Source organism: Streptomyces sp. NBC_00057, from assembly GCF_045041165.1.
GTDB lineage: Bacteria > Actinomycetota > Actinomycetes > Streptomycetales > Streptomycetaceae > Streptomyces.
This window is the reverse complement of sequence record NZ_CP108256.1, coordinates 8133024-8248366: the sequence shown is the minus strand read 5'-3', so window position 1 is coordinate 8248366 and position 115343 is coordinate 8133024. Positions and strand designations below refer to the sequence as shown.

Genomic DNA, 115343 nt, shown 5'->3' with positions numbered 1-115343 from the left:
CAGCGGATTCCTGCGCAACTCCCCCGCCTACCGGCAGACTCCGGCCGCTGTGGCGGGTGCCTCGACCGCGATCGGCTTCAACGGATCGAACCAGTACGCGTACAGCAACAAGCGTCATGCGCAGCCCACAAGGTTCTCGGTGGAGACATGGATCAAGACGACGACCACCAGGGGAGGGAAGATCATCGGCTTCGGCAATGTGACCATGCAGAACAGCAACCAGTACGACAAGCATGTGTACATGAGCAATGACGGGCGGCTGATCTTCGGGGTCTACAGCGGCGGCACCAGGACCATCACGACGCCTGCCGCCTACAACGACGGCGCCTGGCACCATGTCGTCGCCACGCAGGGCACCGGCGGCATGGCGCTGTACGTGGACGGGCAACTCCGCGCCGCCAACGCCCTCTACACCGGCAACCAGAGCTACAGCGGCTTCTGGCGGGTGGGCGGGGACAACCTGAACAGCTGGCCGAACCAGCCGACGAGCAGCTTCTTCGCCGGGCAGATCGACGAGACCGCCGTCTACCCGACCGCGCTGAGCAGCTCGCAGGTCAGCGCCCACTACGCCCTGAGGACGGGTGGATGAGGTATCCGTTCCCGGCCGGCGCCGCCGTCGTCGTACTGACGGCGGCGTTGGCCGCCTGCGGCTCGTCCTCCGACGGGCACAAGGCGGCGAGCGATGCAAGGCCATCGGCCACCCGGGCCCCTGTCACAGCCCCTTCGGCAGGTCCCGGCGCCACCTCGCCCAGTGGCCCTTCGGCTCCGCGGACGAGCGAACCACCGAAACTGCCCACCGATGAACTCACCCCGGCCACCGGCTCCTTCAACAAGAAGCAGAAGGAGTATCTGGTCGACCGTGTGCCCAAGGGCATGGACCCGGCGGCCGTGCTCCAGACCGGTCAGGAGACCTGCGACAAGCTGACGTACCTCGTGAAAGTCGACCGGGACACTGCGGTCGGCGCGATCGTGACGGGCGAGATCGCCGATGCGAAACCCGCCGTCGAGCACCTCTGCACCCAGCACGAGGAGCTGGTGCGGGAGGCCTCGCAGGGGTACGCGGACGGCACGTACAAGGACGAGCAGATCCGGCCTGGCCGCTACCACGACGTCACTCCCACCAAGAACTGCACCTGGCAGATCACCGGGGCGAACGGCAAGAACCTGGTGTCGGGCTCATCCGCTTCCGGGAAGCAGGCCGAGATCACCGTCCCGAAGGCGGCCCGAGCGTTCACCTCCACAGGCTGCTACGCCTGGCTGCCCGAAGGAGACCATGGATGAGCAAGCTGCCGATAGCCGTGGCGATCCCCACGAAGAACGAGGGGCTGAACATCGCCGAGGCGGTGAAGTCGGTGCTCGGCCACTTCGAGGCGGTCGTCGTCGTCGACTCGCACAGTACGGACGACACGGCGAAGATCGCCGAGGAGTGCGGGGCCGAGGTGATGACGTACACCTGGGACGGCGGTCATCCGCGCAAGAAGCAGTGGTGCCTGGACCATGTCCGCACGGACCTGGACTGGATTCTGCTGCTCGACGGGGACGAGCGGATCAGCCCCGGTCTGCTGGTCGAGCTGCGGCAGATCTTCGCCGATCCCGGCGCGCCGAAGCCCGCGGCGTATGACATACCGCTGGGTTACTGGTTCTCCGGGAAGCGGCTGCGGCACGGCTACACCATCCGCAAGCGTTCACTGACCGACCGCACCCGTTGCAGATACCCGGAGGTCGGGGATCTCGAAGCTCCGGGCATCGGCGAGGTCGAGGGCCACTACCAGCCGGTCGCCGAGTCGGCCGGCTCGCTCCGCAATCCGATCGAGCACCAGGACCTCGACCCGGTCACCGCCTGGTTCGAGCGGCACAACCGGTACTCGGACTGGGAGGCGTGGCTGGAGCACCACCCGGAGGTCAAGGAGCAGGTGCGGAGGGTGAAGTCGCGCCAGGGGCAGCTGTTCCACAAGGCGCCCTTCAAGCCCCTGGTGTCGTTCGCGTACATGTATGTGTACCGGCGGGGATTCCTCGATGGGCGGGCGGGCTTCGACTTCGCGCTGGCAATGAGTTTCTACCGCTGGCAGATCGCGCTCAAGTCCCGTGAGGGGAAGACCGTTTGACTCAGCGGCCCTTCCGGCGGACCACGTCCTCGTAGGTCCGCCGGAGGGTCCGGGTCACGACGTCGATGGTGAACTGCTCATTGACCAGGTCCCAAGCAGCCTTGCCCGCCCGGGCGTTGGCCTCGGGTTCGAGGAGTTCCAGTATCGCCCCGGCGACCTTGAGCGCGTTCTTCCCGTCCTCGCCGACCCGGCTGTCGATCACCCGGCCCGCCCCGGCCCGCGCGACATCGGGGCCGAGGCCACAGGTGCGGGTGATGACCACGGGGGTGCCGACCGACATCGCTTCGAGGACGGACACGCCCAGGGGTTCCTCGATCGACGGCAGTACGTACACATCGGCCTGCCGCCCCGCCGCCAGGACCTCTTCGTGGTCGAGCGCTCCCACATGGTCGAGGGAGTCCATCACCTCCAGCCTGCGGGCGAGTTCGAGAGTCGCGGGCAGCGCTCCGGTGTCGGGGCCGGCCAGCACGAACCGGGCGTCCGGATGCTCGGCCAGGACCGTCGGCATCGCGGCGACGAAGTCCTCCGGGCGCTTGCGCTCCTGGATCCGTGCCAGGAAGAGGACCGTCGGCGGCCGCCCCGGCTCCCTGGCCGGCCCCAGTTCCTGCGGCCGTACGCCGTTGACCAGCCGTACGGTGCGGGTCAACGGCACCGGTGCGGCGACAGCGTTCACATCGAGGCGTTCCCTCTCGGTCAGGTGCAGCACGGCGTCGGCATCCCGCAGCACCTTGCGTACCCCCAGCAGGTCGGTCAGCTGGGCAACCCGCTTCTCGGTCGGGTCCACCATGCCATGGGTCTGGACGACCAGGGGTGTGCGGGAGGCCAGCGCGAGCAGCGCGGCGGGCAGCGTCACCAGGTCGCGCATCAGATGGACATGGACGAGATCGGCGCCGCGCATCATGCGACGGGCGGCGAGCAGGAGCGCACCGGAGGTGATTCCGCTGACCTCGAACATGGGGAGCAGATGGCGGGCCTGAAAGAGATGGACCGGCACTCCCTCGACCTCGCGCGGCAGTCGGCCTTCGAAGCCGTCGCCCAAGGCCACGATGCGGGCGTCGTCGCCCCCGGCCCGCTGAACCTTCGACAGGTTGAGCGCCACCCTTGTCGGGCCGCCGAACGCATGGTCCGGGGTGTGCAGTGTGACAACGTGCAGGATCTTCACCAGGGTTCCCCTCAACCTCGGCCGACCTTTTACAGACTAGTCATCCAAACCCCCCAAGTGGGTTGATTCGTTAGAGTGTTCACAGGTCCACGGAACGGGGGGCAGATGACGTCCGTGCACGAGGTGGCGCCGCCCGCACCCGTACCGGAACACGGCCCGCGAGACCCGGTCCAGCCGCCGGCGAAGCCCATGTCGTGGGCGATGCTGTCGCGGGCCCTGGCCGTGCCTCTCATCCTCGGCCTGGTCTGCTTCCTGCCCGCGGTGATCGCCGCGCAGCCGGGGACGGGCGTCCGGGACACCGCGTACTGGCTGCAGCTGGTGCTGACGTGTTACGCGGGAGCCCGGCTCGCCACGATGATTCTGTCCACGCGGCGGCGTCTGCTGCAGGGCGTGTTCTGGATGTTCGTGTACATCGCGATGGGGGTGGCGCCGTTCGCGCAGGCGGTCATCGGGCAGACTCCCACCCCGCTGGTCGGGCCGCGGTCGGATCTGATGACGGCCATCGCGCTGATCCTGGTGGGGTGTGCCGCGTTCGATCTCGGGGCGCTGCTGGCATCCCGGCGTCCGCTGCGCCGCCGGGCCGGCGCACGCTCCGGAAGCGGTCCGGCCACCGCGCACCGGGTGCGGCTCAGGCTGCTGGTGGTGCTGGCCTTCGCGGCGAGCGGCTACTACATCCTGAAGCTCGGCGGGCCCGCGGTTTTCTTCACCAGCCGCCAGGAGATCAGCGCCTCGGTCGCGGTCAGCGGGGTTGCGTCGAGCCAGTCCAACGTGGGATCGGCCTTCCTCAAGGGCTTCGGTACGGTACCCGCGCTGCTGGGGCTGCTTTTCTACACCCGCCGCCTGGTGACCTCGCGCAGGGCCCGGCGTTCCCCCTCGACGGTTCTGCTCTGGGGCGGGCTGCTGATCCTCGACATCGTCGTCAACAACCCGATATCCAATGCCCGTTACTGGTTCCTGACCGTACTGGTCTCACTCCTGTTCACCGCGTTCCCGAGCAGCGCGGCGATGTACCGGTCGGTGCTGGCCATGGGGGTGGTCGGGGCGCTGGTGCTGTTCCCGTACGCGGACCGGTTCCGCTACGACAGCGCCGGGTACCGGCCGGTGGATTCGTCGTCGGTCTTCGAGCCGCTGGCCACCAAGGACTACGACCAGACGGTGATGTTCGCCAACACCATTACCTGGGTCGACACCCGCGGCCACACCTATGGGCGTCAGCTGGCGGGCTCCGCCCTCTTCTTCGTGCCCCGGTCGGTGTGGAGCGGCAAGCCTGAGGACACGGGGGTCCGCGTCGGCCAGTGGATGGGGATGAACATGACCAACCTGTCGGCGCCGCTGTGGACCGAGCTCTGGGTCGACTTCGGTGCTCCGGGCATGGTCGGCGGTCTCGCACTGATCGGGTACGTCGCCGCACGCACCGACCGGCGTTACGCGCGGGCGGTGTCCCGGGACGGCCCGGGCCCCGGCAGTGTTCTGGCCATCGCCGCGCCGCTGATCGCCGGGTACACCTTCATTCTGTTGCGCGGACCGCTGTTGCAGTCCGTCGGGAAACTGGCGATCGCGGTGCTCTGTCTGCTGCTGATCACCAGCTTCAGGAGCCGGAACGGACAGCGCGCGCACTGACGGGCGCCTGTTCCCCCGCGGTGCGGCGTCTGAGCCGGGCCACCCGGGTCCAGGTGGCCACCGCCTTGCAGACGGATCCCAGGCACAGGCCCCAGGCCGCGCCCGGCACCCCGCCGAGCACATAGCCGCCGGTGAGGAAGGCGACGGCGGCGAGCGAGAAGACCACCTGGATGGAGAGGGTGGTACGGGGGTCGAGCATCCGGAGCGCCAGCAGCCCGCAGGTGCCGACGGCCATCGCCGCGTACTGGCTGCCCGTCGCCGGGAGCAGGGCGGCGGCCGTGGGCCAGGTGTCGCCGAGCAGATGGCGGCCGATTCCGTCGGGCAGCAGGGCGAGTGCGCTGGCCCAGGCGGCGGCTGTGGTGGCCAGGACCACGGCGAGCATCGCTGTGGCGCGTATCCTGCGCCGTTCGGAGGCGAGCCGTCCGAGCAGTGGAGGGCCGAAGCCGGTGGCCGAGGTGAACAGCACGTTCAGCGGCCCGAAGAGAGTCGTGGCACCGCGCAGGGCTCCCACCACGAGCGGGTTGCCGACCATGCCGAGTCCGAGGACGGAGAGCTGGCTGGTGGCGTTTCCCACCCCGAACTCCACCACGAAGCGCCGTCCCAGATGCCCTCTCCGCAGCAGGACCTTGAGCCGCAGGGCCGTACCGGCCACTGTGCGGTGCAGCAGGGTGCCCGACAGCAGGAGGGCGGGCAGCGCGGACAGCCCCCAGACGCTGACGAGCCGGGCCGCCGGGACACCGTACGGCTGCACGGCCAGCGCGCCCAGCACACAGACCAGTCTGAGCACATCGCTCGCCAGCGCCAGGTGCGGCAGGTGCAGGGTGGAGAAGGCGTAACGCATGGTGTCCTGCCCCAGGACCACCGGCAGGACGAGCCCCAGCATCATCAGGGCACGTGCGGTGGCCCCCGGCAGCGTCAGGCAGACGGTGGCGAGCAGGGCGCCGAGCGCGGTCGCGGTGAGCAGGGTGAAGGCGACCGCCGACCGGCACGCCCCTCGCACCTCGTCGCTCTCGCCGCGCCGCAGCACGAGCGGCTGCCCGTTGTAGGCGCCGGATACCCCCAGCAGCACGGTGAAGACGAGGTAGACCGCGGAGAAGCGGGCGAAGTCGGACACCGTGGAGAGCCGGGCGGCGGCCACCAGCACCAGGATGTTGGTGAGCGCCGCCACGCCCTGGTCCGCGACCGAGCAGACGATCGCGGTCCGTGCCTTCATCTGTGTCCCGCGGTGGAGTCGTAGGTGCGCAGGCCGAGCGTCTCGGCCGGGTCACCGGTGTGCCCCCGGCCGCCGCGGCCGCCGCCGTCCCGGCCCGTCGCGGAGCCGGACCGGCCGCCGCCCGTACGGCGCCTGCCGGCCTTCTTGCGGGCCCGGCGCTCGTAGCGGCTCCGGCCGGGGTGCAGCAGGGCGCCGAGCACGGAGCCTCCGGCCGCCCCGATGATCTCGCGGATCCGCTCCAGGTCGCTGCGGTGCACCTCGCGCGGGTCGCAGACCACCACGACCCCCTCCACCCGGTCGATCAGTGCGACGGCGTCGGCGTACGAGAGCACGGGCGGGGCCAGCACGATGACGACGGCGCCCGGCCGGTCGCCCTCGGCGACGATCCGTCCGACGGGCGCGGAGGTCAGGGCACGCGGGACGTTGTCCGTGCGCCGGCCCGCTATCAGGGTGAAGGCACCCGACCCGGGTACGTCCACATTCATCCGGCTGTCCGACGGCCAGGCCCGTTCGCCCTCCGACGCCCAGCGCGGCCCGGCGCCCTGCACGGCCGGGCCGAGGTCCCTGGCCAGCGACGGGGTGCGTAGATCGGCCTCGAGCAGGAGTACGTCACGTCCCATCTCGGCGAAGGCCGCGGCCAGGTTGACCGCGGCGGCGGCCGCCGCGTCGTTGTCCCCGCGGGGGGCCGTGACCAGGAGTCTGCGGCGCTGGGCGAACGACGGGTCATAGGCGAGCCGGAAGGCGACCGCCCGGTACTCCTCGGCGAGCCGGCTCCCGCTCCGCCCGATGGCGAGCAGCGCGCCCGCGGATGCTCGTTCCCTGGGCAGGGTGCCCAGCAGCGGGGCACCGAGCGAACGGACCAGCTCCCGGGTGGAGCGCACGGCAGGGTCGAAGACCAGGCGTACCCACGAAAGGAGCAGTCCGAGCGCGAGCCCGACGACACCCCCGAGTCCGAGCAGCAGGGGCAGCCCCGCACCGGTGGGGTCCGTGGGCGCGACGGGCTTCTTCGTCAGATAGCCGGGAGTGGTGTCCAGGGCACGCAACTCCGATATTTTCCTGCTCAGTTCGGAGATCGAGACCACGAGGTTGGCCCGTGCGCTGGTCACGTCGTTGCTCGGTCCGGCCTGCTCCGCCAGCTGATCGCGCTGTTCGGTGAGGGGCTTCAGCTGGGCGCGGTAGCCGTCGGCCATGTTGGCGATGCTGTCCTCGGTGCGCTGTCTGCGGATCTCCAGATAGGCGTCGGCGAGCGCCTCGGCCCGCGCCTTCGCCAGCGCGGGGGTGCGGCCGGTGTAGGAGAAGCGGAGCACGAGGGTGTTCGGCGGGTTGGTGACCTGGAGACCGGACAGCAGGGTCCCGGCCTCCACCCGGTCGCCGTGCCTGGCCAGGGAGCCGACGGCCAAGGTGCCCACGGTGTCGCTGACGGCGGTCTGCCGCTCGGAGCCGATGTTGATGCCCTTGTCGGCAGAGGCGCCCGCGGCGAAGGGGTCCGAGGCGGCGGAGCGTACGACCACCTCGCCCGTCGATGTGTAGCTCTCCTCGCCGCTCAGGGCGAGCCAGCCGCCGCCGAGCAGTCCGAGCACGACGCCGGAGGCGAGCAGCGCGCGGTAGCGCAGGAGCTGGCGGAACTGGTCCCTCAGCAGTGCGGGTTCGTCCTGGTCCTCCAGGGCGCGGATCGGCTGGGTCATCGGCGTGGTCTCCCTTGTGCGTCCGCGAGGACCTCGGTGAGCAGTGCGTCGAAGCGGGCCAGGGCCGCCTCTCGGCTCAGGTGACGTGCGACGTAATGCGGTCCGTTGGCGCCGAGCCGGTCCGCTTCGGCCGGCGCTTCGCAGAGCTTGCGTACGGCTGACAGCAGCGCGGCGGGATCCTCCGGTGCGACGAGAATCCCGGCGCCGGACCGGTGGACCTCCTGGGCGGTGCCTCCCCCGTCGGCGACCGAGGCGACGACGGGGCGGCCCGAGACGAAGTACGAGGTGAGTTTGGACGGGACGCTCATGTCGAGCACGGATGCCCGCTGGGTCACCGCCAGCACATCGGCGGCAGCGAGAATGTCCGTGAACTCGTCCGCGCCGGCCGGCGGCAGGAAGTCGAGATTGCGCAGGCCCGTCGCACGCCCCAGCAGCGCCTCGCGCTGATTCCCGTCTCCCATCAGCACGACACGTATCTCCGGTGCCAGCCGGGCCGCGTCGACCAGGACCTCCAGACCCTGTTTGAGTCCCATGTTCCCGGAGTGCAGGACCACGGGAGTGCCCTCGCTCCAGCCGAGTCTTGCCCGGGTCCCCGCACGGTCTGCCGAAGACGCCTGCACATGCGACCAGTTGGGAACGATACGGATACGCCCCGGGTCCACGCCGTATTCGGTGACACGCGGGACGAAACTCTCGTGGATGACTCCGACGAGGGCGGCGCCGCGCAGCGCGTAACGTTCGGCCGCCGAGGCTACGGCTGCCGCCCGGCCCCCGCCCCGGATGCCGCTCTGCGCGGCGGCGGCACCCATCAGGTCCTGCACGACCGGTATGTGCGGGACTCGGTGGCGGCCCGCCAGCCGGGCCCCGATGACACCGCCCGCAAGGCTCGGCATCTGGGAGATCACCGCGTCCGGCGGACGCGAAACGGGCGGCGACAGCAAGCCGTGCCCGAGCACCGTGGCCTCGAACGCCGCTCTGCGCAGGGCAGTCTGGCGCGGCGGCACATAGTGTCTGCGCCGGTGGACGGTGACCCCGGCCCGCTTCTCGGCGACCCGCCACACGCCCCGGTACTCCGCTTCGGTACGCCAGGACGGGTAGTGCGGCATGCCGGTCAGTACATGGGTCTCGGCCCCGGACGCGGCCCAGTGCTCGGCGAGCTGGGCGGCGTACGGGCCGATGCCCGTCAGCTCCGGTGCGTAGTTGGTCGAGACGACCAGCAGAGTGCGGTCTTCGAACGGCTTGTGACGATCGGCATCGGACATGGACGTTCGCCTTCCCCCGGACATTCTGTGTTCCCCCCAAGGAACAGCCCCAAAAGTGAGCTTATCCGTTCACGAGATGCGCAAGTGGTCTTCACAGTAAGGTCGTTGCACCATCACCACCGATACCGATATCCCGCAGCACCGGATGCCATGTCCGGACAACTACTGCTGGACACGGACATCACGTTCACCGTGGGGGGAGAGAACGGATGGTGCACAGGGTCGGCTACGCGCCGGGGGTCTACGACCTGTTCCACATAGGGCACCTCAACATCCTGCGGCATGCCCGCAGCCAGTGCGACTACCTCGTCGCGGGCGTCGTCTCGGACGAGATGGCCGCGCTCGCCAAGGGCCACAAACCGGTGATTCCGCTGCCGGAACGGCTGGAGATCGTACGCAGCGTCCGCTACGTGGACGCCGCGTTCGTCGAGACCGTGCCCGACAAGGTCGAGACCTGGCAGCAGGTCAGGTTCGACGTCATCTTCAAGGGGGACGACTGGCGGGACACGGAGAAGGGCAAGCGGCTGGAGCGCGACTTCGCCGAGGTCGGCGTCGAGGTGGTCTACTTCCCGTACACCGTGCACACGTCCAGCACCCAGCTGCGCCGGGCGCTGGACACGCTCGTCAGTCCGCAGCCCGGAGCGCTGTCAGCTCCCTGAACCACTTGGCGAGGAACGCCACCAGGAACAGTGCGTGCACGACGGCGAGCACCGCATAGCCGATGCGGAACGCGGTCCGGTCGCCGAGCAGCAGGAACACCAGGCAGAACACCCCGTAGTCGGCGGGCAGCAGTGCCACGGCCCGCACCCGGGACACCGGGACCGCGGCACGGCTGCCCGCCGGGGGCCGGACGGCCGCCTTGCCCAGCTGTTCGCGCAGCAGCCCGGCGCAGAAGGTCAGCACGGCGGTGAACAGGAAGCCCAGCGGCAGGAGCAGCCAGCCCTCGGCCGACAGATCGAAGAACCGCTGGAACGAGATCAGCACGGCGGTGTGTACGAGGATCATCTTGGCGCAGTCCACGACATGGTCCAGCCACTCGCCGTCCGGACTTCCCCTGCCGGTCAGCCTGGCCAGCTGCCCGTCGGCCGAATCGAAGGCGAAGCCGATGACGAGCCCCGCGTACACCGCGACCGCGAGCCCCCAGGACGGCCGGACGAGAGCCACCGAAGCGATGGCGCTGAAGGTGAATGCCGCACTGATCAGCGTGACTTGATTCGGTGTCAGCCCGATACGGTATGCACCTGCCGCGAACACCCGTCCGGCCGGGCGGTTCACGTACCGCGAGTACAGCGACACCCCCTTGGCCGTCTTCTGCGCACCGCGCAACTCGCGCAGAACCGTGCCTGTGCTTCCCATACGCCCCCCAGCGTGTCGCCGTTGCCGGCGGCATCGGCAGAGCACTGCGGACGCTGCCGTCGGAGCCGCATCATGGCACGCGGGCCCCATTTCGCGTGGCCACTCGCCCGCTCCGGCCGGCGATCCGCCTCCGTCGGGCCCGCACCAGGTGCGCAGGCCCGACGGACCGCGCCTCAGGCGGGCGCGGTGCGGCACTCCGGGTGGCCCCAGCCGTTCGGGTTCTTGGCGATCATCTCCTGTGCCGCGTAAGGCTTTCCGCAGTGGCAGCGGCCCGCGAACTTGGCCCGGATGGTTCCACCGGAGCGTGCGGAGCCTGCCGCACCCCCTGCCTTCTTCACCGGAGCGCCCTTGCCCCGCCCCTCGGTCGCCCGGGCCGGAGCGGGCGTCGGCAGCTGCGAGCCGTGCGCGGTACCGGCCGGCCGCTGCGCCACAGCGGCCTCGCTGGCGGCCTGGTCGGCGAGGGCGTTGAGCGGATCTCCGTCCACCTGGTGGGCGGGCACATAGACGAAGTCCACGGTCCGGCCGGTCAGCAGGGCGTCGATGCGGGACACCAGGTCACGGTTGGCCACCGGCTTTCCGGCCGAGGTCTTCCAGCCGTTGCGCTTCCATCCCGGCAACCACTTCGTCACCGCGTTCATCGCGTACTGCGAATCCATCCGTACTTCGATCGCCACGGACGGATCCGTGGACTCCAACAGCTCCTGCAGCGCCGTGAGTTCGGCGACATTGTTGGTGGCGGTCCCCAGTGGACCCGCTTCCCAGCGCGCCGGTCGCCCCTGCGCATCGGCCATGACCCACGCCCAGGCTGCAGGCCCCGGATTGCCCTTCGATGCCCCGTCACACGCGGCGATGATGCTCTCGTTCATGCCCTTGATCATGCCAGCGCCGCACCACCCCCACGGCACACCGTAACGCTGAGTGACGATTCGAAATGCGGTGAACCGGCGACGCTGGTTCTCTGATGGAGCAAGCTCTTCCCAACCGCACAAGGAGCGATGATGAGCGTTGCACGTGAATCCGGTGACCGTGCGCAGCAGCTGCGCGAGAAGGCCCGGCACATGACCGAGGCCGCTGAGCGCACCACCGACCCTGAGCAGCGCCGGCGGCTCCAGGAGAAGGCCCAGAAGCTGCAGGAGCAGAGTGACCAGCAGGGCGACATCGGCAGCGAGAACATCCGCCGGCCGAAGTAGTACCTGCGTCACGCAGCACCTGTGTCACGCAGTACCTGTCTCAGGAAAACGGCCGACGTCTTGCTGCCCTTCCATGAGTGAGTGGCAAGCCGTCGGCCGCTCGGTCCCCGATACCCCGACACACCGGCACACCGGCACACCGGCAACGCAGCGATCGGCATCTCGTTCCGAGCCGGTTCAGTACGGGTGTTTGTTCGCATTGTTCGCCCACACCTCGTAGGACGTGCCCCCCCCCAGCTCGGATGGCGGTGTGCTGCCTGGTGGACTTGGGACATGAGCAGTCATCCCTGCGGTCCGAGCTCCTGGTCGAACCGTTCCGCATCGAGTCGGGATACCTGCTCGCCCCACAGGCGCCGGGACTCGGCGTCCGGCTCACCCCGGAGACCGAGCGGCGGTACGCCTTCGGCGGTGATGCCGTCTACCGCTGTCCGGCCACGATGGCGCCGACCGCGCCGGGCCGATGGAGCACGGGCAGGAGGGTCCCGGTGCCGGTTTTCCTATTGCGTACGCAATGGGAAAACGCTTTCAGTGCAGCTATCGTAGCCCTATGCAGAGCCAGGCCAATCGACGTTCCGCCCGTCCCCGCCCGCCGTCCGCCGTGACGCTCCAGCAGGTCGCGCAGGACGCCGGGGTCTCTCTCGCCACGGCTTCACGCGTCCTCAGCGACAGCGACCGCAACGTCACCCAGGAGCTGCAGGAGCGCGTCCTGGAGGCGGCCGCCCGGCTCCGCTATGTGTCCAATGCGCCGGCCCGCGCGCTGGTGCAGTCCACGACGTCCATCGTCGGTCTGATCGTGCACGATGTGAACGACGCCTACTACTCCGCCATCGCGGCCGGTGTCATGGAGGTCGCCCGCGACCACAAGCTCCTCGTGATGCTGGCCGGCACCTTCCATGAGCCCGGACTCCAGGCGGAGTATGTGGCACGGCTGCGGGCGCAGCGGGCCCGCGCCGTCGTCCTCGCCGGCTCGGGCTTCACCGGCGGGAGCCCCGCGCTCGCCCAGGAGCTGGAGGCGTTCGCGGCGCAGGGCGGCCGGGTGACCGCGGTCGCGCACCAGGATCTTCCGGTGGACACGATCGTGCCGGGAAACCGAGAGGGTGGCCGGGCGGTCGCCGAGCATCTCGCCCGGCTGGGGCACACGGAGATCGGCATCATCTGCGGACCGCTGGCGCTGGTCTCCGTACAGGACCGGCTGCACGGCTTCCTGGAGCGGGCGGCCGAACTGGGCATCTCCGTTCAGGAGCGCCATCGCATCGAGGCCGACTTCACCCGGGACGGCGGGCGGGCCGCGGCGGTGCAGCTGTTCCGCAGGTCGCCGGGGATCACCGCACTCTTCGCGCTCAATGACGCCATGGCGCTCGGGGCGCTCGCGGCGCTCCGAGACGACCTCGGGCGGAGCGTGCCCGCCGATGTCTCCGTCGTCGGCTTCGACGATCTGCCGGTGGCCTGCGACGTCACGCCCGCGTTGACCACGGTGCGACTGCCGCTAGAAGAGATCGGCCGCCGGGCGCTGCTGCTGGCCCTCGGCGACGCGACGGCTTCGCCGCGCACGCTCGCCGTGCCGTCGCGACTGGTGGTGCGTGCCAGCACGGCACCGCCGCCCCGCACGACCGGCTGAGGCATGACCGGCTGAGGACCCCGTCCGGGCCACCGGATTGACACATTGAATCGACAACTCCCCTACTTGACGCACTGAGTTGCCGATTATTTCGCTGCAACCCCCTTGAAATGATGCGCTAACCGCGAACCACACGCGGCAGCCGTCGCCGATCCGCTCGACCAGCAGCCGGTCTCCCGGGTCTTCGCCCTGGACCACCGCCCCGGCGAGGACCACACCGTCGACCGGCCGGCCGGCTACGCCCGGTGCTCCGACGCCTTCTCCTGGGACACCGCGGAACCCGGCGGCGCCGCGGCCCGCTCCGTGCCGCTCTTCCTGCACGAGCCGGACGAGGTCCCGCCGTGGGCCGCACCTCCCAACGACCACTGACACCGGCTGCGGGCACTCGCCCGCAGCCGGTATCTGCCCGGCACCTTCGACGGCGACATCACCCTGGTCGACTGGGAGCAGACGGCCTACACACGCCTGCCGCTCGCCGGGCTCGGGGACGAGGTACGGGCCCGCGCCGAACGGGAGGCACACGAGCAGGCACTGTCGTTCCTCCACTGGATGCAGACGCGGGCGCCCCGGCACGACGGCGGCCACGGCTACCCCGAGCTGCGCCTGCGGCCCGATGCCACCGGCACGGCGGACGGGTTCGCCAAGACCCTCCACGTACGCGAATCCCGGCGCATCCGGGCCGAGTTCACCCTGCTGGAACAGCACCTGACCGCTGCGGCACGGGCCGGGGCACCGGGCGCCGAGACCTTCACGGACAGCGTGGGCACCCTGCGATCCCGGATCACGCTGCACCCCGGAACCGGTGGCGGCGCGGGCCTCGATCTGGAGTGCCTGCCGTTCCAACTGCCGCTGGGCGCACTGCTTCCCGTACGGGTGGAGAATCTGCTCCCCGCCGGGCGGAACATCGGCGCCACGCATCTCAGCGCGCCCGCGCTCGGCGGGCACACGGGCCGGTGGAGCATCGGCGAGGCCGTCGGCGCGCTCGTGTCGTACTGCCTCGAACACCGGCTGCCGCCACGCGCGGTCCGCGGCACCGAGCACCGACTCGCCTCCTTCCAGAGCCGGTTGAGCAAGTCGCTCGGCCTCGCCCTCGACTGGCCGGACCGGCTCCGCACCGGACCCGTGACCAGTGCCGGGGCGCTCTGCGCCACTCTCTGAAACCCACTGCCCTTCCCTCGGAAAGGGCACTTTACCGGCCTGCTGGAAAACGCTTACCAAACCCGGCGGCTCACGCCCTCGGCCTGGACGGCCCACTGTGACTGTGTCTCCCTACCGTGTACTGCTCGTCAACGTGGGCAATATCACCCGCGCCGTCCATATGCCGGCGTTCCTCGAACTTCCCTCGGAACTTCGCAGTGGTCGGCGCCGGGTCCCGGCCCGTCTGACAGCGGGGTTCGCGCTGACCGGGGCGAGTGTCACGGACCTGCTGGAGCGTCCGCTCGCCGAGGAGTCCGCCGAGGTGGCGGGCGATTCGGTGCGCTTGCGACTGCGGCCGTTCCAGATCGTGACGCTGCGGCTCACGCCGCTCGAAGACGCGTAAGGCGTACGGGGTGGGTGCGCACCACTGCGGGCCCGCCCCGTACCCTCTTTCCATGGACGCTGGGGGGCCTGTGCGCCGAGTGATCGACGACCGTTTCGAGCTGGTGAACCGGCTCGGCAGTGGCGGTATGGGCATGGTGTGGCGAGCCCATGACCTGGCTCTGCATCGCGATGTGGCGCTCAAGGAAGTACGGCCCCCGGACCCCGCGCTCACCGAGAACGATCCGGAGGCGGCCCGGCTGCTGCGGGCGCGGGTGCTGCGTGAGGCCCGTGCGCTGGCCCGGCTCGACCACCCGGGCGTCGTCACGGTCCACCACATCGTGGACGGCGGCGAGCACGCGTACCCGTGGATCGTGATGGAGCTGGTGCCCGGCGCCTCGCTCGCGGAACGTCTCGCCGAGGGCACCCTCACCCCCGCCGAGGCCGCCGAGCTCGGCCGCGGGGTGCTGTCCGCGCTGCGCGCCGCCCACGCCGCCGGTATCCACCACCGCGACGTGAAACCTGCCAACGTACTGCTGCGGGCCGACGGCAGTCCGGTGCTCACGGACTTCGGCATCGCCGCGATCCGTGAGTCCACGAGCCTGACGGCGACCGGCTCCATCATCGGCTCCCCCGACTACATGGCGCCCGAGCGGATTCGCGGCGAGGAGGGCGATCCGTCGTCGGACCTGTGGTCGCTCGGCATGATGCTGTACGTCGCTGTGGAGGGCCGGCATCCGCTGCGCAAGGCCACCACGCTGGCGACGCTGGCGGCCGTGCTGGACGAGGAGATACCTCCGCCCCGGCAGGCCGGTCCGCTGACTCCCGTACTGAACGCGCTGCTGACCCGGGACACCGCCGCGCGGCCCGGGGCCGAGGAACTGGACCGGATGCTGGCGTCGGTGGGCGCCCCGTCGAGTGAGCCGGTCGGGGCGCCTCGGCAGAGCCCCGCGGCTCCGCGGGATGCGGTGCAGCGGCGTCCCGAGCCGGACACGCGGCAGGATGCGGTGCCGCCCGGCCACGAGCCCGCCGGCCGGACCGCGGTCCTGCCCACGGCCCCCGTCCGTCGACCGGCCGGGGCGCCCGGGGCCGGTGGCCACGCCCTCGCCACGCCCGCGCGTCCGGAGCCCGCGACGCTGGGGACGCAGGAGATCCGCCGCCGGGTCCGGCGGGGCCGCGCCATAGCGACAGCCACCGCCCTCGCGGGGACCGCCCTGACCGGTGTCCTCGTGTGGTCGCTGCTGCCCGCCCCGGACACGAACGCCTCCGGCAGCACGCCGCCCGTTTCGGACCGCACCTCCAGCAGCCCGTCGGCCACCGGGACGGAGAAGGTGAAGGAGGCGGAGACGGCGAAGGAGGCGAAGACCAAGAATCTGCTGACACCGGCCGGGGCACGGTCCGTCATCGCCGCACTCAAGCCGGTGATGGGCGGCACCCGGGTCACGTCGTTCTCACTGTACGAGGAACACGCAGGCATCGAGGCCCCGGTCAAGAACAACAAGGGTCTGTACGACGTCTACGCGTACCGGGACGGCGAGGCCACCCGCGAACGGGCGGGTGGCACGCTCATGCCGGGTGCCAAGTCCGTGGATCTGGAAAAGGTCGACTGGGACGCCCTCCCGGGGCTGATGCGCCGGGCGGACAAGGAGCTCGGAGTCACCGAGCCCACCAGCCACTACGTGGACATCGATCCGGCATCCCCGTTCGACAACTACCAGCCGACTCTCAGCGTCTATGTCTCGGACGAGTACGGCGGCGCCTATCTGCGGGCCGACATCAACGGCAAGGTACTCAAGAAGTATCCGCGCAACGGCTGAACCGGGCGCGGGTCAGCCGAGCAGCCGCACCAGCACCAGCAGCACGGCCGCGAGGGCCACGCCCATCATCAGCGTCCGGAAACCGGCCGGGAACCCGCCGACACGCTCCTTGACCTCGGCCGGCGGGGAGACGCTGTTCGCGCGGGCCAGCCATTCGTGCGGCGGGTTGTTGGGGATGGCGACCCGCCAGGGCTGCTCGGGGTCGTACTCGACGACGGCCCTGGACCTGTGCAGCAGGCCCTGCAGGTCGAGGGGGTGAATGACCTGGACCCGGTACGCGGGGAGCTCGTCGGGCATCACGGTCAGGTCGAAGGCGAACACGGACTCCACCGACCGCCCGTCGAGGACCGGCCGGCCGGTCTTCTTGTCGACGGTCTTCACCCCGTTGACCACGGCGGGCGCAAAGGCCCGCGGCCCGCCGGAGCGCAGCCCCGACATCGCGATGTTCGTCCGCAACGGCTCGGCCACATCACCGAGAATCGTCAGGACCAGGGCCGTCGCGGGGATGCCGGTCAGCAGCAGCCAGCGGGGGCCGTCGATGGCGCCCTGGGCCAGCGCGGCGAAGGAGAGTCCGATACAGAGGGCGGCGACCAGCCTGAGCGAGGAGAAGAGCCTGCGCAGGGACGATATCGATCGGTTCATGAGAGGCGCAGCAGCTTTCGGTGGGGAACCGCGACCCGGGTGAGAGCGGGGTCGTCGGGGCGGTCGGCGTCGTACACAGCGAGGACGTCACGCCGAAGGGCGACGCGTTCCACGACGGCCGGGACCTCGTGGCGCACCCCGGCCGTGTCGTCGAAGACCACGGTGACCTCGCCGTACTTGCGGCCCACCGACCGCCAGCCCTCCAGCACAGCGTCGGCCGTGGTGTAGCGGCGGGAGAGCCTGCGCAGCCCCGCGGTGCGACGCAGGCTCACCGCCGCGCCCCACCATGCGGCGAGGCAGCCCACGCCCGCGGCGGACCACAGGAAGGTGAGCCAGTCGGAGACGGAGAACCGGCCGACCGGGAAGAAGATGTGGAAGTCGGTGACAGTGCTGTACAGGACCCGGCCGTCCGCCACCGCGTCGTACCAGCCGGCGGCGCAGGCAACCGCGGAAAGCGCGATCATCGCGCCGGGCGCCGCGCGGTGCAGGAACCGGGCGGAGAGCAGACCGAGGGCGGCGGCGCAGAGCACTCCGGCGAACGGGGCCACGGCCGCGAACTGATCGCTGGCGCAACCGCCGGTCCCGTCGCAGCTCCACTGCACGGACGATGCCTCGTAACTGGCGATGTGCCACATCATCGAGACCTGCCACACCATCAGCACGCAGGCGATGGCACGCATCCCCTGCCCGTAGGCTCTCTGCCGCACTGTCCGCCCTTGTCCTTGCCGCGTCATGGGGGCATTGACGTGCCCCGACGGACCGTATAGGTGCTGTCCACACTCTGTCCGTGATCCACACCACGTGGCCGGACACCGGCAACGCTCAGACTGCGCTCTCCAGCGCCTTCGGTACCCAGCGGAGTTGAGCGGCCTCCTGGAACATGGCTCCGCCCTCGTGTCCGGTAGACCTCGATCTCCTTCTCGCCGCGGTATGCGTTGTGGGCGGCGAAGACCGTGGACGGAGGGCAGACCTGGTCCATCAGGGCGACGGAGAAGAGCGCGGGGGCGCTGCCCCGGGCGGCGAACAACACCCCGTCGAAGTACGACAGAGTGCGCAGGACGGACTCCTCCTTGCCGCGGTGCATCTTGAGATGGCGGGCTATCTCCGAGTACGGGTCGGCGTCGGTGAGGGTGACGGCCCGTCCGAAGTGGCAGAGGAACGGCACATCGGCGGCGATGGCCGCGAGGTCGGCACACTGATGGGCGACACCGGAGCGGTGCTGCGGGCGGACTCCCGGGCGACCGCGCCGCGGAAGGCGACCGTGGCGAACGACATCATCGGCTGTGCCACCGAGCGGGTCGTCCGCCTCGGTCCGACGAAGGAATTCGTCTGGCGGGGCAATGTCGTGTGGCGGACTCCGGGCGACATCCCCGCCTGTGGTTTCACCGCGGCCGATCCCCGCCTCAAGGCCGATGCGTGCGAGGTCTTGGACGTTGATGTGGCCCAGCTCTCCTCGCAGCGTCACGCAAATCTCGGCTGCCCGGGCCGCGATAGTCTGCGCGCCTCAATCCCCGCCGGCGGAGGCCTGCGGCTCCTGCGCAACCCGGACGCCGTTGACTTGGACGACGATGAAGACGGCGCGGAGGAGTGAGCCGGGCCTGACGGCCCGGCTCGTCAGCACGTTCCCCGCAGGGCTGAAGAATTACGTGAGCCCAGAGCTGTGGGGAAGCGTCAATGCCGAGTCTGTGTGGAGCGTGATGCGCACCGGCGCGAAGGCGGTGGCGTCTACCGGCGACTCCCCGGTGCCGGGATTGCGGGCGTAGCGCGGATGGGCGCCTCCGCTGATTTGCCAGCGTATGCGGTGGCCGACGGCGAAGCGATGGGTGGTGGAGCTCATCGGCACTGTGACCTGCGAGGGAACGTGTTCAGTCGTCCGAGGCCGGCCCAGTCCGTCGCAGATGTTGACGGAGCGGCCTTGTGGGTCCACGTCGCACAGGCGGGTGAAGACGTCGGCGTGGCCGGTGTCCGTGGAGATGCTCAGCCGAGCGGAGACTGGGCCCAGAATGTCCAGGGGCTCGGTCAGTGGGGGGCTGGTGAATGTCAGGACGTCGGCTCGGGCTTCCAGGGGGCTGTTGTCGCGTGGGCCGGCGGTGCGGGAGAGCAGCGGGCCGCCGAGGGATGGGGTGGGGTCGGCCGGGTCGTAGCGGAAGGACGTCAGTGGTGCGGAGTCCGTGGGGGCCTGCTGGGTGAGATGCCCGCCGGAGATGGGGTACCACGAGGTGGCAGCTGCGGCCGGCGGCCACTCGTCGAAGTCCCGCCAGGCGTTTTCGCCGCCGATGTGCATGCGCACCGCGGTCGGGCGCAGGCCGGAGGGGTCGGCGCACAGGTGGGCGCGCAGCCACGTGAGGCTCTCGGCGAACACCTCGGGCCATCCCTGTTGCAGGGCGGAGGTGTGGGTCCAGGGGCCGACGAGCAGGGCGGTCTCGCATCCCGCCTGACGCAGCCGGTCGTACTGCTCGAAGGTCTGGTCGACCAGCGCGTCATGCCATCCGGTGATCAGACTCGTGGGCACGCTGAACCGCTCCGCCAGCGACGCGCCGTGCCAGTACGCGTCCTTGGGGTCCGGGTGCGTCATGACGTCGTCCAACCAGGGCACCTCGCCCCCGAGGGCGGACACGTACGCCCCGCGCAAGGGCTGCGCGGTGGTGACGTCACGCAGGCGGCGCTGAAGGCGAAGCGTCGCCTTCAGGAACGGTCCCATGCCCTGATGCTGGTAGGTCATGCCCATACCGACGGCGAGGGCGTTCTCCAGGCGTAGCGCACCGTCCGCGTGGAACAGGGCGTAGGGATCGTGCAGGCCCACCTGCACCACCATTGCCTTCAGTTCCGGCGGCGGGTCCAGAGCGAGGGCCCATTGCACGTAGCCCAGGTAACTTGGGCCGACGGTCCCCAGCGTTCCGTTGAACCACGGTTGCTCGCGGAGCCACGACACCGTGGCCTGGCCGTCAGCGGCCTCGTTGCGCCACAGGTCGAACGCACCGCCCGAACCACCGGTGCCGCGGCAGCTCTGCAGGACCACGTGAAAGCCCTGTTCGGCGAAGAGCAGGCCGTACTGGGGAGACCACGGCAGCCCTCGGCCATAGGGCGAACGGACCAGGAGGGTGGGGAAGTCGCCCTCGGCGCGCGGGAAGTAGTGGTCAGTGATCAACGGGCTGCCGTCGGCGGCCGGCACCACCAGCTCCGGCTCCCATCCGACATCGTGCTGTTTCGCCGGGAGGCCTCGCCAGGTCGCCCTCATCATCCGTGAGGACAGCGGCGGCTTTCCGGCAGGCGGTATCCAGGGCGGCCTGGCCGCAGCATCGGGCATGCGTGATGGCATCGTTCCCCTCCTTCATTCCGTACACTGTACGAGAATAAAGGATGCTTGGATGACCTCGACAAAAAAGCCGCCGCAACAACGAGGGAAAGGAGGACGAGACCGTGCCCCATGGCGAAAGGCCCGGCGCCGCAGGCGTCGACCCCGAACAGCTCTGGCTGCGTCCCAGTGAGCCCCGCAGAGGCCGCAGGCCCTCCTTCAGCCGTGAGGTGATCACGGGAGCGGCCGTCGACCTGGCGGACGCGGAGGGACTCGAAGCGGTCACCATGCGGCGGGTCGCCGCCGAGGTCGGAGCCGGCGTCATGTCGCTCTACAGTTACGCCCCCGACAAGGAGACCCTGCTGGAACTGATGGTCGACTACGTCAGCGGCGAATTGCCGACCACGAACCTTGTCACCGGCGACTGGCGAGAGGACCTGAAGGCCATTGCCCACCTTCAGCGCGCTCTCATGCTGCGACACCCCTGGGTACCCGTCACCCTCTCCACGCGCCGCACCCCCGGCCCCAACACCCTGGCCTTCCTGGAACGTGCCCTCGCCGCTCTGCGGCCCAGCGGGCTGGACGGCGCGGCGAGGCTGGAGGTCTTCGCCCAGCTCACCGCCTTTGTGGCCGGGCACGTCAGCCATGAGATCGCTCAGGCCGCAGCCGCACAGTCCCCCGACCGGGGCGCAGCCGAAGCCCGTTACCTCGCCGCTGTCGCCGCCGACGGCCGCCACCCCGAACTCGCCGAAGCTCTCTCCGCCTCCGGACGCCCCCTCACTCCCGAAGCCACCTTCACCCGGTTCCTCAACCGCCTGATCGACGGCCTCGACACCGCCTGATCGACGGCCTCGACACCGACTGATCCCACGCACCTGTCACCGCGTCCCGCCTGCGGCACCTCCGAGAGAACGGGCCGTCGACCTCTCCCAGACCCCGGCCGCGGCGAAGGCTGCCACCGGCTGCGCTTTCGGCAGATGACCAGCTACCTACCGAGCGGTGCCTGCGTGGGCTGCACGATCGCCGCATGGCGGTCGGCGAGCTGCCGACGCAGGTGACTGTTCTCCGCCCTGGCCCGGTGCAGGGCGCCTACCAGTGCCTCGACGTCGGCCTTGAGCTGGGCGAGCTCCTCCGTGTCGGCGGCCCGGAGCTCTTTGAGCTGGCGGATCTGCTTGCGTAAGACTTGTCCCGTAACGGGGTGGCGCCCCGTACCGATCCCGGATCGGACCATGTCAGTGGCTGGTGACAGGATCCGAGGGTGCTGATCAAGGGATACGACGACGGCCCGCTGGTGGCGGGCGAGTCACTGCCGGCCCGCCTGGGCTTCTGGTCGAACTACCTTCTGTTGACTGCTCCCCTCCCTGAAGGAAGGGGATTCCCTCCTTCGGGGTTAAGCGGGGATTTCTAGCTCACGCTGCCTGGCCAGGCAGCGCCTGGTCAGGTCTTCCACGATCAGCACCAGCCGGGTCCAGACCAGCCCGGACAAGCATCACACCTGCGGAGTTCTTGTCCCTTGGGGATACGGCTCCGCAGGCGGTGCAGGTGTAGGTGCGCTCTCCCAGCGGCAGTGCGTGCTTGGCTCTCGCTCCGCAGTGCGCGCAGTCCATCGTGGAGTACGCAGGGTGGATCAGGTGCACGGACCGTCCGTGCTTGCGGCCCATCTCGATCAGGGCTTGTTTGGTCGCGCCGATGGCGGCGTCAGCAGCCTTGCGGGCCATGGTGGTCCGGCTGAGGAACTTCGGCTTGAAGTCCTCGACAGCGAGCGCGTCATGGTCGCGGACAACCCTCTTGGCCCACTTGCGGGCGGTGTCCTGGCGCTGCCGGGCCACTTTCTTGTGCAGCCTGGCACGCAGCCGCTTCGCCTCGCGGTATCCCTTCGACCCGGCGTGGCCCTTCTGCGGCTTGCGTCGGGCCATCATCCGGTCGTACCGGGTCAGCTTCTCCCTAGCCTTCCGCCCATGCCCGGCATGGGGGAGATCATGGGCACTACTGGTGGTGGTCGCGGTCTCCTTCACACCCCAGTCGATGCCGATCACGCGCCCGGTCCCGGGCATCGGCCGGATCTGGGCAGGGACGACAAAGCTGGCGTACCAGTGCCCGATACCGTCCTGATAAACACGCACGGACGATGGGTCGGCGGGCAGCTCCCGCGACCACACCACCGTCAGCACAACGCCTCCGGCCAGATGCAGTTTCCCGTCGTTGAGCCGGAAGCCGCGCCGCGTGTAGTTGAGGGAGGGCAGGGCTTCACACTTCTTCTTGTACTTCGGCATCCCGGCCCGGCGGTGCATGGGCAGCCGTTCCCTGATGTCTTTCTGCGCCTTGGCCTTGGACTTCCCGAAATCACGGATGACCTGCTGCTGGGGAACCGAGCTGCCCTCCCGCAGCCACGCAGCACTCTTCCTGGCCTCGGTCAGCATCTTGTCGAGCTGCGCCGGGCCACAGGTCCGCTTGTCGGCACCCGCGGGCTGGGCCTTGTTCCAGGCGTGGACCTGCTTGGACTTCGCCACGCACTCGTTCCAGATCCACCGGCACCGGTCCCACTCGGTGAGTAGCGCGGTACGGGCGGTGGACGACACACGGAGCCGGAAGGTCCACCGTGCGCGCTCCGCACCCTCGGTTTCCTTTAGTGTCGTCACGACGTCATACTAGCACCATGATGAATGAAGTCCGCATGACCCTGCGTCTCCCCCAAGACCTCCGCGACCGGCTGAGCGCTCACGCCAAGTCCGAGCGGCGGTCCCTCAACTCCGAACTGGTCTACATGCTTGAGGTCGGCCTCCGCGCCACTGGAGTGGACGCCGAATCGCCCGGCGGCGATTCGACTTCTCCTGCCCCGCTACGCGGGAAACCGGATTCCTCCCCAGCCTGAAGGCCGGGGCATCCTCCGGCTATCAGGTGATGTGCGGTGACGGGGCATGTGCCGAGCGGCCGGCTCCGGAGTGGTTCGGTGATGACGGCGCCGATGCCATGCCCGAGGTCCTCTTCGATCCCGAACACTGGCCGGTGTTCCGGGTGCCGGCCGAAGACGGTCCCGGAGCTGTGGTGATCTACCGCAACCTGGTCGGCGACTACGGCACCGACTACCTCCTCACCCATCCAGACAGGAGCTACGCCCAGCAGATCGCCAGCTGGGAAGGAGATTTCTCGGGGATTGGACTGACGTGGCACGAACTGGTCCGCATCGCTGACAACCCGTCCGCCGCGGCCGAAGGCGTCCAGGACACAGCCGCCCGCCTCCTGCTGGTCCTTCCTCTCCTTGCCGACCCGGACCTGCCAGAGGCAGCCCCGGCAATGCTCACCGCCGCCCTGACTGCGGCCGGCGCGCCGCAAGACACGGCCTCCACCACGGCGGAGCACCTGCTTGCCCACCTGGAGAGAAGGTCCCGACACGATCCCACGTGGGAGTCTCCTCTGAGCGGCAGCTAAAAGGCAGGCCAATCCTCAGGTCACCCCATGGAATGATCTTGGAATGCCTGGTGTGATTACGGTGTCGGAATCTTCCTGGATAGCCCCGTTCACCGGGCTGAGCCCGCGCCAGTTCGGCAAGCTGGTGACCTTGCTGCATGTTGGGTGAGCCGGTCGACGAGCAGGCCGGGCACCGTCTCCGACGCGGCCTGCTCCTCCAAGGCCTGGGCGCGCTGCAGGAGTTCGTCGGCGTACCGGTCGGTGCGCGCGATGTTCACGCAGGACGGCCGGCACCGCTCCAGGCTCGGGGCGTCGGTGATGTCCAGCCGGTGGCACAGGGCCCGGTCGCGGTTGTAGACGCACATCAGGAACGCGTGCGGGTTGTCGTAGACGGTCAGGGCTGGGTTGTCCAGGATGTCTTGGGCTTGGCGGTGCGTACGGATGGACCCGGCGAAGGGCCCGTCCTCTCGGTGAGCGGCGCCCGGCCCCGGCCGCGTCCGCCGGTCGCGATGATTCTCCGGCATCGGCGGCCTGACACCGCTCGCGGCCCAGGCCACACAGGCACCGTGTGGCCTGCTCCCGGGTGCTCGCTGATTTGTGCATTCGTGTCAGAGGGCCGCGTCGGGACCGCCATCGGTGACGCGGCGCTTGCGGGCCGCCGTCACCAGGCCCGCGCCTGTCAGCAGGGTCACGCCCGCGAGCCCGCCGATGCCGGCCAGGACCACAGTGCTGGTGGCCGTCGGGGCCATGAGCGACTTCGCGGGTGTTCGGTCTCCGGCGGCCTGCCGGATGAGATCGGCGACGACATCGGGGTGCGACATCATCGCGACATGGGAGGAGTCGACCTCGACGGTGTGCGACTTGGCGCGCTTGGCCTCGAAGCGTTCGAGATCCGGGGCGATGGCCTTGTCCCGGGTGGCCACCAGCGCCCAGGACGGAATGGTCTTCCAGGCCGCCGCAGCCGCCGTGTCCATGAACGCGGCTCCGTTGATGGGACGCTGGGTGGCGGCCATCACGGCAGTGGTGCCCAACGGCACGTCCGCCGCGAAGACGTCGTGGAACTTGGCGGGCTGGATGTACAGATCGACCCCCTGCTTGCCGTCGGCCTCCGGGAACGGCACCGGCTTCAGAGCCGCGTTCAGCTCGCTTCCCGCAAACTTCGCCGACAGATCCGACAGCCTCTCCCCCTTGTCCGGCATGAGCGCGGACACGAACACCAGCGACTTCACTTGCGGGTTCCCCGCGGCGGCGTTGCTGATCACCGCACCGCCGTAGGAATGCCCGGCCAGCACGATCGGGCCCCTGATGCTCTTCAGCACGCCGGCTATGTACGCGGAATCACCGGCGAGCCCGCGCAGCGGATTGGCCGGGGCCATGACCTTGTACCCGTCACCCTGGAGACGTTCCACCACACCGTTCCAGCCCGAGGCATCGGCGAACGCGCCGTGTACCACCACCACTGTGGGCTTGGCGCCGGCCGGATCGGCACCGCCATCGGCTGCGGCGGGTCCGGCGGCCGCGGCAAGGGCGGCCGCGGTGAGTGCTGCGGCGACGGTCTGGGCGCGACGCCCACGTATCCGCATCCGCGGGGTGAGGAAGGTTGAGACGGTCATGCTGTTCTCTCTTCGTCGAGTGAGCGATCGGTGGTCTCAGAGTTGCCAGGCCCGGCCCGGACGGCGCGAGACGAGAAGCAGGGGAGTGAAGACTGCCGACCGTCCGAGTGAATGGTGCACAACACGGTGTGACGGGCCGATGTGCCGGGCTGTGCTGTGCTGTGCCGATCAGCCGCACGAGGGGCGATGGCGGACCGGGTGAGGTATCCCGGAAGCATGGCTTCCCGGCGGTTCCTGCAGTCGTTCCGAAAGACCCGAAGGCGCAGGAAGGCTCTCGTGGCGACGCCGTTCGCGCTGATCGCCGTCGTCACGTGGTTGACGTCACCTCGCCGCCGGATGTGCACCTCGGCCCGTTCCTGGTGGCGGCTCCTGCGGTGGCTGCCTCTTTCACCGGGCCGCGCATGACCGCTCTCGTCGGTGCGGTCGCCGTGCTGGCCCAATCCCTGGTGGCCATCGCGCGCACCAGCATCAACGACCTCAAGGAGGCCGAGGCGCAGATCGGGGGCGACCTGTACGCGGCCGCCCGCACCACCAACGGAACCCGCCTGATCATCGGTGATGTTCGCGGTAAGGGACTGTCCGCGATCGGCGAGGCAGCCAGCGTCCTGGGTGCCTTCCACGCTCTTTCCCACCAGGAGTCGCAGCTGCCCGATCTGGTGGCGCATCTGGAGGCGAGCATCGCACTGGACGAGAACCCCACCGCTCACGAAGGCGTGGACGACGACCAGGACCTTGCGGAGTCCTTTGTCACCGCGGCCGTTCTCGACATCCCCGATGCCTCCACCGAGCTCCGCCTCGTCAGCTGCGGTCATCCACCGCCGCTCCTGCTGCGCGCGGGAGAGGCGATCCCGCTCAAAGTACGAACGCCCGCCCCGCCGCTCGGTCTGACGCACCTGGTGGTCACCGAACACACGGCGGAGACGTTCACCTTCGGCGTCGGCGACACCCTGCTTCTGTACACGGACGGTGTCATCGAGTCCCGGGACCGGTCAGGGATCTTCTGTCCGCTCCCGGAACGGGCGGCATTGCGGTGCGGCCAGGGCCCGGACTCCCTGCTGGAATCTCTGTGTGCCGACCTTGTCCGCCACGCCGGCGGCCGCCTGGGCGACGATGCGGCGCTGGTCGCCATCGAACGGCTGCCGGCCTCCGGGTGACGCCGTCCGCCCGCATCGCTGCCGTCTGCCCGCATCGCTTCAGGCCCGGCTGCCTCGCAGCCGGCGCGATACGGCGCGCAGCCAGGGGTGGTGTTCGTGCAGTTGCGCCGAGCGCCGGTCGAGCTCCTTGCCCAGGCGTTCCGTGCGCTTGTCGATGTCGAGTTCGTCCAGAATCCGGTCGACCTCGGCAAGCAGGGCTCCGTGCAACTGCCAGTTGCTGGGATGTTCCTGAACGTCTTCGAGGAGCAGGTTCGCCACCCGGTCCCTGGTCGCACGGCTGACGGCGAGTGCGCGGGCGAGCCGGTCCTCGGCCTCCTCGGCGTTCTCCGCGACCGGAGTGGTGATCAACTCCGAGAAGCTTTCGATGGCACCGGCCATCTGTCCGAACAGCTCCGTCAGGGATTCGGCCACGTCGGCGGGGAACAGCGTCTCGTCGGTGCGGGCCTTGGCCAGGTCGGTCAGGGTGCGTGAGAGCACCCGCAGCACCACGGCGCAGATCTCCAGGGTGTCCAGACCGGTACGCAGCACGACCCGGTAGAGCATCCCTTGCCGGACGCGCGGGTTGAGGGTGAGGCCTTCCTCCGCCTGTCGCAGCGAGGCATCGACCTCCACGATGTCATGGTCCAGCCGGCGGGCCTGGTGGAGGCGGTCGGCCGCCCGCTGGACCGGGATGTGACCGCTCACGTCCTCCCCCATCCTGCGGAACATGTGTCCCATCGCGCGGGCCAGACTGTCGATGGAGGCACCCGCGGGCTGCACCCACACGGGTGGTGCGAAGAGCAGGTTGAACAGCAGTCCCACGCCCGCACCGATCAGTGTCTCCAGCACGCGGTCCCAGGCTGTGGAGGCGACCTGCGAGACGCCCAGTACGAGCATCGCGCTGATCGCCACCTCGGGTACGAACTCGTCGACCCGCACCAGCCGTCCGATGATCAGCGAGGCGAAGATCGTCAGTCCGAGGCTCCACCAGTTGAGCCCCACCAGGGAGCTGAGCGCACTGGCGATGAGCACCCCGACGATGACGGAGTTCACCCGGCGGATCCCCGTGGTGAGGGTCGCGTAGAGGGTGACCTGTACGACGAGGAGCGCGGTGAGCGGTGCCGTGAGCGGTGCCGGATACGGAAGGGTCCACACCGCCACGACGTAGGCGATGACGGCAGCTGCCGTGGAACGCAGGGTCTGCGCTCCGACGGGCTCGGTCGTACGCCGGACGAGCTTGATCACGGGTTCGGATACTCGTGCCATCTCTTTCCCATGCCCGCCGGTACGCCGCCACAGCGCCTCGGCGCACCGAACCCCACCGTACGGACGTGCCGATGGACGGAGCTGCGGATGTCGTGGCTCAGGAGCGCGGTTCGAGGGCGCCGATCAGTTCCCTGCCCGTGGCGGTGGCCCGCATCTCCTCGGACAGGCACTTGGCCCGCGCCCGGTACGAGGGTTCCTTGAGGACCAGTTCGGCGGCCGACCGGATACGGGAGACATCGTCGGGGCCGAGCACCGTCGACTCGTCCGCCGGGCCCGTGGTCGGGGTGACAGCTGTCCCCGCGCCCGCCTCGGCCACCAGCCGGGCGTTCACGGGCTGGTCGGCGAAGAGGGGGACGCAGACCAGCGGGACGCCTGCCGCCAGGGCGCCGAAGACCGTCCCCGACCCGCCGTGGCAGACCACGAGGGAGGCACTGCCCAGGACATCGGCCTGCGGCACCCACGCCTCCACATGGGCGTTGGGCGGAATGGGCCCGAGCCCCGACACATCGGTGCCGTGCCCCGTCGTCAGCAGTACCCGCACCGGCAGTCCGCTCACCGCCTCCAGCGCCGCCCGGTACAGGCCGGCGGCGGTCGGCATGGCGCCCGCCACGGTGCCCAGGGTGAGGTGGACGAGCGGTTCCTCGACCCCGCCCCACCAGTCCGGAAGTACGCCCGGACGAAGGGGTTCGTGGTAGCGATGGGTCACGGCATACGGCGAGGGGTCCAGGGAAGCCGGCAGGCGCGTCAGATACGGGGACACGCTGAGCCGTTCCGCGATGCCGGGGCCGTACGAGTCGAGCACGGGGCGCAGCAGTACGTCGGTGGACCGCGCGAACTGCGCAGCGGAGACCGCGACCTGGGCGTGCTGGATTCCGTGACGCTCGGCGGCCACCACCGACGCGAATTCGTACGCCTCGTGCAGCACGAGGTCGGGCCGCCACTCGCGGCATGCCTCCTCCAGCGCGGGAAGCATCGCGGCGGTGTACAGCCGGCCGAACACCTCCCTGGTCATCAGGGACACGCTGTCGTCCGGGGGCAGCTCCAGCACTCGCGCCATCACCGGCCCGAGTTCGTCGTCGGGCGGCTCCCCTCCGATGCGGTAGGGCTGTTCCCGGGCCGCCAGTAACGCTTCGAGTTTCGGTGGGGCGACGACGAGGACGCCGTCGCCCCGTGCCGTGCACGCGTCGATGAGGGGGACGAGTGGGTGGAAGTGGCCCGATCCGCTGGTCGAGGCGAAAAGTACACGCATGGCGTCGAGCCTAGGGACGTCTGCCCACTGTCCGCAGGCCCACTTTCCGCCTGCTTCCATCGGCTTGCCGGATTTTGTGCACCGGTCGGGTCAGGCCGGGCGGTCGTCGGTGATGCGCCGATCCTGCACCTTGATCCGGTACAGCCACAGCAGTACGGCCACGACCAGGACGGCAAGTGCCACTCCCAGTTCGGTGTAGCCGCCGTATCCGGTGATGGAGAAGCCGGTCGCACCCACAACCAGCACCGCTGTGAGGAACCCGGCCAGCGTCCAGGCCAGGGGCACGAAGAAACGGGGCAGCCGGATGGGCCGCAGGGCGTCGGGACGGTCCTTGCGCAGCAGCGCGAAGCCGGAGACCGCCAGCACATGGGTGAGGATGTATCCCAGGTTGCCGGTGACGATGATGGCCAGCGGGGTCTGAAGCACCGTCAGCACGAAGACGTTCAGCACCAGGGCCACCAGCAGTGCCCGGGCCGGCACCCCGCGCTTGTTCAGCACCCCCACCTGCTTGATGGTGAGCCCCGCCTTGCCCATCTCGTACAGCACCCGGGAGCCGTCGGCGAGACCGGTGATCATGATGAGCAGCAGCGAGGCGATGAGGAAGACCACCATGAGGTCGGAGGCGCCGCCCACCAGGTCCTGGAAGGCGCCGACGAAGAAGGTGGTGGGTTCCTCGCCGATGGCCTTCTCACCGACGTACCCCGACAGGGTCAGCGGCAGCAGGATGAAGACGCCGAGGGAGAACAGCACACCGGCGCGCAGGGCCCGGGTGGTGTCGCGCACCGTGTCCTTGTACTCGGGGGCGAAGGTCGCGCACACCTCCACTCCGAATGATGTCCACGCCATGACGTACAGCCACACCAGCGCCTCGCGCAGCCCCGCGGCGCCGTGCAGATTCCAGTGCAGGCCCTGCGCGCTCCAGTCGCCGGAGAGCAGCGGCAGGACGATGAAGACGGCGAGCGGCACCAGCAGCGCACCGCCGGTGACGTAGACGACCCACATGGCGACATGGAGGCCGATCATCGCGGCGCCGAACAGCAGCAGCATCACGAGAAGTCCCACCGCTATGGGGAAGTCCACCTTCACCGGCCCGAACTCCACGTTCCAGTCCTGGCCGGGGAACCACTGGGCCTGGACGAAGGAGCCGATGAGCCCGGAGTAGACGGCGAGGGCCGTCGTCCAGGGGAACCAGTAGCCGATGCTCGCGATCGGGCCCACCACGGGCGCCCGCTTCTTCCAGCCCTCGGTCGCGTAATGCGCGATCCCGCCGGAGGAGTCGGGGAACATCGCGGCCAGCTCGGTGTAGATCCAGTTGGTCGCGGTGGCCAGCACCATCGAGGCCGCCCACAGGGCGATCGCACCCCAGGCGCCGAGGCCGCCGATGGAGGCGCCGAGCGAGGCGATGAGCGCCGCCGGCATGGTCAGCGACATCGCGAATCCGTCGAACCAGCTCATCTTCTTCGGCAGTGCCGGGGCGGACGCACCCGCCGCTCCCGAGGAGTCCGAAGGGTCCGGTGAGGGTGGGGCTGGGGTCTTTGGCTGGGATGACATGGGGTTCCCCTCAGGGTGGGCGCAGACAGGAGAGTCGTTGGGGCCTGGTTATAGATGAAGCGAAAAACACCTGTCAATACTCACGAAAAAGCAATGATCCACTTTGAAATTTGCCGATTCAGCAGTCTTGACAGTTCTTGATTGCTCAGCGAGTCTCCAGTCATCGCTTCGCACCCGACCCGGGCCGGCGCGGCCCAGAGCCGACGCGCCCGTTCCCGGTCAGGAACAGGACAGAGAGGCCAACGCATGACCACCCCGACCGCCGACCGGCACCAGCTCTTCATCAACGGCGCCTACACCGACGGCACCTCCGGGACCACCCACGAGGTCATCAGCCCCGCGACGGGCGAACTCGTGGGCACCTTCCCGCTGCCCGCGGCCGCCGACGTCGACACGGCTGTGCGTGCCGCGAACGCGGCCCAGCCGGCCTGGGCCGCGACCAATGTGTGGACCCGCGCCGAGCTCTGTCACCGCATCGGTACGGAACTCGGCAAGCGCGTGGACGAACTCGCCCGCCTCCAGTCCCTGGAGCAGGGCAAGCCGCTCGCCGAGTCCGTCGCCGACATCGAGGAGGCGGCCAAGCTCTTCCACCTGCACGCCGAGGACGCCGTACGGCTGCACGGCGAGACGCTGCCCTCCACCGACAACACCAAGCGGATGTTCACCTTCCAGCGCCCGGTGGGCACTTGGGGCATCATCACGCCGTGGAACTTCCCGCTGCTGATGCTCGCGGAGTTCGTCGCCCCCGGACTCGCCACCGGCAACGCCCATGTCGTCAAGCCGCCGGCCAACACCCCGCTCACCGTGCTCAAGGCGATGGAGGCGTTCGTCGCCGCCGGGCTGCCCGACGGCCTCGTCAACATCGTGCCCGGCGAGGGTGACACCGGCGATGCGCTGGTACGCCACGAGGGCATCCACGCGATCGGCTTCATCGGCTCCACCGCGACCGGGGCGAAGATCCAGTCCGCCGCCGGCCTCAAGCGATCCATCATGGAGTGCTCGGGCAACGGCCCGCTCGTCGTCCTCGCGGACGCCGATGTCGAGGCCGCTGCCAAGGCCGCCGTCGACGGCGCCTACCCATGCGCCGGACAGGTCTGCTGCGCCACCGAACGCGTCATCGTGCACGCCGACATCCACGACGAGTTCGTCGAGGCCGTGCTGCGCGAGGCCCAGCGCATCACCCTCGGCGACCCGTTCGACCCCAAGACGGTTCTCGGTCCCCTCAACAACGAGGGCGTCGCGGCCAAGATGGACCGTCACATGGCCGACGCGCGCGAGCGCGGCGCGCGCATCCTGCTCGGCGGCAAGCGCGCTTCAGGACACCCCACGGACCTCTACTACGAGTTCACCGTGGTGGACGGGGTGCCCGAGGACAGCCTGCTGTCCCGCGAGGAGTCCTTCGGCCCGGTCGTCCCGATCATCACCGGGCAGGACGAGGACGACCTGTTGCGCATCGCCAACGACGACAAACTGGGCCTCCAGGGCGCCGTCTTCACCCGCAGCATGACCTCCGCCTTCCGCTTCATCGAGGAAATGGCCGTCGGCCAGGTCGTCGTGAACGAGAGCAACAACTGGTGGGACATCAACATGCCCTTCGGCGGCGCCGGCAGCCGCTCCACCGGCTGGGGCCGCATCGGCGGCAAGTGGACGCTCATGGACATGACCGACACCCGTACCGGCGTCATCAGTCTCTGACCGCCCCGCGCCCACTCCACCGTCCGCGGGCCGGGGCCCCGACCAGCGTCGGGGCCCCGGCCCGCGCCGCCCCACCACGCCGGCAACGAGGTACCCGCCACATGACCACCGCAGCCCCGCGCCCCACCGACCACCGCAACCGACTGCGCGACACGAAGGCCGCCCCCTACTGGCTGGACCGGCCCGAGCACCCCGCACCGCTGCCCCGGCTGACCGCCGACACCACGTGCGATCTCGCCGTCGTCGGCGGTGGTTACACCGGGCTGTGGACCGCCCTGCTCGCCAAACGCGCCCGCCCCGAACGAGACGTCCTCGTCCTCGAGCAGAACACCTGCGGCCACGCGGCCAGCGGCCGGAACGGCGGTTTCTGCTCCCCGAGCATCACCCACGGCCTCGCCAACGGCGCCGACCGCTGGCCCACCGAGGCCCGGCTGCTGCACCGCCTGGGCATGGAGAACTTCGACGCCTTCCGGCGCGACCTGGACACCCATGGCATCGACTGCGGGTTCATACGCAGCGGCAAGGTCACCACCGCCGCCACCCCCTGGCAGGCCGAAGGGCTCAAGGGCGCCCATGCGCTCGCCCACCGGTACGGCGAACAGACCAGACTGCTGGACCGTGACGAACTGCGGAGCTACGTCGACTCCCCCCTCTGGACAGCCGGCCTGTGGTCCCCCGACTACGCGCTCCTCGACCCCGCCCGCCTCGTCTGGGGCCTGCGCGCCGCCTGCCTCGACCTCGGGGTCCGCATCGCCGAGCACACCGAAGTCACCGCCCTGACCACCCGTCATGCCGGCCGGGTCCGCCTCACCACCCCCTACGCCGCGGTCGGTGCCCGGCAGGTCGCCCTCGCCACCAACATCTACCGCCCCCTGCTCAAGCGCCTCTCGCTCACCATGATTCCGGTCTACGACTACGCGCTGACCACCGAACCCCTGAGCAATGAGCAGCTCGCCGCCATCGGCTGGAGCGGCGAGCACGGAATCACCGACGCGGGCAACCAGTTCCACTACCTCCGCAAGACCGACGACAACCGCATCCTGTTCGGCGGTTACGACGCCATCTACCACTACGGCAACCGGGTCGATGAGCGTCTCACCCAGCGCCCCGCCACCTTCGACATCCTCGCCGCCCAATTCGCCGAAGCCTTCCCCGCCCTCGCCGGCGTCCGCTTCTCGCACTCGTGGGGCGGCGTCATCGACTCCACCACCCGCTTCTGCATGTTCGCGGGCACCGCCGCGCGCGGCCGGATCTCCTACGCCCTCGGCTTCACGGGGCTCGGCGTCGGCGCCACCCGCTACGGCGCCCAGGTGATGCTCGACCTGCTCTCGGGCCGGCGCACGGAACGGCTCCGGCCCGCCATGATCCGCCGCCCCCCGGTGCCCTTCCCCCCGGAGCCGGTGCGCTATCTCGGCGTCGAGGCCACCCGGTGGTCCATGGCCCGCGAGGACACGAACGGCCACCGCAACCTGTGGCTGCGTGCCCTGGACCGACTCGGCCTCGGCTTCGACTCCTGAGCCGGGCAGGATAGGCCCGTACGACCGAAGATCCAGGCCCGCACACCGTGGTGGGCCGTACATGAGAGCCGGAGCAACAGCATGAGCACGCTGGGTGGCAGCCCCCTGGACGACACCGACCGCCAGATCATCGCCGCACTTCAAGCGGACGGCCGCCGCCCGTACAGCCAGATCGCCGAGGAACTGGACATTCCGGCCTCCTCCGTGCGTTACCGCGTCCAGCGCATGGAGGAGAACGGCACCCTCCAGATCGTCGGCATCGCCAACCCGCTGACCATCGGCTTCGACCGGTTCGCCATGGTCGGCATCCGGGTCAGGCCGGGCAGTGCCCAGGAGGTCTGCAGGCGGCTGCGTGAGCTGCCGGAGACCTCCTACGTCATCATGACGGCGGGCACCTACGACGTGATGGCGGAGGTGATCTGCCGGGACACCGACCACTTCACCGACCTGATGAACCGCAGGCTGCATCTCATCGACGGGATCGTCTCGACCGACTCGTTCTTCGTACTGGAAGTGCACAAGTTGGCCTACGGGTGGGGTGTCGGCGAGGTGGACACCTCGCTGCTCGACGCCCCGCAGCCGCCGCTCAGCGCCGGTCTCGACCAGCGCGCCTGAGCCGTGCCGCGGGCGTCAGCTGGCGAATCCCACGTGCACATGGTCGTGATGGGTGTCGTCGGTGAAGAACTGATTCGCCGTCTTGCCCCCGGAGAGCTGGAACGGTCCGCCGACGTTGTACGAGCCGGCCGCCGCCGCATCTCGCATGAAGGACTCGGTCAACCGGCGAGGAGTGGCCGGATCGACGACCTTGTGCCCGTCGATCCGCCACACGTCGAAGGCCCGGCCCGGTGGGTGATCGCTGGGCCTGTCGGTGCCGAACACGTACAGCGGATGCCCGGAGCGGAACACGGTGACGTCCATCCGGTACGTACCGGCCAGTCGCAGCAGAGCCCGTAGGACGGTCGGGTGGATGCGCCCACTGCGGATGTCGGCCTCCGCCGCGGGCGGCAGGCCGATCCGCGGGTCGTCCAGCACCCGCCTCGCCGCCGTGGGCAGCGACGCCACCGCGGCGCCGGGACGGCCGGGGTGGAGCGCGGTGACCTCCCAGCGGGGCCGCGCCCGGCTCAGCCGTACGTCGACGGTCGTACCGCCCGCATGCCCGGGGGTCCATTGCCGGCACACCACCATCACACTGGCCGAGTCCGCCAGAATCCCCCCGTACTGCGCGTCGATCACCTGGAGCGCGGCCTCGTCCGCGTCGGGCCGCAGCGGGCCCGCCCGGTCCACCAGCGACGGCGCCGCCCCCAGCGCGGCCACCCGTCTCTTCGCCGCCGCCGCACCGCCCTGCCCGGCGGGCCACGCACCGATCGCCTCCACCACCTGCACGGCGCGCAGCTTCACGGCGGGGTCCACGTCGGCGCGGTCGGGACGCCAGGCCGTGGTCGTGGGCAAGGACGCGAGCAAAGACGGAGACGCGGACGTCGGGGATACCGACTCGGACGGGCCGGCCGCAGTCCCGGAAGTTGCCGAGCAGCCCGTGGATCCCGCGAGCAGTCCACCGGTGGCAAGCAGCAGTGCACGTCGGCCGAGTGGTTGTCGCATGCGATGCCCCGTTCCCGTTCGGGGTCCTCATCCGCAGGGATTCGGACCCGTACAGATTTCGATGGTCAGGCATGAATAGCTTCATCATCTTCCATTCACCCGGGCGTGACTGCCAGCATCGGCGCACCGCCACCCCGTGAGGGAGAAATCCTATGAATCGTCCCCGTTCTCTGCGCTGTCTGGCAGCCCTGGCCGTGGTAGCTCTCGCGGCCACCGCGTGTGGACGCTCCGGCCAGGGCGACGCCCCGTCCGGCAGTTCCTCGCAGGCCGCCGCCGGCCGGACCGCAGCCGAGCTGCTCCCCGCGCAGTACCGGCAGAAGGGTGTGCTGCGGGTCGCCACCGCGGTGGGATACCCGCCGATGGAGATGTACGAGCCCGGGACCACCCGGCTCACAGGTGTCGACCCCGACCTGGCCAAGGCCATCGCCGAGCGGCTGAAGCTGAAGCTCGAACTCACCAACGCCGCCTTCGACGGGCTGATCCCCGGTCTGGAGTCCGGACGCTTCGACCTGGTCATGTCGTCCATGACGGACAGTGCCCAGCGGCGCCAGGCGGTCGACTTCGTCGACTACTTCCGTACCGGCGGCGTCATCATGACGAAGAAGGGCAACCCGCAGGGCATCACGTCCCTCACGGACCTGTGCGGTAAGACCGTCGTCCTCGCCAAGGGCAGCTCGAACCTCCACATCGGCGAGGAGCAGAACGCCAAGTGCACGGAGAAGATGCGGATCTCGCAGAGCGAGGACGCGCCGACCGGGCTGCTGCAACTGGACAGCGGACGCGCGGTCGCGACCATCGTCGACTATCCCGTCGCCAGGATGTTCACGAAGAAGAGCAGCGCGTACGAGGTTCTGCCGACGCAATACGGCACCGCCCCCTGGGGCATCGCGGCCGCGAAGAGCCAGGGCGGACTGCGCGACGCCGTCCACAAGGCCCTGCAGGAACTGATCGACAACGGCGGCTACCGGAAGATCCTCGACACCTGGGGAGTCGGCGACAGCGCCGTGCCCGAGGCCACCGTCAACGACGGGCAGTGAGTACGGACATGACCTACCGGAAGATACCCGGCGCCGCCCTCGGTGCGGCACCGGAAGCCACCGACGCCGCTACGCCGCCGGAGGAGGACCTCTCCCTCCAGGTGACCCGGCGCCCCCGTCCCGGGCGCTGGCTGGCGGTCCTCGCCGCAGCACTGTTCACGGTGTGGCTCGCCTACACCGTCATCGTCAGTCCCAACCTGCACTGGGACATCGTCGCCAAGTACCAGTTCGACGCCGTGATCCTCAACGGTCTCGCGGTGACCATTCAGCTCACGCTCGTCTCGATGGCCCTCGGCATCGTCATCGGGGTACTCGTCGCGGTGATGCAGCTCTCCGACAGTCCGGTTCTGCGTCTCACCGCCGGTGCGTACACCTGGTTCTTCCGGGGCACACCGCTGCTGGTCCAGCTCATCTTCTGGTTCAACCTGGCCCTGATCTTCCCGGTGATCAGCATCGGTGTCCCGTTCGACGGCCCGAAACTCATCAGCTGGCAGTCCAACCAGGTCATCACCGGATTCGTGGCGGCCCTGCTCGGCCTCTCCATCAACGAAGGTGCCTACATGGCCGAGATCGTGCGGGCGGGCATTCAGAGCGTGGACCCCGGACAGCGCGAGGCCGGTGCGTCCATCGGCATGTCCAACCGTCAGATCCTGTCCAGGATCATCCTTCCGCAGGCGATGAGAGTCATCATCCCCCCGTTCGGCAACCAGTTCATCTCCATGCTCAAGACGACCTCGCTGGTCTCGGTCATCGCGGGCGCCGATCTGATGACCGTCTCCCAGCACCTCTACCTCGCCAATTTCGAGGTGGTGGCGCTGCTCCTGGTGGCTTCCCTCTGGTACCTGGTGCTCACCACGATCGCGAGCATCGGCCAGCATGCCGTCGAACGCCGCTACAGCCCGGGCGCCGCACCGCCGCTGCGGCGCAGGGTCCTGGCGAATCTCGTACCCGGGCGTGACAGGAAGGAGGCAGCGGCATGAACGAGGTGATCCTCAGGGCCCGTGGGGTCCGTAAGCGATTCGGTGACACCGAGGTGCTGAAAGGCATCGATCTCGATGTCCGCAGCGGTGAGGTGCTGTGTGTCATAGGCCCTTCCGGTTCCGGGAAGTCGACGCTGCTGCGCTGCTTCAATCACCTTGAGCAGATCGACGCGGGGCGGGTGTGGATGGACGGTGAGCTGATCGGCTACGAGCAGCACGGCCCGTCCGGGCGTGTCCTGCGCGAGCGGCGCCCCCGTGACATCCGACGGCAGCGGGAGCGGATCGGCATGGTGTTCCAGCGGTTCCATCTGTTCCCGCACCGCACAGCGGTGCAGAACGTGATGGAGGGGCCCGTCGCCGTCAAGGGCCTCTCCCGTGCGCAGGCCGAGAAGCAGGCCCGGGAGCTGCTGGACCACGTCGGTCTTGCGGACCGGGGGGACCACTACCCGGGGCAGTTGTCCGGCGGGCAGCAGCAGCGCGTGGCGATCGCCCGGGCACTGGCCATGGAGCCGGCACTCATGCTCTTCGACGAACCCACCTCCGCTCTCGATCCCGAACTCGTCGGCGAGGTCCTGGGCGTCATGCGAGACCTGGCCCGCAGCGGTATGACGATGGTCGTGGTCACTCACGAGATGGGCTTCGCCCGCGAGGTCGCCGACCGTGTCCTGTTCATGGATCAGGGTGCCGTCGTCGAAGCCGGGACGCCGGAGCTTCTGTTCACCGACCCGCGGCACGAGCGCACGCGGGCCTTCCTGTCGACGGTGCTGTGATGGGCCGCCCGATGGATCTGCTGCTGCGCGGCGGCACACTCGTCGACGGAACCGGCGCACCCGCCAGGGACGCGGACATCGCGGTGGTGGACCGGCGGATCGCCGTACTACCCGCCGGCGCCCCGGCCGCGGCGGCAGAGACCCTGGATGTGACCGGTCAGGTCATCGCGCCCGGCTTCATCGATGTGCACACGCACTCCGACGCCCTCGCGGCACCCCACGACGGCGACGGCACCGCGGAGCCGGTCGACGACCTTCGCCTCGCACCACTGCTTCAGGGCGTCACCACGGAGATCTGCGGCAACTGCGGGACGAGCCTGTTCCCTTCGCTGCCGGAACGGCTGCCTTCACTCGCCGAGCATCTCAGAGTGACGTTCGGGCTCGGACCTGTACGGCCCGCCGTGGACTTCGACGCATTCGCCACCGGCCAGGACCCTGCCCTGCGCCGCACCCACATCGCGTCATTGGTCGGCCACGGCACGCTGCGCGCCGGGGTGATGGGCTTCGAGGCCCGCCCGCCCCGGCCCGACGAGCTGGACACCATGTGTGCGCTGCTCGACCGGGCGCTCGGCCAGGGTGCGGCCGGCCTGTCCACGGGGCTGATCTACCCGCCGGGCACCTACGCCGACACCGAGGAGATCGTCGCGCTGGCCGGCGTCGCCGCGCGTCATGGAAAGCCCTACGTCACCCATCTGCGCGACGAGATGTCACAGGTGGAGACCGCCCTGGAGGAAGCCCTGGAGATCGCGGTGCGTTCCGGCGCCCCACTGCAGATCTCCCACCACAAGACCGCGGGCCGGCACGCCTGGGGCGCCACGCTGCGCACCCTGCCCCGGCTGGAACAGGCCCGTGCCGAAGGCGTGGACGTGCTGTGCGACGTCTACCCGTACACCGCGGGCAGCACCGTTCTGCACGCCATGCTGCCACCGTGGACGAGCGAGGGCGGCGTCGGTGCCCTGCTGGAACGGCTACGCCGGGCCGATACGCGCGACCGGATCCGGACGGACATCGCTCAGGGCATCAAGGGGTGGGAGAACACCGTGGGCAACGGTGGCTGGGACCTCATCACCGTGGCCGCCGCGCAGGCGCACCCGGAGGCCGAGGGCCGCAGCATCGCCGACCTCGCTGCCGGGCGCGGCGTCGACCCGGTCGACTACGCGTGCGACCTGCTGCTGGCCGAGCAGGGCGAGGTGACCATCATCAGCCACTCCATGCGCGAGGACGACGTCCGGCGGGTGCTCGCCAGCCCGCTGTCGATGATCGGGTCGGACGGTGTCCCCAAACCCGGTCGACCGCACCCTCGTTGGGCGGGAAGTTTCGCCCGTGTGCTCGGCCATTACGGCCGCGACCAGCAACTGGTGCCGCTGGAGAACGCGGTGCACAAGATGACCGGTCTGCCGGCCCGCCGGTTCGGGCTCACCGGCCGCGGCGTGGTCCGCGACGGCGCCCTCGCCGATCTGGTCGTCCTCGACCCGGCGTCGGTACGTGACACCGCCACCTTCGACCGGCCTCTGCTGGCCCCCGAAGGCATCGATACCGTCGTGGTGGCGGGGCAGGTCGCGGTAAGGGGCGGCTGCCCGACCGCGGCGCGGGCGGGAGAAGTGGTGAGGATCCGATGAGTCTGGCCCAAGTGGCCGCGGCGGCGCGGCGCTCGGCAGCGCTGCCGCTCACCCTGGCCGTCGCCGCCGTCGACATCGACGGCGGCGAGATGGTGGGGGTCGACGACCGCACCGTGCTGCCGGTCGCGTCCGCCTCGAAGCTGCTGCTGCTCGCCGAGGTCTCACGCCGACTGGACACCGGGGAGCTGCTCGCCGACCGGCCCGTCGAACTCCTCGACGAGGACATGGCGGACGGCACCGGGCTGCTGCGCCGGATGAGCAGGCGCGGCTGGACCATCGAGGATCTGGCCTGGCTGACCGCTTCGGTCAGTGACAACACCGCCACCAACGCGCTCCTCCGCCTGGTGGGACGCGAGTCCACGGCCCGGCTGGCGGAGGAACTCGGGCTCGACCGCCTCACACTGCACGACAAGGTCCGTGACATCCGGGGCCCGGATGTCCCGCCCGTCTTCGCCACCGGCACCGCACGGGACCTGGCACGGCTGGTGACACATGCGGTACGCGGCACGATGAGCTCCCCGGCAGCCTCCGCACGTCTCCTGCAATGGATGCGCGCCAACACCGACCACGGTCTGGTCCCCGCCCTGGTGGATCACGACCCGTACGCCCCCGGCTTCCCGAACCCCTTGCCCGACGGGCTTCTGGTGGCCAACAAGACCGGCACCGACACCGGGGTCCGCGCCGACGCCGGTGTCATCGTCGGTGCGCGCCGGCTGGCGTACGCGGTGGTGGCGCACTGGGACCCGGCGCTGGGCCCCAGCACGGAGCGGGCCGCGGTGCATGCCATCCGGGACGTCGGCCGCACCCTCGCGGCCTGTGCCCGGCGCCGCGCCGCCGAATGAGAGCGGCACGCCCCGCCGGTCACGACCACTGCATCTCCAGCAGCGACCGGATCTCCTCGGCGGCCGACCGCAGCTCCGCGAGGAAGATCCGCAGCAGCGGGTTGCGGTTGGTGGGCCGGGTGGCGACCCCGATCCGTCGGTGCAGTCGGGGATGGTCCAGTCGGCAGACGTGCACACCCGTGCTGTCGCCGAGCCCGAGGGCCGGGACGAGCGCGATACCCATGCCCGCGCGGGCCAGGTTGATCGTGACCTGGTAGTGATCACTGCGGCAGTGGACCCGCGGCCGGAATCCCTCGGCCGCACATGCGCGTTCCAGGACCGGTTCGCCGGTGTGGCCGCCGTGCGTACCGATCCAGCTCTCCCCCTCCAGAGCGGCGAGCCGGACCGCGGTGCGCCGACCGAGGCGGTGCCGCAACGGGAGGACCACCAGCTGCGGCTCGTCGAAGAACATCTCCACGCCCACGGCCGCCTGCCGGCACCAGGGGTCCAGCGGATGCTCGAAGACGACCGCCGCATCCAGCCGGCCCGCCTCCAGATCGGGCACCAGCTCGTGCGGCTGCCCCAGGATCAGCTCCAGCTCGACCTGGGGCCGCTCGGCCGCGAAGGCCGACAGCGCCCGAGGAAGCAGCTCCAGGCCCGAGGAAGCGAAGAAACCCAGCCGCAGTACCCCGGCGTCGCCTTCGGAGTGCGCTCGCAGATCGTCCTGTGCGACAGCCATCAGGTCGGCGACGGCCTGTGCGTGCTCGGCCAGCCGCACACCGGCCGCCGTCAGCCGCAGGCTCTGCGGCTGACGTTCCACCAACGCCACCGCGAGTTCCTGCTCCAGCCGGGCGAGTTGATGCGAGACGGCGGACGGGCTCAGATGCAGCGCCTGAGCCGCGGCCACGATGGTGCCCGTGCGGGCTATTTCCAGCAGTACGAGCAGTCGGGCACTGTTCAGCATCGGGTCAGATTAGGCCGTGCCGACGCACTGCGCCGCCCCGGCACCCGACCGAACGGTCGCCGACGGCACGACGGGCCCGGCGGGCTCGTCCACGTCCAGGCGCAGCAGGTCTTCCTCGGTCTCCCGGCGCACCACGGTGCGGGCACGGCCATCGGACACGAAGACGACTGCGGGGCGCGGCAACTTGTTGTAGTTGGACGCCATGGCATATCCGTATGCGCCCGTGACCGGCGTTGCCAGAAGGTCACCCACCGCGACCTCGGCCGGCAGGGCGGCGTCGTCGACGATCACATCGCCGCTCTCGCAGTGTTTGCCGACCAGCCGTGCCCGCAGCGGTCGCGGGGCGCGGGGGCGACGCGGCAGGAACACCTCGTAGCGGCTGCCGTACAGGGCGGGGCGAAGATTGTCGCTCATCCCGCCGTCGACGCTGACGTATGTCCGCACGCCCTCGATCCGCTTGATCGTGCCCACCCGGTACAGAGTCAGCCCCGCGCGGGCGGCGATGGACCGGCCGGGCTCCACTGTCACGTCGCCGCCCCAGCCCGCATCGCGCACCGCGGTGCGCACCCGGGCCGCCCAGTCCGCGAACGAGGGTACGGTCTGCCCCGCCTCGTACGCGACTCCGAGGCCGCCGCCGACGGTGAGCCGGTGCACCCCTGTCTCCGCGGCGAACCGTGCGACGGCCGCGGCTCCTGCCGCGAGCTCCGCCGTGTCCAGCACCTGGGAGCCCACATGCGCGTGGACGCCCTCCAGGATCATCGCCGCGGAGCCGGCGGCCCGCCGCACGGCGGCTGCGGCGGTCCCGCCGACGAGGCCGAAGCCGAACTTCGAGTCGTTGCCACCGGTCCGGATCGCCTCGTGTGCGCCTGCGGCGACACCGGGCGCAACCCGCAACTGGACCCGAGCGGGCGGCAGTTGTTCCTCGGCGTGCAGAAGCTCGATGCGGTCCATCTCGTCGAAGCTGTCGACCACCACGTGCCGCACCCCGGCTGACATGGCCGTGCGCAGCTCCGCCTCGTCCTTGTTGTTGCCGTGCAGCACGATCCGTCCGACCGGAACACCCGCGTGCAGCGCCACCCGCAGCTCGCCGCCGGAGGCGACATCGAGCAGCAGCCCCTCCTCATGGGCCAGTCGGGCCATGGCCGTGCACAGGAATGCCTTGGAGGCGTAGGCGACGTTGTCCTGGCCGAAGGCCGCGACCGCCTCCCGGCAGCGTCGGCGCAGGTGCTCCTCGTCGTACACGAAGAGCGGTGTTCCCGAACGCTGTGCCAGTTCGGTGAGCAGGACCCCTCCGACGGCGAGCCCTTCCGGGCGGATCTCGGAAGTGAAGGGCAGCAGACCCGTTTCGATGGCTGACGACATGGTTCCTCCCCGTAGGCCGGTTCTCCGCCATCCTGCGGCCTGCACAAGGGGTCACAAAAGCGCATTCTTCCGTGGCTGAGCCTCGCTGTTTTCGATGCTCATGCCGCGTCGAGGGTCGCGGGAAGGGATTCGTACCGGACCGGGGAACTCCCTGCACAAGGTCGTGATCAGTCCTCCATCGATGACGAAGTCCGATCCGGTGACGTTGCCCGAACGGCCGCTCGCCAGCAGCAGCACCAGATCGGCGACTTCTTCCGGCCGGGTGAACCTCCTGGTCACCGCTTGGGCCGCGAACTCCTGGGCGACGGTGTCCGGTGCGGTGCCGTCGGCCGCTGCGACGGTCGCCGCGATGCCTCCCTCCCCCAGCCAGAGATCCGTGGCGACGGGTCCGGGGCTGACGGTGTTCACCCGTACCCCGTGCGGGCCGGCCTCCTTGGACAGGGCCTTGCAGAAGTTGGTCAGGGCAGCCTTGCTCGCGCAGTAGTCGATGACCGAGGGGTCGGGCAGAAAGGCGCTGACCGAGCTGACCGTGACGATGGAGCCCGAGCCGCCCTTGATCAGGTGCGGCAGGGCATGCCGGCCGTTGGGACGGGTCCGCCCCTCTTCGCCTACGTGACACCTTGGTGTGTTGTCGTCACACGTTCTTCGGCAACGTCCAGGGCATGGCGCACCGCACCCATCGCAACGGCTCGTTCGCCGAGCACCGATGCGTTCAGCTCGACCGGCACCAGGGTGTGCGATCGCAGATGCCTGCGCACAGGGCCCAGCAGGGTGTCCCCCGCTCGCGACACCCCGCCGCCGATGACGACCCTGCCCGGATCGAGGACGAGCAGAAGTACGGCGAGTCCTCGGGCGAACCGGGCGGCCACGCGCTCCACCACCTCGACGGCGGCCCGGTCGCCCGCTTCCGCCGCTGCGAAGAGCGGTGCGATGTCATGGGCGTCGCCCACGGGAGCGCCGGCCTCCAGGGCCAGCCGGTGAATGGCCTCGGCGCCGACGAGCCGCTCGAACGGCCCCATGCCGTCGGCCGGGCGCGGGCCGGGACGGGTGTCGGGGTCACCGACGAGGTCGATGAAGCCCAGTTCACCGGCGGCGGCCGAATTCCCCCGGTAGGGCCTGCCGTTGATGACGATGCCGGTGCCGATACGCCGCCCCCACTGCACGAAGACCAGGCAGTCGGTGCGCACACCGGCGTCGGCGCCACTGCCCGCTTCGGTGGGGGCCACGGCTCCGCGCCAACGCTCGGCGAGCACCGCGAGGTTGACGTCGTTGTCGATGGACACCGGGCAGTGCAGCCAGTCACGCAGCAGCGAAACAGCGGGCAGCCCGGCCCATTCGGGAATGCTGGGAGCGAGCAGCACCTCGCCCCGCTCGCGGTCGACGATGCCCGGGGTGCCCGTACTCACCGCCCACAGGCTCGACAACGGCACGCCCGCCTCGGCCGCTGCCGCCGTCAGTGCGGCGCGGACGGTGGCGAAGAGCTGCGGCCCGGCCGCTCCCCCGTCCACGGCTGCACGATGGGTGGCCAGCACCTGACCTGCCAGGTCCGCGATCACCACCAGCACCTTGTGCGGACCGATGTCGACCCCGGCGACATGTCCCGACTCGGCACGGAACCGGGCGTACTGGGCGGGGCGGCCGAGCTGCTGCGGTCCGGCAGCCGCAGTGAACTCCACCAGGCCGCAGTCCCTCAACTCGGTCAGGGCCCTGGTCACCGCGGGCCGTGACAGTCCGGTGAGCGATGCGAGGTCGGTGACGCGGGCGGTGGGAGTGTTCCCCTCCCGCAGCGCGGCCAGCACCGCGGCTACGTTCATCCGCCGCAGGACGTGCGGACCGGTGGCCGCTGCTTTCCGGACTGGCATGTGCGTCAACTCCCTTGCCCGACCGTGCTGTCGGCACTGTACCCAGCGCTTCGAGAACCAGGGCCGTCGGCGCTCTTGACGACCGCAGCACAGCCGCCCATATTAACGAATGCTCCGTTAGTAAGTCTGATGCGCGTCCGCACCATGTCCCCGGCAAGCCCCCGCATCCCTACTTCGGACGAGGTCAAACCTTGAGAAGCCTCAGATCCTGGATCGTCGCCTGCACGACCGCCCTCGCAGTGCTGACCGCGGCGCTGAGCACTCCTGCCGCTCCGGCAGAAGCCGCCCCCAGCGACAGGCACGCCTTCGCCCCCGGGCCGGCAGAGGCAGCACTGCGCCGCCTCCTCCCCCGGCACGCGGGGCAGTTCGACCTCGTACCGGTGAGCCGCACCGCATCCGGTGACTACTTCGCCGTCTCCGGGACCACGGGTCATGTGCGCATCCAGGGCACCAGCCCCGCCGTGCTCCTCAGCGGCGTCAACTGGTACCTCAAGTACACGGCCGAGGTGGACATCGGCTGGCCCGGCGACAGCACGTCGAAGCTCCCGAAGAATCTCCCGGCACCTGCCGGCACGGTCCGCCAGGACGCCTCGGTGCCGCATCGGTTCGCCCTCAACGACACGGACGACGGCTACTCCGGTGCGTACCGGAGCTGGGCCTCGTACGAGAAGCAGATCGACGTCCTCGCGCTGCACGGCGTCAACGAGGTGTTCGTGCAGATGGGCGCGGATGCCGTGTACTACGACACCTTCCAGGAGTTCGGGTACACGAAGAAGGAGCTCACGTCCTGGATTCCGGGCCCGGCGCACCAGCCGTGGTGGCTGATGCAGAACATGTCCGGGTTCGGCGGCCCGGTCACCGAGAAGCTGCTGGATCAGCGCGCCGCGCTCGGCCGCAGGATCGCCGACCGGCTGCGCCGACTCGGCATGACGCCGGTCCTGCCCGGCTATTACGGCACGGTCCCGCCCGGATTCACGGACCGCAACCCCACCGGCCCCGTGGTCCCGCAGGACGGCTGGGTCGGTTTCGAACGGCCGGACTGGCTGGACCCGCGCAGCGAGATGTTCCCGAAGGTCGCAGAGGCCTTCTACCGTCACCAGCGCAAGCTGTTCGGCGACTCCGCCATGTACAAGATGGATCTGCTGCACGAAGGCGGCAAGCCGGGCAACGTGCCCATCGGGGACGCGGCCAAGGCCGTCATGAACGCCCTGCAGACCGCGCACCCGGGTGCCACCTGGGTCCTGCTCGGCTGGCAGAACAACCCCTCCACGCAGCTCATCGACGCGGTCGACAAGAGCAAGCTCTTCATCGTCGACGGACTCGCGGACCGCTACAACGGCCTGGAACGCGAGGCCGCCTGGCACGGCGCACCCTATGCCTTCGGGACCATCCCCAACTTCGGCGGCCACACCACGATCGGGGCCAACACCGCTGTCTGGACAACCCGGTTCAATGAGTGGCGTACGAAGCCGAACAGTGCGCTCCAGGGAATCGCGTACCTGCCGGAAGGCACCGGCGGCAACCCCGTCGCGTACGAACTCTTCACCGAACTCGCCTGGCGCATCGCCCCGTTGGACCACTCGGCCTGGTTTGCCGAATACGCCGAACGCCGTTACGGCGGCGCCGACCCGCATGCCGCCAAGGCGTGGGAACTGCTGCGGACCGGCCCCTACAGCACCCCGTCCGGCACCTGGAGCGAGTCCCAGGACAGCCTCTTCACCGCACGCCCCGGGCTGACCGTCGGCACGGCGGCCAGCTGGAGCCCGTCGTCCATGCGGTACGACGCGACGACGGTGCAGCAGGCGCTCACGGAGCTGCTCCAAATCGCCCCCGATCTGCGGGAGTCGGATGCGTACCGCTTCGACGTGGTGGATGTGGCCCGACAGGCCCTGGCAAACCGCAGCCGTACACTGCTGCCGCAGATCAAGTCCGCGTACGAGGGGAAGGACCTCGCCCTGTACCGGCAACGGACCTCGGAGTGGAAGCAGGACCTTGCCCTGCTCGACCGGCTGCTGGCCACCGACCGGCGGTTCATGCTGGGGCCCTGGCTGAAGGACGCCAAGTCCTGGGGCAGCACCGATGCCGAGCGGGCCGCCGCGGAATTCGACGCCCGCTCGATCCTCACCACCTGGGGCCATCGGTCCGGCAGCGAGTCCGGCGGGCTGCGCGACTACGCGAACCGCGAATGGTCGGGCCTGGTCTCCGACTTCTACGCCAAGCGCTGGATGCTCTACCTCGACTCCCTCGACACGGCCCTGGTCACCGGGCAGCCGCCCGCCGCGATCGACTGGTTCGAGCGGGACAACGCCTGGAACCTGGACCTCAAGAGCTACCCGGTGAAGCCCACGGGCGACCCGGTGGCACTGGCCGAAACCGTACGCGCAGCCCTTCCGGCACCTGTCGCTCCGGCTGCCGGTGCCTGATCGACTGGCCCCGTGTGATCGCCCGCCCGAAGTACCGGCCGGCGACCCGCTTCTGCACCGGCGACAGCCCCATGACTCAGGCCCTAACGCGTCAACACCTCTACCTCCAGCGCGACTTGGCCAATGAGTTAACGCGTTGAAGTGCGTACACGCGGCCAGGATCCTGACCCACTCCCAGATTCGGGCGAAGAAGCCGGTCAGCCGCGAGCAAGCGGCGAGGGTGCACGTTCCCGGATCGCACGGAAGCGCTGTTTGCCGACCGGCCGTCGGCCGTATGCTGACGTTCCGTGAAACGCTGGGGGAGCGCATGCGATCGGGCGAGGTGCTGAACGGCCGCTATCGGCTGGAGGAGCGGCTGGGCGCGGGGGGTTTCGGTGTGGTATGGAAGGCGTACGACCCTCAGGTACAGCGTGCGGTGGCCGTCAAGGTCGGAGTACCCCGGTCGGCGCGCGAGGGCCTGCGTATGGCGCGCGAGGCCAGGATCAACGGCAATCTCCCGCATCCGCACATAGCAACCGTGTACGACTTCGGAGAGGCGGACCACGACGGGGAGCGCACGCTCTATCTCGTCATGGAACTCATCGACGGTGAGCCGCTGTCCGCGATCCTCGCGCGTGAACTCCCGCCGCTCGACTCGGCCCTGGAGTGGGCCGCACAGATTTGCGGCGCGCTGGCCGCCGCGCATGATGCGGGCGTGGTCCACAGGGACATCAAGCCGGGAAACGTGATGATCACGCGAGCGGGTACGGTCAAGGTCCTGGACTTCGGTATTGCCCGGGACCAGGCTGGGGGCACGCGGCTGACCAGCGAGAACGCCATCATTGGCTCGCTTGCCTATATGGCGCCGGAACGCTGGACCGACAAGGGTGTCGACGGACGCGCCGACCTTTACGCGCTGGGCTGCATGCTGCTGGAGATGTGTGCCGGGCGGTTGCCTTTCCAGGGTGAGGAATGGCAGGAGTTCTGCGTCCAGCACACCACGGCCGAGCCTCCGGCGCCGAGTTCGCTGCGGTGGGGGCTGCCGACCGCTCTCGACGAGCTGGCCGTGGAGCTGTTGGCCAAGGACCCTGCCGACCGGCCGCGGCGTGCGGGGGAGGTCGAGCGGCGGTTACGGGCAATCCTGGCCCTTCAGTTGACCGGAGTCCATGGGGAGGTGGGACGAGGAATGCCGGAGGCCGTCGACGTCCGCCGGGCAGCGAGCACCAACCCGGCGACCGGTCCGGGCGGCTTCACCGGGGATTCACGCACCCCCGCCTCGCCGCTCCCTGCCCCTCGGCAGTCCCGCTTCCGGCGTTACAGGTTGCTCGCCGGTGCCGCGGCGGCCGGCGCGGTGAGCTTGATCGCCGTGACCGCGTCGCAACTCGCCCCGTTCGGCGGTGACACCGGCGCGAACGGGATCTCGCCTCCCGTCACCCAGAGCCCTGCCGCTCCTGACGCGCAGGGCGGAGGGGGCCGATCGGACACATCCTCCCCGTCGCAGTCTCCGAGCGCCGCCCCGAGCGCGTCCCCCACGCCGCACCGTTCCTCGGCCGAGCCGCAAGCACAGCCCCCTGTCCGTTCGCCCAGCAGCGCGACGGCGCGCCCTGCCGCCCCGAAGCCGCCCGCGCTGCCCACGGGCTGGTTCCGGCTCACCAACGCGGCCAGCCGGATGTGCCTGACTGTGCCCGACGGATCCACCGCTGCAGCCGAGGGGCTCGTCCAGTCCGCCTGCGGGGTCGGCCTGGAACAGTTCTGGCAGCTCACCAAGGAGGGACGCAGCGCCTCGGGCACGGTGTACTCGATCCGCAACGGCAACAGCGGCCTGTGCCTGTCCATCGACGCCGCCCGCAAGGAGGAAGGGACCGTCGTCACTCAGTACCTGTGCGGCGACGAGGACGGCCTCTTCCCGGACCAGTACTGGATGTTCCGCTACAACCACACGTTTCATGCCTGGCAGATGGTCAGCCGGAACAGCGGGAAATGCGTCGCGATCCGCGAGGGCGGCGGTGATCTGGAGCAGGCCCTCCAACTGGCGTGCGGGAACGGCGGGTGGCTGCTGTGGCGGACGTGATGGCGCCCGAGTCGGCCAGTTCGCGGAGCGGGGCGCGTGCGAGATGATCGCGACCCTTGATCCGACAGTACTGGGAGAGCAGATCGGCAGAGCGATTGGCGCTGACCGAAGAAAGACAGTGATGCCACCCCCCGATGGTCCCGCGCGGCTGGCCGACCGTGTTGCTCAGCTCGCCCATTGAGGAAATGCGCCGCTGTCGGTGGGCAGAGATCCACGCTCGATCTCTCGTGACGGGTAATCCTCAGGTCGGCAATGGTGCGCTGGAGGCGCTCAGGCGACCAGAGGCCGGTCCTGTGGGGCGATGGGCGCCGGAAGCACCGTGGAGCCGCTCAGATAGCGGTCCGTGGCGGCCGCGGCGGACCGTCCCTCTGCGATGGCCCACACCACGAGGGACTGGCCGCGTCCCGCGTCACCGGCGATGAACATCCCGACGGTCCCGGTGCGGGCTGTCCGCTCGGCCGACTTTGCTGTTTCGGCCGCGAAGGCAGCATTCCGGGCGAAGTTTCCCCGGTCGTCCAGCGTGAGCCCGAGCTGCCGCATCAGGCCGGTGCCCCGTTCGGGACCGAAGAAGCCGAGGGCGAGCAGGACCAGATCCGCCGGAATCACACGTTCCGTCTCCAGCCGCGGCCTTCTGCCCTCGGGCTCCACTTCCGCCAGGCGCAGCGCGCGCACTTGGCCGGACCGGTCCCCTTCGAAGCTGAGGGTGGCGCAGGAGAAGACTCTCGGATCCGCGCCCTCTCGCCCCCGGGCCTCTTCATGAGCATGGGATATCCGATAGACCTTCGGATACACGGGCCAGGGATCGGTGTCCCGCCGGGTGTCACCGGGCTCCGGATTGATGTCCAACTGCACGACGGAGGCGGCGCCCTGACGCAGGACGGTGCCCAGACAGTCCGAGCCGGTGTCCCCGCCACCGATGATCACCACGTGTTTGCCCTCGGCGGTGACTACAGGCACATCGTGGTCGCCCGCCGCGACCCTGTTGGCCAGGGTCAGGTAGTCCATGGCCTGGTGGATGCCGTAAAGCTCACGGCCCGGGACAGGCAGTTCCCGTTGCCCCGTGGCTCCGACTGCGATGACGACCGCGTCGTGCCGCTCTGCGAGCTCGCCGGCGTCGAGATCGCTGCCGACGTCCACACACGTGCGGAACTTGGTGCCCTCCACCCGCATCTGCTCGATACGGCGGTCCAGGTGGCGCTTCTCCAGCTTGAACGCGGGGATGCCATAGCGCAGCAGCCCGCCGATGCGGTCGGCGCGCTCGTAGACGGCGACGGTGTGACCGACGCGGGTGAGTTGTTGTGCTGCCGCCAGTCCCGCGGGGCCGGAGCCGATGACGGCGACGGTCTTGCCGCTGAGCCGCCCGGGCGGCTCAGGCGTCGCGTATCCGCGCGCCCAGATCTGGTCGGCGATCGCCTGTTCGACATTCTTGATCGTCACCGGATCGGCATTGATGGTGAGCACGCAGGCGTCCTCACACGGCGCCGGGCACAGCCGCCCGGTGAACTCCGGGAAGTTGTTCGTCGCGTGCAGCCGCTCGGCCGCCGCCCACCAGTCGCCCTTCCTCGCGTACACGTTCCATTCGGGGATGAGGTTACCCAGCGGGCACCCGCTGTGGCAGAACGGTATGCCGCAGTCCATGCAACGCCCCGCCTGCTCGGACACGAGCGGAAGTCGCGCCTGCCCCGCGTAGACCTCGTTCCAGTCTCTCAGCCGCTCCTGGACGGGGCGCGCCGGGACGGGCCGGCGGGGTGTCTTGAGGAAGCCGTAGGGGTCGCTCATGCGCCGCCTCCGTCGCTCACTCGCGGTACACAGACATGAGGCCCAGACTACGCCTGCACACCACCACGACCACCTGCTCGGTGCAGCGGTTTCAGCGCAAGCCGGGGGTGTCGGCGGACAGGTTGTCGATCACTGGTCGAAGGCGAGCCGTTCTGCACGGCGGAGCGGACTCCTTCCGCTTCTGCCTTGCCTGGCCGTCGCCGGTACGGGTGGTGCATCCCTGGCGACGGTCGTAGCGTCGATTCAGGAACAACTGCGGAAAGAACGGCGCCACCGCCCACCGACGAGTGCTTCTGGCGCGCAGACCGCAACACGCGGGGCGAGTGAGGCGTACCCGCGGGGTCGCCCGGGCTCGAAAGAGAGGCAGCTGGGGAGCTGATATGCAAAGAGACAAATTCAGAACAGCGGTCATGCTGTGTGCTGCCACAGCGCTCGCGGCAGCAGTAGTACCAGCGTCCGCATCCGCAGGGTCACCCGCGCCCGCCCGTGCAGTGGCCGTCGACTGTTTCTCGAATCCGCAAGTACGTCCCGGCGACTTCCTGCTCGCCTGCGGCGACGGCAACAACCACCTCATCGAACTTCGATGGTCCGCCTGGGGACACACGTCCGCTGTGGGCAGAGGACTCGATGCAGTGAATGACTGTCAGCCCTTCTGTGCCGCAGGCAGGTTCCACTCCTACCCCGTCATCGTCAGGCTCGACCGCCCGGACTCCTGGAAGAAGCACCCTGAGCTGAAACGCTTCACACGACTGCAACTCACCTACACCGACGGCAGGCCGTCGCAGACGCCGCGGGACGTGACATACAAACTCTGGGACTGATGATCCTGACGTCCCTCGGTCCGCCTCGCCACCTCGTGCCGGGTGCCTCTCCAGTGGGCGGCCACTCATAGGGTGGCGTGCGTGATCGTTCGCGAGGGCGCAGTGAACGCAGGCGATGGCTGGCGGCCGGGCTATCCGGCCGCGGCAGTGGTTTTCGCCATCGGGATGGCCGGGACCACCCTGCCCACACCGTTGTACGGGCTCTACCAGGAACAGATCGGGTTTTCCGAGCTGGTGGTGACCGTTGTGTTCGCCGTGTATGCCGTTGCGGTCATCACCATGCTTCTGGTGGCGGGAAACTACTCCGACAAGGTCGGCCGCAGACCGGTGCTCCTGTGCGCCATGGCTTTGTCGGCCGCGAGTGCGGGCTGCTTCCTCCTGCAGAGCGGCCTGCCTCTGCTCTTCGCGGGGCGGCTGTTGTCCGGCTGCGCGGCCGGCTTGCTGAGCGGTGCGGCGACAGCGGCCGTCATCGAGCTGGCCGGTCCGGGGCAGAAGGCGCGGGCCGGGTTCGCCGCCACCGCGGCGAACATGGGTGGTCTGGGCTGCGGGCCGCTGCTCGCCGGCCTCCTCGCGCAGTACACGCCCTGGCCGCTGATGCTGCCGTTCTGGGTCCACCTGGGGCTGGTGGCTGTGGCCTGTGGGATCACCTGGTTCCTGCCGGAGACCGTGGCGGAGCCGAAGCGATGGCCTCCCCTGACGCCGCAGGGAGTCACGGTGCCTCCCGAGGTGAAGGGTGTGTTCACGCCCGCCTCGCTGGCGGCGTTCGCCGGCTTCGCGCTTCTCGGGCTCTTCACGGCGGTCGCGCCGAGTTTTGCCTCGCAGACGCTGGGTGTGCGCAACCTGGCTGTTTCGGGCGCCGTTGTGTTCTCCGTTTTCCTTGCTTCGACCGTCGGGCAGTCCTTGACACAACGGATCGGCGCGCGCCTCGCGCTCCCCGTGGGGTGCGGCATCCTCGTCGTGGGCCTGCTGCTTGTGGCGTCATCGCTGATCGCCGAATCCATGCTCCTGCTCGTCCTGGGTGCCCTGTGCGGCGGCTCCGGCCAGGGACTGGCCTTTCGCGCGGCACTCACCCTGGTCAGCGACGCGGCCCCGGCACAGCATCGTGGCGGCACGATTTCGGCGTTCTTCGTCGTCGCCTACGCCGGGATCTCGGTGCCGGTGGTGGGGGTCGGCGCCATGGCCACATGGCTCGGGCTGCGCCAAGCCGGGCTGATCTTCGCGGGCTGTGTGATGCTGCTGGCGGCGGGCGCTGGAACGTACGCTGCGCGCAGGCCGCCGACGGAGGCCTAAACGGTCACGCCGACGGTCGGGACGTCGGACAGCCGCCGCATCCGGAATCGATACCCCGAGGCGGCCGGACCGCCCCGGGGTCTCCAAGGCGGCCCGGACAGGATGCCGGTGTCTTCCCGCTGTGGGTCACGGCACGGCAGGCTTGAGCACGACAGGCAGCTCCGCGAGGCCGCGGAAGGCCGGGAACGGAACCTCCATCCAGGGTGCCTCACGCGCGGGGTCCGCCAGAGCCGCACTCGGGAAACGGCTGAACAGACCCGTGAGAGCGAGTTGCACCTCCAGTCTGGCCAGAGGCGCTCCCAGGCAGTAGTGGATGCCGTGCCCGAACCCCAGATGGGCACTTTGCGCATTCGCCGGTCGCTTCACATCGAACTCATCCGGAGAGTCGAATTTCAGCGGGTCGCGGTTGGCCGAACTGAGCGCGATCTGAACCAGGGATCCCTTCGGAATCCGCGTCCCGGCGATCTCTACGTCCTCGGTCGCGAAGCGGAACGTCGCGCTCTCCACCGAGCCCTCGAAGCGCACCAGTTCTTCCACAGTCTGTCCGACCAACTCCGGGTTCTCCTGCACGGCGCGGAGTTGCGCAGGATGGGTGAGGAGATGGTGGACGGCGTTGCCGATGAGGTAGGCGGTCGTCTTGTGCCCCGCGAACATCAGCAGGAACGCGGTCGAGATCAGCTCCTGCTCGGTGAGCCCGCCATTTTCGTCCTGGGCCGCGGTGAGCGCGCTGAGCAGGTCCTCACCCGGGCGGCTGCGCTTGCGCGAGAGGAGATCCGCGAAGTACGTGTGCAGGTTCTCTTCCGCCTTCTGCTGGGCCTGCTTGGATTCCTTGCTGAATCCTGTCTGCGCCACCGTGGTGGACAGGCGCTGCAGCTCCGACCGTTCGTCCGGCGCCACGCCGAGCAGGTCACAGATCACGATGATCGGCAGCGGGAACGCGAACGCGGGCAGCAGATCGACCGGTTCGCGGGTCGCACAGTTGTCCAGCAGCGTGTCGACGATGTCCTGGATCCGCGGCCGCAGCGACTCCACGCGACGCGGGGTGAACGTGGAGCTGACGAATCTGCGCAGCCGGGTGTGCTTGGGCGGGTCGGAGTTGAGCATGTGGTCGTCCAGAGCCACGGACGAGTCACCGAAGATCCTCCGGTAGGCGTCCATGGCCCCGTACATGTCCTTGCTGAGCCGCGGATCCGCCAGGGCCGCTCTCGCGTCCTGGTACCGCGTGATCAGGTACGTGTCGACGCCGTGCGGCGGCCGCATGGGGCAGACGGGTGCCGTGTCCCTGAGGCTCGCGTAGACCGGGTGCGGGTTCCGTCGGAACTCGGGGGTGCACCGCTCGGCTGCGGCGACCGGATCGTCCACAGTGGTCACGGACGGCTCCTGAGATCGAAGAGGGCCTCGGCGTTGCCGCCGAGGATGAGCTGCTGGGACGCCTTGTCGACCGGCAGCTTCTCGATCAGGCGCATGAACTCCTTCAGGGGCACGGACATCGGCGGCGAGTCGGTGCCGAACAGCATCCGCTCCGGCCCCAGCACCTCCGCGTTGAGGCCCAGGTGCGCCGGGCTGAATGTGCTGGTGTCGACATACATGCGCTGGAGTGCACCGCCCGGGTCGGCCGACGGCGGAGTGGAGGACGGAGCCGGGGCCGAGGACGGCGCCGGCGGCTTGCCCCCGCCCCAGTGCCGGGGACGCGCCGCTGTCTGCAGGCGTTCCGGCAGCAACGCCAGCGCACCGCCGCCGGTGGCACCGATCAGCCGCAGGCCGGGATATTTGTCCAGCCACCCCGCGAACGCGATCATCGCCATGCCCATGGTGACGTCGCCGAACCGGCCGATCTGCTCGACGAAGCCGAAGTCGTCGACCCGGTCCGTGCCGATCGGTTCGGCCGGGGCGTGCACCAGGACCGGTACTCCCGTCTCGGCCGCCAGTGCGAAGAAGGAGTCGGCTCGCGGAGAGCCGAGCAGTTCGCCGTGGACGCTGGAGGTGGTGATCAGGCCGACGAAGGCGGGATCCGCCAGCGTCTCCCGGACTCCTTCCAGGTGATCGTCGTCGCCGAACGGGTTGGCGTACACGTACCCGCGCAACTGGTCCGGGAAGGTGGCGATCAGGCCCGACATCCAGGCGTGGAAGCTTCGGAGCCGGTCTCGTGGTTGCGCGTAGTTGTCGACGCCCGGAACCCGCGCCATGGCGCCGGCGCCGACCGGGCTGCCGATGATGGTGAGGTCGATGCCGGCCTGGGCGCGGGCGGCCAGCATTCCGTCGACGTCGGTCAGGCTGGGAGGCATGGGGAAGCTTCGGGCGGCCTCCGGTGGGGACAGATGTCCGTGGATGTCGATGATCACGTGTGGGTTCCCGGGTTCGGTGTGAGTGCGTGGGCGACGGCGACACAGTCCTCGTCGCCGTGTCCCTGGTCGGTGGCGCGGACGTGGGTCTGCGCGGCTGCGTCGACGAGGGGGAGCCGCAGTCCGGCCGCCGCGGCCTGCTCGGCAGCGAGCAGGAGGTCCTTGGCCATCAGGCTCAGCCGGAAGTCGGGCTTGTCGAAACGCCCGGCTGCCAGCCGCTTGGACTTGAACGCCATGACGGGCGAGGCGAAGCCGCTGCCGGCGATCGCGCCGAGGACGAGCTTCCGGTCGAGTCCGGTGGCGGCCGCCAGCTCGACGGCCTCGGCCAGAGCCTGCACCTCGATCCCCATCAGCAGGTTGAGGAGCAGCTTCATCCGCATGCCGGAACCGAGTTCGCCGAGGTGGACGACCTCCTTGCTCAGCAGTTCGAGCAGCGGCCGCCCCGCGGTGAAGACCCGTTCCTCGCCGCCGACGAACAGCCGCAGCTCACCGCTGCGGGCGTGCTCCCGGTTGCCGAGCATGCCGACGTCCAGAACGGAGTGTGTGTCGCCGGTGAGGCGGACGACCTCTTCGGGGGCGACCGTGCTGGCGCAGACCAGGGCTCCGGGGTACGGGCCCCCGGTCAGGATCCCGTCCGGTCCGTGCAGTACGGCGGCGAGGGCATCGCCGTCGGTCACGGTGCAGATGGCAGCGCTCGTGCCCTCGACGGCATCGGCCGGATGGGCTGCGGCAACGGCGCCGGCCCGGGCGAGCGGTTCGGTCCGCCCCGGGGTGCGGTTCCAGACCCGCACCTGAACGCCCTGCTCGAGAAGGCGAGTGGCCAGGCCGGTGCCCATCGTGCCGAGCCCCAGGATGGCGACGGGGCCAGTGGTGGGGTGCGTCATGCCTTCACCCCCACGGTCTCCTGAATGACCCGGTATCGCAGCGACTGGGTCTGGTCGACCCAGACGCGCAGCGGAGCCAGCAGTGCGCGATGGTCCTCGCCCTGTTGCCAGGCGAAGAAGTGGTCGGGCGTCTCCCACTCGCTGGTGATCACCCACTGGCGGGAGTCGTCGATGGGTTCTCCGAGCCGGTCGATGATGTGTCCCGGGACGCTGGCGACGGACTTCCTTATTTGCTCGTACGCCTCCAGAAACCCCTGCTCACCGCCCTCGATGACGTGGACCGTGTACACCACGGAAAGCCTGTCGGCCGAGCGGCCGTTCTGCTCAGCGTGCATGTCTTCTCCTGAAGGCTGAGATCTGTCAGAGCACGACTCCCACAGACTCATGGCCCCCGTGGCCACGCAACTCCGGCGTGGCCACAGCCCAATGGAGAGAAGGCAGCCCCCACGTTTGCTGGCGCGGTCGGGTGAGATCGGAAGGGCCTGCTCGGCGCCCACCCGGAACCGCTCCTTGGGGCCGGAGCCCGCCTCGGACTCGGCCGACTCGTCGAACGCCGCGGGGCCCGGACGTGCCTGCACGATCTGTCGGGGCGGGGCCGGGGCGCCAGGGCTCGTCCGGGGTCAGTCGGATGTCCGGCGCAGGACCGGACTGACGAAGCCCCACATGTCCCGGTAGACGCGCAACCATTCGGTGCGGCGGATCGCGGCTGTCTCGAGCACGTGCGAGCTGTCCGGGTCGGCAGGGTGGTCCGGGGCCCACGAGGCGAGTGCTCCCCAGCAGGCCCACTCGTACTTCTCCAGCTCACGGCGCGTGCTGATATGCCCGTGGACGGGAGTCCACCCGTCGGCGACGACACGGTCCACGGTGGTCGCCAGGTCGGTGAGGTCCCCGAACATCTCGACGGCCTCCGGTGACGGCTCACGTTCCCAGAAGCCCTCGCCGATCAGGACGCGTCCGCCCGGGGCCAGGTGCTTGCGCGCCGCCGCGAGGGTGGGCAGCAGGCCGCCGAAGGCATGCGTGGCCCCGACGCCGAGTACCAGGTCGAACGAGTACGTGGAACGGAAGTCCGCAGCCTCCTGGTGGTGCAGTGCAAGGCGCGTGCGGACGCCGAGGCGACTCGCGGCCTCACGGGCCTGCCGAAGCGCGTGCTCGGAGTTGTCGACGCCCTCGGCAAGCAGGTGCGGGTGCGTCTTCAGGGCGCGCAGAAGCCATTCCCCGCCGCCGCAACCCAGGTCGAGTACCCGCTCGTCGCCACGCGGGACGCCACGTTCCAGCAGTTGTCGCACCGATTCGTCGTCGAAGGGGACTTGATCGGGTGGTCGGCATGGGCATGCCCGGAGATCTGTTCACGGTTCACCGGCGTAGCCTGACAGCGCCGAGGATCGCACGCATGTCTTTTTCCTCTGGGGACTCGACTCCCTGTCAGAAAACAATCGGGAACCGGGATCCGACCCGCTTCACGTCCACCGGCTGCGACAGCGTCGCCGACCCGCCGGCCCCGGTTCGATGCCCCTCCGGCAGCGGATGTGGACCCCACCGCGAGGACGGTGGCACGGGCAGCGGTCCTCGCCATGCTGGAGCAGGAACCGGTCCGTCGCATACATGTCGGCCGGCAATTCGCCGGTGACGCCACCGCGGGCGCGATGACCAGCAGCGGGCCCATGGCTGACGAGTCGGCCGGGGGCGTTCCGGCCCGGTGAGCTCCTCGCCACGTGCTGGGGGCTGAGCGCGGAAATCCCACTGACGCGTCGTGGACGTGCTGCCCGACTGGACGTTACGCTCATTTTGTATGCATACGTTCCGACCGTGGAGGCGGCCATGAGCGAGAACGACGAGTACCCGACGCCGTCGCAAGCAGAGGGCGAGAGGCTGGAAGAGGACATGAATCCGGCCGAGGAGCGGCACCCCGCCACGACGCGAACCCAGCCGTCCCAGGCGGAGGGTGAGCGGCGCGCGGAGGACACGGAGACCTGACAAGAGGCGGCAGCTGTACGGTGGCCGCTCCTTGCCGGTTCGCGCCGGAGAACCGAGCGGTTTTCGAAGTCTGGTGGGGGGCCTGTTCAGCGCGGGACGAGCTGCATCGTGGTGGAGTTCGCCCCGGGGCTCGTGATGGCATCGACGATGTACGCGGCGTAGTGGCCGTACTTGCCGTGGTACACAGCGTCGGCCTGATCGTTGATGGCTTCGTCGGTCCACGACGGGGACGTCCTTGTTCACGCCGCCCGCCTGGATGCGGCCTTCCTGGCGTGCGCGGGTACTGCGGTACCAGTCGGAGGGCCGTTCACGACCGGACGTAGATGTCATCGTCGACGCGGACGACCCAGATCGTCCGCCGTCCGGTCAGTCAGCCGTCGCGCCGCAGGGACGCGATCTCCAGTTCCTCCGCGTTCTCGATGCTGTCGAGCTCGTCGCTCGCCCATGTCGTCATGGGCTCTTCTCCTGACTGTGAGTGTGTGAGTGCGCATGCAGCCGTCATCGCTGCGCGGCGGATCTCAGCAGCAGGCCGGCCGCCGTGGTTGCGAGCACGGGCAGTGCGGCCGTCAGCAGACTGGTGCGCAGACCGTGGAAGAAGGTCGCCCGGCCCGCGACCAGTCCGCCGAAGAAGGCCAGGGCCAGGGTGCCGCCGAGCCGGCGTGAGGGTGATCCCGCCGCGACCAGGACTGGGTGACAATGCCAAGTTGGGCGTGCATCTCGCGCAGCTCCGGCTGGATGAAGTACGGGTGCAGCTCGACCTGATTCACCGCCGGCACCACGTCGGTGCGGTCCATGAGAGTGCGCAGGAGCCCGGGGGGTGATTCGAGACGCCGATCGACCGCACCCTGCCGTCGGCCCAGCCCGTCCGTCGTCGAGCCCTGGTTCGGGCCCTCAGGCTGAGGAGGCCGAGCACGAGCGCCTGCACAGCCTGGCTGCCCTGGCCGCCCGCACCGCGCCGAGCCGTGGCATGTGAGCAGCACGGCGGCAGCGGTCGCTCCAAGCTGCGATGCCTCCCACCCCCCTCCCCCGCCGACGTCTGCCTCCCGAGGGCCACGGCCGGCGCCGCCCGGCTGGGCACCCTGTCCACACCGCCCCGAAGGCTTCTGACCTCACCAAGCAGTCGTCCGCGCCCCGGCCGACCGTCCTGCGGACCGGCCGGTGCACCTCGCACGGGAGCGGCGGTCCAAATGTGTGGGATGACGCTTGCACCCCCATGCTTGATGGAGACGCAGATGCCCATACGGAGAGGAGTGCCCGACATGATCCGTCGCAAGTGTGCGGCCCTCGGCACAGCACTGCTGACCGCCGGGGCTTTGGCGACGACGACGCACGATGCGGCCGCCGCTGAGGAGACATGCTCCTACACGTCCTCCACCGATCGTCCCGAGCTCACATACGTGAACACCGGTCTGTCCGTAAAGCAGGCGCAGTGTCTGAGCAATGTGTGGGGCGGTGTTCCGAAACTCGCGGTCGACGGGGTCTTCGGCTCAGCCACGGCGAAGAAGGTCATCTGGATTCAGGGGTGCCACGGCCTGGACAGGACCGGGGTCGTCGAGGAGGACACCTGGCAGGTGCTTTACCACCCCGCACTGGACTGCTACGACCCGTATCCGGAGTGAGCTGCCCGGGCCTGGCCGGGACTGCTGTCGCCGGAACTGCACCATTGCCCGACGTCGGCTGCGCAGGACCGGCATGGCTGCCCGCAGGCGGAGCTCTCCCCACTGTCGGGCCCGGGCCGTCCCGGGCTCGCCCCGCTGCTGGTCCTGCCCGGGCGCCGCCATCACCCGCCCACCGGTCCCCGGGCCGAGCCCCGCTGCGGGCAGCCGGCCTCACGCCCACCGCGGATCTCGTGGTCAGCGGTAGAGGCGGATGTCGGCCAGGCTCCACCAGTTGCCGGCCGTGCCGGTCGCTGTCACGCGGACGTGGCATGCGGTGGTGGGTCGCAGATCGACGTTGGTGAGCTGGCCGCTTCCGGTGGCGGCAGGCGGGGCGGCAGGCGATGCCGATCGGCATCGCTTGCCGCCCCGCCTGCCGGGACGCCGGATCGGACAGTCCGCCGAGATCAGACCGCCGGGGCCGGGTAGGTCGGGTACTCCACCCCGGAGACGTGCTGGACGACGCGGATGACCTGGCAGGAGTAGCCGAACTCGTTGTCGTACCACAGGTAGAGGATCGCGTTGTCCCCGTCGACCTTGGTGGCGCCTGCGTCGACGATCGAGGCGTGGCGCGAGCCGATGAAGTCGCTCGACACCGCGTCGGGGGCAGTGGTGAAGTCGATCTGGCGCTTGAGCGGAGAGGTCAGCGACACGTTGCGGAGGTAGTCGAGAACCTCCTCGCGGGTACTCTCGCGCCCGAGCCGCAGGCTGAGGATCGCGATCGAGACGTCCGGCACCGGAACGCGGATCGAACTGCCGGTGATCGGCGCCTTGAGGTCGGGCAGCGCCTTGGCGACGGCGGAGGCGGCACCGGTCTCGGTGATGACCATATTGAGCGGCGCCGAGCGGCCGCGGCGGTCCGAGCTGTGGTAATTGTCCAGCAGGTTCTGGTCGTTGGTGAACGAGTGGACGGTCTCCACGTGGCCGCGCAGGACGCCGTACTCGTCCGCCATCGCCTTCAGCGGCGGGACGATCGCGTTGGTGGTGCAGGACGCGCAGGACAGGATCTGCTCATCCGGCTTGATCGTGTCGTGGTTGACGCCGTGCACGATGTTGGGGACGTCACCCTTGCCCGGCGCGGTCAGGACGACCTTGTCGATGCCGGGGCGCAGGTGCTTGGACAGGCCCTCGCGGTCGCGCCACTTGCCGGTGTTGTCGATGAGGATGGCGGTCTTGATGCCGTACGCCGTGTAGTCGACCTCCGACGGGTCGTTGGCGTAGATCACCTTGATCTCGTTGCCGTTGGCGATGATCGTGCTGTTCGCCTCGTCGACGGTGATCGTGCCCTGGAACTGGCCGTGGATGGAGTCGCGGCGCAACAGCGAAGCGCGCTTGACGATGTCCTGGTCGCCGCCCCGACGGACGACGATGGCGCGCAGGCGCAGGCCGTTGCCCGAGCCGGCCTTCTCGATGAGCAGGCGGGCGACAAGGCGGCCGATGCGGCCGAACCCGTAGAGCACGACGTCGCGCGGCTCGCGGCGCTCGATCTTGTCGGCACCCGTGGCGCCGACGACGGCCTCGGCGGTGAACTCCGCCACCGAGAGACCGCGGCCGTCGGTCTTGTACGTCGCGGCGAGCATGCCGATGTCGATCTGGGAGGGGCCGAGATCGAGCATGGCAAGAGCCTGCAGGAACGGCAGCGTCTCGGTGACCGAGAGTTCCTCACCGGCGATCTGCCGGGCGAATCGGTGGGTCTTGAGAATGCTGACCACCGACTTGTTCACCAAGGAGCGGCTGTGAAGCAGGACTGTGACGTCCCGCTCCCGGTGCAGCTTCCCGATGATGGGGATCATCGACTCCGCGATCTCCTCGCGGTTCTTCCAATTGGTGAACGAGTCGTCATTGACAGTCACAGGTTTATCTTTCGAGCTAGGCGGCGCTCATATGCTAACCCCCCGCCACTTTGATCATTCAATCGGTGCCATCCGAGCGGGATGTCGCGATCGGGCTCCCCGGTCCACTGCACGGTGACAGCAGCCATCACCACAGCCTCCGCCGGAACGACGCCCAGGCGCGGGATGCGCCGGACCGGAACAGACTCCGGGCCTACGGAACGGCGAGTCGGGGATCTCCGACAGGAGCCACCCGACAGGATCGACGACGAGTCGGCCGACCGCGGGATCAGACGCTCCCGGAGCGGCCCGAGCATCAAGATGCGCCCCGTCGGCGCGCCCGCACAGCCCGGGCAGGACGTGGACCGCCCTGCCGACTCGGCGTTCGGAGGCGCCGCTTCAGGGGCTGCCGATTTGACGAACGTCACATATCGACAAAGTCCCCATATCGGACATTTCGCCCCGAATATTCAAGATCCTCGATTCGGGGCCACGTATGGTCGCCGTGGCCTATGAATTGGGATCCGATCCGGTTTCGCTGTGCCCCGATTCCCATTCATCGATTCTCCGCGGCCCGAACAGATGCCAGGGCGGCCACCTGCCGCAGCCCACTTCGCTGAGCGGTTGCAAGCAAACGCAGCAGGAGCCCGACTCTCAGCCAGTCGCGCGCGGTCCGACGAGATGACCTACGGCACACAGTGAGACAGGACGCAGCCTTCATGCATGGATCACACATATTGACCTGCTCACGGCGCCGTCTGGCCACTGCCCTGGCCGCAAGCTCCTTGCTCACCGTATTCGCCTTGGCAACCCCGGCGTCGGCCAGCACCGCCAATGCCACGGCGGGAGGCTCGAAGGTCGTCTGTACCTCGAAGAAGCCAGGACTGGCCTCCGAGCTGTCCCACGACATAGCCGGGGCTCTCAACGGGCGACAGGGCACATGGTCGCTGGCCCTCTACGACCGGATCACCAAAACCACCTGTGAACTCAAGGCCGACACGCATTTCGACTCCGCCAGCGTGGTGAAGGTTTCGGTGCTCGGAGCACTGCTGCGGCAGGCCGAGGAAGCACACCGGAAGCTGACTCCGCGGGAGGTGAAGCTGGCCACTGCCATGATCACCAAGTCGGACAACGACTCGACCTCCGCCCTCTGGCACCAGATCGGTTCCGCCGGCTTCAAGAAGTTTCTGGCTCTGGCACAGATGCGGCACACCGTTCCCGCTGCAGGTGGAAGCTGGGGCCTCACTCAGATCACCGCCGGCGACCAGCTCCGGCTCATGCAACTGCTGACAACGGAGAATGCGGTGCTCACCCCCTCCTCACGCAGCTACGCTCTCAATCTGATGAATCACGTCACCCCCGGCCAGACGTGGGGGGTGCCCGCCGGATCACCCGCTACGGCATCCGTGCACGTCAAGAATGGCTGGCTGCCGCGCACCACCGGCGGATGGCGGGTGAACAGCGTGGGCGCCTTCACCGACAGTGGTCACAACTACGGCATGGCTGTGCTCTCGACCGGCAATCGCACCATGGACTACGGCGTCGGCACAGTCGAAGGAGCGGCCCGCATCATCCATCGTGACCTGACGGATGCCGCTTGACGGCGAGCCGTTGAGCGGAAGGCGCTTGCTCCAAGCCGACCGTCAGCGAACCGCGTTCGTGCTCAAGGAAGTTGGCGTATGCCGAGCCCATCGTGTATCCGTGGACCGCGGCCTCCACGCTGATCGTCTCCTGCGGCATCCAGGGCTCACCGCCGCCCAGGGGGCGCCGGGTGACGGCGGTGTAGATGCCGATCATCGGGTCCATCTCGGCCACGTTCCAGTCGCTGGAGAGCGCGAGCAATGCCCCGGCCATGTACAGGCTGCGCAGGGGCCATGCCTTGTGCCAGCGGTCGGCACCGATGTTCTCCGCCCAGTCCTTGCCGGGTCCCGCGACCTCCGGGGCGCTGTGACAGGGCTGCATGCACGCAACCACGCCCAGTGCGGCGAAGCTCGGGAAGCGCCGGGTCGACGGTGTGGATACGGGCGTTGCGCACGACGAGATGGGCGGGGTGAGCGGCGATGGCCATGTGAGGTAACTCCTGACGGTGCGGGTATTTCGGCAGGGCGTTGCCGCGCGGGCCTGATGTGGGCGCCGCGTGGAAGCCGTTCAGGAAGGGTCGGTGTGCGGGGCGACGGCCCGTCGGGCGAGCATCCAGTAGACGAGCCCCGACACGAGTGAGCCGAGCAAAGTCAGGTCGGCGCCACCCAGCGGCACCACCAGCGGGCCGGTCCACAGCTCGGAGTCGCAGGTGAGCGCGGCAAAGGCCATGCCGACGAGGAGCACGGCCACACCGGCAGGGTGGTAGCCGGACCGGTACCAGTAGGCGCCGTCCGGACCCGCGTGCAGGGCCGGTGGGTCGTAGTGGCAGCGGCGCATCAGCATGTCGGTGAGAAACACGCCGCCCCAGGGCGCGAACACGGTGATCAGCAGGGAGAGGAAAGACAGCAGCGAGCTGGTGAAATCGGTGAGGAAGAGCGCGCAGAGAGAGCCCGCAGCGGTGACGGCCGCGCTGATGGCGATGGCCTTGGAACGCCTCCAGGGGACGCCGAGCGCCTGAAGGTTCAGGCTCGACGAGTAGAGCGTGACGATCGAGTTGGTGACCGAGCCACCGAGGACGAGAGCGAGGAAGAGCGGCTGGAACCATCCCGGCAGCAGCTGCTCCGTGCCCGCCACGGCGTCGGTCATGTCCGTCTGCGTGGCTGCGGCCACCCCCGCCACGCCCAGAGCGACCGACGACACGAAGCCGCCGAGGGCGCCGCGCGGCCCGATCACTTGGCCCGGCCGCGGGCACGCCAGCGTCATGCCGAGGGCGGCGCCACGGACGGTGCGAAGCCGGTGATCCGCGCCGCGGGACAGCCGTCCGGACAGCGTTGGAGGATGCCCGGCTGAGCGGGATGCGGACAGCCCGTGCGGGCCGGAGGGGTGCTGGGACGAACGCATCCGTCCCAGCACCCCTCCGAGCGACGGTTGCGACCAACGCCGACGCACGACTGGGACGCATCAACAGGCCGGCCGCCAGACGGTCTCCGCAGTCCGTCCGCGCCGGGCAGCAAGCCCGGACACCATCGCGCGATCGTCAGACGCCCGCGGCTCGCGCTGCCTCGTACACCTCGGCCGCCACGTCGATCAGCTCCGCGGCGTCGCGCGTCGCGCCCTGGAGATCCAGCAGGAACTCCGCTACGCCCGTTTCGGCGTGTGCCACCAGGTCTTCGACGATCTGCGCCACGCTCCCGTGGAAGGGCTGTCGGCCCGCACCCTCGAACGGCTTGGCGCTGTACCGCGCATTGGCACGGGCGCAGACGTCGACCGGACGCTCCCGACCGCGCTCGGCGGCCACCTCCTGTACCCGCTGCCACTCCTCGGCCAGCCGAGCGGTGCCCATGGCCACGGGCATCCAGCCGTCCGCCCGGTCGACCAGACGGCGAGTGGCGCGCGGGCTGTTCGCGGGCAGGTAGACCGGAATGGGGTGCACCGGCTTGGGGCCGACCTCGGACGGGGCGATGGTGGTCAGCTCGCCCTCGTAGGAGACAGGGTCCGGACCCCAGACGGCCGCGCACACGTCCAGCAGCTCGTCCAGCACCGCACCACGCCTCTCGAAAGGCGCGACGGAGGCGGCCGCATACTCGTCCAGAGACCATCCCGTGCCGAGGCCCGCGATCACTCGCCCACCGCTCGCGACGTCCAGCGAGGCGAGCGAACGGGCCAGCTGGAACGGCACGTGCAAAGGCGCGACCAGGACGCTGGTGCCGAGCCGGGCCCGGCCGGTGGCCGCGGCGGCCAGCGCGAGTGTGACGAGTGGGTCGGCGACACTGCGGTACTGGTCGGGCCACGGCAGCCCCGGTACGCCGTACAGCCCCTGGGTGGCGGGCTCGGGAAACAGGACACGCTCGAAGACCCAAAGACTCGCATATCCGGTCTCCTCCGCCGCGCGCGCCACGGTGGCCACATCGCGGCCGATGTCGTACTGCTTCATCTGCGGGAGACCGAGACCGAGAGAGATCGTCATGTACGCACTCCTTCATGATGCCTGCTGGACAACTGACTTAGGACACCCATTTGTTCCTTACCCGGTGTCCGTCGAAACGTGATCAAGGTTCGGTGGGACCGAACGCGAACGTCGCGTTCCTGCACCGCGCCGGCCGGACTCGTCACCTATCGCGCTCAGAGGAGGCGCGCGCCACGACACCGGCCCGTCGGCGCGTCGCGAGCTTGCGATGGCCGCCGGGGACGCCCCGTGCCACTGCGGCGAAGACCTTGGCCATCACGACGCCGAGAGCGAGGCCGCCGGCCGCCACGCTGCTGTGCACCAGGGCAAGCACGGCGCAGGAAAGCACGGCCGGCACTGCTGCCGTGTCGAGTCATCAACACACCCATGGCGCGCGAGCCGGACAGCCGCTCCCGCCGCCGCACCTCTCAAGTCGCCCGACGAGTTCACGGTTCTGGGCACGCCCCAGAACCGTATCGACGCACTCGACATCGTCACCGGCCGCAAGAAGTTCGGCATGGACCACCAAGTCCCCGACGCCAAACCGACCATGGTGCGCCGACCGCCGACGATCAACGGGACGGTCGAGACCGTCCACAACGCCGATGTGGTCGCGCGGATGCCGGGCATCACCGATGTCGCGGCCGTCGAGCACGGCGTGGCCGTCCGCGGGGAGACGTTCAGCCAGTGCATCGACGCGCTGCGGGCACTGGAGGTGACCTGGGGGCCGGGCACCGTGGACGGGGAATCGGACGACACCGTACTGCGCAAGATCAAGGCGTCCGCCCTGCCCGTGATCGTACCGCCCCTGCTCACCAAGAAGTTCGACGCCGAGTTCACCTTCGTGTTCGCCAGCAACAGCCCGCTGGAGCCCGACAACGCGATCGCCGACGTCCGCGCCGACCCCGCCGAGATCTGGGCGAGCCTGAAGGTGCCGATCGTGGCCCAGCGCGAGATCGCCACCCGCCTGGGACTGCCCCAGAAGGCGGTCACCGTCCATGTGGTGGAGGGCGGCGGCTCCTTCGGCCGGCATCTCTTCCACGACGTGGCCGCCGAGGCAGCGGAGATCTCTCAGAAGATGGGCAAACCGGTCAAGCTGTCGTGGTCCCGTCCCGACAACTTCCGTCAGGGCCGTACGCATCCGATGTGCGTCTCACGTGTACGCGCGACATACGCGCTGGGCAACGTCCTCAGTTACGAGCAGCGGCACACCGGTTCGCAGACCGACTTCGGCCACGGTCTCGGCGAGATGATCACGTCGACGGCGGCGAAGTTGCCCGTCGCGGGCAACCTGACGTTCGCCGAGACGATCTACGAGCTGACTCAGTCCTCGCCGTACGACTTCGGTGTCACCACCCAGCTGCTCAACGAGGTGCCGCTGAAGTTCAACACGGGCAGCATGCGCGACATCTACTCCCCGAATGTGGCGTGCGCGCGGGAGCTGGTCGTCGATCGGCTTGCCGCGAAGATGGGGAAGGACCCCGTGGAGTTGCGCCGCGAGTTCCTCAAGGACGAGCGGTTGGGCGCCGTCCTGGACAAGGCGGTTGACGAAGGCGACTGGGGCAGGTCACTGCCCCCGAGGGTGGCCCAGGGCATCGGCCTGCACTCGGAGTACCGGGGCGCGGTCGCCACGCTCGTCGAGATCGGCTGTCGGCAGGAGACCGTCAACCGGAAGATCCGGGACGCGGTGACGGGACCGCGCGTCACAAAGGCCCTGATGGTCATCGACGCGGGATTCGCCATCAACCCGGCGGCCTGGAGGCCCAGATGAGGGGCGGTCTTGACGACGCCCTCGCCATGGCCCTCACCTCCAGCCTGCACATCAAGGACGGCATCCCGCTGGAGGGCAGTTGGGACAACTACTTCTACACACGGCAGTGGAACACCCCGCCCGAACTACGGGTCGTCGTCATGCCGAGCACCAGCGACAAGCTCTCCGGAGCGGGCGAGTTGGGGGTCGCGCCGGTGTTCGCCACCATCGCCTGCGCGTACGCCCGCGCGACGGGCACCATGTCGAAGATCACGCCGGACGACGAGATCACCACGATCGAGGGGCTGCCCGCCACCGTCGGCAAGGATCTGCACCCGATGCAGGAAGCCTGGCTGGACCTGGACGTCGCACAGTGCGGACACTGCCAGCCGGGCCAGATCATGGCCGCCGTCGCCAAGGTCCGGCAGGCCGCTGCCGACGGCCGCGAGATCGAGGACCGCGACCTCGACGAGATCCGCAACATCTGCCGCTGCGGCACGTACACGCGTATCCGGGAGGCCATCAAGGCGGGCGCGGAGAACATGTGACCCGGGCCGTCAACCGCTGTACACCCACTGCTGAGAAGGCAACCCTTGCGCCACCTGGCGGCAGAGCTGCTGTGCCGGCACAACGACGGCGATCCCACCCGTACGGGGCAACGCGGCACGCCAGGTCGGGACAACCCTCGCCGCGCGCTGACGGTACTGCGCTCGGCCGTGTCCGCGGCGGCCGCACCGAGAGCGCGATCCGCGGGCCGGACCTGGAGGTCGTGTCCACGAGAACGCCCCGTCCGCCCGGTCTCGAACCTTTGACGGTACCACCCCGACAGCCGATCTTCCGCGCGCGGGACCATACCACCTCGTTCTCCGGGGCCGACCGATTCCTGGGGTTACACGTCACCGTGTGCGATGCCCGCACCACCTTCACCAACGCCTGTACGCGAACCTGCTCGCCTGCCTGCGCCACCCGATCGGCCTCGACCTGGGCACCGTCACCCCGGAGGACACCGCGTTCTCCATCACTGCCGAAATCGTCTCCGTACAACGCGGCGGGTACGGGTCGATCGCTGCCCCGGACGGTCACGCCTGTCCACAAGACGGCGCCCGTCCGGAGAGGGCGGCGCATTCGGCATCGATCCCGACCGCCTTGTCCATCTCCACGCGCCCCTGCGAGCCGGTGACCCTCTTTTGGGGGATGTTCGGGTGGCAGCCTGACGGTGGACAGTTGAGACTAAGGCGACGGTTTGGGAATCGGACAACCGATCCCGACCTCGTGACTTCCGGACTGCTCGCTCCGGCCATCGAAAAAGCGCGAGTACGGGGCGCCGACCGTAATGGCCGACGGCACTCGAAAGTTCCTCAAGGAGCCCGCATGGAGGAGAAATCAGTCGAAGTCTTGATGCCCGGTCCGGATGATTCTGCGATCGACGTGCGCAGGTACACCGGCCCGAAGACCGGAATCGAGACAGACCTCGCCGAGGTGCTGGCTGACGTCATGCGCGTCGAACGGGTGTCGGTCGATAGCCACTTCTTCGATGACCTCGGCGCCAACTCGTTGGTGATGGCCCATTTCTGCGCACGGGTCAGGAAGCGGGCGGACCTCCCGTCGGCGTCGATGAAGGATATCTACCGGCACCCGACGATCCGAAGCCTGGCGACGGGGCTCGCGGACGCCGCGCCCATCCCTGTCGAGTCGTCGGTCCCGGTGTCGCCCGAGGTGGTGACTCCGGCCGGCACGGTGCAGTACGTCCTCTGCGGAACGCTGCAGTTCCTGCTTTTCCTGGGGTATTCCGTCCTCGCAGGATTCACTGCCGACCGAGGCTATGCATGGGTCTCCGCCGCCTCGGATGTGGTCGACGTCTACGTGCGATCGTTCGTCTTCGGCGGCGTCGGCTTCGTCGGTCTGTGTACCTTCCCGATCGTGGCCAAATGGCTCCTCGTCGGCCGGTGGAAATCGCGCGAGTTCCCGGTCTGGGGTCTGACGTATCTGCGCTTCTGGACCGTCAAGGTGCTGATCCATGCCAATCCGATGATTTTCTTCGTCGGCAATCCCCTGTACGTGCTGTACCTGCGAGCCCTGGGCGCACGGATCGGCAAGGGGGTCACGATCCTCTCCCACAGCGTTCCGGCCTGCCCCGACCTGCTCACGATCGGCGCCGGCACGGTGATCCGCAAAGACTCGTTCTTCCTCTGCTACCGGGCACACGCCGGCCGTATCCAGACCGGCCGGGTCACCCTTGGCCGGGACGTGTTCATCGGCGAGAAGACCGTGCTCGACATCGACACGTCGATGGGCGACGGGGCGCAACTCGGCCACACGTCCACGCTGTACAGCGGCCAGGTGGTCCCGGACGGCCAGCGCTGGCACGGATCCCCGGCAGAGCTCACGGCGCATGACTACCTGAGGATCGGGCCGGCCGAGTGCGGCACTGTGCGCCGGGCCGGCTTCGGCCTCATCACCGTGCTTCAACTGTTCTTCCTCTACGTGCCGCTGACCGTCGGGGGCGCGTACATGCTGTCGACCCTGGTTCCGGCGCTGCACAACCGGCTGGGCCCGGGCTCGGTGGGGTTCACATCGCCGGACCTCTACATCGACGCGCTGGTCCTTTCCTTCGTGCTGTTCTTCGGCTTCGTCGTCGTGGGCCTGGCCGTAATGTTCACCGTTCCACGGCTGCTGAACCTGGTCGTCAAACCGGACAAGGTCTATCCGCTCTACGGGTTTCATTACTCGGCGCACCGGGCGATCGGGCGCATGACCAACGTAAAGTTCTTCAAATGGCTGTTCGGTGACAGCTCCTACATCGTCCACTACTTGCGCGGCCTCGGATACGACTTGTCCCGGGTCGAGCAGACCGGGTCGAACTTCGGCACAGAAGTGCAACACGAGACCCCGTATCTGTGCTCTTTCGGCAGCGGAACGATGGTCGCTGACGGGCTCTCCATCGTGAATGCCGACTTCTCGAGCACGTCCTTCCGGGTGTCCCGGGCCTCGATCGGGCCAAACAACTTCCTCGGGAACAACATCGCCTATCCCTCAGGGGCCAGGACAGGCAAGAACTGCCTCCTCGCGACGAAGGTGATGGTTCCGCTCGACGGCGAGGTACGCGAGGGGGTGGGCCTGCTCGGCTCGCCGTGCTTCGAGATTCCCCGGTCGGTTGAGCGCGACTCCCGGTTCGACCATCTCCGGACCGGCGGCGAGTTGCGCCGCAGCCTCGCCGCAAAGAACCGCTACAACATCCGCTCGATGGTCTTCTTCCTGCTCGTGCGGTGGCTGCACTTCTTCGTGCTCACGCTGCTCGGCCTCGCGAACGTCGATCTGTACGATTCTTACGGGCATGTACTGATCGCCGCGTTCCTGGTGTTCAGCCTTGGGTTCACCGCCGTCTACTACGTACTGGTGGAGCGCGGCGTCGCGGCATTCCGTGCGCTGCGACCGCAGTTGTGTTCCATCTACGACCCATACTTCTGGTGGCACGAGCGCCTCTGGAAGGTGCCTGACACGTACCTCGACGTCTTCAACGGCACCCCTTTCAAGAACGTGATCTGGCGGATGCTGGGGGTTCGGATCGGCAGCAGGGTCTTCGATGACGGCTGCTATCTGACGGAGCGGACGCTCACCACCATCGGGAACGACTGCACGCTCAATGCGGGAAGCAAGATCCAGTGCCACTCGCAGGAGGACGGCACCTTCAAGTCCGATCGCAGCACCCTCGGCGTCGGCTGCACCCTCGGTGTGGGATCCCACGTGCATTACGGCGTGACGATGGGCAGCGGCGCGGTGCTCGCCCCCGACTCCTTCCTCATGAAGGGCGAGGAAGTCCCACAGCACGCACGCTGGGGAGGAAACCCCGCCACGGAAACGCGAGATGCCCCTTATCAGCCCGAGGCACTGACGCGGAAGAGGTAGCAGCGCTGCGCTTGTCGGCACTGGACAGCACAGTCGCGACGGTGATTGGAGAGGGACGAGCAGATGGAAATGCAAGTGCAGGCCGACCGTGAGTTCTGGCGCGCTGTGCTCGTCGCCGGTGGATTCACCGCAATCCCGCGGTGGACGCTCAATCCGGTGACGGGCGTCGGCGAACACGAGGCGACGGTCCCGGACGACGTCGTGGCGGCGTTGGGCCGGTTGGCCGAGGACCTGGCGGTGCCGCTCGACTCGGTGCTGCTGGCCGCGCACGCCAAGGTGCTCGCCGCGCTGTCCGGCGAGCACGAGGTCGCGACCGGCTACGTCACTGCGGAGGGCGGCCCGCTGCTGCCCTGCCGGCTGACGACCGAACCCGACTCGTGGCGGACGCTGCTGCTGGACACCCATCGAGTCGCGTCAAGTCTACTGTTGCACAAGGACTTTCCGGTCGATGAGCTCAGGCGCGAGCTGGGCCTGGCCGAACCGTCGGTCGAGACCGTGTTCGATCCGCACGGCTTGGGCGGCGAACTCGCCGGCAACACCGTGCTGTGGGTGGGATTTTCGCGACGCGCAGACCGCCTCGTGCTGCGGCTGCGGTACCGGACCGACGCGCTCGACGCGGACTGCGCCGTCAGGATCGCCGGTTACCACCTCACCGCGCTCGCGCTGATCGCCGCCGATCCGGACGCCGAGCACGGGCGGCAGAGCCTGCTCTCCGCCGAGGAACTCCGCTTCCAGCTCGAAGGACTCGCCGGTCCGCGCCGGGAGCTGCCGGACCGCCGGTTCCACGAGCTGTTCGAACAGCGGGTGGCGGCACACCCGGACGCCATCGCGGTGGTGCATGGGGAACGGCAGCTGACTTATCGGGAACTCAACGCGCGTGCCAACCGGTTGGGACGAGCCCTGCTGGCGCGGGGGCTGCGCCCCGAGGGTGTGGTCGCGGTGGTGACGGAGCGCAACCTGGACTGGATGGCCGCCGTCCTCGCGGTCTTCAAGGCCGGCGGCGTGTACCTGCCCATCGAGCCGCATTTCCCGGCCGATCGCCTCGCAGCCATGCTCTCCCGTGCCGCATGCGGGCTCGTTTTGACCGAACCCGGCAGCACCTCCACGCTCGACCAGGCCCTCGACTCGCTGTCCGGGGTCCAGAAGCTATTCGTCGGCGCAGCCTACGAGGAGGAGCACGCCGACGATGATCTGGGCCTGCGCGTCGCACCGGACCAGCTCGCCTACATCTATTTCACCTCCGGCTCCACAGGTGAGCCCAAGGGCGCGATGTGCGAGCACGCGGGCATGCTCAACCACCTCTACGCCAAGATCGATGACCTGGAGATCGGCGAGGGACAGGTGGTGGCCCAGACCGCACCCCAGTGCTTCGACATCTCGCTGTGGCAACTGGTGTCCGGGCTCCTCGTCGGGGGGCGGACCCTGCTGGTGGAGCAGGAGGTGATCCTGGACGTCCAGCGGTTCGTCGACAAGATCATTGACGGCCGGGTCGCCGTCCTCCAGGTCGTACCCTCCTACCTGGACGTCGTCGTGTCCTGTCTGCAGCAGCACCCCCGCGAGCTGCCGGACCTGCGGTGTGTGTCGGTCACTGGCGAGGCGCTGAAGAAGGAGCTCACGCAACGCTGGTTCGCCGCCCAGCCCGGGATCAAGCTGGTCAACGCCTACGGGCTGACGGAGACCTCGGACGACACCAACCACGAGGTCATGGACTGTGTGCCCGACGGAGACCGGGTCCTGCTGGGACCTGCGGTGAACAACGTGCACGTCTACGTCGTCGACGAGCATCTGGCCCCGGTGCCGCTCGGCGCCCCCGGTCTGATCGTCTTCTCCGGCGTCTGCGTCGGCCGCGGATACGTCAACGACCCCGAGCGCACCCGGCAGGCCTACCTGGTCGATCCGCACCGTGAGGGCGCCCGGCTCTACCGGGGCGGCGACTACGGCCGCTGGCAGCCCGAGGGCAAGCTGGAGTTCCTCGGACGCCGGGATACCCAGGTAAAGATTCGTGGTTTCCGGATCGAGATCGGCGAGATCGAGAACACCCTGTTGCGGGCGCCCGGTGTTCGCGACGGTGCAGTGGTGGTCACCGAGCGGGCCGACCAGAGCAAGCACCTGGTGGCGTTCTACTCCGGTCGGCAGCCGCTCGAGGTCGACGTCCTGCTGGACCGACTCGGTCAGTCGCTGCCCGAGTACATGGTCCCGTCGGCCTTCCACTGGCGGGAAAGCCTGCCGCTGACGGCCAACAGCAAGATCGACAGGAAGACTTTGCGGGCACTCGCCGAAGAACTCGACGTCGTCCAGGACGACTACCGCGCGCCGAACACGCCGACCGAACAGCAGCTGGCGGCCGCATGGGCGAAGGTGCTCGGCATCCCGCAGAACCAGATCGGACGGCGGGACCACTTCTTCGACCGGGGCGGCACGTCGCTGTCGGCAGTGAAGCTGGCGATCACCCTGGACCGTGCGGTGTCCCTCAAGGACGTCACCCGTCACCCGGTCCTTGCCGATCTGGCCGGACTGGTCGACGGCAGATCCGAGCAGCGCTCCGGGCTGCTTCAGCCACTGTCGGAATCGGACGGTGTGCAGGCCGCTGCCCTGGTGTGCTTCCCCTACGCCGGCGGCAACGCGGTGAACTTCCAGCCGATGGCCAGGGCACTGGCGGGCGGCGGGCCGGCGGTCTACGCCGTCGAGATGCCCGGTCACGACGTGGCCACCGGGAGCGAGCCGCTCACGCCGATGACACAGGTGGTCGAGCAGGTCGTCGTCGAGATCATCCGGCGCGGCCTGACCAGGGTCCTGCTGTGGGGTCATTCCTCGGGCACCGCGTTGGCCGTGGAGACGGCCAGAAAGCTTCAGGAGCGCGGGGTGGACGTCCAGCGGGTGTTCCTCGGCGCGCAGCTGCTCGGTGACGCCGCCCACCGGCGCGCCACCATCACCGAGCTGACCGGGCTCAGCAACGCCGAGATCGCCGCGGAGCTGAGCGCGGACAGCAGGTACACAGAGCTCGTTGAGCTGGACACGCAGCACGCCGAGCACGTCGGTGCCGCCTACCGGCACGACTGTGTGTCCGCACACCGCTATTTCGCCGACGCCCTGGACAGCCCGCCTGCGCTGAAGCTGTCCGCGCCGGTCACCGTGGTGATTGCCGCCGACGACCCCAGCACGGCGGAATACCCGCGCCGGTACCGCGACTGGCAGCTCCTGGCCGAACAGGTCGACCTGCACGAGCTCGCCGACGGCGGCCACCACTTCCTGCACACCCGTCCGACCGAGGCGGCACAGGCCGTGCTGCGCGCCGCCGAACTGTTCGCTTCTTTCTGAGTGGCAACTGAAAGGAAATCGAGATGTCGTTCATGTCCACGGCGTCGCTGGTCGACGTGGAACTGGAACCGGGCAAACCTCCGCTGCTGCGGGCCGGGGCCACCGGCGACGCGCCGAGCTGGGCGGCCGAGCACCGGGACGCGCTGCGCGCTGTCGTCGCCGAGCACGGTTCGGTCCTGGTCCGCGGCCTCGGGCTGCGCGACGCGGCCGAGACCGGCGCCGTCTTCTCGGAGCTGGCCACCGGTCTGATGACCGAGAAGGAGGTCTTCGCGCCCCGACAGACCTATTCCGACGGCGTGTACTCCTCATCGAAGTGGCCGCCGAACCAGCCGATGTGCATGCACCACGAACTGAGCTACACGCTTGAGTTCCCCGGCCTGATGATGTTCGTCTGCCACAGCGCGCCCACCGACGGCGGGGCGACCGCGGTGGCCGACTCACCGACCGTGCTCGACGCGCTGCCCTCCGAGTTGACCGAGCGGTTCGAGCGGGAGGGCTGGCTGCTCACCCGCAGCTACAACGAAGAGATCGGGGCGTCCATCGCCGAGGCGTTCGGCACCGACGACCGTGGCGCCGTCGAGAGTTACTGCCGCGCCAACGCGATCACGTTCGAGTGGCAGCCCGACGGTGGACTGCGCACCAGACAGCGCCGCAGCGCCGTGGTGCGTCACCCGGTCAGCGGCCGGCGCTGCTGGTTCAACCAGATCGCGTTCCTCAACGAGTGGACGATGGCCCCCGAGGTGCGCGAGTACCTGGTGGACGTCTACGGCGCCGATGGGCTGCCGTTCAATACCCGTTTCGGCAACGGCGACCCGATCGGCGAGGACGTCGTGCAGCTGCTCAACAGCGTCTACGAGGCCAACACCGCACGCGAGCCGTGGCAGGCCGGCGACCTGATGCTCGTCGACAACATCCGCACCGCGCACAGCAGGGAGCCCTTCGAGGGACCGCGCGAAGTGCTCGTCGCCATGACCGACCCGGTGCATCTTGCCGATTGCTCGCCGACCGTCGAGGTGACCGCAGGATGACCACCATCGATTCCACCGCAACACAGTCCGCGATGGCCGCGCCGATCACCGTGCCACCGTTCGCGGTGATCTCCGGTGCACAGGTCCAGCGCGCGCTGCACGGATCCGAGACACGGATCGTGGAGTTGGTCGAGGCCACCTACCGGGTGCACGGCGCCGGTGATTCGGTGAACCCGCCGTCGTACTTCCTGCGTTTCCCCGACCGCCCGTCCTCCCGGATCATCGCACTGCCCGCCTCGATCGGCGGGGAGGTGCAGGTGGACGGCCTGAAGTGGATCTCCAGCTTCCCGGAAAACGTGACGGCCGGCATCCCGAGGGCCTCGGCCGTGCTGATCCTCAACGACCACGACACGGGCTACCCGTTCGCCTGTCTGGAAAGCTCGATCATCAGCGCCACCAGGACGGCCGCGTCGGCGGCGTCGGCGGCCGACTGGCTCAGCCGCGACCGGCCACGCCCGACGCGTGTCGGGTTCTTCGGGGTGGGCTTGATCGCCCGCTACATCCACAATTTCCTGGTCGGCACCGGCTGGTCGTTCGACGAGATCGGCGTGCACGACCTGTCCGCCGACAGTGCGGCAGGCTTCCGGTGCTACCTGGAGCAGTCGGGCACCGCCGGCCGGATCACCGTGCACGACAGCGCCGAGCAGTTGATCCGCAACAGCGACCTGGTGGTCTTCGCCACCGTCGCCGGTCAGCCGCATGTCAGCGACCTGTCGTGGTTCGCACACAATCCGCTGGTGCTGCACGTGTCGCTGCGCGACCTCGCGCCGGAGATCCTGCTCGCCTCGACCAACATCGTCGATGACATCGAGCACTGCCTGAAGGCCGACACCTCGCCGCATCTGGCCGAGCAACTCACGGGCAACCGGGACTTCCTGCACGGCACGCTGGACGACGTGATGGCCGGGCGGGTGACGGTGCCGGCGGACCGGCCGGTGGTGTTCTCGCCCTTCGGCCTCGGGGTGCTCGATCTCGCGGTGGGCAAGTACGTCTACGCCGAAGTGGTCCGCTGCGGAGAGTTGCACGTCGTCGACGACTTCTTCCACGAACTGAGCCGGTACGGATGAGCCGGCCGAGAGCCCAGGAGGCTTATCCACGGCTGATCCCAGGAGATTCACCACTCAATTATCAGCAGGTCCTGACGCACGAGACAGCGACCGCTGACGCAGGGCCCCGTCCGGCTTGGTCGGGCACAGGCTCCCGCCCGCAAAGCGAGAAGCCCGCCCACGATCGGATGGACGTTCCGAAAGTGCTCTGCTCCAGATAGAGGAGACCATCGTGCCCGTCGTATCCGTTCCCTACGCCTTCAACGAAGAGGAGCTCTATGTCGACCTTCGGTCGATCATCGGGCACTCGCTCTTCCTGAAGTGTGAGGGCTTCAACTTCGCCGGCTCGATCAAGTTGAAGGCCGCGACCGAGATGGTGGAGGCCGCTGAGCGGGATGCGGTCCTGACGCCGGAATCGATCCTGGTCGAGTCCTCGTCCGGGAACCTCGGCGTGGCACTGAGCATGATCGCGGCGAGCAAGGGCTACCGGTTCCTGTGTGTGACGGACTCCCGCGGCAACCTGTCGACCAGGATGATGATGGAGGCGTTGGGCAGCCAGGTGCACGTGATGGCCGGGCAGGAGGCCAACGGCGGCTTTCTCGGCGCGCGGATCGAGTACGTCCGCGAGCTGTGCGCCTCTGACGACAGGTACGTGTGGCTCAGCCAGTACACCAATCCGAGCAACTGGAAGGCGCACTACCGCAAGACGGCGCCGGAGATCGCCCGCCAGTTCCCGCAACTGGACGTGCTGTTCGTCGGGGCCGGCACCACCGGGACCCTGATGGGCTGTGCGCGCTACTTCCGGGAGTGGCACCGGCCCGTGCGGATCATCGCGGTGGACAGCGTCGGCTCGGTGTCCTTCGGCGGTCCGCCCGGCCGCCGGATGATTCCCGGCCTGGGGATGAGCATGCGCCCGCCGCTGCTCGACGAGTCCTATGTGGATGAGGTGATACGTGTCGAGGAGGCGGACACCGTCCGTACCTGCCATCGTCTGGCCAGGCGCGGATTCCTGTTCGGCGGCTCCACCGGCACAGTGGTCAGCGGAGCAACGGACTGGTTGGCCCGGCATGACGCGCGCGAACTCACCGCAGTGGCCATCGGCCCGGACCTCGGCGAGCGCTACCTCGACACCATTTACCAGACCAACTGGCTGCAGGATCTTTACGGCGAGAACGTGCTCGGCTCCGACAAGGTGGCCGCCGGTTCCTGGGCGGCCTCCCCCGCGCCACCCCCACAGTGGGGTCTGCGGCTGGACCCCGCAGACCGGCAACCGCAATGCGAACCAGCACCATCAGCTCCAGGATCGTAAGAGGCGGCTGAAGTGTGGCGTCCCACCACAGGGGACGCCGCCCCGGGCATTCCTGCGGTGTGACGACACATACGGTGTGGCGACACGAATGGTCCCGTCCCCCGCCCCGGAAGTGGTGACCACCGGAGGGGCCTACGAATCTCCGTGGAGGCAGTGTCGGCGTTCGGCACGCCTTTACCAGTTGGCCGCCCGGCGCGCATCCGGGGCCCGGCAGACCAGCCCCCACCGGGTCGGTGGATGGGCGCGAACGGCTGCTCGGCCGGCATGCGACGTGCGCCATGCCGGAGCACTCTGATCCTGAGGCTGTCTGTCCCCCGACCGGCAGCCGGCCAGGAAGGGGTGGCAGCGATGTTCGCGAGGCTGAGCACCTATGAGGGATCACCGGTTCCTGCGCAGGGAGACCTGACCGTGAACTGGGAAGAGACTCTCGAACAGGTCCAGGAGGTTCCCGGCTTCCGGGGCGTGTACTACCTCGTCGACCGAGCCTCTGGAAAGGCCAAATCGCTGACCTTGTGGGATGACGAGCAGACCATGCAGGCCAGCGAGGAAAGGACAACCCGGCTCCGCGAAGAAATCGCAAAGAGGGAAGGCCAACGGGTTGTCTCGGTCGAGCGCTTCGAGGTGGGATTCAGTCACCTGAAGCCATAGCTGTCATCGTTCCGCATGGTGACGGCGCCGTAGGGTCGGCGAGCCGAAGTGACGGCCGATGACAACCAAAAGGATTGTACGAGCCGTGCGCGATCGCGGTGGGCCTGGGTTTCCCTGTCTTACTGGCGCTTCCGGGGAGCGGAGTTGAGCCATTCGTGTTGTGATCGATGACGGAGACACAAACGCTGTCGAGAACGGGAGGAAATCATGGCTGAGAAGCTGCGAGCGCGAGACATCATGTCCAGCGGCGTGCAGTGTGTCGGTGCGCACCAGTCGCTGTTCGACGTGGCGAAGATGATGCGCGATCTGGACGTCGGTTGCCTGCCCATCTGCGGCGACAACAACAAGCTCACAGGCTTGATCACCGACCGTGACATCGTCGTCAAGTGCTGCGCCGAGGGCGTCGACCCGGCAACCGTGCAGGCCGGATCGCTCAATGCCAGGGTGCACTGGATCGATGCCGAAGCGGACGCCACCGATGTCCTGACGACCATGGAGGAACATCAGATCAAGCGGTTGCCGGTGATCGACGTCCAGAGCGGCCACCGCCTTGTCGGCATGATCACGGAGGCCAATCTTGCGAAGAATCTGAGCGACGAGCAGATAGCCGAGTTTGCGAGCCGCGTATACGCGAGCGCTGGACTGTCCGGTCAGTCCGCACACTGAGGCGTCTCCTCGAACGCCGGAAGACAGTCACCGACCGGGTGTCCGATCCGCACGGCGCTCGGCCGCCGCGCCGAGCTGGTAGATGCCGCATACACAGAATGCATGGTCCGCGATGCCCACCGCGTCCCTCCTGAGGACGACCGGGTGACGGTGACGGGCGACCGCGCGTTGCTGGACCACTGGCTGGCCCACACGGCGCTCTGGTCTCAGGCCCGCAATGCGTTTCCAACGCCGCGTTGGTTCGCCTGGCGATCTGGCCCCACCCGATCCGCTTTCAGCAGCGCCTGCTGGGGCGGAGTTGACGGCCCGTGCCAGGACGCGTCCGTCGACCTGTCCGGCTTCCTGGCAGCGGCCCAGGTCGCGCAGCAGGTCGGCGCGGGTGAGGTGGCAGAGCGGGTAGCGGTCGAGCACGTCGCCGTCCCCGGGCCGCGGTCGTGCCACCAGCCGTGGGCGTCATCGGTGGTATGTGGTCGGCACATGCCTGGCGGCACCGGGCGCGCACCGCTTGGGGCGTCAACCTGAGTTTTGACGACGCTCCGGGGTGGTGATCTCGACCTGTGACCTTCGCTGAGGAGCTGTGGCCTCCGCCTGGCAGCTGATTGACTACGCCGCATGGACCTCGCGCGAGTGTTCCCTACATGCACGGACATGCTGACGAGCTGTTCCGGTCGGGATGCCGGCCGGTATTCCCTCACCCGACGGGATTGCCTGTCATGAGTGTCGGTGGCATGCCGCCGGAGCCCGGCCCTGTCTCGAAGGCTTGGGATGCGCCCCCTTTCGACCCCGAACTGCATGTGGCGCTGGCGGCTTTGGGGGACGCGGCAAGGGAGCCGTTCACCCTTGCGGCCCGGCAGGAGCGGGATGCTACGGCCCGGCCCAGGCCGACGGTCCGGGGTCTCCAGGCCGACGGCCGCAACCGTTCGGGCCGGGCGTGACACTCGGCGTCGTGGTCCCCAGAAGCCGGCACCGGGGAAGCTCATCCGGCTACTGGGAGAGCTTGTCCGTCGGCGCGGACGGAGGCCTGTCGCCAGGCAACGCAACCCATGACTGAGCAATCAATCGCTGATCGTGATGCGATAGAGAAATGGATGAATCCCCAAAAAATTTAGCAAATGGAACGCATGACGTGATCGTGCTGGGCGCAGGCCCGGTCGGACAGAACGTCGCAGACCGCGCCCGTGCCGCCGGCCTCACCGTCGCCGTCGTGGAGCGTGAACTCGTCGGCGGTGAATGCTCCTACTGGGCCTGCGTCCCCAGCAAGGCACTGCTACGGCCGGTAGTCGCCGTCGCCGACTCCCAGCGGGTGGACGGCGCCCGGCAGGCCGTTACCGGCCGACTCGACACCGCCCGGGTCTTCGCCCGCCGCAACCACTACGTCTCCGACTGGGACGACACGGGACAGGCCAAGTGGGTCAAGTCCATCGGCGCCGACCTCTTCCGCGGCCACGGCCGGATCGACGGCCCCCGCCGGGTCACGGTCACCCGGGACGACGGCGCACGCCACACCCTCACCGCCCGGCACGCCGTGGCCATCGCCACCGGCAGCCGCCCGGTGCTGCCCGACATCCCGGGTATCAATGAGGCTCGCCCCTGGACGAACCGGCACGGTACCGACTCCAGTGCCGTCCCCGCCCGCCTCGCCATCGTCGGCGGCGGCGGGGTCGGCGTCGAAATGGCCACCCTCTGGCAGGGCCTCGGCTCCCAGGTCACTCTGCTGGCCCGCCACTCCCTGCTGTCCCGCATGGAACCCTTCGCGGGTGAGCTCATCGCACGCGGCCTGACTCAGGCGGGCGTGGACGTGCGGATCGGAGTGCAGGTGACCGCCTTGCGTCGCCCCGACTCGGTCACCCTCACCCTCGACGACGGCAGCGAGCTGGAGGCCGACGAAGTCATGTTCGCCACCGGCCGCGCCCCCCACACCGACGACATCGGCCTGGACACGGTCGGCCTCACCCCAGGCTCCTGGCTGGACGTGGACACAACCTGTCTGGTCCGCGGCGTCGAAGGCGACTGGCTGTACGCCCTTGGCGACGTCAACCACCGCGCTCTCCTCACCCACCAGGGCAAGTACCAGGCCCGGACAGCGGGCGACGCGATCGGCGCCCGCGCCGCCGGCCTCCCACTGGACGACGCCCCCTGGGGCGACCACGCCACCACCGCCGACCAGCACGCCGTGCCGCAGGTCTTCTTCACCGACCCCGAGGCGGGCGCGGTGGGCCTGTCCGCCGAGGAAGCAGCCCGGGCCGGGCACCGCACCAAGGTCGTCGACCTTGACTTCAACGCCGCCCAGGGCGCCAACCTCTACGCCGACGGCTACCAGGGCCACGCCCGGATGGTGGTCGATCTCGACCGGGAGGTCCTGCTCGGGGTGACCTTCGTCGGCTACGGAATCAGCGAACTGCTGCACTCCGCGACCATCGCCGTCGCCGGCGAGGTCCCGCTCAAACGACTGCGGCACGCGGTCGCCTGCTTCCCGACCGTCAGCGAGATCTGGCTCTTCCTCCTCGCCGCCTATCACCGGAACTAGAAGACTCATGAAGATCTTGGGTTCTGGCCCTGGCGGGCGGGCGTCGGGGCCGGACTGTTTCTTGTGGCGATGGGGGAATGGGCCGGGGAGACGGTCGGGCCGGATGTGTGGGAGACCTGCCGGGAGTTGACCCCGTCGGGGAGCGTGTTCGCGTTCCTGGCCGAGCATCGCGGCGGCGGGCCCGACTTCTGGTTCGGCAATCTGCGCCAGTGGGCGGACGCCCCGCCGGGCAGCGCTCTGCTCGCGGTGTCCCCCCACTCACCGGGAACGGGTGCCCGCCCCCGTTCCCTCCAGGGAGGACGACCGCGCCTTCCCTCGCGCGGTCGAGTACCGGCCACCGACTACACCGGCTGGCTCGCCGCCCCGAGGGCCTCGACCTTCTCGTCGGCCCCGGCCCCGAACGCGTGCGCGCCCACAACAGCGCTCTGGCGGGCCACGGCGCCGAACTTCTCGCCCGCATCCCGGGTGTGACCGCACTGCCCGTCGACGACCGCCTCGCCATGCGGGCCCTGCGCCTGCCGCCCGGCCTCGCCCGCACCCATGCCGAGGCTGCCGCCCTGCGCGAGGAGATCGCGACCCGGCTGGACTGCCGGGTGCTGACCTGGCCCTGGCCGGACGGCGGCGGCATCCGGATCTGCGGGCAGATCTACAACCTGCCCGCCGAGTACGAACGTCTCGCCGTGGGACCGCGGTCCCTGCTGGACGGGCGATGACGAGCCGGGGCCGTCGTCCGGGCGCCGCAGCGGTCACGGACCAGGCGCATCGGCCCATGGGGTTGTCGACGCGGCTGGCCAGTGGCCAGCCTGCGGGTGCGGGGCAAACGTTCGGCCGCACCTTTGACCTGGGGCCCGGTGGGCCCGGGCCGGTTCGCCGGTTGCGACGAGGCCCCCGAGGACAGCTTGCCGGGCTGGGCCCCTGTGGCAGGCCTAGGCGTTGCCGGTCGGCACCCGTTCGATCCGGGGGGATCAGGCGCCAGGCCCCTTCTTCGACGCGCTCAACCCGCGAATCGGGCCATCCACGCCTCGACGTCGTCCGCCGATCGCGGCAGGCCCGCTGACAGGTTCTCATGACCGTCGTCGGTGACGACCAGGTCGTCCTCGATCCGGACGCCGATGCCGCGCCACTCCTCGGGCACGGTGAGATCGTCCGGCTGGAAGTACAGGCCGGGCTCGACGGTGAGCACCATGCCCGGCTCCAGCACGCCGTCGACGTACTCCTCGTGCCGGGCCTGCGCGCAGTCATGGACGTCCAGACCGAGCATGTGACCGGTGCCCGCCATGGTGAAGCGGCGCTGGAGGCCCAGTTCGTACGCGCGGTCGGCCGGGCCTTCGATGAAGCCCCACTCGACCAGCCGGGCCGCCAGGTGGCGCTGGGACGCCTCGTGGAAGTCGCGGTACGCGGCGCCCGGCTTGACGGCGGCCATGCCGGCCTCCTGGGCCTCGTACACCGCGTCGTAGACCTTGCGCTGCAGGGGCGTAAAGGTCCCGCTGATCGGAAGCGTGCGGGTGACGTCGGCGGTGTAGAGGGTATGCGTCTCCACGCCGGCGTCGAGCAGGAGCAGGTCCCCCGGGCGCACCGGACCGTCGTTGTCCGTCCAGTGCATGATCGTGGCGTGCTCGCCCGCGGCGCAGATCGAGCCGTAGCCGACGGAGTTGCCCTCGAGTCGTGCGCGGCGGAAGAACGTGCCCTCGATCCACCGCTCGGACGACGCGATCGCCCGGGAGAGCTCACCGATCACATCGGTGAATCCGCGCACGGTGGAGTCCACGGCCTCGCGGAGCTCGGCGATCTCCCAGTCGTCCTTGACGAGGCGGAGATCACTGAGCGCCTCTTCCAGCTCGGCGTCGCGCTCCTCATCTGTGGTGACGGCGGCCTCCAGGGACGGGTCGAGGCCCCGGACGATCCGGGTCGGCGCACCGGAGGCGGCGGCCAGGTCACCGGCCGCCGTGCGGACGTCCCGGCAGGGCAGACCGAGCACGAGCTCCGACTCGGCGAGGGAGCGGCGCCGGCCCATCCACAGCTCCGCCGTGGCGCCGGTCCAGAACTCGTCGTTGTCCCTGCTGTCCCGCGGCAGCTGGTAGCAGTAGGCGTCATGGCCGCCGTCCGCACGGGGTTCCAGGACGAGCGCGCCGTCCCGAGCCTGGTCTCCGGTCATGTGCACGTAGCCCGAGTACGGGCGGAACGGGTAGGTGTCGTCGTTCGAACGGACCTTGAGATTCCCCGCGGGGATCACGAGGCGTTCGCCGCGGAAGCGCGCGGAGAGCGCGGCGCGGCGGCGGGCCGCGTACGGAGCCTGCTCGCCGAGCCGCAGGTCGTGCTGCTCGGTGTCCGCCCACCCCGTCCGCATCAGAGCGGACAGTTCCTCGGAGATCCCTGAGTAGAGACCGTTCTTTCGGCCTTTCGCCACGTCATACACCTTCTTCTGGGTGGGTTCCTCAGCGGCGAGGGCAGAGGGGGACCTGCGGACAGGCCGAGATCCCTCCCGGTGCGGCCCGGGCGCCCTCGCTGCCGCCGGTCGATGGCGGCTCCCGGACGGTATCCCGCACCGCGCCCGTTTGGTGCCGAAGACTGCCACTGGCACAGATCGGCCACAGTACTGACAGAATCGTCGATAATGCGGCGTATGACGAACGCGAAACTCGGCGAGGCCCTTCGGCTTCTGGGAATCGATCACGCGGCGGCCCAGGTCTATCTGGCGCTTCTGGAGCTGGCCCCCGCTCCGCTGAGTGCGATCGGAACCGCGGCCGGTCTGGGCGCTGCGGAACTCGCCACGGCGTACGGCGCGCTGGTCGACTCCGGTCTGGCCAGTGCCGCCGAGGAGGGCGGGGACGTCGTGGCGCCGGTTCCGCCCACCGCGGGCCTGGAGATCCTCGCCCGGCACCGGGTGGCCGAGGTCGAGGAGTCGCGCATCACCGTCGGCGGCGCGTTCGAGTCGTTTCGGCGACAGCGGCTCGCCGCGTACAACGACAATCTCGTCGAGGTCGTCACCGGCGAGGCCATCGGCCCCAGGATTCGTCGCGCCTGGGCGAGCGCCCGCGATCAGATCCGGCAGTTCGAGTCACCGCCGTACTTCCCCTTGTCCGGGGCCACGGACGACGCGCTGGCCACACTCGCCCGCGGTGTGACGCAGCGTGTCGTGTACTCGCGGGAGTCGCTGGAGCATCCGGGCCATCTGAAAGAGGTCATCGAACCGTGCATCAAGGCCGGCGAACAGGCCAGAGTACTGCCGTCGGTGCCGGTCAAACTCGTGATCATCGACGAGGCGTACGCGCTCGTGTCGTTGTCGATCAAAGAGGCCGACGTGCACAACACCATGCTGGTCGTGCAGCCGTGCGGACTGCTCTCCGCGCTCGTGGCACTGTTCGAGCAGTCCTGGCAGAAGGCCCTGCCGTTCCACGGCCGCACCACCCGCCCAGGCGGTCTGCCACCTGCCGACCGCCGTCTGCTGTGGCTTCTCGCGGGCGGCGCGAACGACGACGTCATCGCCCGCGAGCTGGGAATCAGCCGCCGCACGCTGTTCCGCCGCCTGCAGATCCTGATGGCCCAGCTGGGCGCCGCGAACCGCTTCCAGATGGCCTTGCAGGCACAGCGCTGCGGATGGTTGTGACTCGCACACTGGCGGACGAAACCAAGGCGAGCAGCTCGAACCTGCTCGGTCGACGGCGCCGAGGACTGTCGCCACATGGCGGATCGCGTCGACCGGGCCCGATGCGAAACACCCGCCCCGCAGGAACGCGTTCACGTCCTGCACGACCCCTTCGACGGACAGCAACAGCCTGCGTCGTTCCGTGAGTTCACGGACCCGGTCGCGGGCATGCTGCATCGCCTTGCTCGCAGGCCAGCGGGCGAGGAAGGTCACCGGGCGCTTCCCGTCACGGGACCGGGACGCCACCAGACGGTGATGAAAACCAAGGAAATCAAATCCCTCGCCTCCCAGCGCCAGGTGAACAATCCTGGTCTTGGCCGCCTTCGGTTCCAGACCGAGGTCGGCCAGCAGGCACGTCAGCCGTTCCAAGGCGGCTTCGGCCTGCCCACGGGTCGCGCACATCACCAGCGCGTCGTCGGCATAGCGCACCAGCACCCCGTGCTGCCGTGTCTCCCAGGCCCGGTCGATCCGGTGCAGGAAGATGTTGGCCAGCAGAGGCGATACCACCCCGCCCTGCGGAGTGCCAGTGACCGGCCGGCGGACCTGTCCGTCCTCCATGACTCCGGCCCGCAGCATCGCGCGCAAAAGCTTCAGGACTGACTGGTCACAGACGCGTTCCTCGACCGCGTGCATCAACTTCTCATGGTCAATCGCTTCAAAGCAGTTGGCGATGTCCGTCTCGACGACCCATCGCCGACCCCGCCAGGACTCATCGATCAAGACCTGGAGGGCATCGTGCGCGCCGCGCTTGGGCCGGAACCCGAAAAAGCACGGCAGCATGTCCGCCTCGAAGACCGGCTCGAGCACGATCTTCAGCGCCGCCTGCACGATGCGGTCACGAACCGCCGGAATCGACAAGGGCCTCTGCTCCGACGTGCCGGGCTTGGGAATGAACACCCGGCGAGCCGGAAGCGGCCGCCACCTGCCGTCCTTCAACTCCGCGGCCAGCTCGTCGAGGAGTCGGGGGACCCCGTACTCCTCGACCTGCCCGAGATCGACCGAGTCGATGCCCGGAGCGCCGTTGTTGCGACGCACCGTCGACCATGCACGCGCCAGGACATCCCTGCGGTGGACCTTGTCCCCCAGCGCGTGGAACCGCCGTCCGGGATCGGCCTTGGCCGCCCGGTAGAGCGCATGCTGCAAGGCACGGACCGGATCCGAGGGAGAACGTCCCCCGACGGCGGGACTAGCCACGCGGGCACTCACCGGGCCCCTCCACTTCAGCAAAACGCATCGACGAAGCAGCGGCCCTTCCCTCACCGGCGGTTGTGTTGTCCGTCCGGCTCAAGCAGTACTACGGCCGCCTCCGACGCCCACCCAGCCCACTTCCCCTTCCCGGGGTGCACCCGGTTATAGGTCGCGATGCTCCCGACAGCACTCTTGCCGCAGGCTGCCGGGCCGGGGAGGGCCTCCCCAGTTCCCGCCGTCACCGTCGAAACGTTCCGTGCCCCATACGCCGGGGAGTCCCTCGCGGCAGCCATCCAAGATCTTCACCGCTTCCGTGGCCTTCGCCCTGATTTCGGGGGCTCGGCTCCCCTGTCCCCACCCTCACGGGCGGGCCTCTAACGACGCCGCAGGCTTCGCGTGATGCTACGGACCGCTTCTTTGCTCCCCCTTCACAGGGCTTTCGACGCTGGACTTCGACGCCGGGCGTTTCCCCCCGACGCCGCCAGCCTGCTACCGGGCCTCCTGGCAGCTACCCGGGCCGGACTCACACCGGCAGGTGACGACGAGCTTACGAACCAGCGATCAACCAACTACATGGCCAACCTCCAAGTCCTGCTGGGCGTACGAAAGATCGAGGTTAATTGGATGACAGCGGACACGAACTGTGACCACTGTCATCCATGTGGGATCTCAGATTGAGTGGCCGAATCTCACGGCGGGTGGCCACTCGGCGGCCGATCGGCCACGGATTCGAGACCGGCTGGTCAGCCTGTTCACTCTTTGGAGTGAGTCGACCGTAAGGTAGACCTTCCACGGGTGTCTTGGTGGTGCGGCCTTTCTGGCCCGCGCTGGGGGTGTGCCATGAACGGTCCTGCCGTCACACTCAGTGTTCGTCATCGAGACGGTGAAGTCGTCAAGGACCAGATGTGGTCGCCTGCTTCGCTCGATCTGCTGCGTTCGGCCGATCCGTGGCGGACGTTCCGCCGGTACAAGGGATCGAAGCACTATTCGGGGACCTACTGGTCGGCGACGACGCGAAGTCAGGTGATCTACGAGTCGCGCCTGGAGCTCGCACACCTCCTGATGCAACATGACTCAAACTAGTTCGGTTTGCGGTTCCGGTTGCCGCGCTGGTGCGGCCTTCGGTTCCCACCGTTTGGTGGTCCGTACGTAGCCGTGGACCACTGAGGCCATCGCCAGAAGGAGAAGTGGTCCAAACACCCACGGATGTTTGGCCATCTCCATCGGCAGATAGCGATATGACACCAAGAGTGCAGTGAAGACCGTTGCACCGTAGGTGACCAGCTGGATTCCTGACCGGTCCCAGCCACGTTCGAGCGAGCGCAGCGCTGCCTCGATCGTAAACGTGAACACCACACCGGCAACGATATCCGCGCCGTAGTGGTAGCCGAAGCCCAGCGTCGCGCCGAGCGTGGCGATCAGCCAGCACGCGCCTGCGAATTGCAGAATCCGTGGGCCCTTGCGGGAATGGATGAAGATCGCGGTAGCCCACGCTGTGTGCAAGCTGGGCATGCAGTTGCGTGGGGTGATCTCGTCGAATGGCATGTGGTGCGGAGTATTGATCGGCGGCGGCGTGTCCGGCCACAGGTTGGCCACCGCCCAGTGCCCGCCATCGGCGCCGTAGGCGAAGATCGGCCCGACCACGGGGAAGATCATGTAGATGCCCGGCCCGAGGAGGCCGATGACCAGAAAGGTGCGCACCAGATGGTGGCCCGGGAAGCGACGCTCGACCGCCACGCGACGTAGCTGGTACACCGTGACGACGACCGCGGCCACCGGAAGCAGAGTGTAGACGGAGTCGAGAAAATGGGCGCCGATCGAGCCGGTGGCTGTGACAATCCGGCCTGCCAGCCACGACGGGTTGCCCAGCGCGTGATCGGCGGTTGCCACGTACTGGTCGAGCACCGCCGGACGGGTCTTCGACGTGATGAGTAGCCAGGTATCGCCAGCCTTGCGGCCGGCCACCAGCAACAGGCCCAGCCCGACACCCTTCAGCAGCAGGACACGTTCCCGGCCTGTGCGGCGCGTGATAGCGATGACCGCATAGCCCAAAATCACCCACAACGCGCCGTTGCCGAAGGGGTGGCCGTCGGTCACCTTGGCGTCGGCCGCCCACCGCACCAGCAAGAAGGTGACGTCGATGCCGATCGCGGCACCAGCCGCGATGAACCGTTGCCGCCAGGTGAGCACCACCATCATCAACGCCATACTGGCGTACAACAGGAAACCCGATTTGGGGGCGAATACCAACTCTTGCACCTGGCTGGTGATCGGCCCCGGCAGACCGTAGCGACGCGCGGCAATCTCCAGCGCGATGAGGAATCCGAGGGTCGCCATACCCGCCGTGGCCCACAGCATCGCCCGCGGTTGACGCCACGCGGCGAACGTACTTCTGCAGTTTATTCGCGAAAACACCATTGTTTGGCCGCTTTGTTAGATTTTATTTGAATGGGTCACTCTTCATGCCGGATAGCATGGTTTTCCGGTGAAGGACGGGCGGTGAGGGCGCTCGTCGTGAGTTCGAACATGCTATCGGGGCGGTGTGGGTGGGTTCGCTGGTCACGGGTGGTGCGAAGGTCAGTCGATCCTGGCTCGATGGTCCAGCGTCTCGGGAATGACCACGAAACTCTCGATGCCCGGCGGGCATCGAGGGCGACACGGGTTACCCACTGGCTCTAAAGCGTGTGCAAAAGACCGTGAACTGGCTGCCTGGGCGGGGGCGTTGACATACCGCCAACACGCCGAATACAGCGATCAGTTCTCCCTTGGTGACGAAGCCTGGAACAACGGTCACGTCGACTGGGACCGTCGGCATGTTAGCCCTCGGCCACAACGCCCAGCTGTCCGGCCCCGACGGGCAGCGGCTGTGCGCCGTCCACCGGCTATTGCATCGCGACCAGTTCCTCGTGGTCCGCCACGCCCCGGACGAGGGCCTCAAGTCGCTCCACTTCGCCGACGATCAGGCGATGGGGCTCGAAGCGCCTTCGGAGGTACCGTGCACCCTGGTGAGACACAAGTCCAACCAGGTGGCACACCCCCCACAGTCCAGTGCCGGTCGCCGGACCACACGCGATGCCGGGGTGCCGGTGCAGCCATCGCATGGCAGCGACGCCCCGGTCTGCCCCGTGCGCATCGACATTCCCTCCATGCTCGTGCGGCTGCGCGCCGCTCACGTCGACGCTCAGCGTCGACGTGAGCGTCCCCACCGCGGAGGCAGCAGCCATGGCAGCCGCGAGCCGGGTATTGGTTTCTCCCGCCAGGTTCGCCGTCGCAGAGCAGGCTGCCCGCGCCGGCCGTCTGCTGGGCCGGCGCTCGGGGCCGGATCAGTGCACTGCCGCCGCCCCTGTCGGCCTGGACCACCAGCAGAGACATCCCCCGACCACCCATCGAGACCTTCCGCGAGTGGTGGGCCTGTGAGCGAGGAGAGCAGCGATGAGCGCCCGCGAAGAGGTCCTCGGCCGCATCCGCGCCGCCAACGCGGCCGCCGGGCATCCCGCGCCGCCCGAAGTACCACGCGAGTACCGCACCGTCGGCGCTCACCAGGCAGGCGCCGCCGAGTTACTCGACTTGCTTCGCGACCGGCTCCTCGACTACAAAGCCACAGTGATCGACGCACCCACGGACGGGGGCCCGCGGCCCTCGCCACCACGCTGCGTGCCGTGAACGGCCCCGGGATCGCGTCTCCTGGGCTACCCGCCGGCTGGTGTCCTGACGCCGTCGTGGACGACGGAGCCCTCCCACCGACCGAGCTGGGTTTCGCGGCGGGTCAGGTCACCGCTGGCGGGCCTTCCGAGCGCGGAAGGCAGCTGCTTTGACGCGACTTTGGCAGGCGGTGGAGCAGAACTGGCGGACCGCGTTGCGTGAGTTGTCGACGTAGACCCGGTCACACTGAGGAGCCTGGCAGACGCCGAGGCGGCCAGCCAGTTCGCTGCCGGCGGCGAGTGCGAGCGCCGTGGCGCATCCGGCACTCCACCCCACGGCGAGGGAGTCGTCGGCGCCGTGAAAGTGGACTTGCCACGGCTCGCCCGGAACGCGGTCCATCTGCGGGCGGGCGCCGGTGGAGCGCAGAAGGACGTTGAGCGTGCCGGCTGCGTCGTCGATGTGTCCTCCGTCGACGGCTTCGAAAACGCTCCGCATCTGATGGGCTGTGCGCGCGAGATAAGCAGCCTGTTCCTGATCGAGGTCACCAGGGTTCGTGGCGGAGGGCAGTGCGGCTACCACCGCACCGTGGAGCGCCTCGCCGCGCGGTGCACTGAAGGGCCTGCCGCGCCGGCTTCCGTCGGTCAACGCATTCACGAGCGAGACGGACACATCCAGCAGCGTCACTACGTGACTGTCGAACATCACTTGACCGGTCACTCCCTCGGGCTCTAGCGTTGTCACTGACATTATCCGATTCATCAGTGACCACCGGGATGTCCATGCACTTCCTGCCGACAGGACAGCGGCTGCCTCCTGCGGTGTGGCTGCTTATCGCGGCCCGGGCCGTCAACCGTCTGGGGGCGTTCTCTCTGCCCTTCCTCGCTGTGCTGGTCACCACCCGGTTCGGCGCGAGCACCGCCACCGCCGGACTCACGTCAGCCGCCTTCGGGCTTGCGACCATTCCCTCGCGCCTGGCCGGCGGGCACCTGGCCGACCGACTCGGAAGACGCCGAACGATCGTCGCGGGTCTGACCGGCTGTACCGTGGCCCAGTTGGGCATCGCCACTGCGGACAGCCTGGCAGCGGCCATCGGCTTCGCGGTACTGCTCGGGTTCGTCTTCGAGCTTTACGAGCCGCCGAGCCAGGCGATGATCGCCGATGCCGTGGGCGCCACCGAACGCGTACGCGCCTACAGCCTCCTGAACGCCGCCCTGGCTGTGGCCGGAATGGCCGCCGGCCTGATCGCGGCGGGGCTGGGCCGGTGGGACCTGCGCTGGCTTTTCGTAGTCGACGCCGTGACGTGCCTGACCTGCGCAATCGTCGTGCGCATCGCCCTGCCTGCCGACCAACCCAGAGGAAAGCGAACGCCGCAGGAAGGCAAGAGCGTCGCGCCGTGGAAGGACCGCGGGCTGATTACCCTGCTCGCCTCCGGCACGGTGTTCGCGCTGGTCTACCTCCAAATCATGATCACGCTCCCCCTTTCACTGGCCGACCGCGGCATGCAACCGGCCGACGCGGGGCTCCTGCTGACCACATCGGCCGTTACCGTCGTGGCAGGCCAGCCGCTGCTGCGCTTAAAACGCCTGTCCACCCTCTCATCGCCGGCCGCCTTCACTGCGGGCTACGCACTGATGTCACTCGGACTGGCCGGCTACGCCATGGCGCACACACTGGAGGCTTTCCTCGCATCGACCGTCGTGTGGAGCCTCGGTGATCTGCTGCTGATCGGGCGGGCCTACGCCGTTGTCGCAGGCCTGGCTCCCCCGGGCGGCACCGGGCGTTACATGGCCGTTTATGGCACCAGCTGGGGAATTGCCGGGGTCACAGCTCCTCTGGTGGGCACGCAACTCCTCCAGCATTCCGGGGCGACCGCCTTGTGGACGACTATGGCCGCCGTCTGCCTGGCCCTGGCCGCCGCCCAGCCCGTCCTCGCCCGTACCGCTGCTTTCAGGGCCACCTGCCCCGCCTCGGCACCCCACCCGCGGAGTCAGAACACCCCAATGCGGTAAGTCGGGCCATCTCCGGATTCGTCTTGCAGAGGTTCACCGGTCGCCCAGGTCAGTACTGCGCAGTGTTACCGCGAGCGCCATGGGGGAGCTTCGCGAACGCTGCCACGTGGAGATGCCCCGCCTGGCAGGCATTCATCGACGAAGGCTGGATCTGGCAGAGCATCAGGCTCCCCGGCTGCGTCACGGCAGTCCTCGGCCCGGATCTGCGTCGAGCACACCAACGCCGAACTGCGGCAGTGGCGCCCGCTCCAGCGCTACACCACCCGACGCGAGGACTGCGCCGAAACCCAATGCGCGATCACCTCGCCGGTATCGGACCGCTCCGCTCACCGGCCGACCCGCCGCGAGCTGAGCACCGCGCTGGTACTCGCCCGGCGAGACGCCCTCTGATCAACTACCAGCCATCCCGCCAGGCCAGCACGTCGGGGCCTCAATCGCGGACCACGCCGTTGCACTCGTGCCACCTGGTCACGACGTGCCCATGGCTGGAAGCTCCAGGCGCAGTCCGTAGCCGCCGTCGGCCGTCGGGCCGGAGGTGACAGTGCCACCGAGGAGCGCGGCGCGCTGACGCAGGCCGACCAGGCCGTAGTGCGCACTGGGCAGAGGGAGAGCGGGCCGGGTCGGTGCGGTATTGGTGACTGTGACACGGACGGCGCCACCCTCGTGGCAGATGTGAACCGTCGCGGTAGCGCCGGGGGCGTGCTTGCGTACGTTGGTCAGCGCCTCCTGGACGGTGCGGTAGATGGCGCGCTGGACGGTCGGCGGAAGGCCGTCAGGCAGGTCCGTCTGCAACTCGGCCTCGATGCCGCTGCTGTCGACCAGCCGCTGCAGGTCGGCCAGGGACGGCTGCGGAGTCAGCTCCGTGAGGCGGCCCCCGGAAGCGCGCAGGACGCTGACCATGTGCCGCAATTCGTCCAGCGTCTGTACGCTCAACCGCCGGATCGTGGCTGCGGCTTCCTTGACTTCGGCGTCCCGGGTGCTGACCTGGAGCGCTCCGGCCCGCACCGCAATCAGGCTGACCTGGTGTGAGACCACGTCATGCATCTCCCGGGCGAGCTGCGCGCGCTCCTTGGCCAGCACGGTCTGGTCGGTCAGGAGCCGCTCATGATCACGCGCCTCGGAGATCTCGGCGATCCGCAGAGACAGATCACGCCGGGTCTGGACGAGCCGGCCGAGAAAGACGGGAGCGGCCACCGTCGCCGCCGTGTAACCCAGAGTGATCAGGGTCGGCATGTCCGACAGGTCGAATCTCGGTGACGGCCACGAGGTCATGTCACTGATCGTGAACACCAGGGCACAGCCGGCCAGCAGGGTGCGGTGGCGGCTGAGTGAGGCGAGTGTGTACAGCGCGGCCAGCGCCGCGAAGATCGCGTCGGAGAACAGGACGGCGGGCAGGGTGAGCAGGAAAGTAAGCAGCGGCAGGCGACGGCGCAACAGAAGAGCGAAGGCAGCGGTCAGGGCGAAGGCCAGCCGTAGCGGCTCGTCAGTGTGAACATTGACCCAGACATCGAGCAGCGTGACTCCGACGAGGGCGGCGTCCACCAGCGGGGCGGGCAGGCCGCGGGGAATCATCCGCCCTCCTGATCCCGAGGCGGCTTGAGAAGGCCGGCCCGTTCGGCGAGCAGGGCGGCCTGGACACGGCTCCCCACCTCCAGCTTGGTGAGGATGGCGCTCACATGGTCCTTGACCGTGCCGGTACTCAGGTGCATCCGTGTGGCGATGTCGGTGTTGGACAGTCCTTCGGCGACGAGGACGAGTACGGCGCGCTCGCGGTCGGTCAGCCGGTCGAGGCTGCGGGCGGCGGGTTCCTGGGAGCCGGCCTCGAGGTAGCCGTTCACCACCGTCCGGGTGACCTTGGGCGACAGTACGGTGCCGCCGTCGGCCAGGGTCCGCACCAGGTACGGCAGTTCCTCGGGGTCGGTGTCCTTGAGCAGGAAGCCCGCGGCGCCCGAGCGAAGTGCCGTTGCCACGTACTCGTCCATGTCGAACGTCGTAAGCATGGCCACCACCGGAGGGTGCGGCAGCCGACGGAGGCCGGCCAGGACAGTGAGTCCGTCCACGTCCGGCATCCGGATGTCCAGCAGCACGACGTCGGGACGTATTTCCTGCGCCGTCCGGACCGCCTGGCCGCCGGGAATCGCCGCCACGACCTCGATATCGTCCGCCGCTTCGAGAATGTGCTGAAAGCCCGTACGAATCAGGGCCTCATCGTCGACCACCAATACCCGGATCACACGTGCTCCACTCGCCATCGGACCACTGTCCGGTTCGTACCACGCCGAGGGTAGCCCTGCGGGTACCCGACACCGAATACCGTCAGGCGGCGGGGGTGCGCCAGCCAGCCGGCGGGGGCGGTTCCGGACACCTGCCGGATGGTTGAATCCAGCAGATGTCCGGAACCTGGAGTAATGACTGGAGTAATGACGCGGGACGTACCACCGGCCGTGCTGTCCGGGGCCGCACCGGCGGCCGGGACAGGCCACTCCCCCTTCACTGCATCGTCGACAGGCCGGCTGATCGGCCTTGACCTGGCCCGGGGCCTGGCGATCCTGGGCATGTTCGCGGCCCACGTCGGCCCCGAGCCGTCGGTGGGCGGCCCGCTGGGCTGGGCGATGGAGCTGGCGCGTGGCCGGTCCGCTGCCCTGTTCGCGCTGCTCGCCGGGTTCAGCCTGATCCTTCTCACCGGCCGGCCGCAGCCGCGGACCGGGCGCGCGGGTCGGCAGGCCGTGGTCAGGGTGCTGATCCGCTCCGCCGTTCTGATCGCCCTGGGATACGCCCTGGTCGCTCTCGACACCGATGTCGACGTGATCCTTGCCGCCTACGGGCTCCTCTTCGTCCTCACGCTTCCCCTGTATCGGCTGCGGGCCGCCACCCTGACCGTTATCGCTGCGGCGGCCGCGCTCGTCATGCCCCAGGTGCTGTATCTGATCCGGATCGCGGTCGAGGGTGGGAGCTGGGCCGATGCCGTCATCGCCCACGATCCGCTGGCCCGGATCACCGAGTCGGACGGCTTCGTCGAGCTGTTCATCACCGGCCCGTACCCGGTGCTGACCTGGCTGCCCTTCATCATCGCCGGAATGGCGGTGGCCAAGGTCGACCTCGGCCGACCCGACGTTCTCACCGAGCTCGCCATGTGCGGCGGCGCGCTGGCCGTGCTCGGCTATGGAGGCTCATGGCTGACCCTGCACCTGGTGCCGGGCGCGCAGGCCGCCGTGAACGCGGCCACGGACACCACGGGGGCGGCATCGGCCTGGTGGTCCGACGCCGTGGGCGAGGACCCGACCGCAGGCGTTCCCGCCTGGCTGTTGGTGGCCGCGCCGCACAGCCAGACGACATGGTCCATCTTGGGCAACACCGGCGTCGCCCTGGCGGTCCTGGCCACCTGCCTCATCGCCACCAACCGGTCGGCACGCCTGCGGTGGTTCGCCGCGCCCGTCACCGCGGTCGGCTCGATCGCCCTGACCGCGTACGTCGGCCACATCATCGCCATCAAGGCCCTGGGCATCGACGATCTGCCGGACTCCGCCGCCCTGCCGGTGTTCATCTGCTTCGCCGTCGCGGCCATGCTGCTGGCCCTCGCCTGGACCCGGTTCTTCCGGCGCGGCCCACTGGAATACATGCTGCGTGCCGCCACCACACCCGCCCGCTTCATCAACTGACCGGCGGCGGACAACGAAAACAAACACTCCACCGACGACCCCTCGCCCCACGGCTTTCGGCGGTCTCACACCATCCGGCGTCGCACCGGGCCAGGCAGGAGGTCAGCCGTATGACGGTCCACCTGACATTTCTGTGTGCGACGGCCGGGGGCGCGACTAGGGACAGGCTGCCCGCGCCGGCCGGATCTCTGCTCGCCATGCGGGTGCTGATCTCCTGAGACGCCTCGGGGCCATTTGGGAGCCGACCCGCTCCCTGAGGCCCCCGGCACCACGCCACACCCACCCGGGCCAAACCTCTGACCAGGAAATACACGGCCACCGACCCGGAGTTCATCGCCAAGATGCACCGCGTCCTGGCGCTCTACGACACCCCGCCGACGGACGGGCGGGTGATATGGCGTCGACGAGTTCGGGCCGCTGAACCTGATGCCCCGCAAAGGCAAGGTCTGGGGGCCGACCGGGCCACCCGTCGGCGTCCATCCGACCAGAAGGCACACGATGACGATCCAGGTTTTCGGGTGCAGGCGCTCACTGATCATGCGCGCGAGGTCCGGCTCGCGGCTGTCGGTGGTGCTGTCGGTGGTGTTCACGCTGCGGTCTGCTCCAAGCCGTCGTCTTCGCCCACCAGACGGGCGGCTTCAGCTGCCGCGAAGGCTGCTACTGCGGGAGAACGGTCGTAGGCAGCACTTACCTGGCGAAGCCAGCGCAGTTCCGCTTTGGGGTCCTTGCCGATACCGCCCGGCTGCGGGTGGTCGCCGGGGCATGCGCTGGACGAGGGGGCGATGGCGGCGGCTGCTCGGGGCCAGGCTGCCTCTGCGGCTGCGGTCGCGTAGTTCCCCAGGAACTGGCCAACGTCCTTCGGGCGGAGCGTCCGTCCTGCAGGCAGGGAAAAACCGTTCGACGGGCCTGGCAGGGATGGGCCATAATCCGCACTCGTGACGACGTCGAAGCAGCTCCTGGTCCAAACCGCCGCCCGCAACAACGCCGAGTGGTGCGCGGCAATGAGCCGATCGCACGACTTGGCGAGCGAGTTCAGGGCACAAACCTGGGCCGCCCCGGCCCGCACGCCCCTGTATTACCCCGACGCGGTGACGCTGGTGCCCGGTGCCGACCCGGCCGCGCTGGCAGAGCGGATCGACACCACCGCACCCGGCGCCTCCGTCAAGGACAGCTTCGCCGACCTCGACCTGACGAAGGCCGGCTTCCATGTGCTGTTCGAGGCGCAGTGGGTCCATCGCCCAGCGAGTGCCCCCGCCATCGCCTCTGACCTTGCCTGGGACGTGGCGGGCGACCCGGAAACGCTACGCGCCTGGGCGCTCGCCTGGGACGACGGGGACGGCAACGCGGACCTCTTCCGGCCCGAACTGCTCGACGATCCCGCCACCTTCGTGCTCGCCGGACATTCCCCTGACGGCCGGGTGATTGCCGGAGCGGTGGCGAGCCTCAGCGACCAGGTGGTCGGAATCTCCAATGTCTTCGCACTGGACGGCGGTCCTGACGCGGCCTGGCCGGTTGTACTGGACGCGGTGCACAGGCTGTTCCCCACCCTGCCGGTGGTCGGTTACGAGCACGGCAGTGACCTGGCGGCCGCCATCCGCCATGGCTTCGAGCCCATCGGGCCGCTGCGGATCTGGCTGCACGGCTAGACCGGCTCCCGGATCGCCCGAGCTGCCGTTCGCGACCTCCGTTCCCATGGGGAAAGGTGATCGCGTGGGCGGGGAATTGCGGGCTCTGGCAAAGATCTTGTTTGCGCCGTGAGGCGCTGTTGGTTCGAGTGGAGGTGAAAGACCTTCACAAACCTCCTGTCGCAGCAGGTGGGTTGTAGCTGAGGGCAGCCTGATCCGGGTGGTGCCGGGGAGGGTGAGAGCGGCCCTGACAACGCCGGGACGTGTCCAGTACTGCCAGATGGGGCGGGTCCGGCAAGCGTGATGGAGAGGGGTACGCGAGGAACCGGCGTTTTACGTCTCTTAAAGTGCCTCCGGCTCGAACCTGGCGGATCTGGGCCGGAAGCGGTGCGTACTCGGGTCATCCTTTCGGGTGGTCTGACAACTCCTGGGTCGGTCTACGAAAGCTGGCCGGGAGGCCATGAGGAAAGCCTGCGGCGTACTCGTGGCGATGCCGCAGGGACACAGTCGGGCTCCTACTCCGTCGAGCGAACCACAGTGAACACGGGAACCGTCCCGAATCTTGCCCTGTCATCCGCCTCCAGCAGGGTGCCGGGGCTGGGTGCATCGACCGCCGATCGGTCCGGGACGGGGCGGAGCCGCCGTAGTACTCCGAGGCCGGGGTGCGACACGAAAGTCGCACGAGTTGAGTGAGCTTCATCGAAGGAGGTTCGGCTGATGCCGAAGGTGTAGTTACGGATCAGTGTTCGAGTATCTGTCCCCAGCCTGACGTGCGTTGCTGGTAACAGCGGGGTGCGAAGCTCAGGTTTCCAGGCCCAAGGGCTCCCGTTCCATCCGGGAGTTACAGGCCACGGGGAAGGCCGACAGGGTGAACAACGTGAACCCCTGGTGATGCCTCGTGATCGGAAGCCCCGCAGATGGGTCGTTGCAGCAGGGTCAAGGACTGACCGTTGAGAAGCGGCAGGCGCCGACCGGAAGACTCTAAGCCGGTCGGGAGAACACCGCCGTCCTCGGGGTATAGGGGGCACCCGACCCGGCCGCACCTCACTCGTGCGGAACGTGACAACCCCGTTGGAGTCCGAAGACGCCTGGCGTCTTCGGCAAGCCGACCGCAAGGAAGGCCCGATTCTCCAGCGGGCGCAGGATGGCCTCAGAAGCCAATGCCGGCGGCCGAAAGGCAGCGGGAAAACGAGACACCATGACCGGCTCTCCGCTGGTCGTCTCGCATAACCGGCCGGATACGGGCTGATGCCCGGACTCGAAAGGGTGCTGACGGAGGCCAGGTGAGCCTGTGGAGAGACGAAGAGAATGACACCGGAACCAAAGGACAAGTTGGACGTCATGACGAACACGCAGGTGAAAGCCGACGCGGACGTGATGACGAACGGACCGGAGGGCAATATCCCCGACTGGCACAATATTGACTGGCGTGCCGTCGAGGACGAAGTACGGCGTCTGCGACAGAGAATCTTCACGGCATCGCGGGAAGGCGACCTCAAACGAGTTCGCAACTTGCAGAAACTGATGCTCCGCTCCCGCGCCAACACGCTGCTGAGCGTGCGGCGCGTGACAGAGATCAACGCTGGGCGCAAAACCGCCGGAGTGGACGGCCGAACGGCGTTGCTGCCTCAGTCGAAAACTAAACTGGTCGACTGGGCGCAGTATCGCTCGAAAACCTGGACTCCTCTGCCGGTCAAGCGCGTGCACATTCCCAAAGCAGGCGGAAAGAAGCGCCCACTCGGCATCCCGGTCATCGCTGACCGGGCACTGCAAGCGCGGGTAGTCAACGCGCTGGAACCCGAGTGGGAGGCGCGGTTCGAGCCGAAGTCGTACGGCTTCCGGCCCGGCCGCGGCTGTCATGACGCGATATCCGCCATCTATCTGACGCTGAAGGGCAAGAACTCCCAGCGAATTTGGGTGCTGGACGCGGACCTGAAAGCGGCGTTCGACCGTATCGACCACGAGCACCTACTCGCCCAGCTCGGCACGTTCCCCGCCAGGGAACTGGTCAAGCACTGGCTGAAGGCCGGAGTGGTCGACGGCGGCCGGTTCGCCCCGACAGAAGAAGGCACCCCACAAGGGGGCGTCGTCAGCCCTCTGTTGCTGAACATCGCCCTGCACGGAATGGAACAAGCCGCCGGAGTTCGATACCGCAAGATCGGCACGAACGCCGCCGAGTCGGTTGAAGGATCCCCGGCCTTGATCAGATACGCCGACGATCTTGTTGCGCTGTGTCACAGCCATGACGAAGCCCAACAGGTCAAGGCGAAGCTCGCCGAGTGGCTGGCGCCCAGAGGACTGGTGTTCAACGAGGGCAAGACGCGAATCGTCCACGCTGAATCCGGTTTCGACTTTCTGGGATTCAACGTCCGCCGCTATGACGGCAAGTTGCTGATCAAACCGAGTCCGGCGGCTCTGAGACGAATCCGGGAACGGCTACGCACCGAGATGCGGGCCCTGCGAGGGTCCAATGTCAGTGCGGTGCTGCACAAGATCGATCCGATCGTGCGCGGCTGGTCAGCCTACTACCGGACGGTGGTCTCCAGTGCGGCGTTCACCGCGCTGGATGACTACATGTGGAAGCTCACCTACAAGTGGGCCAAGCACGGCCACCAGAACAAATCGAGGCACTGGGTCGTTAACCGGTACTTCGGTCAGTTCAGCAAGTCCAGTAAGAGCCGCTGGGTATTCGGCGACCGGGAGACCGACGCTCACCTGCGGAAATTCTCCTGGACGAAGATCGTTCGACACCAGATGGTCCCGGGCACATCGTCTCCGGACGATCCAGCCCTGGCCGAGTACTGGGCCAAACGGCGACGCAAAGAGAAACCCCTACCGCTGGACGCGTTCGGACTGCGGCTGCTGACGCTGCAAGACGGCCGCTGCCCATTGTGTCGGGGCTTTCTGCTGCACGCCGACCACCAACCGCAGAGCCCGGCTGAATGGGAACAGTGGATGGCGGTGGTCCGAAGGGCAGTGAAGAAGCAATATCTCGTTCTCGCTCCGGACCAAGGCACGTCGAACGTGGTCCTTCGTTTCGTGCACACAGCCTGCCGACGTCGGCGCCCTGCCGATATCGCACCAGGCCGAGCACCTCTGCTCGCCCGCGAGCCTTCAGGGCTTGCTTGAGCCGGATGCCGGGATGACTGGCACGTCCGGTTCTTAGGGGGCTCCGGCGCGGCAACGCGCCGGAGCTACCCGACAGAGCCGGCCGCATGGGGAAGGGCGGCAGCGGTATCGAGAAGGGAAGGACGCTGCAATGCCGGGGGACGCCCCGCCGAATGGCGGAGCTCCAGGCCCCCGGGCCCGGTGACCGTGGCCTCGGCATACTCCCCATAGGCGGCCATTTACGGCCCCACTGATGGCCAGGGATTTCCCCACGGACGGCCAGATATCTCCCCGCTCGCCCCAGACGTACCCGGTCGGCGAAGCTCGAGCGGGTGAAGAACAGCAGGGAGATCATGGACATCCTTGAGGCGTACGACCTCACGGGCAGTTACCGCGCGGCGGCCGAGCTCGCCCGGTGCGACCACCACACGGTGGCCCGATATGTGAAGATGCGGGCCGCTGGACAGCACCCCGACGTCCGTCGGCACCGCGACCGTGCGATCGACGTGTTCCTGCCGAAGATTGAAGAGCTGGTGGTCCGCTCGAACGGGCGGATCCGTGCGGATGTGGTCCACAAGAGGATCACCGCGATGGGCTTCACGGGCGGGGAACGCACCACCCGCCGCACCGTCGCCGAGGCAAAAGCCCAGTTCAGGGCCGGTCAGCGTCGGGTTTACCGGCCCTGGATCACCGAGCCGGGGCTATGGCTGCAATGGGACTGGGGCGAGGGCCCGCAGATCGGCGGACGACGCACTTCTTTGTGGTGCGCGTGGGTGGCCTGGTCGCGTTTCCGCGTGGTGATCCCGGTTTGGGACAAGACGCTGCCGACGATCACCGCGTGTCTGGACGCGACGCTGCGGCGGATCGGCGGGGTCCCGGCCTACGCGTTGACCGACAACGAGAAGACGGTCACCACCGACCACATCGCCGGGATCGCGGTCCGCAACCCCGAGATCGTTGAGGTCGCCCGCCACTACGGCATGACGATACGTACCTGTCTGCCGGCGGACCCCGAAACCAAGGGCGGGAGCGAGGCGACCGTCCGCATCGCCAAGGCCGACCTGGTCCCCAAAGACGTCAACCTCCTTGAGGAATACCGCAACTTCGCCGCCCTTGAGTCGGCCTGCCGCACCTTCTGCGAGGAGGTCAACAACCGGGTCCACCGCGAGACCCAACGACGGCCCGTCGAGATGCTCGCCGAGGAACGCCAGCGGCTGCATCCGCTGCCCAAGCAGCCCTTCACCGTCGCGTTCGGCACCACCCGCAGGGTCTGCTGGGACTCCACGATCTCGGTCGAGGCCGTGCGCTATTCGGTCCCGCACCAGCTGATCGACACCCGGGTCTGGGCCCGATTCCACGGCGACGAACTGATCGTCACCGCCGTCGGCCCTGCCGACGGTCATGCCCGCGAGGTGGCCCGCCACCCGCGCGGATCGGCTGGCACCCCGGTCCTTGACGACGCGCACTACCCGCCGCGCGAGAACAAGGAAGGCGATCGCGTCCCGAAGGCGACCAGCGCGGAGGAGGCCGCGTTCTTGATGCTCGGCCCCGGCGCCGCCTCCTGGCTGGTCGAGGCCGCCACCGCCGGAACACGCAAGGTCAAGACGAAGATGGCCGAGGCCGTCGCCTTCTCCAAGCTCTACTCCACTGCCGAGGTCGACCGGGCCCTTGGCACCGCCGCGGTCACCGGCCGGTTCGCCGAGAAAGACCTCATCTCCATCCTCGACTACCAGGTCGGCCTGGAAAACGTCGAGGTCACCCGCGCCAGCGAAACCCACAGCCTGCAGCCCGGCACCTCCGCCTGGTCCCGCTTCGGCACCATCCCGCTCGAACACGACGACGAAGACGAAGGCGACACTCTCTGATGGCCACCCCACTGCGCACCGTTTCCGGCTCCAGCGGCGACCAGCTCGCCGAGGCCATCGAACTGACCAAGCGGCTCAAACTCCCGCACATCCGCAAGGCGTTGACCGATGTGATCCCCACCGCGAAGGCCCAGAGGTGGGACCCCGCAGAAGTCGTACGCGTCCTCCTCTCCGAAGAGGCCGCCGGCCGCGACCGAGCGAACCTGCACACTCGACGCAAGCGGGCCGGGTTCCCCGCCGGGAAGACGTTCGGCGACTGGGACGAGCAGGCATCCTCCATACCTCGCGCGACCCAGGACTCCATCAAGACCCTCGAATGGGTCCAACGCAGGGAAAATCTCTGCGTAGTCGGCCCATCGGGGACCGGGAAAAGCCACTGGTGCGAGGCCCTCGGGCAGGCCGCCGTCGAGGCCGGGATGGCCGTCGCCTGGTTCTCCATCGAAGACCTCGGCGCCCTCGTCCGCCGTCACCGGGCCGACGATTCCATCGCCAAGGCCCTGACCCGGGTGATCCGATCCGACCTGATCATCGTCGACGACATCGGCCTGCTGCCCGTCAGCCCCGACGCCGCCGAGGGCTTCTACCGCCTGGTCGACGCCGCCTACGAACGACGCGCGCTCGCCGTCAGCAGCAACCTCCACCCCTCCGGATTCGACGAGATCATGCCGAAGACGCTGGCCACCGCGACCGTCGACCGGCTCATGCACCACGCTCACATCGTGGTCACCCAGGGTGACAGTTTCCGGCTCACCCAGGCCACCTCCGGACAGGGAGTCAAGCCCTTCAGCTGATCACAGCACTCACCACGGCGGGGAATTATCTGGCCGCCGTTGGGGAGATCTCGCAGGCCGCCAGCGGGGAGCACTCCTGGCCGCCTACGGGGAGAACTTCGAGGCCATTGACAGCCCGGGTACTGGAGATGCAGACCAAGCTTCACCGTTGGACGGTGGCCGATCCCGGCCGCCGGTTCGATGACCTGTTCAACTTCGTGCACGACCCGGCGACGCTGTTGGTGGCGTTCGACCGGGTCGCGGGCAACCGGGGTGCCCGGACTCCTGGCGTCGATGGCCTGACGGCCACCGACGTCGAGGAGTCGATCGGTGTTCCCGGGTTCCTGAACGACCTGCGGGCCGTTCTCAAGGACGGTTCGTTCCGTCCTTTGCCGGTGCGGGAACGCAGTATTCCCAAGCCGGGAGGCTCGGGGAAGGTCCGCAAGCTCGGGATTCCGACGATCGCGGACCGGGTCGTTCAGGCGGCGCTGAAGCTGGTGCTGGAACCGATCTTCGAGGCCGACTTCAAGCCGGTCTCCTACGGGTTCCGGCCCCGACTGCGGGCCCAGGACGCGATCGCCGAGATCCACTATTTCGGCACCCGAGGCCCCGTCCGGCAGCGAGAAGGCGGGCCGCCGCCGCCGGCCGAGGCGGCCCGCCACTGCTCCAGGCCGGCGAAGCCCCGGTCGGCCATCAGCAGGTCATCCGGCCCGAGGGCTTCGAACAGCTCCCGCGAGCACGGACTCCGCGGTGGTGAACGGCCCCAGAGTCGCGTGGGTGATGGCGTGTGTGCCGCACTCGGCCAGCGCCACCACCCGCACCTGAGGGAAGGCGGTCCGCTCACCCCGGTGGGTAGTGGGCGGCCGAACCGCGCGTCGTTCTCCTCGCTGTCCGGCACGTCGAACGTGGTCCCGTCGACCGCCATCAGACGCCAACGGCCGTACCAGGAACCGGCGGTGGAATCAGTCGCCACAGGCCCGGCGGTCTGCTCGAACAGCGCCTTGAGCGGCTCCGGCCCGAGCTTGACCCGGGCCCGGGAGATCGCAGCGGTTCACTTGGCGAATTCGGCGACGGCCTCGGCGAATTCGGCAACCCCGGACACGTCGAAGACCAGATGCATGGGGACCTGGATGCCGGTCCGCTCTTCCAGCTCCCGCACCGCGCGTATGGCCCGGTAGGAGTCCCCGCCAAGTTCGAAGAAGTCGTCCATCGGGCCGATGAGAGGAACGCCGAGCACCTTCGCCCAGACCTCGGCGACGAGGGCCTCCATGTCCGGGCGGTCCTGCGGGCCGGCTCCGCGGCGCTCGGTGCCCGTGGTCATGGTTACGGCATCGACGGCCTCGGCGCCGGTGATCTCGGCGATTCCCGCGGCCAGTTCCCGCACCGTTGAGTAGTCGAAGAGCAGCTCCACGTCGAAGTCGGAGCCCAGCTCGGACTGGAGCCGGGCGGTCAGCCGCATAGCGCGCAGCGAGTCTCCGCCCAGCTCGAAGAAGTCGTCGTCCGGGCCGACTTCGGGGAGGGTCAGCACCTCCTTGAAGAGCCGGGCGATCAGCTCCTCGTGGCTGCCCGCAGTGACGGGTGCGCCGCCGGACGCGGCGGCTCGGCCCGGCTCGTCGGCCGGGACGGTCAGCGCGAACAGATCCGCCTTGCCGGCGGGGGTGAGGGGCAGTTCGTCCAGCGTGACCAGGACCTCGGGAATCATGTACGAAGGCAGGCGGTGGCGCAGCCGCTCGCGCAGCCTGGCCGGTGCGGCGGGGGCATCCCGGTCGGCCGGGACGGTCCACGCGATGAGCCGGTCGTTGCGTACGGCGACGGCGGCCGCCGCGACCTCGGGCGCCTCCAGCAGGACCTCCTCGATCTCGCCGGGCTCGATGCGGTAGCCGTGGAGTTTGAGCTGACGGTCCATCCGGCCGAGCACCTCCACCCGGCCGTCCGGCAGGGTGCGGGCATGGTCGCCGGTGCGGAACATCCGCGAGCGGCCCCCGGTGAACGGGTCGGGCACGAAGCGCTGCGCGCTGAGCTCGGGCAGGTTCCAGTAGCCCTCGGCGACCCCGTCGCCGCCGATGCACAGTTCGCCCACGCAGCCGATCGGGACCGGGGCGCCGTGCGGGTCGAGCACCCGCAGCGCGGTGTTGAAGATGGGCCGGCCGACGGTGACCCGGGTGGTCTCGGCGTGGATCTCCTCGACGCTGGAGTAGACGGTGGTCTCGGTCGGGCCGTACATGTTCCAGACGGACTGGCCCCGCTTGGCCAGCGGCTCCGCCAAGTCCGGCGGGAACGCCTCGCCGCAGCTGTACAGCCGGGGGCGTCCGCTGCCCTGCCAGCCGGAGTCCAGCAGTGCGCGGTAGCGCGACGGTGTCGCCTGGAGGGCGGTGATGCCGTGCCGGGTCACATAGCCGTCCAGCTCGCTGCCGCTCAGTCCCAGGGACTGACGTCCGACGTGGACTGTCGCTCCGGTGGCGAGGGGGACCAGCAGCTCGGCCAGCGAGGTGTCGAACGTGAGGGTCGTGAGCGCCAGGAAGCGGTCCTGCGGCCCGAGCCCCGGGTGGCGCAGGGCGAGGCTGTCGACCAGGTTGGCGAGCGCCCGGTGGCCGACGGCGACGCCCTTGGGGCGGCCGGTGGAGCCGGAGGTGTAGATGAGGTACGCGAGTCCGTCCGGGGCAGCGCCGGGCAAGGGGACGGCGCCCGCCCCGGCGGCCGGTGTCAGTTCCTCCTGGGAGAGGTCGAGGACCGTGCCGTCCCAGCCTTCGGGGCGCAGCGCCGCCGTGCCGTCGGTGAAGACCAGGGCAGGGTCCGAGTCCTGGAGTACGTAGCCGATCCGGTCGGCCGGGTGTGCCGGGTCCAGCGGCACGAACGCGGCTCCCGCGCGCGCAACGGCCAGCAGCGCGGTGACCAGGTCCGCGCCCCGGCCCAGGCAGACGCCGACGCGGTCGCCGGGGCCCACGCCGAGGGCCGCCAGTCGGGCGGCAAGGGCGGTGGCCCGGACGTCCAGCTCCCGGTAGGTGTACGTAGCGTCGTCGGCGACGACGGCGGGGTGGTCGGGACGGCCGACGACCGCGGCGTCGATCAGGTCGGGGAGCAGGGCGCGCGGTGCGGTGCGGTCGACATCCGTGCCGTTCCAGCGGTCGACGAGCAGGGCGTACGTCTCCTCGGGCACGGCGAGGAGGTCGTGGACGGTGCTTCCGGGCCGGTCGGCGAAGCGTTCCAGTATGGCGGTGAAGTGGGCGAGCAGCTGCTCCGCCTCGCCCTCCCCGAACGCCTGCGCGTCCACGACCACTTGGAAGCCCAGCTCGTCGGCGGCTCGCACCACCAGCGTGGCGTGGTAGTTGGTGCGCGTCTCGTAGCGTACGTCGACGATGCGGAGCGCTCCCCCGGAGAGCACGGCCTCCGACGCGTCCGGGTAGTTCTCGAACACGACGACGGTGTCGAAGAGTTGCACGCCGCGCTCCGTCTCGGCCCAGCGCTGCACGTCCGTTAGCGGGGTGTGCTGGTGTTCCAGGACGGGGTGGCGGGCCGCTGCATAGCGGGCGAGCCAGTCCTCGGCCGTCAGGTCGCGCTCGACGCGCGCACGGACCGGGACAGTGTTGATGAACATGCCGATCATCTCGTCGGCGCGCTCCAGCGGCGGTCGTCCCGAGACGGTGACGCCCACCACCACGTCGTCCCGGCCGGAGTAACGCGCGATGGTGCCGGCCCAGGCGGCCTCGACCAGGCTGCCCAGAGTGGTCGACCGAGAGGCGGCCAGCGCGCGCAGCCGGGCGGCCGCCGCGGCGGGCAGGGTGGCCCGTACGGTGCGGAACTCGCCGGACGGCTGGACCCTCGGCCGGGCGCCGGGGAGGGTGAACACCGCCGGCTCGCGATAGTCGGCCAGGTAGTCGGCCCAGAAGGCGCGGTCCCGCTCGGGATCCTGCTGGCGCAGCCAGGCGATGTACTCGCGGAAGGCGGGGGGCGCGGTCCGCCCAGCGCCGCCGCCCGCGTTCCCGAGTTCGGCCGCGACCTCCGCCATCAGCAGGGCCGCCGACCAGCCGTCGAGGATCATGTGGTGGTACGTCCAGACCACCAGGTGCTCGTCGGGGCGCATACGCAACGCCAACAGCCGCATCAGCGGTGGGCGGGTCAGGTCGAACCGCTCGCTGCGGCGCCGTTCGAGCTCGGCGGCCACTTCCTCGGCGCGGGCCGCCTCGTCGAGGTCCGAGAGGTCGAGGAAGTCGATGTGGACGTCCGCGTCGGGCAGGACTACTTGGTGCGGGGAGCTGATGCGCTCGTGGACGAAGGCGGTGCGCAGTGCGGGATGGCGGGCGACCGCCGTGCGCCATGCCGAGGTCAGCACCTGGAGGTCCAGGTCGCCGAGGACCCGGAAGGTGGTCGTCTCGACGTAGAGACCTTGTTCCGGAAGTGTGGTGGTGTGGAAGAGCATCCCTTCCTGGGCGGGAGAGAGCGGGTAGATGTCCTCGATGTTGTTCACTGCGAGTCCTTTCCGGACCGGAACAGGTTCATGACCTGGGCAAGGTCCTCGGTGCTGAGGTCGGTGTCCGGGAAGTGGCCGGGGGCGTCTGCGATCACGTGGTCCGGCAGGTTGTCCCCGGTCGGCGCGGCGGCGGTCTCACGGGCGTCGGACTTCAGTCGCTCCGCCAGTGCGCGCGCGCTGGGGAGGGCGAAGATGTCGCTGGGTGACACCGGGAGGCCTGCGCGTCGCATCTCGGTGGTGATCTGAACGATCGTCAGGGAGTCGGCGCCCAGCTCGAAGAGGTTGTCGTCGGGGCCCACCCCGGGCACTCCCAGCATTCGCGCCCAGATCTCCGCGATGCCGCGCCGCAGGTCGTCCGTGGGCAGGTCGTCCATGGACAGCTCGTCCTGCCGCTCGTCCGCGCCGGGCGTGGCGGCCGGTCCCCCGGCGGGCCGGGGCGCGTCCGGTGAGACCGCCGCGACACGGGGGCTGACCAGGACGTGCGGAAGGTGGGGGTTGGCCAGGATCCGGTCCAGGGCGCGCAGACCCTCGCGGGTGGGGATGCCCACCGGTACGCCCCGGCCCTCCGCAGGCTCGTGACCGTGGGGCGCGGCCGGCATCGGGCGCAGGACGAAGCCCTCGACGACGACGGCCGGCCGGCCGTGCGGGTCGGTGAGTGTGACATCCACGACGAGTGTGTCGTCCACCCCGGGATCACCGGAGCGCAGTACGACATGCGCGTACCCCTCGGGCCCGAGGTCCTGATGGACAATCAGTTTCCGGTAGGCGACGGGGAGGTGGCGGCCCGTCCCTTCGGCCACGGCACCCGTGGCGACGTCCAGCAGCGCAGGGTGCAGCGGATGCACGGCGACGTCATCATGGTGGTCCTCCGGAAGCCGCAGGGTGAGCAGGGCCCACCCCTCGCCCGCGCGGGTCTCCGTCACGCAGTCCCAGCGCGGCCCGGTGACCAGCCCGCCGCCCGCTCCGCGTGCCTGCGGGGAGGCGACGGGAGCGCCGCCCTCGCGCAGGGAGTCCAGGTCGAGCCGTTGCGGACGGGGGCCTTCGTGTCGGCGGATGCGTCCCTGGCCGTGCGGTCTGCCGACGGACGTAGAGGAACGCACCTCCCAGTCGTGGCCGCCGTCCGGCTCGGGCCGCAACCGTACGACGACCAGCGGCGGTTCGGCCTCGGGGATCCGCAGCGGACTGGTGAAGACGGCGTCCAGATCGACGCAAGCGGCCTCGGCGGCGGGACCCGCGACGGGATGGTCCGCCTCCTCCACCACCAGCCGGTGGGCTGCGGCCGCCAGGTCGAGCAGCGCCGTGCCGGGGAGTACCGGTTCGTCGGCCAGGCGGTGCTCGCGGGAGAGCCAGGAGGTGTGGGTGCCGTGCCGGAGCAGGAGCTCGGTCCACCCGTCCGGCCCGTCGCGCCGGGCCTCGAACAGCAGGTGGTCGAGCGGATCACCGTCCCCCCATACCCAGTCGACGGCGCCGGACCGGACGGCCATGCCCGTCTCGGACCAGCGGTCCCAGCCGATGGAGACGGCGGTGTCGGTGGTGTGCGCAAAGCTGTCGAGAAAGGCGTTGGCGCCGGTGTAGTCGGCCTGGCCGGCCGCGCCGGCCACGGCCAGCACGGACGAGCAGAGCACCATGACGGGGCTGTCCCGCTCGGTGAGCCGGTGCAGCAGCACGGTGCCTCGCACCTTCGGCTCCAAGACACGGGCGATGTCCTTCCGGCGCCGCAGCGCCATGGTGCCACCGCCGGGCAGTCCGGCGGCGTGAACGACTCCGGAGATCCGGCCGTACCGTTCCCGGATCCTGTCGAGTGCTTCCGTCAGGCTCCCCTCGTCGGCGACATCGCTCTGCACCAGGCAGACCTTGGCGCCGTGCGCGGTGAGGCCCGTCAGGGCGCGGGCCGCCTCCGGCGGGCAGGACGGGGCGGGATTGGCCCCCTCGGGCCTGATCACCTCCCAGGCGGGATCGTCGGGCACCGGACGGCGGGTGAGGAGTATGAGGGTACGGCCGCCGTCCTCGGCCAGCCGCTCGGCGACGGCAGTGCCGATGCCGCCCAGGCCGCCAGTGACGAGCCAGGTTCCACCGGGCAGTGCGGCGGTCCGCTCCGCGTCGTCCGTGAGGGCGGGGTGCGCCACACCGGGAACGAGACGGGCACGCCCCCGGACGGCGACCAGCGGCTCACCGGCTCCGGCGGCGCTGCCGGCACCCCCGCCGGCGAGTGCAGCGAGTTCGTTGATCACCGCTTCGGCGGCCCGGGCGAAATCGGCCCGGCCGTGCGGTGCGCAGTCCAGATCGAGCGCGCAAACCGCGCTTCCGGGCAGTTCCAGGGGAAGGACCCGGGCTGCACCGAGGCCCACCGCGGCGTGCGGGGTGCGGGGACGCTGTCCGTTGATGGTCAGCGCCGCGTCGCTGACCAGGAGCATACGGACGGGCCGCCCGGGGAACCGCTCGCTCAGGGCCTGCGCGAGCGCGGCCGGCACGGTGACGGCGCGCAGTGCGCAGTCGGCCACGGCGTCGGGGGTGGCGCGGTCGATCGCGGGATCGTCGACCGCCCAGCAAGAGACAACCGCATCGGGGGCCATTCCCCGCGTGTCGAGCTCCGCGACCAGGGCACGGAACGCCTCCGGGTCGTCCGCGTCGAGCCGGTAGCAGTCACCCTCCGCCCGGATGCCGCCCGACAGCCCCGACGCGCCAAGGCGCACCAGGTGGACGCGGGCCCCGCCGCGGACGAGCCGTGCGCCGACCTCGTCGGCCAGGCCGGTCTCGTCGGCGAGCAGGAGGACCGTACCCGGGGCGCTACCGGCCGTCGCGGTCGGTGGCACGGACGGGGACCAGGTCAACACACGGAGCCAGTCGTCCGCGTAGCCGTCAGAAACCGACCCGTCGGCGGGGCGCGGGAAGGCGTAGCCGGTGGCAGGGGCAGAGGCGGCCGGGGACGAGGTGGCAGGGGACGAGGCGGAGGCGGCCGGTTCGAACCAGTGGCGTGTCCGCGAGAACGGATAGGCCGGCAGCGGAACCCGTCGCCTTCCGGTCCGCTCCCCCAGGGCCGTCCAGTTGATGTCGGCGCCGCGTTCCCACAGCCGGGCCACGGCGGTGAGCCGGGCGGGCGCCTCCCGGTCCGGGTTGCTCACGGGCCCGAGTACCGGGAGGACCAGCCGGTCCGACCCGACGGTGCGCCGGGCGAAGCCGGTCAGCGCCCTGCCCGGGCCCGTCTCCAGCAGCGCGACCGAATCGGGCAGTGCGCGCAGTGCGTCCACGAAGCGCACGGTCTCCCGCAACTGGCGGGCCCAGTACCGGGGGGACACCGCCTCGTCGGCGGTGAGCGGGCGGCCGGTCAGCGACGAGACAACGGTGATCGCCGGTGCCTGTGCGGGCACTTCGGCGACGAGCGCGGCGAACTCGTCGAGCAGCGCGTCGGCGTGCCGGGTGTGGAAGGCGTGCCGGACGGGCAACGGACGGGCCGTCACGCCGCTCTCGGCAAGGAGTTCCCGCAGCCTTTCGACGGCGGCCGGCTCACCGGCCACCACACAGCGGTCCGGCGCGTTGACGGCGGCGATCTCCGGTGCAGCGTCCGCCACCCCGCCGACACGGACACGGGCGGCGTCGACGGCCTCGCGCACCTGGTCCTCGGGCAGGGGCACCGCGAGCATCGCCCCGGCCGGCATCCGGCCCATCAGCTCGCCTCTGCACGCGACCAGCCGGGCGGCGTGCGGCAGCGTGAAGACCCCGGCAGCGCAGGCGGCCGCGAACTCGCCGACGCTGTGTCCGGCCAGGGCCACCGGCCGTACGCCCAGGGCCTTCCACCACTCCGTGAGGGCGTACTCCACCGCGAACAGGGCGGGTTGCGCCACCTCCGTGCGGTCGAACCGGTCCGGGTGCGCCGGGTCCAGGAGCAGGTCGCGCAGCGGTGCGGCGGTCCACGGCCGCAAGGCCGCCAGACACCGGTCGAGGGCGGCGCGGAACACCGGCTCGTTCGCGTACGGCTCCGCCGCCATGCCCGGGGCCCCGGCGCCCTGGCCGGGGTAGACCATGGCCACACCGGCGGAGATGTCCTCGGCCCGAACCGGCGCGCACGGCGCGGGCTCCGGGGACGCGGGGGCGGCCGGACGGCCGCGTGCCACCGTGACCGCTCGCCGCCAGGGGTGGGCCGTACGCCCGGTCTGAAGGGTGTGCGCGACATCGGCGAGAGCCGGGGCGTCCGGCTTCGCCAGTGCGGCGTCCAGGTTCGCGGTTACGCGGTCCACGGCCTCGGGGGCGTGGCCGGACAGCGGCAGCACCTGCCAGCCGCGGGCCGCCGGGTCGGCGGCCTGCGCGGGGCGTGCCTGGGGCGGGGCGTCCCGCAGGATCACATGCGCGTTGGTGCCACCGATGCCGAAGGAGCTGACCCCGGCCGTCCGGGTGCCGTCCTCGCCGGGCCAGGGCTCGGCGGCGGTGAGTACCCGGAAGCGGCTCGGGTCCAGACCGGGGGCGGGGCGCTCGAAGTGCGCGGTGGGCAGCAGTGTGCGGTGCTGGAGCGCCAGTACCGTCTTGATCAGGCCGGCCATGCCCGCGCAGGTGTCGAGATGCCCGACGTTCGACTTCACCGCGCCGAGCACCCGACGCGCGTCGGGGGCTTCGGCGAAGACGCGGTCGAGGGCGGCGAGTTCGATGCGGTCGCCGAGGGCCGTCCCGGTGCCGTGTGCCTCCAGGCAGGAGATGTCCTCGGGGCCGACACCGGCGACGGACTGGGCCGTGGTGATGACCCGGACCTGTCCGTCCATGCCGGGGGCGGTGAAGCCGACCTTGCGGTTGCCGTCGTTGTTGACCGCCGAGCCGAGCAGAACGGCCCGTACGGTGTCGCCGTCGGCAACCGCGTCGGCCAGCCGCTTGAGGACCACAACACCGACTCCGCTGCCGAACACCGTGCCGGTGGCGTCGGCGTCGAAGGGGCGGCAGTGGCCGTCCGCCGACAGAATGCCGCCTTCGGTGTGCACGTAGCCCAGTCCCTGGGCGACGCCCGCGGACACGGCTCCGGCCAGTGCGACGTCGCACTCGCCGCTGAGCAGCGCCTCACCGGCCAGGTGGACGGACACCAGGGCCGAGGAGCAGGCGGTCTGGATGCTCAGGCTGGGGCCGGTGAGACCGAGCCGGTAGGAGGCCTGGGTGGCCAGGTAGTCCTTGTCTCCGGCGGCGAGCAGCTGCATGTCCGCGCGGTCGGCGAGTTCGGCGGTGTGCGGCAGCAGATGGTGGGTCAGATACGAGTTGAAGCCGGCCGACGCGTAGACGCCGATGCCGCCCTCGACTCCGCCGGTGGGCTGCCCCGCGTCCTCAAGGGCGGCCACCGCGCACTGGAGGAACAGCCGTTGCTGAGGATCCATCAGCTCGGCGTCGCGGGGCGTGATACCGAAGTACTCGGCGTCGAACTCGTCGATGCCGTCCAGGACACCGCCCGCGGGGACGAACCCCGGCTGTGACAGCCGTTCGGCCGGAACCCTCAGCGCGGCCAGCTCCTCAAGCGTCCGGAAGGTGACGCTCTCCCGGCCCTCCAACAGATTCGCCCAGAAAGCCTCCGCGTCGGGCGCGCCGGGGAACCGGCATGCGAGGCCCGTCACGGCGATCGCGTCCGGCAGATCCGGGGAGTCGGCAGAGCCGGTGCTCCCGATGTCCTGTGTGGTCATTCGGTCTTTCTCCTTACGAGCGGTACGAGCCGCAGTTTCGCTGGGTGGCGGACAGGGCGTCCGGGGTGGCCGGGCCCTGTCCGCGCGTCCTCTCAGTCGGCGGACACGGCGCCCGGCCCGCCGCGACGGCGGGCGGCACGCCGCCGCTCGTGGTGCTGGCGCCGGTCGGCGGACGGCGCCGTCGCGGCGTCGTCCTCCGGCTTCCCGGCCACCGCGGCGTCCGCTGTGGGAGCCGTTGCCGGGAGCGGCTCCGGGGCGGGCTCACTGCGGTCGAGCAGCCCGGCAAGGTGCCGGATGGTGGGGCGGTCGAACATCTCGACGACCGACAGCTCCGTGCCGAACTCCTCGGCGATCCGCCGCTGGACGCGTACGAGATGGATGGAGGTCGCACCCGACTCGAAGAAGTTCGTGTCGACTCCGAGCTCCTGTCCGTCCATCACGTCGCGCCAGAGATCCGTCAGCCGCTCCACAGTGCTTGCGGAGGAGGTGTCGCCCCTGCCCGCCGCTGGTACGCCTGTCGTTGGTGTGGCGACAGGCGCCTGTGTGACGGCCGGGACCGCAGCCGGGGCAGTGGCAGGAGCCGGGGCCGCCGGCGCCGCGTCGCCGCCCAGTGCGGCGAGCGCCTTCCGGTCGACCTTTCCGTTGGTCGAGAGAGGCAGCGCGTCGATCGGCCGCACCTGCTGGGGAACCATGTACGCCGGCAGCCGTCGGGCGAGTTCGGCGCGCAGTCCGGCCGCCCACGCCCGCGGGTCCACGGGATCCGCGACGGAGCCCGCCGAGAAACCACCGAGCAGGGTGTGCAGCACAGTCTGGTCTTCCTCCAGCCGCAGGACCTCGTGCAGTGGCTCCTCGTACACGTCGCCGATCGGGCACAGGCCGATCCGGCAGTCGGCGGCCCGCTGCCGCAGCAGCTGGGCCATGGCACCGGCCTCCAGCAGCCCGAACCGGCCGGCGAGTTCCCCGTAGACGGGGGTGACGGCCGCGTTACGGGCGACCAGTTGGATGGCGAAGCCTGCCTGCACGGCCAGCGGCCGGTTGAACTCGCCGAACAGCATCGGATCGAGGGCCCGTTCGGCGCCCGGGGCGCCGTCCAGCGCCACTAGGGCGGGACCGGCGGGGTCGAGGTAGTACGTGCCGGCCGCGACCCCGTCGACGCCGCCCGGCGCCACCGTCACATAGGTCTGCACCGGATAGAGACCGCCGGCCGAACCGTAGGCGTACCGCGGCACGCCGTCCTCGTCCTGGCGGGCGAGCACGGTGAGCAGCGCGTACAGGTCCGTCGCCGGGACCGGCCCGGTCCCGAAGCCGGCCGCCGCGCCGCGCACAGCGGACGCGGCGCGCAGCGCCAGGGTGTCGGCGGGCAGGGCGAACGGCAGGATCTCCCGGCCCGTGAGGTCGTCGCGCCGTCCGGGCTGGCGCAGACGGGTCTCCAGCCTGCGTACCCGCTCGACGTCGAGTGCGGCCGTCGGGCCGGCCCCCGCCGCGGCGGTCGGCGCCTCCGGCACCTCGCG

At 69.3% G+C, this 115343-nt stretch carries 89 protein-coding genes and 5 pseudogenes (2 of these 94 cut by a window edge); 53 read left to right on the top strand and 41 right to left on the bottom strand.

The window, feature by feature from the left end:
* The 3 genes in view from OG953_RS38755 to OG953_RS38745 are tightly spaced (each overlapping or abutting the next) and all read left to right on the top strand, a layout consistent with a single transcriptional unit that may run on beyond the window.
* Positions 1-589: the end of a LamG-like jellyroll fold domain-containing protein gene (locus tag OG953_RS38755; RefSeq protein WP_405690334.1), read on the top strand. Its footprint begins 1673 nt before the window's first position; only the last 589 of its 2262 coding nucleotides appear in the window; its start codon lies beyond the left edge, outside the window; the stop codon is at positions 587-589.
* Entirely contained in the window at positions 586-1281 is a 696-nt protein-coding gene (locus tag OG953_RS38750) for a hypothetical protein (protein WP_405690332.1), read from the top strand. Before OG953_RS38755 ends, OG953_RS38750 begins: the two co-directional genes overlap by 4 nt.
* Positions 1278-2105 carry a glycosyltransferase family 2 protein gene (locus OG953_RS38745; RefSeq protein WP_405690330.1) on the top strand — a complete coding sequence of 276 codons (828 nt, stop codon included), beginning with the start codon at positions 1278-1280 and terminating at the stop codon, positions 2103-2105. The genes OG953_RS38750 and OG953_RS38745 overlap by 4 nt, the downstream gene beginning before the upstream one ends.
* Before the next feature lies 1 nt (position 2106).
* On the opposite strand, the gene OG953_RS38740 is transcribed toward OG953_RS38745, so the two are convergent.
* On the bottom strand, positions 2107-3267 hold the full coding sequence (locus OG953_RS38740; protein ID WP_405690328.1) for a glycosyltransferase: 1161 nt from the start codon (positions 3265-3267) through the stop codon (positions 2107-2109).
* Between the two features lie 105 nt (positions 3268-3372).
* Here OG953_RS38740 and OG953_RS38735 point away from each other — a divergent pair, with 105 nt between their 5' ends.
* Entirely contained in the window at positions 3373-4887 is a 1515-nt protein-coding gene (locus OG953_RS38735; RefSeq protein ID WP_405690327.1) for a hypothetical protein, read from the top strand.
* Here the strand turns inward: OG953_RS38735 and OG953_RS38730 are convergent.
* From OG953_RS38730 to OG953_RS38720, 3 genes are read right to left on the bottom strand one after another with little or no spacing between them, the layout of a single operon-like run.
* Positions 4856-6100: a hypothetical protein gene (locus tag OG953_RS38730; RefSeq protein WP_405690325.1), complete on the bottom strand. Its 1245-nt coding sequence runs from the start codon at positions 6098-6100 to the stop codon at positions 4856-4858. The genes OG953_RS38735 and OG953_RS38730 overlap by 32 nt on opposite strands.
* Positions 6097-7785, bottom strand: coding sequence for a lipopolysaccharide biosynthesis protein (locus tag OG953_RS38725; RefSeq protein ID WP_405690323.1), 1689 nt, complete (start codon positions 7783-7785; stop codon positions 6097-6099). The genes OG953_RS38730 and OG953_RS38725 overlap by 4 nt, the downstream gene beginning before the upstream one ends.
* Positions 7782-9047, bottom strand: coding sequence for a glycosyltransferase (locus tag OG953_RS38720; protein ID WP_405690321.1), 1266 nt, complete (start codon positions 9045-9047; stop codon positions 7782-7784). Before OG953_RS38720 ends, OG953_RS38725 begins: the two co-directional genes overlap by 4 nt.
* A gap of 209 nt (positions 9048-9256) precedes the next feature.
* Between OG953_RS38720 and OG953_RS38715 the strand changes: the two genes are divergently transcribed.
* A complete protein-coding gene (locus tag OG953_RS38715; protein ID WP_266744512.1) occupies positions 9257-9706 on the top strand; it encodes an adenylyltransferase/cytidyltransferase family protein in 450 nt (149 codons plus the stop codon).
* On the opposite strand, the gene OG953_RS38710 is transcribed toward OG953_RS38715, so the two are convergent.
* Together OG953_RS38710 and OG953_RS38705 are read right to left on the bottom strand one after the other, a co-directional pair.
* Positions 9672-10403 carry a CDP-alcohol phosphatidyltransferase family protein gene (locus OG953_RS38710; RefSeq protein WP_405690319.1) on the bottom strand — a complete coding sequence of 244 codons (732 nt, stop codon included), beginning with the start codon at positions 10401-10403 and terminating at the stop codon, positions 9672-9674. The two genes, OG953_RS38715 and OG953_RS38710, sit on opposite strands and share 35 nt — an antisense overlap.
* A gap of 173 nt (positions 10404-10576) precedes the next feature.
* Positions 10577-11269 carry a ribonuclease H gene (locus OG953_RS38705; RefSeq protein WP_405690316.1) on the bottom strand — a complete coding sequence of 231 codons (693 nt, stop codon included), beginning with the start codon at positions 11267-11269 and terminating at the stop codon, positions 10577-10579.
* Between the two features lie 132 nt (positions 11270-11401).
* Here OG953_RS38705 and OG953_RS38700 point away from each other — a divergent pair, with 132 nt between their 5' ends.
* The 5 genes from OG953_RS38700 (at position 11402) to OG953_RS38680 (ending at position 16546) form a co-directional block, all read left to right on the top strand.
* Positions 11402-11593 (top strand): DUF6381 family protein, encoded by a 192-nt coding sequence (locus OG953_RS38700; RefSeq protein ID WP_405690314.1) that lies wholly within the window; start codon positions 11402-11404, stop codon positions 11591-11593.
* Positions 11594-12140: 547 nt separating this feature from the next.
* Entirely contained in the window at positions 12141-13211 is a 1071-nt protein-coding gene (locus tag OG953_RS38695; protein ID WP_405690311.1) for a LacI family DNA-binding transcriptional regulator, read from the top strand.
* Between the two features lie 375 nt (positions 13212-13586).
* On the top strand, positions 13587-14369 hold the full coding sequence (locus OG953_RS38690) for an FAD-dependent oxidoreductase (RefSeq protein ID WP_405692316.1): 783 nt from the start codon (positions 13587-13589) through the stop codon (positions 14367-14369).
* A 103-nt stretch (positions 14370-14472) separates the two neighbouring features.
* Complete coding sequence (locus OG953_RS38685; RefSeq protein ID WP_405690309.1) at positions 14473-14751, top strand: glycosyl hydrolase-related protein; 279 nt, start codon at positions 14473-14475, stop codon at positions 14749-14751.
* 52 nt (positions 14752-14803) lie between these two features.
* Positions 14804-16546, top strand: coding sequence for a serine/threonine-protein kinase (locus OG953_RS38680; protein ID WP_405690307.1), 1743 nt, complete (start codon positions 14804-14806; stop codon positions 16544-16546).
* Positions 16547-16558: 12 nt separating this feature from the next.
* On the opposite strand, the gene OG953_RS38675 is transcribed toward OG953_RS38680, so the two are convergent.
* The 3 genes and pseudogenes from OG953_RS38675 to OG953_RS38665 all read right to left on the bottom strand — a co-directional run.
* Positions 16559-17188, bottom strand: coding sequence for a hypothetical protein (locus OG953_RS38675; protein ID WP_405690305.1), 630 nt, complete (start codon positions 17186-17188; stop codon positions 16559-16561).
* Positions 17185-17868 carry a hypothetical protein gene (locus OG953_RS38670; RefSeq protein WP_405690304.1) on the bottom strand — a complete coding sequence of 228 codons (684 nt, stop codon included), beginning with the start codon at positions 17866-17868 and terminating at the stop codon, positions 17185-17187. Before OG953_RS38670 ends, OG953_RS38675 begins: the two co-directional genes overlap by 4 nt.
* A 142-nt stretch (positions 17869-18010) precedes the next feature.
* Positions 18011-18377 (bottom strand): annotated as a pseudogene (locus OG953_RS38665) (acetylxylan esterase); the annotation flags it as partial.
* Between OG953_RS38665 and OG953_RS38660 the strand changes: the two are divergent.
* Positions 18336-18779, top strand: coding sequence for a hypothetical protein (locus OG953_RS38660; protein WP_405692492.1), 444 nt, complete (start codon positions 18336-18338; stop codon positions 18777-18779). The pseudogene OG953_RS38665 and the gene OG953_RS38660 sit on opposite strands and share 42 nt — an antisense overlap.
* 51 nt (positions 18780-18830) lie before the next feature.
* Here OG953_RS38660 and OG953_RS38655 read toward each other — a convergent pair whose 3' ends face one another.
* Entirely contained in the window at positions 18831-20429 is a 1599-nt protein-coding gene (locus OG953_RS38655) for a CocE/NonD family hydrolase (RefSeq protein WP_405692314.1), read from the bottom strand.
* A gap of 179 nt (positions 20430-20608) precedes the next feature.
* Here OG953_RS38655 and OG953_RS38650 point away from each other — a divergent pair, with 179 nt between their 5' ends.
* Positions 20609-21325: a TetR/AcrR family transcriptional regulator gene (locus OG953_RS38650; RefSeq protein ID WP_405690302.1), complete on the top strand. Its 717-nt coding sequence runs from the start codon at positions 20609-20611 to the stop codon at positions 21323-21325.
* A gap of 143 nt (positions 21326-21468) precedes the next feature.
* On the opposite strand, the gene OG953_RS38645 is transcribed toward OG953_RS38650, so the two are convergent.
* Positions 21469-21714: a hypothetical protein gene (locus OG953_RS38645; RefSeq protein WP_405690300.1), complete on the bottom strand. Its 246-nt coding sequence runs from the start codon at positions 21712-21714 to the stop codon at positions 21469-21471.
* 178 nt (positions 21715-21892) lie between these two features.
* The gene (locus OG953_RS38640; protein WP_405686985.1) at positions 21893-23122 is read right to left on the bottom strand and encodes an RNA-guided endonuclease InsQ/TnpB family protein; all 1230 of its coding nucleotides are present in this window, start codon (positions 23120-23122) and stop codon (positions 21893-21895) included.
* A gap of 17 nt (positions 23123-23139) precedes the next feature.
* Here OG953_RS38640 and OG953_RS38635 point away from each other — a divergent pair, with 17 nt between their 5' ends.
* The 3 genes and pseudogenes from OG953_RS38635 to OG953_RS38625 all read left to right on the top strand — a co-directional run.
* The gene (locus OG953_RS38635) at positions 23140-23355 is read left to right on the top strand and encodes an Arc family DNA-binding protein (RefSeq protein WP_405686984.1); all 216 of its coding nucleotides are present in this window, start codon (positions 23140-23142) and stop codon (positions 23353-23355) included.
* A 98-nt stretch (positions 23356-23453) separates the two neighbouring features.
* Positions 23454-23912, top strand: coding sequence for a hypothetical protein (locus OG953_RS38630; protein ID WP_405690298.1), 459 nt, complete (start codon positions 23454-23456; stop codon positions 23910-23912).
* Between the two features lie 43 nt (positions 23913-23955).
* Positions 23956-24048: pseudogene (locus tag OG953_RS38625) on the top strand (IS5/IS1182 family transposase); the annotation flags it as partial.
* Positions 24049-24499: 451 nt separating this feature from the next.
* Here OG953_RS38625 and OG953_RS38620 read toward each other — a convergent pair.
* Positions 24500-25504: an alpha/beta fold hydrolase gene (locus OG953_RS38620; protein WP_405690296.1), complete on the bottom strand. Its 1005-nt coding sequence runs from the start codon at positions 25502-25504 to the stop codon at positions 24500-24502.
* Positions 25505-25815: 311 nt separating this feature from the next.
* Between OG953_RS38620 and OG953_RS38615 the strand changes: the two genes are divergently transcribed.
* Positions 25816-26658: a PP2C family protein-serine/threonine phosphatase gene (locus tag OG953_RS38615; RefSeq protein WP_405690294.1), complete on the top strand. Its 843-nt coding sequence runs from the start codon at positions 25816-25818 to the stop codon at positions 26656-26658.
* A 39-nt stretch (positions 26659-26697) separates the two neighbouring features.
* Here the strand turns inward: OG953_RS38615 and OG953_RS38610 are convergent, their stop codons facing one another.
* The 3 genes from OG953_RS38610 to OG953_RS38600 all read right to left on the bottom strand — a co-directional run bounded on the left by OG953_RS38610 (position 26698) and on the right by OG953_RS38600 (position 30703).
* Positions 26698-27903, bottom strand: coding sequence for an FUSC family protein (locus OG953_RS38610; protein WP_405690292.1), 1206 nt, complete (start codon positions 27901-27903; stop codon positions 26698-26700).
* Positions 27904-28000: 97 nt separating this feature from the next.
* Positions 28001-29152 carry a glycosyltransferase gene (locus OG953_RS38605; protein ID WP_405690290.1) on the bottom strand — a complete coding sequence of 384 codons (1152 nt, stop codon included), beginning with the start codon at positions 29150-29152 and terminating at the stop codon, positions 28001-28003.
* A gap of 90 nt (positions 29153-29242) precedes the next feature.
* Positions 29243-30703 carry an APC family permease gene (locus OG953_RS38600; RefSeq protein WP_405690288.1) on the bottom strand — a complete coding sequence of 487 codons (1461 nt, stop codon included), beginning with the start codon at positions 30701-30703 and terminating at the stop codon, positions 29243-29245.
* Positions 30704-30949: 246 nt separating this feature from the next.
* On the opposite strand from OG953_RS38600, the gene OG953_RS38595 reads away from it, so the two are divergent.
* The 3 genes from OG953_RS38595 (at position 30950) to OG953_RS38585 (ending at position 34530) form a co-directional block, all read left to right on the top strand.
* Positions 30950-32398: an aldehyde dehydrogenase family protein gene (locus OG953_RS38595; RefSeq protein WP_383057136.1), complete on the top strand. Its 1449-nt coding sequence runs from the start codon at positions 30950-30952 to the stop codon at positions 32396-32398.
* A gap of 101 nt (positions 32399-32499) precedes the next feature.
* Positions 32500-33915, top strand: coding sequence for an NAD(P)/FAD-dependent oxidoreductase (locus OG953_RS38590; RefSeq protein WP_405690286.1), 1416 nt, complete (start codon positions 32500-32502; stop codon positions 33913-33915).
* Positions 33916-33996: 81 nt separating this feature from the next.
* Complete coding sequence (locus OG953_RS38585) at positions 33997-34530, top strand: Lrp/AsnC family transcriptional regulator (RefSeq protein WP_405690284.1); 534 nt, start codon at positions 33997-33999, stop codon at positions 34528-34530.
* Between the two features lie 15 nt (positions 34531-34545).
* On the opposite strand, the gene OG953_RS38580 is transcribed toward OG953_RS38585, so the two are convergent.
* Complete coding sequence (locus OG953_RS38580) at positions 34546-35364, bottom strand: hypothetical protein (protein WP_405690282.1); 819 nt, start codon at positions 35362-35364, stop codon at positions 34546-34548.
* A gap of 302 nt (positions 35365-35666) precedes the next feature.
* Between OG953_RS38580 and OG953_RS38575 the strand changes: the two genes are divergently transcribed.
* From OG953_RS38575 to OG953_RS38555, 5 genes are read left to right on the top strand one after another with little or no spacing between them, the layout of a single operon-like run.
* Positions 35667-36551, top strand: a complete 885-nt coding sequence (locus OG953_RS38575) for an ABC transporter substrate-binding protein (RefSeq protein ID WP_405690280.1) — start codon at positions 35667-35669, stop codon at positions 36549-36551.
* Positions 36552-36559: 8 nt separating this feature from the next.
* Positions 36560-37531 carry an amino acid ABC transporter permease gene (locus OG953_RS38570; protein ID WP_405690278.1) on the top strand — a complete coding sequence of 324 codons (972 nt, stop codon included), beginning with the start codon at positions 36560-36562 and terminating at the stop codon, positions 37529-37531.
* The gene (locus tag OG953_RS38565; RefSeq protein ID WP_405690276.1) at positions 37528-38301 is read left to right on the top strand and encodes an amino acid ABC transporter ATP-binding protein; all 774 of its coding nucleotides are present in this window, start codon (positions 37528-37530) and stop codon (positions 38299-38301) included. Before OG953_RS38570 ends, OG953_RS38565 begins: the two co-directional genes overlap by 4 nt.
* Complete coding sequence (locus OG953_RS38560) at positions 38301-39920, top strand: amidohydrolase family protein (RefSeq protein WP_405690274.1); 1620 nt, start codon at positions 38301-38303, stop codon at positions 39918-39920. The genes OG953_RS38565 and OG953_RS38560 overlap by 1 nt, the downstream gene beginning before the upstream one ends.
* On the top strand, positions 39917-40762 hold the full coding sequence (locus OG953_RS38555; RefSeq protein ID WP_405690272.1) for a serine hydrolase: 846 nt from the start codon (positions 39917-39919) through the stop codon (positions 40760-40762). The genes OG953_RS38560 and OG953_RS38555 overlap by 4 nt, the downstream gene beginning before the upstream one ends.
* Positions 40763-40781: 19 nt before the next feature.
* On the opposite strand, the gene OG953_RS38550 is transcribed toward OG953_RS38555, so the two are convergent.
* From OG953_RS38550 to OG953_RS38535, 4 genes are read right to left on the bottom strand one after another with little or no spacing between them, the layout of a single operon-like run.
* Positions 40782-41705, bottom strand: coding sequence for a LysR family transcriptional regulator (locus tag OG953_RS38550; protein ID WP_405690271.1), 924 nt, complete (start codon positions 41703-41705; stop codon positions 40782-40784).
* Between the two features lie 9 nt (positions 41706-41714).
* Positions 41715-43067, bottom strand: a complete 1353-nt coding sequence (lysA, locus tag OG953_RS38545; protein ID WP_405690269.1) for a diaminopimelate decarboxylase — start codon at positions 43065-43067, stop codon at positions 41715-41717.
* Positions 43068-43118: 51 nt separating this feature from the next.
* The gene (locus OG953_RS38540) at positions 43119-43637 is read right to left on the bottom strand and encodes an SDR family NAD(P)-dependent oxidoreductase (protein WP_405692312.1); all 519 of its coding nucleotides are present in this window, start codon (positions 43635-43637) and stop codon (positions 43119-43121) included.
* 38 nt (positions 43638-43675) lie between these two features.
* Positions 43676-44929 (bottom strand): ROK family protein, encoded by a 1254-nt coding sequence (locus tag OG953_RS38535; RefSeq protein WP_405690267.1) that lies wholly within the window; start codon positions 44927-44929, stop codon positions 43676-43678.
* A 191-nt stretch (positions 44930-45120) separates the two neighbouring features.
* On the opposite strand from OG953_RS38535, the gene OG953_RS38530 reads away from it, so the two are divergent.
* Both OG953_RS38530 and OG953_RS38525 read left to right on the top strand, forming a co-directional pair.
* Positions 45121-47352 (top strand): alpha-N-acetylglucosaminidase, encoded by a 2232-nt coding sequence (locus tag OG953_RS38530; protein WP_405690266.1) that lies wholly within the window; start codon positions 45121-45123, stop codon positions 47350-47352.
* Positions 47353-47626: 274 nt separating this feature from the next.
* The gene (locus OG953_RS38525; protein WP_405690264.1) at positions 47627-49402 is read left to right on the top strand and encodes a serine/threonine protein kinase; all 1776 of its coding nucleotides are present in this window, start codon (positions 47627-47629) and stop codon (positions 49400-49402) included.
* A 270-nt stretch (positions 49403-49672) separates the two neighbouring features.
* On the opposite strand, the gene OG953_RS38520 is transcribed toward OG953_RS38525, so the two are convergent.
* Positions 49673-51181: a glutamate synthase subunit beta gene (locus OG953_RS38520; protein WP_405690262.1), complete on the bottom strand. Its 1509-nt coding sequence runs from the start codon at positions 51179-51181 to the stop codon at positions 49673-49675.
* Between the two features lie 632 nt (positions 51182-51813).
* On the opposite strand from OG953_RS38520, the gene OG953_RS38515 reads away from it, so the two are divergent.
* A complete protein-coding gene (locus tag OG953_RS38515; RefSeq protein ID WP_308427414.1) occupies positions 51814-52002 on the top strand; it encodes a hypothetical protein in 189 nt (62 codons plus the stop codon).
* A gap of 81 nt (positions 52003-52083) precedes the next feature.
* On the top strand, positions 52084-53292 hold the full coding sequence (locus tag OG953_RS38510; protein WP_405690260.1) for an MFS transporter: 1209 nt from the start codon (positions 52084-52086) through the stop codon (positions 53290-53292).
* Between the two features lie 126 nt (positions 53293-53418).
* Here OG953_RS38510 and OG953_RS38505 read toward each other — a convergent pair whose 3' ends face one another.
* The 5 genes and pseudogenes from OG953_RS38505 to OG953_RS38485 all read right to left on the bottom strand — a co-directional run bounded on the left by OG953_RS38505 (position 53419) and on the right by OG953_RS38485 (position 57875).
* The gene (locus OG953_RS38505) at positions 53419-54663 is read right to left on the bottom strand and encodes a cytochrome P450 (protein WP_405690258.1); all 1245 of its coding nucleotides are present in this window, start codon (positions 54661-54663) and stop codon (positions 53419-53421) included.
* Entirely contained in the window at positions 54660-55634 is a 975-nt protein-coding gene (locus tag OG953_RS38500) for an amidohydrolase family protein (RefSeq protein ID WP_405690256.1), read from the bottom strand. The genes OG953_RS38505 and OG953_RS38500 overlap by 4 nt, the downstream gene beginning before the upstream one ends.
* Positions 55631-56518, bottom strand: a complete 888-nt coding sequence (locus OG953_RS38495) for an NAD(P)-dependent oxidoreductase (RefSeq protein ID WP_405690254.1) — start codon at positions 56516-56518, stop codon at positions 55631-55633. Before OG953_RS38495 ends, OG953_RS38500 begins: the two co-directional genes overlap by 4 nt.
* Positions 56515-56853, bottom strand: coding sequence for an antibiotic biosynthesis monooxygenase (locus OG953_RS38490; RefSeq protein ID WP_266364369.1), 339 nt, complete (start codon positions 56851-56853; stop codon positions 56515-56517). Before OG953_RS38490 ends, OG953_RS38495 begins: the two co-directional genes overlap by 4 nt.
* Before the next feature lie 285 nt (positions 56854-57138).
* A pseudogene (locus OG953_RS38485) lies at positions 57139-57875 on the bottom strand (SAM-dependent methyltransferase).
* A gap of 190 nt (positions 57876-58065) precedes the next feature.
* On the opposite strand from OG953_RS38485, the gene OG953_RS38480 reads away from it, so the two are divergent.
* Positions 58066-58218, top strand: coding sequence for a hypothetical protein (locus tag OG953_RS38480; RefSeq protein WP_405690252.1), 153 nt, complete (start codon positions 58066-58068; stop codon positions 58216-58218).
* Positions 58219-58336: 118 nt separating this feature from the next.
* Positions 58337-58492, top strand: a complete 156-nt coding sequence (locus OG953_RS38475) for a hypothetical protein (RefSeq protein WP_189277832.1) — start codon at positions 58337-58339, stop codon at positions 58490-58492.
* 86 nt (positions 58493-58578) lie between these two features.
* Here OG953_RS38475 and OG953_RS38470 read toward each other — a convergent pair whose 3' ends face one another.
* Positions 58579-58677 carry a hypothetical protein gene (locus OG953_RS38470; RefSeq protein ID WP_405690251.1) on the bottom strand — a complete coding sequence of 33 codons (99 nt, stop codon included), beginning with the start codon at positions 58675-58677 and terminating at the stop codon, positions 58579-58581.
* A 1074-nt stretch (positions 58678-59751) separates the two neighbouring features.
* On the opposite strand from OG953_RS38470, the gene OG953_RS38465 reads away from it, so the two are divergent.
* Entirely contained in the window at positions 59752-60111 is a 360-nt protein-coding gene (locus OG953_RS38465; RefSeq protein WP_405690250.1) for a peptidoglycan-binding protein, read from the top strand.
* Between the two features lie 443 nt (positions 60112-60554).
* On the opposite strand, the gene OG953_RS38460 is transcribed toward OG953_RS38465, so the two are convergent.
* On the bottom strand, positions 60555-62000 hold the full coding sequence (locus tag OG953_RS38460) for a glyceraldehyde-3-phosphate dehydrogenase (protein WP_405690249.1): 1446 nt from the start codon (positions 61998-62000) through the stop codon (positions 60555-60557).
* Positions 62001-62782: 782 nt separating this feature from the next.
* On the opposite strand from OG953_RS38460, the gene OG953_RS38455 reads away from it, so the two are divergent.
* On the top strand, positions 62783-63580 hold the full coding sequence (locus tag OG953_RS38455; RefSeq protein WP_405690247.1) for a serine hydrolase: 798 nt from the start codon (positions 62783-62785) through the stop codon (positions 63578-63580).
* Here OG953_RS38455 and OG953_RS38450 read toward each other — a convergent pair.
* The 3 genes from OG953_RS38450 to OG953_RS38440 all read right to left on the bottom strand — a co-directional run bounded on the left by OG953_RS38450 (position 63549) and on the right by OG953_RS38440 (position 66027).
* The gene (locus tag OG953_RS38450; RefSeq protein ID WP_405692310.1) at positions 63549-64022 is read right to left on the bottom strand and encodes an amidohydrolase family protein; all 474 of its coding nucleotides are present in this window, start codon (positions 64020-64022) and stop codon (positions 63549-63551) included. The genes OG953_RS38455 and OG953_RS38450 overlap by 32 nt on opposite strands.
* 105 nt (positions 64023-64127) lie before the next feature.
* Complete coding sequence (locus tag OG953_RS38445) at positions 64128-64961, bottom strand: cytosine permease (RefSeq protein ID WP_405690246.1); 834 nt, start codon at positions 64959-64961, stop codon at positions 64128-64130.
* A 136-nt stretch (positions 64962-65097) separates the two neighbouring features.
* Positions 65098-66027, bottom strand: a complete 930-nt coding sequence (locus OG953_RS38440) for a TIGR03619 family F420-dependent LLM class oxidoreductase (protein WP_405690244.1) — start codon at positions 66025-66027, stop codon at positions 65098-65100.
* A gap of 208 nt (positions 66028-66235) precedes the next feature.
* Between OG953_RS38440 and OG953_RS38435 the strand changes: the two genes are divergently transcribed.
* The 12 genes from OG953_RS38435 to OG953_RS38380 all read left to right on the top strand — a co-directional run bounded on the left by OG953_RS38435 (position 66236) and on the right by OG953_RS38380 (position 82917).
* Positions 66236-67777: a molybdopterin cofactor-binding domain-containing protein gene (locus OG953_RS38435; protein WP_405690242.1), complete on the top strand. Its 1542-nt coding sequence runs from the start codon at positions 66236-66238 to the stop codon at positions 67775-67777.
* Positions 67774-68304, top strand: coding sequence for a 2Fe-2S iron-sulfur cluster-binding protein (locus tag OG953_RS38430; protein WP_405690241.1), 531 nt, complete (start codon positions 67774-67776; stop codon positions 68302-68304). Before OG953_RS38435 ends, OG953_RS38430 begins: the two co-directional genes overlap by 4 nt.
* Before the next feature lie 823 nt (positions 68305-69127).
* Positions 69128-71662 carry a Pls/PosA family non-ribosomal peptide synthetase gene (locus OG953_RS38425; protein WP_405692308.1) on the top strand — a complete coding sequence of 845 codons (2535 nt, stop codon included), beginning with the start codon at positions 69128-69130 and terminating at the stop codon, positions 71660-71662.
* A 63-nt stretch (positions 71663-71725) separates the two neighbouring features.
* Positions 71726-74980, top strand: coding sequence for a non-ribosomal peptide synthetase (locus tag OG953_RS38420; protein ID WP_405690239.1), 3255 nt, complete (start codon positions 71726-71728; stop codon positions 74978-74980).
* A 23-nt stretch (positions 74981-75003) separates the two neighbouring features.
* Positions 75004-76008: a TauD/TfdA family dioxygenase gene (locus OG953_RS38415; RefSeq protein ID WP_405690237.1), complete on the top strand. Its 1005-nt coding sequence runs from the start codon at positions 75004-75006 to the stop codon at positions 76006-76008.
* Positions 76005-77075: a 2,3-diaminopropionate biosynthesis protein SbnB gene (gene sbnB / locus OG953_RS38410; protein ID WP_405690235.1), complete on the top strand. Its 1071-nt coding sequence runs from the start codon at positions 76005-76007 to the stop codon at positions 77073-77075. Before OG953_RS38415 ends, sbnB begins: the two co-directional genes overlap by 4 nt.
* Positions 77076-77286: 211 nt before the next feature.
* Entirely contained in the window at positions 77287-78363 is a 1077-nt protein-coding gene (gene sbnA, locus OG953_RS38405) for a 2,3-diaminopropionate biosynthesis protein SbnA (RefSeq protein WP_405690233.1), read from the top strand.
* A 348-nt stretch (positions 78364-78711) separates the two neighbouring features.
* A complete protein-coding gene (locus OG953_RS38400; protein ID WP_405690231.1) occupies positions 78712-79011 on the top strand; it encodes a hypothetical protein in 300 nt (99 codons plus the stop codon).
* Positions 79012-79218: 207 nt separating this feature from the next.
* Complete coding sequence (locus OG953_RS38395) at positions 79219-79677, top strand: CBS domain-containing protein (RefSeq protein ID WP_405690229.1); 459 nt, start codon at positions 79219-79221, stop codon at positions 79675-79677.
* A gap of 1084 nt (positions 79678-80761) precedes the next feature.
* Positions 80762-82204: a dihydrolipoyl dehydrogenase family protein gene (locus OG953_RS38390; RefSeq protein WP_405690227.1), complete on the top strand. Its 1443-nt coding sequence runs from the start codon at positions 80762-80764 to the stop codon at positions 82202-82204.
* Between the two features lie 69 nt (positions 82205-82273).
* Positions 82274-82675, top strand: a complete 402-nt coding sequence (locus OG953_RS38385; RefSeq protein ID WP_405690226.1) for a hypothetical protein — start codon at positions 82274-82276, stop codon at positions 82673-82675.
* Positions 82672-82917 carry a hypothetical protein gene (locus tag OG953_RS38380; protein WP_405690224.1) on the top strand — a complete coding sequence of 82 codons (246 nt, stop codon included), beginning with the start codon at positions 82672-82674 and terminating at the stop codon, positions 82915-82917. Before OG953_RS38385 ends, OG953_RS38380 begins: the two co-directional genes overlap by 4 nt.
* Positions 82918-83198: 281 nt before the next feature.
* On the opposite strand, the gene OG953_RS38375 is transcribed toward OG953_RS38380, so the two are convergent.
* Entirely contained in the window at positions 83199-84611 is a 1413-nt protein-coding gene (locus OG953_RS38375; RefSeq protein WP_405690222.1) for an aminopeptidase P family protein, read from the bottom strand.
* A gap of 216 nt (positions 84612-84827) precedes the next feature.
* Between OG953_RS38375 and OG953_RS38370 the strand changes: the two genes are divergently transcribed.
* A complete protein-coding gene (locus tag OG953_RS38370; RefSeq protein ID WP_405690220.1) occupies positions 84828-85811 on the top strand; it encodes a LuxR family transcriptional regulator in 984 nt (327 codons plus the stop codon).
* Between the two features lie 174 nt (positions 85812-85985).
* Here the strand turns inward: OG953_RS38370 and ltrA (OG953_RS38365) are convergent.
* Positions 85986-86885, bottom strand: a pseudogene (gene ltrA, locus OG953_RS38365) (group II intron reverse transcriptase/maturase); the annotation flags it as partial.
* A gap of 1227 nt (positions 86886-88112) precedes the next feature.
* The gene (locus tag OG953_RS38360) at positions 88113-89396 is read right to left on the bottom strand and encodes a phosphatase PAP2 family protein (protein WP_405690218.1); all 1284 of its coding nucleotides are present in this window, start codon (positions 89394-89396) and stop codon (positions 88113-88115) included.
* Positions 89397-90470: 1074 nt separating this feature from the next.
* On the opposite strand from OG953_RS38360, the gene OG953_RS38355 reads away from it, so the two are divergent.
* Positions 90471-90701 (top strand): hypothetical protein, encoded by a 231-nt coding sequence (locus OG953_RS38355; protein ID WP_405690216.1) that lies wholly within the window; start codon positions 90471-90473, stop codon positions 90699-90701.
* Between the two features lie 108 nt (positions 90702-90809).
* On the opposite strand, the gene OG953_RS38350 is transcribed toward OG953_RS38355, so the two are convergent.
* The gene (locus tag OG953_RS38350) at positions 90810-91382 is read right to left on the bottom strand and encodes a CGNR zinc finger domain-containing protein (RefSeq protein WP_405690214.1); all 573 of its coding nucleotides are present in this window, start codon (positions 91380-91382) and stop codon (positions 90810-90812) included.
* Positions 91383-91453: 71 nt separating this feature from the next.
* Between OG953_RS38350 and OG953_RS38345 the strand changes: the two genes are divergently transcribed.
* Positions 91454-92689, top strand: a complete 1236-nt coding sequence (locus tag OG953_RS38345; RefSeq protein WP_405692306.1) for an MFS transporter — start codon at positions 91454-91456, stop codon at positions 92687-92689.
* A 468-nt stretch (positions 92690-93157) separates the two neighbouring features.
* Here OG953_RS38345 and OG953_RS38340 read toward each other — a convergent pair whose 3' ends face one another.
* Positions 93158-94261, bottom strand: coding sequence for a sensor histidine kinase (locus OG953_RS38340; protein ID WP_405690211.1), 1104 nt, complete (start codon positions 94259-94261; stop codon positions 93158-93160).
* Positions 94258-94923 (bottom strand): response regulator, encoded by a 666-nt coding sequence (locus tag OG953_RS38335; RefSeq protein WP_405690209.1) that lies wholly within the window; start codon positions 94921-94923, stop codon positions 94258-94260. The genes OG953_RS38340 and OG953_RS38335 overlap by 4 nt, the downstream gene beginning before the upstream one ends.
* A 186-nt stretch (positions 94924-95109) precedes the next feature.
* Here OG953_RS38335 and OG953_RS38330 point away from each other — a divergent pair, with 186 nt between their 5' ends.
* From OG953_RS38330 to OG953_RS38305, 6 genes and pseudogenes are all read left to right on the top strand, one after another.
* Positions 95110-96348, top strand: a complete 1239-nt coding sequence (locus tag OG953_RS38330) for a DUF418 domain-containing protein (protein ID WP_405690207.1) — start codon at positions 95110-95112, stop codon at positions 96346-96348.
* A 1001-nt stretch (positions 96349-97349) separates the two neighbouring features.
* Entirely contained in the window at positions 97350-97994 is a 645-nt protein-coding gene (locus tag OG953_RS38325) for a hypothetical protein (protein WP_405692303.1), read from the top strand.
* Positions 97995-99314: 1320 nt separating this feature from the next.
* Positions 99315-101102 (top strand): group II intron reverse transcriptase/maturase, encoded by a 1788-nt coding sequence (gene ltrA / locus OG953_RS38320; RefSeq protein ID WP_405690205.1) that lies wholly within the window; start codon positions 99315-99317, stop codon positions 101100-101102.
* Positions 101103-101413: 311 nt separating this feature from the next.
* Positions 101414-102946 (top strand): IS21 family transposase, encoded by a 1533-nt coding sequence (istA, locus tag OG953_RS38315; RefSeq protein ID WP_405682118.1) that lies wholly within the window; start codon positions 101414-101416, stop codon positions 102944-102946.
* Complete coding sequence (gene istB, locus OG953_RS38310; RefSeq protein WP_266795039.1) at positions 102946-103737, top strand: IS21-like element helper ATPase IstB; 792 nt, start codon at positions 102946-102948, stop codon at positions 103735-103737. The genes istA and istB overlap by 1 nt, the downstream gene beginning before the upstream one ends.
* A 128-nt stretch (positions 103738-103865) precedes the next feature.
* A pseudogene (locus OG953_RS38305) lies at positions 103866-104324 on the top strand (group II intron reverse transcriptase/maturase); the annotation flags it as partial.
* A gap of 443 nt (positions 104325-104767) precedes the next feature.
* Here OG953_RS38305 and OG953_RS38300 read toward each other — a convergent pair.
* From OG953_RS38300 to OG953_RS38290, 3 genes are all read right to left on the bottom strand, one after another.
* Positions 104768-108181 (bottom strand): non-ribosomal peptide synthetase, encoded by a 3414-nt coding sequence (locus OG953_RS38300; protein WP_405690203.1) that lies wholly within the window; start codon positions 108179-108181, stop codon positions 104768-104770.
* Complete coding sequence (locus tag OG953_RS38295; RefSeq protein WP_405690201.1) at positions 108178-113832, bottom strand: SDR family NAD(P)-dependent oxidoreductase; 5655 nt, start codon at positions 113830-113832, stop codon at positions 108178-108180. Before OG953_RS38295 ends, OG953_RS38300 begins: the two co-directional genes overlap by 4 nt.
* A 92-nt stretch (positions 113833-113924) precedes the next feature.
* Positions 113925-115343, bottom strand: partial view of an amino acid adenylation domain-containing protein gene (locus tag OG953_RS38290; RefSeq protein ID WP_405690199.1) — the end only. The gene runs 7260 nt beyond the window's last position; the window shows 1419 of its 8679 coding nt (coding positions 7261-8679); its start codon lies off the right edge, out of view; the stop codon is at positions 113925-113927.

Coding starts and splice junctions, on each gene's coding strand:
- OG953_RS38600 (WP_405690288.1), bottom strand. CDS start 30,703: ATGTCATCCCAGCCAAAGACCCCAGCCCCACCCTCACCGGACCCTTCG.
- OG953_RS38385 (WP_405690226.1), top strand. CDS start 82,274: ATGGGGGAATGGGCCGGGGAGACGGTCGGGCCGGATGTGTGGGAGACC.
- OG953_RS38745 (WP_405690330.1), top strand. CDS start 1,278: ATGAGCAAGCTGCCGATAGCCGTGGCGATCCCCACGAAGAACGAGGGG.
- OG953_RS38565 (WP_405690276.1), top strand. CDS start 37,528: ATGAACGAGGTGATCCTCAGGGCCCGTGGGGTCCGTAAGCGATTCGGT.
- OG953_RS38415 (WP_405690237.1), top strand. CDS start 75,004: ATGTCGTTCATGTCCACGGCGTCGCTGGTCGACGTGGAACTGGAACCG.
- OG953_RS38675 (WP_405690305.1), bottom strand. CDS start 17,188: ATGAACCGATCGATATCGTCCCTGCGCAGGCTCTTCTCCTCGCTCAGG.
- OG953_RS38610 (WP_405690292.1), bottom strand. CDS start 27,903: ATGGCACGAGTATCCGAACCCGTGATCAAGCTCGTCCGGCGTACGACC.
- OG953_RS38445 (WP_405690246.1), bottom strand. CDS start 64,961: ATGCGTTCGTCCCAGCACCCCTCCGGCCCGCACGGGCTGTCCGCATCC.
- OG953_RS38330 (WP_405690207.1), top strand. CDS start 95,110: ATGACGCGGGACGTACCACCGGCCGTGCTGTCCGGGGCCGCACCGGCG.
- OG953_RS38535 (WP_405690267.1), bottom strand. CDS start 44,929: ATGCCAGTCCGGAAAGCAGCGGCCACCGGTCCGCACGTCCTGCGGCGG.
- OG953_RS38680 (WP_405690307.1), top strand. CDS start 14,804: ATGGACGCTGGGGGGCCTGTGCGCCGAGTGATCGACGACCGTTTCGAG.
- OG953_RS38585 (WP_405690284.1), top strand. CDS start 33,997: ATGAGCACGCTGGGTGGCAGCCCCCTGGACGACACCGACCGCCAGATC.
- OG953_RS38695 (WP_405690311.1), top strand. CDS start 12,141: ATGCAGAGCCAGGCCAATCGACGTTCCGCCCGTCCCCGCCCGCCGTCC.
- OG953_RS38345 (WP_405692306.1), top strand. CDS start 91,454: ATGTCCATGCACTTCCTGCCGACAGGACAGCGGCTGCCTCCTGCGGTG.
- OG953_RS38605 (WP_405690290.1), bottom strand. CDS start 29,152: ATGCGTGTACTTTTCGCCTCGACCAGCGGATCGGGCCACTTCCACCCA.
- OG953_RS38620 (WP_405690296.1), bottom strand. CDS start 25,504: ATGACCGTCTCAACCTTCCTCACCCCGCGGATGCGGATACGTGGGCGT.
- OG953_RS38560 (WP_405690274.1), top strand. CDS start 38,301: ATGGGCCGCCCGATGGATCTGCTGCTGCGCGGCGGCACACTCGTCGAC.
- OG953_RS38435 (WP_405690242.1), top strand. CDS start 66,236: ATGGCCGCCGGGGACGCCCCGTGCCACTGCGGCGAAGACCTTGGCCAT.
- OG953_RS38465 (WP_405690250.1), top strand. CDS start 59,752: ATGATCCGTCGCAAGTGTGCGGCCCTCGGCACAGCACTGCTGACCGCC.
- OG953_RS38390 (WP_405690227.1), top strand. CDS start 80,762: ATGGATGAATCCCCAAAAAATTTAGCAAATGGAACGCATGACGTGATC.
- OG953_RS38595 (WP_383057136.1), top strand. CDS start 30,950: ATGACCACCCCGACCGCCGACCGGCACCAGCTCTTCATCAACGGCGCC.
- OG953_RS38705 (WP_405690316.1), bottom strand. CDS start 11,269: ATGAACGAGAGCATCATCGCCGCGTGTGACGGGGCATCGAAGGGCAAT.
- OG953_RS38670 (WP_405690304.1), bottom strand. CDS start 17,868: ATGCGTGCCATCGCCTGCGTGCTGATGGTGTGGCAGGTCTCGATGATG.
- OG953_RS38700 (WP_405690314.1), top strand. CDS start 11,402: ATGAGCGTTGCACGTGAATCCGGTGACCGTGCGCAGCAGCTGCGCGAG.
- ltrA (WP_405690205.1), top strand. CDS start 99,315: ATGACGAACACGCAGGTGAAAGCCGACGCGGACGTGATGACGAACGGA.
- OG953_RS38325 (WP_405692303.1), top strand. CDS start 97,350: ATGAGCCGATCGCACGACTTGGCGAGCGAGTTCAGGGCACAAACCTGG.
- OG953_RS38425 (WP_405692308.1), top strand. CDS start 69,128: ATGGAGGAGAAATCAGTCGAAGTCTTGATGCCCGGTCCGGATGATTCT.
- OG953_RS38430 (WP_405690241.1), top strand. CDS start 67,774: ATGAGGGGCGGTCTTGACGACGCCCTCGCCATGGCCCTCACCTCCAGC.
- OG953_RS38555 (WP_405690272.1), top strand. CDS start 39,917: ATGAGTCTGGCCCAAGTGGCCGCGGCGGCGCGGCGCTCGGCAGCGCTG.
- OG953_RS38350 (WP_405690214.1), bottom strand. CDS start 91,382: ATGTTCGACAGTCACGTAGTGACGCTGCTGGATGTGTCCGTCTCGCTC.
- OG953_RS38645 (WP_405690300.1), bottom strand. CDS start 21,714: ATGGTCCGATCCGGGATCGGTACGGGGCGCCACCCCGTTACGGGACAA.
- OG953_RS38750 (WP_405690332.1), top strand. CDS start 586: ATGAGGTATCCGTTCCCGGCCGGCGCCGCCGTCGTCGTACTGACGGCG.
- OG953_RS38590 (WP_405690286.1), top strand. CDS start 32,500: ATGACCACCGCAGCCCCGCGCCCCACCGACCACCGCAACCGACTGCGC.
- OG953_RS38395 (WP_405690229.1), top strand. CDS start 79,219: ATGGCTGAGAAGCTGCGAGCGCGAGACATCATGTCCAGCGGCGTGCAG.
- OG953_RS38400 (WP_405690231.1), top strand. CDS start 78,712: ATGTTCGCGAGGCTGAGCACCTATGAGGGATCACCGGTTCCTGCGCAG.
- OG953_RS38710 (WP_405690319.1), bottom strand. CDS start 10,403: ATGGGAAGCACAGGCACGGTTCTGCGCGAGTTGCGCGGTGCGCAGAAG.
- lysA (WP_405690269.1), bottom strand. CDS start 43,067: ATGTCGTCAGCCATCGAAACGGGTCTGCTGCCCTTCACTTCCGAGATC.
- OG953_RS38715 (WP_266744512.1), top strand. CDS start 9,257: ATGGTGCACAGGGTCGGCTACGCGCCGGGGGTCTACGACCTGTTCCAC.
- OG953_RS38340 (WP_405690211.1), bottom strand. CDS start 94,261: ATGATTCCCCGCGGCCTGCCCGCCCCGCTGGTGGACGCCGCCCTCGTC.
- OG953_RS38490 (WP_266364369.1), bottom strand. CDS start 56,853: ATGCACGCTGAGCAGAACGGCCGCTCGGCCGACAGGCTTTCCGTGGTG.
- OG953_RS38520 (WP_405690262.1), bottom strand. CDS start 51,181: ATGAGCGACCCCTACGGCTTCCTCAAGACACCCCGCCGGCCCGTCCCG.
- OG953_RS38720 (WP_405690321.1), bottom strand. CDS start 9,047: ATGTCCGATGCCGATCGTCACAAGCCGTTCGAAGACCGCACTCTGCTG.
- OG953_RS38525 (WP_405690264.1), top strand. CDS start 47,627: ATGCTGACGTTCCGTGAAACGCTGGGGGAGCGCATGCGATCGGGCGAG.
- istB (WP_266795039.1), top strand. CDS start 102,946: ATGGCCACCCCACTGCGCACCGTTTCCGGCTCCAGCGGCGACCAGCTC.
- OG953_RS38550 (WP_405690271.1), bottom strand. CDS start 41,705: ATGCTGAACAGTGCCCGACTGCTCGTACTGCTGGAAATAGCCCGCACG.
- OG953_RS38295 (WP_405690201.1), bottom strand. CDS start 113,832: ATGACCACACAGGACATCGGGAGCACCGGCTCTGCCGACTCCCCGGAT.
- OG953_RS38735 (WP_405690327.1), top strand. CDS start 3,373: ATGACGTCCGTGCACGAGGTGGCGCCGCCCGCACCCGTACCGGAACAC.
- OG953_RS38730 (WP_405690325.1), bottom strand. CDS start 6,100: ATGAAGGCACGGACCGCGATCGTCTGCTCGGTCGCGGACCAGGGCGTG.
- OG953_RS38360 (WP_405690218.1), bottom strand. CDS start 89,396: ATGCTGTGGGCCACGGCGGGTATGGCGACCCTCGGATTCCTCATCGCG.
- OG953_RS38420 (WP_405690239.1), top strand. CDS start 71,726: ATGGAAATGCAAGTGCAGGCCGACCGTGAGTTCTGGCGCGCTGTGCTC.
- OG953_RS38475 (WP_189277832.1), top strand. CDS start 58,337: ATGAGCGAGAACGACGAGTACCCGACGCCGTCGCAAGCAGAGGGCGAG.
- OG953_RS38355 (WP_405690216.1), top strand. CDS start 90,471: ATGAGCGCCCGCGAAGAGGTCCTCGGCCGCATCCGCGCCGCCAACGCG.
- OG953_RS38635 (WP_405686984.1), top strand. CDS start 23,140: ATGATGAATGAAGTCCGCATGACCCTGCGTCTCCCCCAAGACCTCCGC.
- OG953_RS38570 (WP_405690278.1), top strand. CDS start 36,560: ATGACCTACCGGAAGATACCCGGCGCCGCCCTCGGTGCGGCACCGGAA.
- OG953_RS38440 (WP_405690244.1), bottom strand. CDS start 66,027: ATGACGATCTCTCTCGGTCTCGGTCTCCCGCAGATGAAGCAGTACGAC.
- OG953_RS38495 (WP_405690254.1), bottom strand. CDS start 56,518: ATGACGCACCCCACCACTGGCCCCGTCGCCATCCTGGGGCTCGGCACG.
- OG953_RS38575 (WP_405690280.1), top strand. CDS start 35,667: ATGAATCGTCCCCGTTCTCTGCGCTGTCTGGCAGCCCTGGCCGTGGTA.
- OG953_RS38725 (WP_405690323.1), bottom strand. CDS start 7,785: ATGACCCAGCCGATCCGCGCCCTGGAGGACCAGGACGAACCCGCACTG.
- sbnB (WP_405690235.1), top strand. CDS start 76,005: ATGACCACCATCGATTCCACCGCAACACAGTCCGCGATGGCCGCGCCG.
- OG953_RS38370 (WP_405690220.1), top strand. CDS start 84,828: ATGACGAACGCGAAACTCGGCGAGGCCCTTCGGCTTCTGGGAATCGAT.
- OG953_RS38630 (WP_405690298.1), top strand. CDS start 23,454: ATGCCCGAGGTCCTCTTCGATCCCGAACACTGGCCGGTGTTCCGGGTG.
- OG953_RS38655 (WP_405692314.1), bottom strand. CDS start 20,429: ATGATGAGGGCGACCTGGCGAGGCCTCCCGGCGAAACAGCACGATGTC.